This window comes from Haematobacter genomosp. 1 (assembly GCF_002196855.1).
Classification (GTDB): Bacteria; Pseudomonadota; Alphaproteobacteria; order Rhodobacterales; family Rhodobacteraceae; genus Haematobacter.
The window spans coordinates 1-112,462 of the sequence record NZ_NIPW01000028.1 but is presented as its reverse complement, the minus strand read 5'-3'; the positions used below and the strand labels follow the sequence as shown (position 1 = coordinate 112,462).

General features: G+C 64.9%; 108 protein-coding genes, 3 tRNA genes and 1 pseudogene (1 of these 112 cut by a window edge). 56 read left to right on the top strand and 56 right to left on the bottom strand.

The genetic code is table 11. The annotated features are described in order from the left end of the window. From obgE to CDV49_RS14830, 3 genes are all read left to right on the top strand, one after another. On the top strand, window positions 1–959 hold the 3' portion of the coding sequence (gene obgE / locus CDV49_RS14840) for a GTPase ObgE (protein ID WP_088216195.1). The gene continues 85 nt to the left of window position 1, outside the view; 959 of the gene's 1,044 nt are visible here — the last part of the coding sequence; its start codon lies off the left edge, out of view; it ends in the stop codon at window positions 957–959. Continuing rightward, on the top strand, window positions 947–2,092 hold the full coding sequence (proB, locus tag CDV49_RS14835; RefSeq protein WP_088216194.1) for a glutamate 5-kinase: 1,146 nt from the start codon (window positions 947–949) through the stop codon (window positions 2,090–2,092). Before obgE ends, proB begins: the two co-directional genes overlap by 13 nt. 158 nt (window positions 2,093–2,250) lie before the next feature. Continuing rightward, window positions 2,251–3,486, top strand: coding sequence for a glutamate-5-semialdehyde dehydrogenase (locus CDV49_RS14830; RefSeq protein ID WP_373447806.1), 1,236 nt, complete (start codon window positions 2,251–2,253; stop codon window positions 3,484–3,486). Between the two features lie 536 nt (window positions 3,487–4,022). On the opposite strand, the gene serS is transcribed toward CDV49_RS14830, so the two are convergent. After that, complete coding sequence (gene serS, locus CDV49_RS14825) at window positions 4,023–5,315, bottom strand: serine--tRNA ligase (RefSeq protein ID WP_088216192.1); 1,293 nt, start codon at window positions 5,313–5,315, stop codon at window positions 4,023–4,025. Window positions 5,316–5,591: 276 nt separating this feature from the next. Here serS and yajC point away from each other — a divergent pair, with 276 nt between their 5' ends. The 3 genes from yajC (at window position 5,592) to secF (ending at window position 8,626) form a co-directional block, all read left to right on the top strand. Continuing rightward, the gene (gene yajC / locus CDV49_RS14820; protein WP_088216191.1) at window positions 5,592–5,924 is read left to right on the top strand and encodes a preprotein translocase subunit YajC; all 333 of its coding nucleotides are present in this window, start codon (window positions 5,592–5,594) and stop codon (window positions 5,922–5,924) included. A 67-nt stretch (window positions 5,925–5,991) separates the two neighbouring features. Beyond that, complete coding sequence (gene secD, locus CDV49_RS14815) at window positions 5,992–7,659, top strand: protein translocase subunit SecD (protein WP_088216190.1); 1,668 nt, start codon at window positions 5,992–5,994, stop codon at window positions 7,657–7,659. A gap of 1 nt (window position 7,660) precedes the next feature. After that, the gene (gene secF / locus CDV49_RS14810; protein ID WP_088216189.1) at window positions 7,661–8,626 is read left to right on the top strand and encodes a protein translocase subunit SecF; all 966 of its coding nucleotides are present in this window, start codon (window positions 7,661–7,663) and stop codon (window positions 8,624–8,626) included. Between the two features lie 3 nt (window positions 8,627–8,629). Here secF and CDV49_RS14805 read toward each other — a convergent pair whose 3' ends face one another. After that, entirely contained in the window at window positions 8,630–9,637 is a 1,008-nt protein-coding gene (locus tag CDV49_RS14805; protein WP_088216188.1) for an alpha/beta hydrolase, read from the bottom strand. A 106-nt stretch (window positions 9,638–9,743) separates the two neighbouring features. Here CDV49_RS14805 and CDV49_RS14800 point away from each other — a divergent pair, with 106 nt between their 5' ends. From CDV49_RS14800 to CDV49_RS14775, 6 genes are read left to right on the top strand one after another with little or no spacing between them, the layout of a single operon-like run. After that, the gene (locus tag CDV49_RS14800) at window positions 9,744–10,118 is read left to right on the top strand and encodes an Mth938-like domain-containing protein (protein WP_088216187.1); all 375 of its coding nucleotides are present in this window, start codon (window positions 9,744–9,746) and stop codon (window positions 10,116–10,118) included. 60 nt (window positions 10,119–10,178) lie between these two features. Next, complete coding sequence (gene ccmA, locus CDV49_RS14795; RefSeq protein WP_088216186.1) at window positions 10,179–10,805, top strand: heme ABC exporter ATP-binding protein CcmA; 627 nt, start codon at window positions 10,179–10,181, stop codon at window positions 10,803–10,805. Next, window positions 10,802–11,458, top strand: coding sequence for a heme exporter protein CcmB (ccmB, locus tag CDV49_RS14790; protein ID WP_088216185.1), 657 nt, complete (start codon window positions 10,802–10,804; stop codon window positions 11,456–11,458). Before ccmA ends, ccmB begins: the two co-directional genes overlap by 4 nt. Window positions 11,459–11,514: 56 nt before the next feature. Continuing rightward, window positions 11,515–12,252 (top strand): heme ABC transporter permease, encoded by a 738-nt coding sequence (locus CDV49_RS14785; RefSeq protein WP_088216184.1) that lies wholly within the window; start codon window positions 11,515–11,517, stop codon window positions 12,250–12,252. Continuing rightward, complete coding sequence (ccmD, locus tag CDV49_RS14780; RefSeq protein WP_179209232.1) at window positions 12,249–12,407, top strand: heme exporter protein CcmD; 159 nt, start codon at window positions 12,249–12,251, stop codon at window positions 12,405–12,407. The genes CDV49_RS14785 and ccmD overlap by 4 nt, the downstream gene beginning before the upstream one ends. Continuing rightward, window positions 12,400–12,927, top strand: coding sequence for a DsbE family thiol:disulfide interchange protein (locus tag CDV49_RS14775; protein WP_088216183.1), 528 nt, complete (start codon window positions 12,400–12,402; stop codon window positions 12,925–12,927). Before ccmD ends, CDV49_RS14775 begins: the two co-directional genes overlap by 8 nt. Here the strand turns inward: CDV49_RS14775 and CDV49_RS14770 are convergent. After that, entirely contained in the window at window positions 12,924–13,634 is a 711-nt protein-coding gene (locus tag CDV49_RS14770; protein WP_088216182.1) for a DUF599 domain-containing protein, read from the bottom strand. The two genes, CDV49_RS14775 and CDV49_RS14770, sit on opposite strands and share 4 nt — an antisense overlap. Before the next feature lie 142 nt (window positions 13,635–13,776). Between CDV49_RS14770 and CDV49_RS14765 the strand changes: the two genes are divergently transcribed. Both CDV49_RS14765 and CDV49_RS14760 read left to right on the top strand, forming a co-directional pair. After that, entirely contained in the window at window positions 13,777–14,469 is a 693-nt protein-coding gene (locus tag CDV49_RS14765) for a trypsin-like serine peptidase (RefSeq protein WP_088216181.1), read from the top strand. 117 nt (window positions 14,470–14,586) lie between these two features. Continuing rightward, window positions 14,587–15,069, top strand: coding sequence for an Hsp20 family protein (locus CDV49_RS14760; protein WP_088216180.1), 483 nt, complete (start codon window positions 14,587–14,589; stop codon window positions 15,067–15,069). Between the two features lie 108 nt (window positions 15,070–15,177). On the opposite strand, the gene CDV49_RS14755 is transcribed toward CDV49_RS14760, so the two are convergent. From CDV49_RS14755 to CDV49_RS14715, 9 genes are all read right to left on the bottom strand, one after another. Beyond that, window positions 15,178–16,473, bottom strand: coding sequence for a hemolysin family protein (locus tag CDV49_RS14755; RefSeq protein WP_088216179.1), 1,296 nt, complete (start codon window positions 16,471–16,473; stop codon window positions 15,178–15,180). A gap of 26 nt (window positions 16,474–16,499) precedes the next feature. Further along, the gene (locus CDV49_RS14750; RefSeq protein WP_088216178.1) at window positions 16,500–17,495 is read right to left on the bottom strand and encodes a P1 family peptidase; all 996 of its coding nucleotides are present in this window, start codon (window positions 17,493–17,495) and stop codon (window positions 16,500–16,502) included. Then, the gene (locus tag CDV49_RS14745; RefSeq protein WP_256947358.1) at window positions 17,495–19,093 is read right to left on the bottom strand and encodes an ABC transporter ATP-binding protein; all 1,599 of its coding nucleotides are present in this window, start codon (window positions 19,091–19,093) and stop codon (window positions 17,495–17,497) included. Before CDV49_RS14745 ends, CDV49_RS14750 begins: the two co-directional genes overlap by 1 nt. Continuing rightward, window positions 19,090–19,905 (bottom strand): ABC transporter permease, encoded by an 816-nt coding sequence (locus tag CDV49_RS14740; RefSeq protein ID WP_088216275.1) that lies wholly within the window; start codon window positions 19,903–19,905, stop codon window positions 19,090–19,092. Before CDV49_RS14740 ends, CDV49_RS14745 begins: the two co-directional genes overlap by 4 nt. Before the next feature lie 2 nt (window positions 19,906–19,907). Beyond that, on the bottom strand, window positions 19,908–20,855 hold the full coding sequence (locus CDV49_RS14735) for an ABC transporter permease (protein WP_088216177.1): 948 nt from the start codon (window positions 20,853–20,855) through the stop codon (window positions 19,908–19,910). Window positions 20,856–21,513: 658 nt separating this feature from the next. Beyond that, window positions 21,514–22,830: a pyruvate dehydrogenase complex dihydrolipoamide acetyltransferase gene (locus CDV49_RS14730; RefSeq protein ID WP_088216176.1), complete on the bottom strand. Its 1,317-nt coding sequence runs from the start codon at window positions 22,828–22,830 to the stop codon at window positions 21,514–21,516. Between the two features lie 11 nt (window positions 22,831–22,841). After that, complete coding sequence (locus tag CDV49_RS14725) at window positions 22,842–24,221, bottom strand: pyruvate dehydrogenase complex E1 component subunit beta (RefSeq protein ID WP_088216175.1); 1,380 nt, start codon at window positions 24,219–24,221, stop codon at window positions 22,842–22,844. 13 nt (window positions 24,222–24,234) lie between these two features. Continuing rightward, window positions 24,235–25,224: a pyruvate dehydrogenase (acetyl-transferring) E1 component subunit alpha gene (gene pdhA / locus CDV49_RS14720; protein WP_088216174.1), complete on the bottom strand. Its 990-nt coding sequence runs from the start codon at window positions 25,222–25,224 to the stop codon at window positions 24,235–24,237. Window positions 25,225–25,383: 159 nt separating this feature from the next. After that, window positions 25,384–25,686, bottom strand: coding sequence for an FtsB family cell division protein (locus CDV49_RS14715; protein ID WP_088216273.1), 303 nt, complete (start codon window positions 25,684–25,686; stop codon window positions 25,384–25,386). A 174-nt stretch (window positions 25,687–25,860) separates the two neighbouring features. Here CDV49_RS14715 and CDV49_RS14710 point away from each other — a divergent pair, with 174 nt between their 5' ends. Beyond that, complete coding sequence (locus CDV49_RS14710; protein WP_088216173.1) at window positions 25,861–27,459, top strand: acyl-CoA dehydrogenase family protein; 1,599 nt, start codon at window positions 25,861–25,863, stop codon at window positions 27,457–27,459. Between the two features lie 123 nt (window positions 27,460–27,582). Here CDV49_RS14710 and CDV49_RS20940 read toward each other — a convergent pair. The 3 genes and pseudogenes from CDV49_RS20940 to CDV49_RS14700 form a co-directional block, all read right to left on the bottom strand. Continuing rightward, window positions 27,583–27,734 (bottom strand): annotated as a pseudogene (locus CDV49_RS20940) (pyruvate dehydrogenase (acetyl-transferring) E1 component subunit alpha); the annotation flags it as partial. Window positions 27,735–27,966: 232 nt separating this feature from the next. Further along, the gene (locus tag CDV49_RS14705) at window positions 27,967–28,854 is read right to left on the bottom strand and encodes a fructose bisphosphate aldolase (protein WP_088216272.1); all 888 of its coding nucleotides are present in this window, start codon (window positions 28,852–28,854) and stop codon (window positions 27,967–27,969) included. Between the two features lie 102 nt (window positions 28,855–28,956). Then, on the bottom strand, window positions 28,957–30,150 hold the full coding sequence (locus CDV49_RS14700; protein WP_088216172.1) for a phosphoglycerate kinase: 1,194 nt from the start codon (window positions 30,148–30,150) through the stop codon (window positions 28,957–28,959). A 158-nt stretch (window positions 30,151–30,308) separates the two neighbouring features. Between CDV49_RS14700 and CDV49_RS14695 the strand changes: the two genes are divergently transcribed. The 4 genes from CDV49_RS14695 to CDV49_RS14680 all read left to right on the top strand — a co-directional run bounded on the left by CDV49_RS14695 (window position 30,309) and on the right by CDV49_RS14680 (window position 33,265). Next, a complete protein-coding gene (locus CDV49_RS14695) occupies window positions 30,309–30,818 on the top strand; it encodes a peptidylprolyl isomerase (protein ID WP_035740777.1) in 510 nt (169 codons plus the stop codon). After that, window positions 30,811–31,443: a peptidylprolyl isomerase gene (locus CDV49_RS14690; protein ID WP_256947357.1), complete on the top strand. Its 633-nt coding sequence runs from the start codon at window positions 30,811–30,813 to the stop codon at window positions 31,441–31,443. Before CDV49_RS14695 ends, CDV49_RS14690 begins: the two co-directional genes overlap by 8 nt. 86 nt (window positions 31,444–31,529) lie before the next feature. Then, window positions 31,530–31,847, top strand: coding sequence for a TraR/DksA family transcriptional regulator (locus tag CDV49_RS14685; protein WP_088216171.1), 318 nt, complete (start codon window positions 31,530–31,532; stop codon window positions 31,845–31,847). A 62-nt stretch (window positions 31,848–31,909) separates the two neighbouring features. Continuing rightward, entirely contained in the window at window positions 31,910–33,265 is a 1,356-nt protein-coding gene (locus tag CDV49_RS14680; RefSeq protein WP_088216170.1) for an MATE family efflux transporter, read from the top strand. A gap of 30 nt (window positions 33,266–33,295) precedes the next feature. Here the strand turns inward: CDV49_RS14680 and CDV49_RS14675 are convergent, their stop codons facing one another. Together CDV49_RS14675 and CDV49_RS14670 are read right to left on the bottom strand one after the other, a co-directional pair. Further along, window positions 33,296–34,654: a dicarboxylate/amino acid:cation symporter gene (locus CDV49_RS14675; RefSeq protein WP_088216169.1), complete on the bottom strand. Its 1,359-nt coding sequence runs from the start codon at window positions 34,652–34,654 to the stop codon at window positions 33,296–33,298. 215 nt (window positions 34,655–34,869) lie between these two features. Beyond that, window positions 34,870–36,072 (bottom strand): pyridoxal phosphate-dependent aminotransferase, encoded by a 1,203-nt coding sequence (locus CDV49_RS14670; RefSeq protein ID WP_035740783.1) that lies wholly within the window; start codon window positions 36,070–36,072, stop codon window positions 34,870–34,872. Between the two features lie 76 nt (window positions 36,073–36,148). Here CDV49_RS14670 and CDV49_RS14665 point away from each other — a divergent pair, with 76 nt between their 5' ends. Beyond that, window positions 36,149–36,415: an FAD assembly factor SdhE gene (locus tag CDV49_RS14665; RefSeq protein ID WP_088216270.1), complete on the top strand. Its 267-nt coding sequence runs from the start codon at window positions 36,149–36,151 to the stop codon at window positions 36,413–36,415. 78 nt (window positions 36,416–36,493) lie between these two features. Beyond that, on the top strand, window positions 36,494–36,994 hold the full coding sequence (locus CDV49_RS14660) for a MarR family winged helix-turn-helix transcriptional regulator (protein ID WP_088216168.1): 501 nt from the start codon (window positions 36,494–36,496) through the stop codon (window positions 36,992–36,994). A 4-nt stretch (window positions 36,995–36,998) separates the two neighbouring features. Here the strand turns inward: CDV49_RS14660 and CDV49_RS14655 are convergent, their stop codons facing one another. Beyond that, the gene (locus CDV49_RS14655) at window positions 36,999–37,421 is read right to left on the bottom strand and encodes a VOC family protein (protein ID WP_088216167.1); all 423 of its coding nucleotides are present in this window, start codon (window positions 37,419–37,421) and stop codon (window positions 36,999–37,001) included. A gap of 135 nt (window positions 37,422–37,556) precedes the next feature. Between CDV49_RS14655 and thyX the strand changes: the two genes are divergently transcribed. Continuing rightward, window positions 37,557–38,471: an FAD-dependent thymidylate synthase gene (thyX, locus tag CDV49_RS14650; RefSeq protein ID WP_088216166.1), complete on the top strand. Its 915-nt coding sequence runs from the start codon at window positions 37,557–37,559 to the stop codon at window positions 38,469–38,471. Beyond that, a complete protein-coding gene (locus tag CDV49_RS14645; RefSeq protein WP_088216269.1) occupies window positions 38,471–38,791 on the top strand; it encodes an arsenate reductase family protein in 321 nt (106 codons plus the stop codon). The genes thyX and CDV49_RS14645 overlap by 1 nt, the downstream gene beginning before the upstream one ends. Window positions 38,792–39,043: 252 nt before the next feature. Here CDV49_RS14645 and CDV49_RS14640 read toward each other — a convergent pair whose 3' ends face one another. Both CDV49_RS14640 and thrS read right to left on the bottom strand, forming a co-directional pair. After that, window positions 39,044–39,250, bottom strand: coding sequence for a cold-shock protein (locus CDV49_RS14640; protein ID WP_035706451.1), 207 nt, complete (start codon window positions 39,248–39,250; stop codon window positions 39,044–39,046). A 188-nt stretch (window positions 39,251–39,438) separates the two neighbouring features. After that, window positions 39,439–41,403, bottom strand: coding sequence for a threonine--tRNA ligase (thrS, locus tag CDV49_RS14635; RefSeq protein ID WP_088216165.1), 1,965 nt, complete (start codon window positions 41,401–41,403; stop codon window positions 39,439–39,441). Window positions 41,404–41,549: 146 nt separating this feature from the next. Here thrS and CDV49_RS14630 point away from each other — a divergent pair, with 146 nt between their 5' ends. After that, complete coding sequence (locus CDV49_RS14630; RefSeq protein WP_088216164.1) at window positions 41,550–42,107, top strand: cysteine hydrolase family protein; 558 nt, start codon at window positions 41,550–41,552, stop codon at window positions 42,105–42,107. 61 nt (window positions 42,108–42,168) lie between these two features. Next, entirely contained in the window at window positions 42,169–42,906 is a 738-nt protein-coding gene (locus CDV49_RS14625; RefSeq protein WP_088216268.1) for an alpha/beta hydrolase, read from the top strand. 45 nt (window positions 42,907–42,951) lie between these two features. Here CDV49_RS14625 and phaZ read toward each other — a convergent pair whose 3' ends face one another. Beyond that, on the bottom strand, window positions 42,952–44,280 hold the full coding sequence (gene phaZ, locus CDV49_RS14620; protein ID WP_088216267.1) for a polyhydroxyalkanoate depolymerase: 1,329 nt from the start codon (window positions 44,278–44,280) through the stop codon (window positions 42,952–42,954). Between the two features lie 206 nt (window positions 44,281–44,486). Here phaZ and CDV49_RS14615 point away from each other — a divergent pair, with 206 nt between their 5' ends. From CDV49_RS14615 to phaR, 3 genes are all read left to right on the top strand, one after another. Further along, the gene (locus CDV49_RS14615; RefSeq protein ID WP_256947363.1) at window positions 44,487–46,241 is read left to right on the top strand and encodes a PHA/PHB synthase family protein; all 1,755 of its coding nucleotides are present in this window, start codon (window positions 44,487–44,489) and stop codon (window positions 46,239–46,241) included. 117 nt (window positions 46,242–46,358) lie between these two features. Beyond that, window positions 46,359–46,823, top strand: a complete 465-nt coding sequence (locus CDV49_RS14610; RefSeq protein WP_088216162.1) for a phasin family protein — start codon at window positions 46,359–46,361, stop codon at window positions 46,821–46,823. Window positions 46,824–46,954: 131 nt separating this feature from the next. Further along, on the top strand, window positions 46,955–47,500 hold the full coding sequence (gene phaR / locus CDV49_RS14605; RefSeq protein ID WP_088216161.1) for a polyhydroxyalkanoate synthesis repressor PhaR: 546 nt from the start codon (window positions 46,955–46,957) through the stop codon (window positions 47,498–47,500). A gap of 42 nt (window positions 47,501–47,542) precedes the next feature. Here the strand turns inward: phaR and CDV49_RS14600 are convergent, their stop codons facing one another. From CDV49_RS14600 to secG, 13 genes are all read right to left on the bottom strand, one after another. Continuing rightward, on the bottom strand, window positions 47,543–48,910 hold the full coding sequence (locus CDV49_RS14600) for an aminotransferase (RefSeq protein ID WP_088216160.1): 1,368 nt from the start codon (window positions 48,908–48,910) through the stop codon (window positions 47,543–47,545). 64 nt (window positions 48,911–48,974) lie between these two features. After that, window positions 48,975–50,276, bottom strand: a complete 1,302-nt coding sequence (locus CDV49_RS14595) for an NAD(P)/FAD-dependent oxidoreductase (RefSeq protein ID WP_088216159.1) — start codon at window positions 50,274–50,276, stop codon at window positions 48,975–48,977. Continuing rightward, window positions 50,273–51,628, bottom strand: a complete 1,356-nt coding sequence (locus tag CDV49_RS14590; protein WP_088216158.1) for a glutamine synthetase family protein — start codon at window positions 51,626–51,628, stop codon at window positions 50,273–50,275. Before CDV49_RS14590 ends, CDV49_RS14595 begins: the two co-directional genes overlap by 4 nt. Beyond that, window positions 51,621–52,316: a type 1 glutamine amidotransferase gene (locus tag CDV49_RS14585; RefSeq protein ID WP_088216157.1), complete on the bottom strand. Its 696-nt coding sequence runs from the start codon at window positions 52,314–52,316 to the stop codon at window positions 51,621–51,623. Before CDV49_RS14585 ends, CDV49_RS14590 begins: the two co-directional genes overlap by 8 nt. 58 nt (window positions 52,317–52,374) lie before the next feature. Continuing rightward, window positions 52,375–53,709 (bottom strand): glutamine synthetase family protein, encoded by a 1,335-nt coding sequence (locus CDV49_RS14580; RefSeq protein WP_088216156.1) that lies wholly within the window; start codon window positions 53,707–53,709, stop codon window positions 52,375–52,377. Window positions 53,710–53,712: 3 nt separating this feature from the next. Beyond that, the gene (locus CDV49_RS14575; RefSeq protein WP_088216155.1) at window positions 53,713–54,552 is read right to left on the bottom strand and encodes an ABC transporter permease; all 840 of its coding nucleotides are present in this window, start codon (window positions 54,550–54,552) and stop codon (window positions 53,713–53,715) included. Next, window positions 54,549–55,427 (bottom strand): ABC transporter permease, encoded by an 879-nt coding sequence (locus CDV49_RS14570; protein WP_088216154.1) that lies wholly within the window; start codon window positions 55,425–55,427, stop codon window positions 54,549–54,551. The genes CDV49_RS14575 and CDV49_RS14570 overlap by 4 nt, the downstream gene beginning before the upstream one ends. Before the next feature lie 64 nt (window positions 55,428–55,491). Next, window positions 55,492–56,214 (bottom strand): transporter substrate-binding domain-containing protein, encoded by a 723-nt coding sequence (locus CDV49_RS14565; RefSeq protein ID WP_088216153.1) that lies wholly within the window; start codon window positions 56,212–56,214, stop codon window positions 55,492–55,494. A gap of 37 nt (window positions 56,215–56,251) precedes the next feature. Next, window positions 56,252–57,028: an ABC transporter ATP-binding protein gene (locus tag CDV49_RS14560; RefSeq protein WP_256947355.1), complete on the bottom strand. Its 777-nt coding sequence runs from the start codon at window positions 57,026–57,028 to the stop codon at window positions 56,252–56,254. A 140-nt stretch (window positions 57,029–57,168) separates the two neighbouring features. After that, window positions 57,169–57,615 carry a tellurite resistance TerB family protein gene (locus CDV49_RS14555; RefSeq protein WP_088216151.1) on the bottom strand — a complete coding sequence of 149 codons (447 nt, stop codon included), beginning with the start codon at window positions 57,613–57,615 and terminating at the stop codon, window positions 57,169–57,171. A gap of 57 nt (window positions 57,616–57,672) precedes the next feature. Next, entirely contained in the window at window positions 57,673–58,137 is a 465-nt protein-coding gene (locus CDV49_RS14550) for a hypothetical protein (RefSeq protein ID WP_088216150.1), read from the bottom strand. 168 nt (window positions 58,138–58,305) lie between these two features. After that, on the bottom strand, window positions 58,306–59,949 hold the full coding sequence (locus CDV49_RS14545) for a CTP synthase (RefSeq protein WP_088216149.1): 1,644 nt from the start codon (window positions 59,947–59,949) through the stop codon (window positions 58,306–58,308). Window positions 59,950–60,162: 213 nt separating this feature from the next. Next, window positions 60,163–60,537, bottom strand: coding sequence for a preprotein translocase subunit SecG (gene secG / locus CDV49_RS14540; RefSeq protein ID WP_088216148.1), 375 nt, complete (start codon window positions 60,535–60,537; stop codon window positions 60,163–60,165). A 150-nt stretch (window positions 60,538–60,687) separates the two neighbouring features. On the opposite strand from secG, the gene CDV49_RS14535 reads away from it, so the two are divergent. Next, window positions 60,688–61,980, top strand: coding sequence for an adenylosuccinate synthase (locus CDV49_RS14535; RefSeq protein ID WP_088216147.1), 1,293 nt, complete (start codon window positions 60,688–60,690; stop codon window positions 61,978–61,980). Continuing rightward, on the top strand, window positions 61,980–62,216 hold the full coding sequence (locus CDV49_RS14530; protein ID WP_035740816.1) for a DUF2842 domain-containing protein: 237 nt from the start codon (window positions 61,980–61,982) through the stop codon (window positions 62,214–62,216). Before CDV49_RS14535 ends, CDV49_RS14530 begins: the two co-directional genes overlap by 1 nt. Before the next feature lie 6 nt (window positions 62,217–62,222). Here CDV49_RS14530 and CDV49_RS14525 read toward each other — a convergent pair whose 3' ends face one another. Then, complete coding sequence (locus CDV49_RS14525; RefSeq protein WP_088216146.1) at window positions 62,223–63,011, bottom strand: hypothetical protein; 789 nt, start codon at window positions 63,009–63,011, stop codon at window positions 62,223–62,225. Here CDV49_RS14525 and CDV49_RS14520 point away from each other — a divergent pair. Further along, the gene (locus CDV49_RS14520) at window positions 62,995–63,855 is read left to right on the top strand and encodes a thiamine diphosphokinase (protein WP_256947354.1); all 861 of its coding nucleotides are present in this window, start codon (window positions 62,995–62,997) and stop codon (window positions 63,853–63,855) included. The genes CDV49_RS14525 and CDV49_RS14520 overlap by 17 nt on opposite strands. On the opposite strand, the gene CDV49_RS14515 is transcribed toward CDV49_RS14520, so the two are convergent. Next, window positions 63,737–64,696 carry a DMT family transporter gene (locus CDV49_RS14515; RefSeq protein ID WP_256947353.1) on the bottom strand — a complete coding sequence of 320 codons (960 nt, stop codon included), beginning with the start codon at window positions 64,694–64,696 and terminating at the stop codon, window positions 63,737–63,739. The genes CDV49_RS14520 and CDV49_RS14515 overlap by 119 nt on opposite strands. A gap of 153 nt (window positions 64,697–64,849) precedes the next feature. Between CDV49_RS14515 and CDV49_RS14510 the strand changes: the two genes are divergently transcribed. The 8 genes from CDV49_RS14510 to CDV49_RS14475 all read left to right on the top strand — a co-directional run bounded on the left by CDV49_RS14510 (window position 64,850) and on the right by CDV49_RS14475 (window position 70,823). Then, window positions 64,850–64,933 (top strand) — tRNA-Tyr (locus CDV49_RS14510). A 174-nt stretch (window positions 64,934–65,107) separates the two neighbouring features. Next, the gene (rlmB, locus tag CDV49_RS14505) at window positions 65,108–65,911 is read left to right on the top strand and encodes a 23S rRNA (guanosine(2251)-2'-O)-methyltransferase RlmB (RefSeq protein ID WP_035741257.1); all 804 of its coding nucleotides are present in this window, start codon (window positions 65,108–65,110) and stop codon (window positions 65,909–65,911) included. Between the two features lie 94 nt (window positions 65,912–66,005). Continuing rightward, a complete protein-coding gene (locus tag CDV49_RS14500; protein WP_143413180.1) occupies window positions 66,006–66,551 on the top strand; it encodes a YHS domain-containing (seleno)protein in 546 nt (181 codons plus the stop codon). A gap of 180 nt (window positions 66,552–66,731) precedes the next feature. Then, window positions 66,732–67,166: a CoA-binding protein gene (locus tag CDV49_RS14495; protein WP_088216143.1), complete on the top strand. Its 435-nt coding sequence runs from the start codon at window positions 66,732–66,734 to the stop codon at window positions 67,164–67,166. Window positions 67,167–67,223: 57 nt separating this feature from the next. Continuing rightward, on the top strand, window positions 67,224–67,913 hold the full coding sequence (trhA, locus tag CDV49_RS14490) for a PAQR family membrane homeostasis protein TrhA (protein ID WP_218821986.1): 690 nt from the start codon (window positions 67,224–67,226) through the stop codon (window positions 67,911–67,913). A 78-nt stretch (window positions 67,914–67,991) separates the two neighbouring features. Next, window positions 67,992–68,993: an N-acetyltransferase DgcN gene (gene dgcN / locus CDV49_RS14485; protein WP_088216142.1), complete on the top strand. Its 1,002-nt coding sequence runs from the start codon at window positions 67,992–67,994 to the stop codon at window positions 68,991–68,993. A 2-nt stretch (window positions 68,994–68,995) separates the two neighbouring features. Further along, window positions 68,996–69,961, top strand: a complete 966-nt coding sequence (gene dgcA, locus CDV49_RS14480; RefSeq protein ID WP_088216141.1) for an N-acetyl-D-Glu racemase DgcA — start codon at window positions 68,996–68,998, stop codon at window positions 69,959–69,961. A gap of 1 nt (window position 69,962) precedes the next feature. Further along, on the top strand, window positions 69,963–70,823 hold the full coding sequence (locus CDV49_RS14475; RefSeq protein WP_088216140.1) for a D-amino-acid transaminase: 861 nt from the start codon (window positions 69,963–69,965) through the stop codon (window positions 70,821–70,823). A 106-nt stretch (window positions 70,824–70,929) separates the two neighbouring features. Here CDV49_RS14475 and CDV49_RS14470 read toward each other — a convergent pair whose 3' ends face one another. From CDV49_RS14470 to CDV49_RS14455, 4 genes are all read right to left on the bottom strand, one after another. Beyond that, on the bottom strand, window positions 70,930–71,850 hold the full coding sequence (locus tag CDV49_RS14470) for an ABC transporter permease (RefSeq protein ID WP_088216139.1): 921 nt from the start codon (window positions 71,848–71,850) through the stop codon (window positions 70,930–70,932). 9 nt (window positions 71,851–71,859) lie between these two features. Further along, a complete protein-coding gene (locus tag CDV49_RS14465) occupies window positions 71,860–73,137 on the bottom strand; it encodes an ABC transporter permease (RefSeq protein ID WP_088216138.1) in 1,278 nt (425 codons plus the stop codon). Window positions 73,138–73,245: 108 nt separating this feature from the next. Beyond that, entirely contained in the window at window positions 73,246–74,319 is a 1,074-nt protein-coding gene (locus tag CDV49_RS14460) for an ABC transporter substrate-binding protein (RefSeq protein ID WP_088216265.1), read from the bottom strand. A 79-nt stretch (window positions 74,320–74,398) separates the two neighbouring features. Further along, window positions 74,399–75,502 (bottom strand): ABC transporter ATP-binding protein, encoded by a 1,104-nt coding sequence (locus tag CDV49_RS14455; RefSeq protein ID WP_088216137.1) that lies wholly within the window; start codon window positions 75,500–75,502, stop codon window positions 74,399–74,401. 320 nt (window positions 75,503–75,822) lie between these two features. Here CDV49_RS14455 and CDV49_RS14450 point away from each other — a divergent pair, with 320 nt between their 5' ends. The 3 genes from CDV49_RS14450 (at window position 75,823) to CDV49_RS14440 (ending at window position 78,919) form a co-directional block, all read left to right on the top strand. Next, entirely contained in the window at window positions 75,823–76,476 is a 654-nt protein-coding gene (locus tag CDV49_RS14450) for a protein-L-isoaspartate O-methyltransferase family protein (protein ID WP_088216136.1), read from the top strand. A gap of 60 nt (window positions 76,477–76,536) precedes the next feature. Further along, the gene (locus CDV49_RS14445; protein ID WP_088216135.1) at window positions 76,537–77,895 is read left to right on the top strand and encodes a TolC family outer membrane protein; all 1,359 of its coding nucleotides are present in this window, start codon (window positions 76,537–76,539) and stop codon (window positions 77,893–77,895) included. A 91-nt stretch (window positions 77,896–77,986) separates the two neighbouring features. After that, window positions 77,987–78,919, top strand: coding sequence for a hypothetical protein (locus CDV49_RS14440; protein WP_088216134.1), 933 nt, complete (start codon window positions 77,987–77,989; stop codon window positions 78,917–78,919). Window positions 78,920–80,101: 1,182 nt separating this feature from the next. Here CDV49_RS14440 and CDV49_RS14435 read toward each other — a convergent pair. From CDV49_RS14435 to CDV49_RS14425, 3 genes are all read right to left on the bottom strand, one after another. Then, window positions 80,102–80,422, bottom strand: a complete 321-nt coding sequence (locus CDV49_RS14435; protein ID WP_035706383.1) for a DUF6280 family protein — start codon at window positions 80,420–80,422, stop codon at window positions 80,102–80,104. A gap of 254 nt (window positions 80,423–80,676) precedes the next feature. Continuing rightward, complete coding sequence (gene ygfZ / locus CDV49_RS14430; RefSeq protein ID WP_088216133.1) at window positions 80,677–81,429, bottom strand: CAF17-like 4Fe-4S cluster assembly/insertion protein YgfZ; 753 nt, start codon at window positions 81,427–81,429, stop codon at window positions 80,677–80,679. Further along, a complete protein-coding gene (locus CDV49_RS14425) occupies window positions 81,426–83,237 on the bottom strand; it encodes an ABC transporter ATP-binding protein (RefSeq protein ID WP_088216132.1) in 1,812 nt (603 codons plus the stop codon). Before CDV49_RS14425 ends, ygfZ begins: the two co-directional genes overlap by 4 nt. 132 nt (window positions 83,238–83,369) lie before the next feature. On the opposite strand from CDV49_RS14425, the gene CDV49_RS14420 reads away from it, so the two are divergent. Next, window positions 83,370–84,572, top strand: coding sequence for a pyridoxal-phosphate-dependent aminotransferase family protein (locus CDV49_RS14420; RefSeq protein ID WP_088216131.1), 1,203 nt, complete (start codon window positions 83,370–83,372; stop codon window positions 84,570–84,572). Window positions 84,573–84,587: 15 nt separating this feature from the next. Here the strand turns inward: CDV49_RS14420 and copM are convergent, their stop codons facing one another. From copM to CDV49_RS14400, 4 genes are all read right to left on the bottom strand, one after another. Then, on the bottom strand, window positions 84,588–84,950 hold the full coding sequence (gene copM / locus CDV49_RS14415; RefSeq protein ID WP_088216130.1) for a CopM family metallochaperone: 363 nt from the start codon (window positions 84,948–84,950) through the stop codon (window positions 84,588–84,590). Between the two features lie 58 nt (window positions 84,951–85,008). After that, window positions 85,009–86,130, bottom strand: coding sequence for a pyridoxal phosphate-dependent aminotransferase (locus CDV49_RS14410; protein WP_088216129.1), 1,122 nt, complete (start codon window positions 86,128–86,130; stop codon window positions 85,009–85,011). A 41-nt stretch (window positions 86,131–86,171) separates the two neighbouring features. Beyond that, a complete protein-coding gene (locus tag CDV49_RS14405) occupies window positions 86,172–87,311 on the bottom strand; it encodes a DUF2235 domain-containing protein (protein ID WP_256947352.1) in 1,140 nt (379 codons plus the stop codon). A 217-nt stretch (window positions 87,312–87,528) separates the two neighbouring features. Further along, window positions 87,529–88,674 (bottom strand): type III PLP-dependent enzyme, encoded by a 1,146-nt coding sequence (locus CDV49_RS14400; RefSeq protein ID WP_088216128.1) that lies wholly within the window; start codon window positions 88,672–88,674, stop codon window positions 87,529–87,531. Window positions 88,675–88,904: 230 nt separating this feature from the next. Here CDV49_RS14400 and CDV49_RS14395 point away from each other — a divergent pair, with 230 nt between their 5' ends. Continuing rightward, entirely contained in the window at window positions 88,905–89,354 is a 450-nt protein-coding gene (locus CDV49_RS14395) for an Lrp/AsnC family transcriptional regulator (protein ID WP_035706364.1), read from the top strand. On the opposite strand, the gene CDV49_RS14390 is transcribed toward CDV49_RS14395, so the two are convergent. Continuing rightward, window positions 89,351–90,232, bottom strand: coding sequence for a M48 family metalloprotease (locus tag CDV49_RS14390; protein WP_179209230.1), 882 nt, complete (start codon window positions 90,230–90,232; stop codon window positions 89,351–89,353). The two genes, CDV49_RS14395 and CDV49_RS14390, sit on opposite strands and share 4 nt — an antisense overlap. Window positions 90,233–90,323: 91 nt before the next feature. Between CDV49_RS14390 and CDV49_RS14385 the strand changes: the two genes are divergently transcribed. Continuing rightward, complete coding sequence (locus CDV49_RS14385; RefSeq protein WP_088216126.1) at window positions 90,324–93,269, top strand: valine--tRNA ligase; 2,946 nt, start codon at window positions 90,324–90,326, stop codon at window positions 93,267–93,269. A gap of 152 nt (window positions 93,270–93,421) precedes the next feature. Here CDV49_RS14385 and metF read toward each other — a convergent pair whose 3' ends face one another. Then, window positions 93,422–94,282 carry a methylenetetrahydrofolate reductase [NAD(P)H] gene (gene metF, locus CDV49_RS14380; protein WP_088216263.1) on the bottom strand — a complete coding sequence of 287 codons (861 nt, stop codon included), beginning with the start codon at window positions 94,280–94,282 and terminating at the stop codon, window positions 93,422–93,424. Window positions 94,283–94,466: 184 nt separating this feature from the next. Here metF and CDV49_RS14375 point away from each other — a divergent pair, with 184 nt between their 5' ends. The 3 genes from CDV49_RS14375 to CDV49_RS14365 all read left to right on the top strand — a co-directional run bounded on the left by CDV49_RS14375 (window position 94,467) and on the right by CDV49_RS14365 (window position 97,148). After that, window positions 94,467–95,405 (top strand): pirin family protein, encoded by a 939-nt coding sequence (locus CDV49_RS14375; RefSeq protein WP_088216125.1) that lies wholly within the window; start codon window positions 94,467–94,469, stop codon window positions 95,403–95,405. A gap of 131 nt (window positions 95,406–95,536) precedes the next feature. After that, window positions 95,537–95,613 (top strand) — tRNA-Asp (locus CDV49_RS14370). A 116-nt stretch (window positions 95,614–95,729) separates the two neighbouring features. Next, a complete protein-coding gene (locus CDV49_RS14365) occupies window positions 95,730–97,148 on the top strand; it encodes a M20 family metallopeptidase (RefSeq protein ID WP_088216124.1) in 1,419 nt (472 codons plus the stop codon). Here the strand turns inward: CDV49_RS14365 and CDV49_RS14360 are convergent. From CDV49_RS14360 to CDV49_RS14340, 5 genes are all read right to left on the bottom strand, one after another. Continuing rightward, on the bottom strand, window positions 97,123–97,680 hold the full coding sequence (locus tag CDV49_RS14360) for an SspB family protein (RefSeq protein WP_088216123.1): 558 nt from the start codon (window positions 97,678–97,680) through the stop codon (window positions 97,123–97,125). The two genes, CDV49_RS14365 and CDV49_RS14360, sit on opposite strands and share 26 nt — an antisense overlap. 103 nt (window positions 97,681–97,783) lie before the next feature. Next, on the bottom strand, window positions 97,784–99,991 hold the full coding sequence (locus CDV49_RS14355) for an aldehyde dehydrogenase family protein (RefSeq protein WP_088216122.1): 2,208 nt from the start codon (window positions 99,989–99,991) through the stop codon (window positions 97,784–97,786). Window positions 99,992–100,003: 12 nt separating this feature from the next. Then, complete coding sequence (gene deoC / locus CDV49_RS14350; protein WP_088216121.1) at window positions 100,004–101,014, bottom strand: deoxyribose-phosphate aldolase; 1,011 nt, start codon at window positions 101,012–101,014, stop codon at window positions 100,004–100,006. Window positions 101,015–101,041: 27 nt separating this feature from the next. Continuing rightward, window positions 101,042–101,824, bottom strand: coding sequence for an HpcH/HpaI aldolase family protein (locus CDV49_RS14345; protein ID WP_088216120.1), 783 nt, complete (start codon window positions 101,822–101,824; stop codon window positions 101,042–101,044). A gap of 74 nt (window positions 101,825–101,898) precedes the next feature. Then, entirely contained in the window at window positions 101,899–102,801 is a 903-nt protein-coding gene (locus CDV49_RS14340) for a LysR family transcriptional regulator (RefSeq protein ID WP_088216119.1), read from the bottom strand. A 199-nt stretch (window positions 102,802–103,000) separates the two neighbouring features. Between CDV49_RS14340 and CDV49_RS14335 the strand changes: the two genes are divergently transcribed. The 8 genes from CDV49_RS14335 (at window position 103,001) to CDV49_RS14300 (ending at window position 111,222) form a co-directional block, all read left to right on the top strand. Then, window positions 103,001–103,843, top strand: coding sequence for an ABC transporter ATP-binding protein (locus tag CDV49_RS14335; protein WP_088216118.1), 843 nt, complete (start codon window positions 103,001–103,003; stop codon window positions 103,841–103,843). Beyond that, on the top strand, window positions 103,833–105,803 hold the full coding sequence (locus CDV49_RS14330; protein WP_088216117.1) for an AMP-dependent synthetase/ligase: 1,971 nt from the start codon (window positions 103,833–103,835) through the stop codon (window positions 105,801–105,803). The genes CDV49_RS14335 and CDV49_RS14330 overlap by 11 nt, the downstream gene beginning before the upstream one ends. After that, a complete protein-coding gene (locus CDV49_RS14325) occupies window positions 105,803–106,681 on the top strand; it encodes a branched-chain amino acid ABC transporter permease (protein ID WP_088216116.1) in 879 nt (292 codons plus the stop codon). Before CDV49_RS14330 ends, CDV49_RS14325 begins: the two co-directional genes overlap by 1 nt. 1 nt (window position 106,682) lies before the next feature. Continuing rightward, a complete protein-coding gene (locus CDV49_RS14320) occupies window positions 106,683–107,756 on the top strand; it encodes a branched-chain amino acid ABC transporter permease (RefSeq protein ID WP_088216115.1) in 1,074 nt (357 codons plus the stop codon). A 41-nt stretch (window positions 107,757–107,797) separates the two neighbouring features. Next, a complete protein-coding gene (locus tag CDV49_RS14315) occupies window positions 107,798–109,042 on the top strand; it encodes an ABC transporter substrate-binding protein (protein WP_088216114.1) in 1,245 nt (414 codons plus the stop codon). Between the two features lie 3 nt (window positions 109,043–109,045). Then, window positions 109,046–109,834: an ABC transporter ATP-binding protein gene (locus CDV49_RS14310; protein ID WP_088216113.1), complete on the top strand. Its 789-nt coding sequence runs from the start codon at window positions 109,046–109,048 to the stop codon at window positions 109,832–109,834. A gap of 11 nt (window positions 109,835–109,845) precedes the next feature. Continuing rightward, entirely contained in the window at window positions 109,846–111,060 is a 1,215-nt protein-coding gene (locus CDV49_RS14305; RefSeq protein ID WP_088216112.1) for a phenylacetate--CoA ligase family protein, read from the top strand. 87 nt (window positions 111,061–111,147) lie between these two features. Further along, window positions 111,148–111,222 (top strand) — tRNA-Gly (locus CDV49_RS14300). Window positions 111,223–111,898: 676 nt separating this feature from the next. Here CDV49_RS14300 and CDV49_RS14295 read toward each other — a convergent pair. Both CDV49_RS14295 and CDV49_RS20745 read right to left on the bottom strand, forming a co-directional pair. Further along, on the bottom strand, window positions 111,899–112,174 hold the full coding sequence (locus CDV49_RS14295) for a hypothetical protein (RefSeq protein WP_088216111.1): 276 nt from the start codon (window positions 112,172–112,174) through the stop codon (window positions 111,899–111,901). Between the two features lie 69 nt (window positions 112,175–112,243). After that, window positions 112,244–112,462, bottom strand: a 219-nt coding sequence (locus CDV49_RS20745; protein ID WP_218821984.1) for a hypothetical protein, incomplete at its 5' end; no start/stop codon positions are given.

Genomic DNA, 112,462 nt, shown 5'->3' with positions numbered 1-112,462 from the left:
TGGAGTTCGGCGGGCCGGACGGCGGGGATGGCGGCCGCGGCGGCGATGTCTGGGTGGAGGCGGTTGACGGGCTGAACACGCTCATCGACTTCCGCTACCAGCAGCATTTCTTTGCGACCTCGGGTCAGCCCGGCATGGGCCGCCAGCGGACGGGCAAGGACGGTGACGACATCGTGCTGCGCGTCCCCGTCGGCACGGAGGTGCTGGAGGAGGACGAGGAAACCGTCATCGCCGATCTGGTGGAGATCGGTCAGAAGGTGCTGCTGGGCCGTGGCGGCAACGGCGGCTTCGGCAACCTGCATTTCAAGAGCTCGACCAATCAGGCCCCGCGCCGCGCCAATCCCGGGCAGCCGGGAATAGAGCGGACGATCTGGCTCCGCCTGAAGCTGATCGCCGATGCCGGGCTGGTCGGGTTGCCGAACGCGGGCAAGTCCACCTTCCTGTCGGCTGTGTCGAATGCGCGGCCCAAGATTGCGGACTATCCCTTCACCACGCTGCATCCGAACCTTGGCGTCGTCGGGGTCGATGGCAAGGAATTCGTGATGGCCGACATCCCCGGCCTGATCGAGGGGGCGAGCGAGGGCAGGGGACTGGGCGACCAGTTCCTCGGCCATGTGGAGCGTTGTGCGGTGCTGCTTCACCTTGTGGACGGCACGTCCTCCACCATCACGAAGGACTACCGCACCATCATTGCGGAGCTTGAGGCCTATTCGGAAATCCTCGCCGACAAGCCCCGCATCCTCGCGCTGAACAAGGCCGACGCGCTGGATGCGAAGACCCGCTCCTCCCGCCGCCGCGCGCTGGAGAAGGCGTCGGGCGGGCCGGTGCACGTCATCTCCGGTGTGTCCGGCGAGGGGGTGCAGGACGTGCTGCGCATCCTCTGGGCCAAGGTCGCCGCAGCACGCGGCGAGACGCCGGAGGGCGAGGAGATCGCGGAGCCCGGCGCATGGCAGCCCTGACCTCCACCGTCGCGGATACCGCTGAACGCCCGGATATCCGCGCGGCGCGGCGACTGGTCATCAAGATCGGCTCGGCTCTGTTGGTGGATGCCGTATCGGGGCAGCTGCGATCCGACTGGCTGGAGGGGCTCGCTGCCGATGTGGCGGAGGCCAAGGGACGGGGGACGCAGATGATCCTCGTCTCCTCCGGTTCCATCGCCCTGGGACGGCGGGTGCTGGACCTTCCGCCGGGCGTTCTGTCGCTGGAGCAGAGCCAGGCCTCTGCCGCCGTCGGGCAGATCCGGCTGGCGCGCGCCTATGAGGAGGCGCTCTCGCCGCATGGGATCACCACGGCGCAGGTTCTGGTGACGCTGGAGGATACGGAGGATCGCCGGCGTTACCTCAATTCCCGCGCGACGATGGAGACGCTCCTCTCTCTGGGCGTCGTGCCGATCGTGAACGAGAACGACACGGTTGCGACGGATGAAATCCGCTATGGCGACAACGACCGCCTCGCCGCCCAGATCGCGGTGACGGTGGGCGCGGACATGCTTGTCCTGCTGTCCGACGTGGATGGCTTCTATACCGCCAACCCCAAGGAGGACCCGACAGCCCGGCGGTTCGATGTGGTGCCGCGCATCACGCCGGAAATCGAGGCGATGGCGGGCGATCCGATCTCCGGCCTGTCGAAAGGCGGGATGAAGACGAAGATCATGGCCGCGAAAACCGCCGTCGCGGGCGGCTGCGCCATGGCCATCATGGAAGGTTCGGTGAACCGGCCGCTTACCGCATTGCTGGAGGGCGCGAATGCGACGTGGTTCGTCGGGGAACGTGACCCGCAGGCCGCACGGAAGCGCTGGATCGGGGCGATGAAGCCGCGGGGCAGCTTCGCGATCGACGCAGGGGCCGCGCGGGCGCTGTCGGCGGGAAAATCGCTGCTCCCCGCCGGTGTCACTGCCGTTTCCGGCCGCTTCGGGAGGGGAGAGCCGGTGGCGATCCACGGACCGGAGGGGGACCGGCTGGGCCTCGGCCTGACACGATACACGGCGGATGAGGCGCGGGCGATCTGCGGGCGCCACAGCGATGAGATCGAGGGTATCCTCGGCTATGCTGGCCGCGCGGCGCTGATCCACCGGGACGACATGGTGCTGTGACGCTGTGACGGTCCTCGGGGGCGCGCTGGCCTGCTGACGGCAGCGCGCGGGTTTTCCAGCGGGATCCGGGTGGCAAAACCCCCGGGACTCGCCTATCTCCAAAGCCTCAGCAGAGGGCCAGAGCCATGGATATTGCGACCACTTCCGCGAAGAACCTCATGACAGACCTCGGACGGGCTGCTCGTTCGGCGGCTGCGGAGCTTGCCTTCGCGCCAGCGGAGAGCAAGCGGGCAGCTCTGCTCGCCGCCGCAGAAGCGGTCTGGCGGAAGCGTGAGGGGATACTGCGCGCCAATGCGGAGGATTTGCGCGAAGCGGGGTCTCGCGACCTCAGCCCCGCCATGATCGACCGGCTGACGCTGGACGAGGCGCGGATCGGCGGCATTGCCGACGGGCTTCGCGCCGTGGCCGAGCAGAAGGATCCCGTGGGGGAGGTGATCTCCGAATGGGATCGCCCCTCCGGGCTGCATATCCGCAGGGTGCGGACGCCGCTGGGCGTCGTGGGCGTGATCTACGAAAGCCGCCCCAACGTCACCGCCGACGCAGGCGCGCTGTGTCTGAAGGCGGGCAATGCGGTGATCCTGCGGGGCGGGTCGGAGAGCCTGAACTCCTCCCGCGCGATCCATGCCTGCATGGTGGAGGGGCTGCGCCAGGCAGGCCTGCCGGAAGCGGCGATCCAGCTTGTGCCGACCCGCGATCGCGCGGTGGTGACGGAAATGCTCCATGCGATCGAATGGATAGACGTGATCGTTCCCCGTGGCGGGAAGGGCCTCGTCGGCCTTGTGCAGCGGGAGGCACGGGTGCCGGTCTTTGCGCATCTGGAGGGCATCTGCCACGTCTATGTGGACGCGGAGGCGGATGTGAAGATGGCCCGCGGGATCGTGCTCAACGCCAAGACCCGCCGGACGGGCATCTGCGGCGCGGCGGAATGCCTGCTGATCGACCGGCAGTTTCATGCGCGCCACGGCGCACCGATGATCGAGGATCTGGTGAAGGCCGGGGTCGAAGTCCGGGCAGAAGGTGAGCTGGCCGACATCCCCGGAACGGTGAGGGCCACCGCCGAGGACTTCGGCAAGGAGTTTCTCGACATGGTGATCGCGGCAAAGCTGGTGGACGGTGTGGATGGCGCGATCGCGCATATCCGCCGTTACGGCTCTCAGCACACCGATGCGATCGTCACGGCGAATGATGCGGCATGGGAGCGGTTCGCGACGCGGCTCGACAGTGCGATCCTGATGCGCAACGCATCCACCCAGTTCGCGGATGGCGGTGAGTTCGGCATGGGGGGCGAGATCGGCATCGCCACGGGCAAGATGCATGCGCGCGGCCCTGTGGGCGCGGAGCAGCTGACGAGCTTCAAGTATCTGGTCGAGGGCAACGGCACCCTTCGCCCCTGATCCGGCGGACGCCGCTGACGCGGCGGCGTTTCCCGAGCTACGCGCCGCCTCCGGCTCTGCGCGGCGGCGGTGCTCCGATAAGCCGGGTCCCATAGGCGGGAGGTTCCCGGGCCTGCACAGGCCGGGAACGTCAAGCGGCGTTATTGCTGCATGTCGATGGCGGGCTCGTTCAGCAGCGGAGGAATGAGATTGGCCACGAGCGCCGCCGTCTCAACCTTTGTGCGCGGCATCTCATCGGTGAGAGGAAGAGGCCAAGCGGTTGCCGCCCTGCGCGTTTCGGCGGCGACTGTCATTCCCGCGGCCAGTTCGCCGCGTTCTGTTGCCGGAGAAAGAGCGCCCCGCTATGCCGCCATCGTTCCCGCCTGGCGACGTACCCGCTTGTGACGGGCCTGATCTGTCTGTCGCTGTCCCTGCTGCCGGAGATGCCGGTCTGGGAGCGGACGCTGCATATCGTGCCGGTCGTGTGGTCGTCTCAATGGTTTGGGTGGTCATTCCGCCCATCCAGACGCGGCCGTTCCACCTGCTGTAGGGCGCGCTCAGACGAGCGCACCCTCCGCCGTAATCCGGGTCCGCCCGCCGAGATAGGGATGGAGTGCCGCGGGAAGCTCGACGGAGCCGTCTTCCTGCTGGCCATTTTCCAGAACCGCAATGAGAGTCCGGCCCACGGCCAGCCCGGAGCCGTTCAGCGTATGGACGAATTCCGGCTTGCCGCCGCCCTCCGGCCGGTAGCGGGCATTCATGCGACGCGCCTGAAAATCCCCGCAGACGGAGACGGAGGAGATCTCCCGATAGGTATCCTGCCCCGGCAGCCAGACTTCGAGATCGTGGGTCTTCGTCGCGCCGAACCCCATGTCGCCGGTGCAGAGCACCACGGTACGGTAGGGCAGGCCGAGCTTCTCGAGGATGCCTTCCGCACAGCGCGTCATGCGGCCATGTTCGGCAAGGCTGGCGTCCGGCGTGGTGATGGAGACCATCTCCACCTTCTCGAACTGATGCTGGCGGAGCATCCCGGCCGTATCCCGCCCGGCGCTGCCGGCCTCGGAGCGGAAACACTGGGTATGGGCGACGAAGCGGCGGGGGAGGTCTGTCTGCGCGCTGATCGTATCGTTGACGATGTTGGTCAGCGTGACCTCTGCCGTCGGCACGAGCCACCAGCCCTCGCGGGTCTGGTAGCTGTCCTCGCCGAATTTCGGGAGCTGGCCGGTGCCGAACATCATCTCCTCACGCACGAGGACCGGCGTCCAGGTTTCAGTCAGCCCGTTCTCCGTCACATGCGTGTCGAGCATAAACTGTGCCAGTGCCCGCTGCAGCCGCGCCACGGCGCCGGACAACACGACAAAGCGTGCGCCCGACAGTTTGGCGGCGGTCTCGAAATCCATCCCGCCTTGCACGGCCGGAAGCTGGTAGTGCTCCTTCGGGGCGAAGTTGAACTGGCGCGGCTCCCCCCAGCGGCGGATTTCCACGTTGTCGCTCTCGTCCCGGCCCTCCGGCACGTCGGCGAGCGGCAGGTTCGGGATGGTGAGCAGCAGGTCGCGGAGACGCAGATCATCCGCGGCGGCGGCGGCCTGCATGTCGGCGACTTCGGTCTTCTTGGCGGCGACAAGGGCGCGGAGCCGCTCGAACTCCGCCTCATCCCCGCGGGCCTTGGCGGCGCCGACCTGTTTGGAAGCGGCGTTCTGGGCGGCCTGCGCCTCCTCCGCCACACGGATGCGGGTGCGGCGCCCCTCGTCGAGGGCGAGGATGTCGGACGACATCGGAGACAGCCCGCGCCGGGAAAGTGCGGCGTCGAAAGCGGCGGGATTGTCGCGGATGGTGCGGATGTCGTGCATGATGTCACCGGAGTTGGATCGTCCGGGCCCCGTATGCCCGACAGAGCCGAAGGGGGAAAGGCTTTTCCGCGCCGGATTCCGCTGAACGGCTGCGGGCGGTGTGCCGGGCAAGGCACGGCCCGGAAGGCTGGCCAGAGGTTGGCCAGAGGTTGAAACGAACACGGATTCGCGCTGTCCCGCCGCCTTGCGCTCCAGAAACCCCGACTATAGGGTGCGCGCCAGCCTTCCGGGGGGATCTCCGGAGTGACCCAAAGGGCCAGACATCAGGAGGACCCCATGTTCGCAACTCCCGCCTTCGCGCAGGCTGCCGGTTCCGGCGGCGCAGCTTCGGCTCTGACCAGCTTCGTTCCGCTGATCCTGATCTTCGCGATCATGTATTTCCTGCTCATCCGTCCGCAGCAGAAGCGGCAGAAAGAGCACAAGGCGATGATCGAGGCGGTGAAGCGCGGCGACCAGATCCTGACCAACGGCGGCATCATCGGCAAGGTGACCCGCGTCAAGGACGACGGCGAGCTTGAAGTCGAGATCTCCGAGGGCGTGCGGGTGCGCGTTCTGCGCTCCATGGTCGCGCAGGTGCTGTCCAAGACCGAGCCGGTCGCCAACACCTGATCCCATTCACGGGCGGCGTGCCGATTGAGCGCCCGCCCGTCGATCCGTCCCTGAAGCCGAGAACCCCATGCTGCACTTCCCCCTCTGGAAGCGGATCCTGATCTGGGCGACAATCGCGATCGGTATCGCCGTCGCCCTGCCAAACGCTTTCTACGACCGGGTCGAACGTCACAACGACGCCGTCGCCCAATACGACAAGACCGGACAGGCGACCGACCCGGAGACGGTGGAGGCGCTGTCTCTCTGGCCTTCCTGGATGCCGTCAAAGATCCTGAACCTCGGGCTCGACCTCAGGGGAGGGGCGCATCTTCTCGCGGAAGTGCATCTCTCGGACGTCTATGCCGGGCGGATAGACAGCCTCTGGCCGGAAGTGCGCGACGCTCTGGTGCAGGAACGGGCGACGGTCGGTTCCGTGCGGCGGCTGACCTCAGAGCCGGGTGTGCTTCAGGTGCAGATTTCCCAGCCGGAGGGCATGCCCCGCGCCCTGGAAATCGTGCGGACCCTGTCGCGTCCGGTGACCACGCTGACGGGTGTGGGAGCGAGCGACCTCGCCATCAATGCGCAAGGCGACACGATCACCGTGCAGCTTTCGGATGCGGAGCGGCATGCCTCGGACGAGCGGACCATGGCGCAGTCGCTTGAGATCGTCCGCCGCCGCGTCGATGAGGTCGGCACCCGGGAGCCGACCATCGTGCGGCAGGGTGACGACCGTATCCTCATCCAGGTGCCGGGTCTCGGCTCTGCCGATGAGCTGAAAGGCCTGATCGGCACCACCGCGCGGCTGACCTTCAACTCCGTCGTGGGCCGCACGCAGGATCCGAATGCCAACCCCGGTCCCCGCAACAGCCTCTATGCCGCGCAGGAGGAGCCGGGCGTCTATTACATCGTCCAGACGGAGCCGGTGCTTTCCGGCGATCTGCTCACCGACGCCCAGCCCGCCTTCGACCAGAACGGTCGGCCCGCGGTGAACTTCCGCTTCAACGCGACGGGTGCCCGGGTCTTCGGGGACTATACCGCCAACCATATCGGGCAACCCTTCGCCATTGTGCTGGACGACAAGGTGATCTCCGCCCCGGTCATTCAGAGCCATATCGCGGGCGGTTCCGGCATCATCACGGGCAACTTCAGCGTCGAGGGATCGACGGAACTCGCCGTCCTGCTTCGGGCGGGGGCGCTGCCTGCGAAGATGACCTTCCTTGAGGAACGGACGATCGGGCCGGAACTCGGGCAGGATTCGATCGACGCCGGACGCCTTGCGGCGACGGTCGCGATGATCGCGGTCATGCTGTTCATGGTGGCAGGCTACGGTTTCTTCGGAATGATCGCCAACGTGGCGCTCGTCCTGAACCTGATCTTCATCATCGCCCTGATGTCGCTCATCGGTGCAACGCTGACGATGCCGGGTATCGCGGGGATCGTGCTGACCATCGGCATGGCCGTGGATGCGAACGTGCTGATCCTCGAACGGGTGCGGGAGGAACTGCGCAACGGGACACGTCCCGCGCGCGCCATCGAGCTTGGCTATGAGAAGGCGTCCTCCGCCATCATGGACGCGAACGTCACCACGCTGATGATCGCGGTCATCCTCTTCGCGCTCGGGTCCGGGCCGGTTCGCGGCTTTGCCGTAACGCTGGCGCTCGGCCTCGTCACTTCCCTGTTCACCGCGGTCTCCGTCACCCGTCTGCTCATCTCCATGTGGTATGACTGGCGCCGGCCGAAGACGCTGAAGGTCTGACATGTATCGGCTCAAGCTCGTTCCCGACAACACGAACTGGGACTTCTTCCGTTTTGCGCGCGTGGTGTTCCCGGCCTCGATGCTGGCCATGGTCATCGCCATCGCGAGCTGCTTCACGCTGGGCTTCAACTTCGGTATCGACTTTCTGGGCGGCACGACCATCCGCACCGAGGCCAGTCAACCCGTGGACATCGGCGCCTATCGCAATGCGCTGGAACCGCTGGGGTATGGCGATGTGACACTGACGCAGGTCTATGATCCGACCTTCCGGGCGGATCAGCACGTGGCGCAGATCCGCATCCAGGCGCCCGACGACGCACATATGCTGTCCTCGGAGCAGATTGCGGCGGCGGAGCGCGCCCTTCAGGCTGTTGACCCGACCATCCGTTTTCAAGCGGTGGAAACCGTCGGGCCGAAGGTCTCGGGCGAGCTGGTCTCCATGGCGCTGCTGTCTCTCGGTGCGGCGATCATCGGGATCATGTTCTATATATGGATGCGCTTCGAATGGCAGTTCGGCGTCGCGGCGGTCGCGGCGCTTGTGCACGACGCAGTCATGACAATAGGCGTCTTCTCGCTGTTCCAGATCAAGTTCGATCTGACCGTCGTCGCGGCTGTGCTGACGGTGGTGGGCTATTCGATCAACGACACGGTGGTGATCTTCGACCGGGTGCGCGAGAACCTCGTGAAATACAAGAAGCGCAGCCTCAAGGACATCGTGAACCTCTCGCTCAACGAAACGCTGAGCCGGACGATCATGACGACGATGACCACCTTCCTCGCGCTTCTCGTGCTGCTGGCGCTTGGCGGGGATGTGATCCGGGGCTTCTCCTTCGCGATGGTATTCGGGATTTTCGTTGGCTGTTATTCCACGATCTTCATCGCTTCGGTGGTGCTGATATGGCTTGGCGTCGATCGCTCGGACAAGACGGAAAAGGCCGGCAAGGACGCGGCGAAGGCCGCGCCCTGAGCCTCATTCCGCGGTCGGCGGGGCGAGACCGAAGGGTTCGTCCTCCGTCCGCGTGATGAAACGCGCCACGGCATCGGCAAGCCCGGTGGCCAGCGGCACCGAAGGGTTGGAATAGCTGGCCAGATTGGCGGCCTTGTCGCCGGGCGGAACCTCCTTCAGCACATGGTTCATACCGGGGAGCAGCAGGGTCACGGCGTCATTTCTCGCCTGTGTGAGCGTTGCGGCATCGGTCGGGTCGAGTTGCAGATCCTCCCCGCCGGAGACGATCATCAGCGGCCCGCCATAGCGCCGCGTCATCTCTCCCGGATCGTGCGAAAACAGATCGATCAGGTAGCCCTGAATCTGGGGCCCGAGCATCGGCCGGAGCGGTTCCGGGATCTGATCCTCCGGCACGCGCTGGCCGCGTTGCAGGCTGTCGAGTGCTGCATCCGCAGCGCTGCGCAGGCTGTCGTCCTCCAGGCTCCGGGTCAGCTGGTCCTCCAGCACCACGGCGAGCGACCGGCCCGGTGTCGCCAGAAGGATCACGCCGCAGAAGGCGCGCTCATCGCTCGCCACCGCGCTCAGGGCGACCAGCCCGCCCTCGCTGTGGCCGATGAGCCAGGTGCAGGGCAGGCCGGTTTCCCCCGCGAGGCTGGCCGCCCAGACGATCGCGTCGCGCCCATAGGCGGCCAGCGTCACGTCATTCGGATCGGAAATCGCAGCGGCGCTTCCGAACATGCCCCGCTTGTCGGCCCGGAGCGTCGCGATACCGCGTTCCGCCAGCGCTTCGGCAAGCTGCTTGTAGGCGTCTGTGTCCAGGCCAAGCGGCCCGTTGCCGTTTCTGTCCGTCGGGCCTGAGCCGGGCAAGATCAGCGCGACCGCCTGCGGTGACTGGGGGGCCAGATATGTTCCGGCAAGGGCCCCCAGCGGTCCGGGGGCGGTCATCTCCTTTTCCGTCAGGCCATCGGCCAGCGCGGGAGAGGCGAGGGGGATAGCCGCGAGAAAAACGGCGCGAGCGAATTGCAGCATCATGAAACCTCCGCCGGGCAAGATAGTGCCGGATGCCGTTTCGCCAACCGATACCCTGTGAAACCGGGAGGATTGGCGGTATCATGATTGCGACACTGCGGAGGGTGAGATGCGCCTCAACGAAATCGTTTACAACGATGCGCGACCGATTGATGGCTATGGGCCCGGGTTCTTCCGCGTTGCCGGAAAGGTGCTGGAGGGGCCGGTGCTGGTTTCCGCGCAGGGTGCGGCGACCTGGGGCGGGCTGGAGGACGTGGCTCCGCTGCTCGCGCTCAAGATGAAGATCGACGTGCTGTTCATCGGCACAGGGGCGGAGGTCGCCTTCCTGCCCCGCGCGCTTCGCGAGCAACTGGAAGAGGCGGGTCTTGCGGCAGAGGCCATGGCCACGCCCGCCGCTGCCCGGACCTACAACGTGCTCCTTTCCGAAGGACGGCGGGTGGCAGTGGCGCTTCTCCCCGTGGTGGCGCCGCCTGCCGGTGCGTGATCGCCGCATCCGCCACATGGGCGGCTTTTCCCGCTCTCTGGGATAGGCTATCCGGCGAGTATGACGCTTGAGGTAAGAGATCTGGCCTGCGCGCGCGGCGGGATACCGGTGCTGGAGGGGGTGAGCTTCACGCTTCCCGCCGGCGGCGCTCTTGTGCTGCGCGGCCCGAATGGCATCGGTAAGACAACGCTGTTGCGGACGCTGGCCGGATTGCAGCCGCCGCTTTCCGGCACGATTTCCGCTCCGCCCGAGGCCATCGCCTATTCCGCCCATGCGGACGGGCTGAAGGCGACGCTGACCGTAACGGAGAACCTCGCCTTCTGGGCGCGGCTGCATGGACAACGTGAGATCGGCCCGGCGATGGAGACTTTCGGCCTCGGTCCCCTGCGCGAACGTCCGGCACAGAACCTCTCGGCGGGTCAGCGGCGGCGGCTGGGCCTTGCGCGGCTGCTGGTCACGGGGCGACCGATCTGGCTGCTGGATGAGCCGACGGTTTCGCTGGACAGCGAGGGCGTGACGCTTTTCGCGGATGCGGTGCGGGCGCATCTGGCCGGCGGCGGTGCGGCGCTGATCGCGACCCATGTCGATCTGGGTCTTGGCGCGCCGCCCGTGATGGACATCGCGGCCTTCCGGGCGCGGGCCGAGGCGATGGGGGATTTCGACCTGGCCTTCGGGGATATCTCGTGATCGCGCTTCTGCTGCGGGACCTGCGGCTTGCCTTCCGCAGCGGCGGCGGCTTCGGGCTCGGGCTTGCCTTCTTCCTGATCCTTGCCGTTCTGGTGCCGCTGGGGGTCGGCCCGGAGGGGAGCACGCTGGGGCGGATCGCGCCCGGCATCATCTGGGTGGGTGCGCTGCTCTCCGCGCTGCTGTCGCTCGACCGGATTTTCGCGCTGGATCATGAGGATGGCTCGCTCGACCTCATCGCCACCGCGCCTATTCCCCTGGAGGGCGTGGTCTTCATCAAGGCGCTGGCCCACTGGCTGACGACGGGGTTGCCGCTCACCCTCATCGCGCCGCTGCTGGGGCTGCTGCTGAACCTGCCGCTGCAAGGCTATCCCTGGCTGCTGGCCTCGCTCGCGGCGGGGACGCCTGCGCTCTCGGTCATCGGGGCCTTCGGCGCGGCGCTGACGGTGGGCTTGAAGCGGGGCGGGTTGCTTTTGTCCCTGCTGGTGCTGCCGCTCTACGTCCCGACGCTGGTCTATGGGGCAGAGGTGGTGCGCCGGGGGGCGGAGGGATTTTCGCTTGCCACGCCGTTCCTTCTGCTCGGCGGCATCACGGCGGGGGTGCTGGCGCTTTTGCCCTTCGCGACGGCCGCGGCAATTCGTATCAACCTCAGGTGACTGTGCGGGACGCCCAAAACCATGCTAGAGCCATGACGACACAGGAGCAGAACAGGATGCGCGCGACCTCGCTCTGGGAATATGCCAATCCCGTCCGTTTCATGCAGACTTCCGCCCGGCTGCTGCCGTGGTGCGTCGGGCTGACGGTGGTCTGTCTGGCTGTCGGGCTTGTCTGGGGCTTCTTCCTGACGCCGGACGATTATCGCCAGGGCTCCACGGTGAAGATCATCTTCCTGCACGTGCCCGCAGCACTCATGGCGATCAACGCCTGGCTGATGATGCTGGTCGCGTCGCTGATATGGCTCATCCGGCGGCATCATGTTTCCGCGCTGGCGGCGCGGGCAGCGGCGCCGGTGGGGATGGTCATGACCCTTATCGCGCTGTTCACCGGGGCGGTCTGGGGCCAGCCGATGTGGGGAACGTGGTGGGCCTGGGATCCGCGGTTGACCTCCTTCCTCATCCTCTTTCTGTTCTACCTCGGCTATATCGCGCTCTGGCAGGCGGTCGAGGATACGGATACCGCGGCCGACCTGACTTCGGTGCTCTGCCTTGTCGGTTCGGTGTTTGCCGTGCTGTCGCGCTATGCGGTGAACTTCTGGAGCCAGGGGCTGCATCAGGGAGCCTCGCTCAGCCTCGACCGCAAGGAGAATGTGGACAACGCCTTCTGGATACCTCTCGTCATCTGCATGGCGGGCTTCGCGTTGCTGTTCCTGACGTTGGTGCTGATACGGACGCGGACGGAGATCCGGGCCCGCCGCCTCAAGGCGCTGGAGCTGCGGGAGCGGATGGCATGATGCCGGATCTCGGGAAATACGCGGCTTCCGTGCTGTCGGCCTATGGGGTGACCTTCGTGCTCCTCGCGGGAACGGTGGCCCTGACGCTGCTTCGCGGCGCGAAGGTGAAGCGGCGGCTGGAGGAAGCGGAAGAAAGGCGGCGCGGTCGTGGCTAGAATATCTCCCCTCGTCCTGATTCCGCCGGTGGCCTTTGCGGGGCTGGCTGCCCTGTTCTTCTTCGGCATGGGCCGGGATGATACATTGCCCTCCACCCTCGTGGGTCGTGAGGCCCCCGCCATCGCGGTAACCCCGCTGGGGAAGGATGCAGGCTTCGACACGGCGGTGCTCAAGACGCCGGGGGTGAAGCTTGTCAACTTCTGGGCAAGCTGGTGCGCCCCCTGCCGTGCCGAACATCCCATGCTGGAGAAGCTCGCCGCCGAGGGGGTGCCGATCTACGGCATCAACTACAAGGACGATCCGGCAAAGGCGCTGGCCTTCCTTCAGGAGCTGGGCGACCCCTTCCACGCCATCGGTGCGGATGCCTCCGGCCGCATGGCGCTGAACTGGGGGGTGTACGGCGTGCCGGAAACCTATGTGATCGACAGTGCGGGCAAGGTCGTCATGCGCTTTGCCGGGCCGATCACCGCGGGGGAACTGGACCGGACGCTTCGTCCCGCCATTCAGGGCGCGCGCTAGATCCGCATCGTCTGGATCCCCGCGAGCAGCACCTCCCGCGAATAGGAGCCGTATTCCCGCCGCCAGATCACGGCAAGGGTGATGATGGTGCTCACCATCAGCGCCAGCGGCCCGCCCAGCCAGCCAAGCGCTGCCAGCGCGAAATAGATGGAGCGAAGCCCCCGGTTGAAGCCGCGTGCCGCACGGATGTTGATCTCCGCCGCCTGATCCGCGATCACCGTGGCCTTGGGGTCGTCGGGATCGTTCGGAACCGCTCCCATCAGGATGGTGCAATAGCCAAAGAGCCTGTGCGCCCAGAGGAATTTCAGAAACGCGTTGGTCACGAAAAGCAGGACCAGCAGCATCTTCACCTCCCATACCACGGGGGTGAGTTCGCCAAGCGTCAGGTCTTCCGCCACATTGCCCACCCGCTCCCGGTTGCCGATGAGCGCGAGGCCGCCGCCAATGGCGATCATGCAGGCGGAAGCGAGGAAAGATGTGCCTTGCCGCAGGCTCGCCATGACATTCGCATCGAACAGGCGCGGGGTGCGGGTGACGAACTGACGCATCCATTCGCGGCGGTAGTGTTCCATCAGTGTCGCGACCGACAGGCGGGGAGCATCCGTCCGTTCGATCAGGTAACCGCTGACCAGCCAGACCAGCAGCAGCAGGCCGACGGCAATGGCATCGGCGAATGTGAACGGAGAGAATGTGAAGATATGCTGCATCGAACCTGACCTTTGCCGAACAGTCTCACGCCTCTCGGCGCGGGGCCAGAGCGCATGCGGCACGGATGTGGCTTGTTGCGTGGAGTGATGTAGAATTCCCCGGCGAGGGCCATTTCGCGACATCCTGAAACCGGAGCCTGTCATGGCGAAATATGCCCGTTTCTCACGCCTGATTGCCGGGGCGGTGATGCTTTCGGCGATGCTTTCGGGCGCGTCTTCCGCAGGCGCTGTGGACTGGCCAGCCGTCGGTCGTCTCGATTCGGGCCGGAGCGTCTGCAGCGCCGTGCTCATCGCGCCTGATCGCGTGCTGACAGCGGCGCATTGCGTGAGCCTTCCCGACGCTGGGTCTTTTCCTGCAGAGAAAATCGTCTTTCGCGCGGGCCGCTCGCAAGGCACGGAGGTGGCGCAGTCTGTGGCGCGGCGCGTCGTGCTCCATCCCGATTATCTGCCGGGGGCGGAGGCGCGTAGCCGTCTTGCCTCGGATATCGCGCTGGTCGAGTTGCTGACGCCCCTTCAGGTGCAGCCGATACAGCTTGAGCAGGCGTTGTTGCCGCCGGAAGAGCTGACCGCCATCACCTATTCCCGCCAACGGCCGGAAGAGCCGCCAAAGGTGTTGTCCTGCCCGCTGCTCAGGCGGAGCCTTGGCGCGTTGCTGATCGACTGTGCTGTCACGGGCGGGGCCTCGGGGGCGCCTCTGATCGCGGGGCCGCTCGGGGCAGGGCGGCTTGTCGGTATCGTCGTGGCGCGGGGCGAGGCAGAGGGCCGGGGCATCGCTTTCGCCGTCCCCGTCGCCGATGCGCTTCCCACACTGGAGAACGCCGCCCGAACCCCTTGAAACGCCACTGTCGCTTTCCCAGATCAGTGTCACCGGGATGCCCAACAAGGGGCCCGGTTAACCGCGCCTTGCCCTGCCCGGGAAGGCAGCCAGACATCGCTCAATGGAGGATGATCCATGCGAACCTTTGATCTCGCCCCGCTCTATCGTGCAACCGTGGGTTTTGACCGTATCGCCGACCTGATGGACAGGGTTCTGGCGGCCGACGTTCAGCCCGGTTACCCCCCCTACAATATCGAAAAGACCGCCGAAAACGGCTACCGTATCTCCATCGCCGTCGCCGGCTTCTCGCCCGAGGAAATGTCGGTCGAGATGCGCGACAACGCGCTTATCGTCAGCGCCCGCAAGGTGAAGGAAGATGGCGAACGCAGCTTCCTGCATCGCGGTATCGCGACGCGCGCGTTTGAGCGCCGTTTCGCCCTTGCCGATCACGTGCGTGTCTCGGGCGCGACCCATGCCGACGGCATGCTGCACATCGACCTGGTGCGGGAAGTTCCCGAAACGCTGAAACCGCGCAAGATCGAGATTACCTCGACGCTGTCCGCGCCGAATGCCATCGAGGCCAAGGAAGCGGAAGGCGAAGGTCAGGCCGCCGCCTGATATTCCTTGAGGGCCAAGTTTTCGAGGGGCGCGCATCTTGCGCGCCCTTTCCGTTTCAGCCGCCTGTGTCGCGGGCAGACCAGACCGAAGATCGATCCGCCTGTGGGGTCAGCCCTCGTCGGCAGACTGCTCGGGCGGGATGACCAGCACCTTGTCGATCCGCCGTTCATCGAGATCGACCACTTCGAACTTCCACCCGTGCCGCTCGAACGTGTCTCCCAGCGCGGGCATGCGCTGCAACTCGTCCAGCACCAGACCCGCCACGGTGGCGTAGTCGGCATCGGGCTTGCGCGGATAACCCAGCCGGTCGGAGAATTCGTCCACGGACATCCAGCCCGCGATGAGGTAGCTGCCGTCGTCGCGCAGAAACAGGGCAGGCTCGCCCGTCTCATCCTCATCGAAAACGCCAGCGATGGCCTCCAGCACGTCGCCGGTGGTCACGATCCCCTCGAACTCGCCGTATTCGTCGAAGATCAGCGCGATGTGCGGTGGCGAGCGGCGGAGCACTTCGACGACATCCAGCGCTTTCGCGCGATCGGACACCACGGGGACTTCCCGCATGAGATTGGCCACGCTGAACGGGCGGTCCGTCGTCCGCGCCTCGAACACGTCGCGGGAAAAGATCACCCCCGGCACGTCATTCGTCGTCTTGTCCCGCACTGGCAGTTTGGAGAAGCGCGATTTGTGGAGCGTCGCAAGCACTTCCTCCTCCGTCGCGTCGAGATCGACCATTTCCACGTCCCGGCGCGGCGTCATCAGCCCGCGTGCGTTGCGGTCGGCCAGGCGCATGACGCCGGAAAGCATGGCCGATTCGCCCGTTTCGATGACGCCCGCGGACTGGGCCTCCGAAAGGACGGTGCGGACCTCCTCCTCCGTGACCTTGGACTCCTCGCTATCCGTCTGGCCGAGCAGCCGGAGAACGGTGCGGCCGGACAGGTCGAGAAACCAGACGAGCGGAGACGCGATCTTCGCCAGAACGGCCATGAGCGGCGCCACGCGCGACGCGACGTTCTCCGGGTTCCGAAGGGCGATCTGCTTGGGCACCAGCTCCCCGATGATGAGGGACAGGTAGGTGATCGTCACCACCACGATCAGCACGCCGAGCGCGTCGGCGCTCGCGGGTGAAAGCCCATGCGTGCGGAGCCATTCGGAGAACCGTCCGCCCAGCGTGGCCCCGGAAAACGCCCCTGACAGCACGCCGACCAAGGTGATGCCGATCTGAACCGCAGACAGGAAGCGGCCCGGATTTTCAGAGAGATTGAGCGCGATTTTCGCCCCGCTGCTGCCCTTGTCGGCCAGCGTGCGAAGGCGTGCAGGTCGAGACGAGACGATGGCCAGCTCCGCCATCGCCAGCACGCCGTTCACCAGAATGAGGACGAGAACAATGAATAGTTCAAGGAACAAGGGGGTGGCCTTTCCTGTGCCGCATCTCAATCGGGAGCATGACGCGCGGCCCATGACGGCTGCCGGTCGCCCGGCGCGGGGCGGGCGGCGTGTATGGCGCGGGCAATCGCGCGGGCAAGGCAGCAGGCTGCGGCATGGCCGAGACGATACAGGTCCGCACCCCCTTCTGCCAGAGGCTGCACGCCGGTCGCCGCGGCAAAGACCAGATCGCCGTCGAACAGGGTGTGCGAGGGGACGATGGCCCGCGCCATGCCGTCATGAGCGGCGGTGGCAAGCCGCGTGGCTTCCGCCTGTGTGAGCCGCGCATCGGTGGCGACGATGGCGATGGTTGTCGCCTCTCCCAGTCGCTTGCCCGGCCCTTCCACGTCCTGCGGCGGTAGTGGGGAGGGCAGGCCGAGGCCACCGAACTCCCCTTCCATCTCCCACGGCGCGGCCCAGAACTGCGGCCCGTCGCCCAGCGTCACGGAGCCGAGGGCGTTCACGGCAACCAGGGCGCCCACCGTCAGCCCACCGTCAAGCACCACGGAGGTGGAGCCAAGCCCGCCCTTCCAGTTCCGTGTCGTGGCTCCCGTCCCTGCGCCGACACTGCCGATATCGAACCGCGGTCCCGCATTGGCGAGCGCGGCACGGCCAAGCGCCTTGTAGGGGTTCTCCCGCCATGACTTGTCGCCGCCGTTGGTCAGGTCGAACAGGATAGCTCCGGGAACGATGGGCACCCGCTGATCGCCTACGGCAAACCCGCGGCCCGCCTCCCGCAGCGCGTCGGCCACGCCGGACGCCGCGTCGAGGCCGAACGCCGACCCGCCGGAAAGGACAAGCGCGTCCACCTCCTGAACCAGCCGGTCGGGGGCGAGCAGGTCGGTCTCCCGCGTGCCGGGTGCGCCGCCCATCACGGAAACGGCGGCGGTGAACGGTCGCTCCCCCACAAGCACGGTCGCGCCGCTTTTCAGCCGGGCATCGGAGGCGTTGCCGACCGACAGCCCCGCGACATCGGTGATGAGATTGCGCCGCCCGGGCCGCATCACGCCGTCTCCTCCAGCCAGCCCGCGGGTATGCGGGGGGTCGCCGCGATCAATTGCGCCGTGTAGGCTTCGCGCGGGGCATCGAAGACCTCGGCCGTCGGACCTTCCTCGATGATGCGGCCCCCGCGCATGACCATCACCCTGTCGGTTATCCCGCGCACCACGGCAAGATCATGGCTGACGAACAGGTAGCTCAGTTTCAGACGTTCCTGCAGATCGGCGAGAAGATCGAGGATCTGCGCCCGCACGCGGACATCCAGCGCGGAGACCGCCTCATCCAGCACGATGAGCGCGGGCCGGATGATGAGCGCGCGAGCAATGGCGATGCGCTGGCGCTGACCGCCCGAGAATTCATGGATGTATTTCCGCATGTCATCGGGCGAAAGGCCGACCTCCACCAGCGCCGCCGCCACGCGTTCCCGCTGTTCCGCGCGGGGGCAGGGGCGCAGGTGAAACGGCTCGGCCACCAGTCGTTCGACGTGGTGGCGCGGGTCGAAACTGCCGAAGGGATCCTGAAAGACGACCTGCACCCGCGCACGCTGGCCATGGCTCATCCGGCCAGCGATGACCGGTTCTCCGCCAAGGCGGATTTCCCCCGATTGTATCGGGTCGAGACCCAGAATGGCGCGGGTGAGGGTGGATTTTCCGCACCCGGATTCACCCACCAGCCCGACGCTTTCCCCTTCCCGCAGCGTAAGGCTCACGCCGTCCACCGCCCGCAGCGTGCGTTGGGTTCCGAGCAGCCCGTCGCGGGGCAGGGGATAGGCGCGGACCACATCCCGCACCTCCAGCAGCGGTGCGCCGAGAGCGGGTGGCGCCCGTTTCGGCACGTGGGCGGATGCGGCGAAAAGCTGGCGCGTATAGGGCGCGCGTCTTTCCCGGAACACGGTTTCCGTCGGACCCTGCTCCACGATGCGGCCCTGGCTCATCACGGCCACCCTGTCGGCCATGCGGGCGACAACGGCAAGATCATGGGTGATGAGCAGCAGGCTCATGCCCTCCTCCGCCACGAGATCCTTGAGCAGATCCAGAATCGCCGCCTGTGTCGTCACGTCGAGCGCGGTCGTCGGTTCATCGGCAATCAGCAATTTCGGACGGAGCGCGGTGGCCATTGCGATGCAGACCCGCTGCCGCTGACCGCCAGACAGCTCATGCGGGAAACGGTCGAGCGGCACGCGGGTCGCGTCCAGCCCGACACGGTCGAGCCGTGCCCGCGCGATCTCCAGCGCTTCCGACCGTGAGGCGCGCCGGTGGACGACGAGCGTCTCAGCCACCTGCGCGCCGATGGTCTGCATCGGGTTGAGCGCCGTCATCGGTTCCTGGAAGATCATGCCGATCTCCGCGCCCCGGAGACGGCACATCTGATGCTCGGAGAGCTGGAGCAGATCCACCCCGTCCAGCAGGGCCGCGCCCCGCACCTCGGCCCCGTAGGGCAGCAGCGCCATGAGCGCCAGCGCGGTCATGGATTTGCCCGACCCGGACTCGCCCACCAGCCCCATCACCTCACCCGCCCCGATATCGAAGGAGACGTCCCGCACCACCGGCGTGCCACGGATGGTGACGGCAAGATCCCTGACGGAGAGCATCGGCGCGCTCATCTGCCCCGCCTCAGACGCGGATCCAGCACGTCACGGAGGCCGTCGCCCATCAGGTTGAGGCTGAGCACCGTCACCACGATCGCCAGCCCCGGCAGGATGGCAACATGCGGCGCGAGGGCCACCAGCGTCTGCGCCTCTGCCAGCATCCGCCCCCAGGACGGGATCGGCGGTTGAGCGCCAAGGCCGACATAGGACAGCCCGGCCTCCGCCAAAATGCCGAGCGAGAACTGGATCGTCGCCTGCACGATCAGGAGGTTGAGGATATTGGGCAGGATATGTTCCAATGAAATCCGCGCGCGCCCCTTGCCCGCGACCTGCGCGGCGCGGACGTAGTCGAGCGTCCACAGGCTCAGCGCTCCTGCCCGAGCGACGCGGGCAAAGACGGGAATGTTGAAGATGCCGATGGCAAGGATCGCATTGACGGCGGACGGTCCCAGCACGGCGGTAATCAGGATGGCGATGACGAGGCTCGGGAAAGCAAAGATCACGTCGTTGCCGCGCATGATCGCCTCGTCCAGCAGGCTGCCCCGGCTTGCGGCGGCGGCAAGTCCCAGCGGCACGCCGATCACCACCCCGATCCCCACCGCGATCAAGGCGACGGAGACCGAGGTCCGTGCCCCGACCATCAGCATGGAGAGGATGTCCCGCCCGAGCTGGTCCGTGCCGAGCAGGTAGCCCGGCGTGCCGATGGGCTTCAGCTTCGCGGCTACAGCCAGCGTCTCCACCGAATGCGGAGTCCAGAACAGCGACAGCAGCGCCGCGAGCAGCACGATGAGCGACAGAACCCCGCCGACAACCAGAGAAACCGGCAGCCTCACGCGCGCGCCCTCAACCGGGGATCGATGAGCATATAGGCCAGATCAGTCAGGAAGTTCACCACGATGACGGTGAACACCAGCAGCATGACAGCCGAGCGCACGACGATCAGATCCCGCTGGGTGATGCCCTGAAAGATCAGCCGCCCGAGGCCTGGAAGATAGAACACGTTCTCAATGATGATTGCGCCCGCCAGCAGAAAGGAGAACTGCAGCCCCAGAATTGTCAGGACCGGAATCAGCGCGTTGCGGAGCGCGTGGCCCAGAATGGCGCGGCGGAGGCTCAGCCCCTTGGCGCGCGCGGTGCGGATGTAATCCTGCCCCAGCGTTTCTATCAACGCAGACCGCATGATGCGCGCGAGGATGGAAGCCTGCGGCAGCGCGAGGGCGATGGCTGGAAGCGTCAGCGACTTCACCACCGGCCAAAGACCCGCGCCCCAGCCCGGAAAGCCGCCGGAGGGGAACCAGCGGAGCGTGATCGAAAAGAGCAGGACCAGCAACATCGCGAACCAGAAGTTCGGCACCGCGATGCCAAGCTGTGTCACGCCCATCACCGACCAGTCGGTCACGCTTCCCCGGCGCGATGCCGCAAGCAGGCCGGCCGGCAGACCTATGAGAACACTCAACACAAGCGCATAGAGAGCGAGGGGGAGGGAGACGGCAACCCGCTGTCCGATCAGCTCTCTCACCGGTACGCGATACGTATAGGATGTGCCAAAATCGCCTGTCGTCATACCGCCCATCCAGCGCAGGTATCGCTCGGCGACGGGCCGGTCCAGGTCCATTTCCCGGCGCAGGGCGGCAATGGTGTCGGGCTCTGCGTTCATGCCCAGCATGAAGGTGGCCGGATCACCGGGCACGCTCTCGATCACGGCGAAGATCGCCACGCTCGCAACGATGAGGCTCAACAGGAGCGAGGTGATGCGGGACAGGGTGAAGCGGAGCATTGGGACCAGACGTGTTACGCCGAAGCGTAGAGGTCGCGCCGCGCGGGGTCCAGATGTTTTGCGGGGTCGCCCCGAGGCTCATGGTCCGTCTGGGTGGAAAGTCGGTGTCGCAGAGCCAGCCAAGGTGATCAACCGCCTGACCCTGCAAACGATCCGCCGGGTGGAGAGGCGCTTGCCGCGATTCTCTCCGTGCATGCGCGAGGGTCTTTAACAGGGTGCTGAAAAAGTATCCCGAGGCTGCTCCGGGGCGGAGATCTTTCTCCACATGGTTGAGGAGTGCCCCGGAAACTGCACGTTCTGGCGCGTGACGGGACAGTTTTTGGCTTTCAATGCAAGCTTGGGGAGGCGCCGACTTTTCAGCGTCCTGTTGGCAGGGTGCTGAAAGAGGACCTCAAGGTTGCTCCGGGGCGGAGATCTTTCTCCACATGGTTGAAAAACCCCCGGAAACTGCAGGTTTGGCTCGTGACCGGACCGAGTTCCTGGTTTTCAACGCAAGGCCGGGTATGCCCACGACTTTCTCAGCAGCCTGCTAGGGGCGCGCGTCATAGAAGGCGCCGTCGCGGAAGGGGCCGCAGGTGGCCGGCAAAGAGGCTCCCTACCCGTAAGGCAGGGAGCCGAAAAGGTCAGGAATTTCCCCGCCCGTAAGGCGGGAAAACAGTCAGGCCACCATCAGGATCGGATTTTCCAGCAGATCCGCCATGGCCTTGAGGAATTCCGCCCCCAATGCCCCATCGATCACCCGGTGATCGACGGAGAGTGTGACGGACATGACCGTGGCCACTTCTATCTCACCATCCTTGCCGACGACCGGCTTCTTGACGCCCGCTCCGACGGCGAGGATGGACCCGTGCGGCGGGTTGATGACGGCATCGAAATTGTCGATCCCGTACATGCCAAGGTTGGAGATCGCGAAGCTGCCGCCCTGATATTCCTGCGGCGCGAGCTTGCGGTCCCGCGCCCGATGGGCAAGGTCGCGCATCTCCGCCGACAGGGCGGAGAGAGACTTCTTGTCCGCGTCGCGGATGACCGGCGTGAACAGCCCGCCCTCCACCGCCACGGCCACCGCCACGTCGGACGGCTTCAGCTTCAGGATGCGGTCTCCCGCCCAGACGGCATTGGCATCCGGCACCTGCTGCAACGCGACTGCGCCCGCCTTGATGATGAAGTCGTTGACCGACAGCTTCACCCCCCGGCCCGCAAGCTGGTGGTTGAGGGTCTGGCGGAACTCCATCAGCGCGTCGAGCCGGATGTCGCGGCGCAGATAGAAATGCGGGATGGTCTGCTTGGCCTCGGTCAGCCGCGCGGCGATGGTCCGGCGCATCCCGTCGAGCGTCACTTCCTCATAATCGCGGTCCGCGTAGAGCTTCTTGACCGTGTCTGCAGAGGCGCCGGTCGGCATGGCCGCTTTCTGCGGTTCGGGCTTCTGCTCCGGTGCGGATGCCTTGGCCTCCGCCGTCGCGGGGGCACTGGCCGGCTTGCCGGGTTTCGCCGTCTCCACATCCGCCTTCACGATCCGGCCATGCGGGCCGGAGCCGGAGAGGGCGGCAAGATCAATGCCCTTTTCCGCAGCGATCCGGCGGGCGAGGGGGGAGGCGAAGACCCGCTCTCCCGCTGCACGCGCGGGCGCTTTTTCAGAAGCCTTGGGAGGAGCCTCGGGCACCGCGGCGGCCTGCTTCGGGGCCTCCTCCGCCTTGGGCGCGGCCTTGGATGCGGGCGCATCCTCCACACTCTCGCCTTCCTCCACCAGCACGGCGATGGGCGCGTTCACTTTCACGCCCGCAGTGCCTTCCGGGACGAGGATCTTGCCGATGACCCCCTCGTCCACAGCCTCGAATTCCATCGTGGCCTTGTCGGTTTCTATTTCCGCGAGGATGTCTCCGGAGGAGACGGTGTCCCCCTCCTTGACCAGCCATTTCGCGAGCGTCCCCTCCTCCATCGTGGGAGACAGGGCGGGCATCAGGATTTCAGTCGCCATTCTCTCCCCCTTCAGCGGTAGGTGACTTTCTTGACCGCCGCGACGACATCGTCCGCGGTGATCAGCGCCAGTTTCTCAAGGTTAGCGGCATAGGGCATGGGCACGTCCTTGCCCGCGCAGTTGATCACGGGTGCGTCGAGCCAGTCGAACGCGTTCTCCATGATATAGGCCGACAGGTGGTTGCCGATGGAACCGACGGGGAAACCTTCCTCCACCGTCACGCAGCGGTTGGTCTTCTGCACGGAGGTGAGGATCGTGTCGTAGTCGATCGGCCGCAGCGTGCGCAGGTCAATGACCTCCGCCGAGATGCCTTCCTCCGCCAGCTTGTCCGCCGCCGCCAGCGCATGGCTCATCCCGATGCCGAAGGAGACGATGGTGACATCCGTGCCCTCCCGCCAGATTTTCGCCTTGCCGAAGGGGATGGTGAAATCTTCGAGATCCGGCACCTCGAAGGAGCGGCCGTAGAGGATTTCGTTCTCAAGGAAGATGACCGGGTTCGGGTCGCGGATCGCGGATTTGAGCAGGCCCTTGGCATCGGCCGCGGAATAGGGCTGCACCACCTTCAGGCCGGGGATCTGCGCATACCATGCGGCATAGTCCTGGCTGTGTTGGGCGCCCACGCGGGCAGCGGCGCCGTTCGGGCCGCGGAACACGATCGGACATCCCATCTGACCGCCCGACATGTAGAGCGTCTTGGCGGCGGAGTTGATGATCTGGTCGATCGCCTGCATGGCGAAGTTGAACGTCATGAACTCCACGATCGGCCTCAGCCCGCCGAAAGCCGCGCCGACGCCGATACCGGCGAAGCCGTGCTCCGTGATGGGCGTGTCCACAACACGGCGCGCGCCGAATTCGTCCAGCAGCCCCTGGCTGATCTTGTAAGCGCCCTGGTATTCGCCGACTTCCTCGCCCATCAGGAAGACGGTGTCGTCGGCGCGCATTTCCTCCGCCATGGCCTCGCGGAGCGCCTCGCGCACGGTCATGGTTTTCATCGGCGTGCCGTCCGGCCAGTCCGGCGTGGTGTCGGCGGCCTTCTGCGGATGCGGCGCGGCTTCCACGGCAGATGTGGCCTTCGCTTCCGCCGGAGCCTTCGCTTCGGAGGGCGTCTCTGACTTCGCCGGGGCGGGTGTCGCGGTGTCGGCGCTCTCGCCTTCCACCACCAGCACTGCGATGGGGGTGTTGACCTTCACCCCGGCGGTGCCCTCGGGGATGAGGATCTTGCCGACCGTGCCTTCATCCACGGCCTCGAATTCCATCGTGGCCTTGTCGGTTTCGATTTCCGCGATGATCTGGCCGGAGGACACCTCGTCCCCCTCCTTGACCAGCCATTTCGCGAGCGTGCCTTCCTCCATCGTGGGAGACAGGGCGGGCATCAGGATCTCGGTTGCCATTCTGTCTTTCCCCTCAGGCGTAGATATCGGTGTAGAGTTCGGAGAGATCGGGCTCCGGGCTTTCCTTGGAGAATTCGGCGGCCTCGTTCACGATGCCCTTGATCTCCTTGTCGATGGCCTTGAGGTCGTCCTCCGTCGCGTGGCCGCCCGTCAGCAGCAACTCCCGCACGTGTTCGATGGCATCGCGTTCTTCGCGCATCTTCTGCACTTCCTCACGCGTGCGGTACTTCGCGGGGTCCGACATGGAGTGGCCGCGGTAGCGATAGGTCATGACTTCAAGGATATACGGCCCGTTCCCCGCGCGGCAGTGCGCGACGGCCTTCTCGCCAGCGGCGCGCACGGCCAGCACATCCATGCCGTCTACCTGTTCGCCGGGAATGCCGAAAGCCTCGCCGCGGCCGAACAGGGTCTTGGACTTGGTGGAGCGTTTGACGCTCGTGCCCATGGCATACTGGTTGTTCTCGATCACGAAAACCACCGGCAGGCTCCACAGTTCGGCCATGTTGTAGGTCTCATAGACCTGGCCCTGGTTGGCCGCCCCGTCGCCGAAATAGGCGAAGGTAACGCGGCCATTGCCCAGATACTTGTCAGCGAAGGCAAGGCCCGCGCCGATCGGCACCTGCGCGCCCACGATGCCATGGCCGCCGTAGAAGTGGCGCTCCTTGGAAAACATGTGCATGGAGCCGCCCTTGCCCTTGGAGTAGCCCCCCTCCCGGCCGGTCAGTTCCGCCATGACCCCTTTCGCATCCATGCCACAGGCCAGCATGTGCCCGTGGTCGCGGTAGGAGGTGACACGCTTGTCGCCCTCTTCCGCTGCGGCTTCCAGACCGACGACGACGGCCTCCTGCCCGATGTAAAGGTGACAAAAGCCTCCGATGAGGCCCATTCCGTAAAGCTGTCCCGCCTTTTCCTCGAACCGGCGGATCAGCAGCATCTCCCGATAGTATTGGAGAAGCTCGTCCTTGGACACGTTGGGCTTCTCGGCGGGTTTCCTGGCGGCCATGCGCAACTGCTCCCTCTGGGTAATAGTTCACCATTAAACCATTTTCGGAAGATGGCAAGCCGGGCATGCGCTACCCCGCCCCGCGACCTGTCCTGCGAGTGGGAAAAGGGGGCAGACTGCCCCCTGGTTCCCGTTCGCCGGTGTTGATGTCCCGCTGGTTCAGCGGATGACGATCTCGTCCTGCCGCGTATAGCCCAGCACGTCGCGCGCCTGCTGGTCGAGCAGATCGAGGTCGAGATACTGGTCGGAGAGCCGCCGCGTACGGTTGCGCAACTCGTCCACCTCCGACTTCAGCCGGTCACGCTCCTCGGTGAGCTTTTCCGCTTCGGCCATGATCTGAACCCGGCTGAACACGCCGTGATCCCCCTGAACGGCGGCGAAGGTGAAATAGGTCGCCAGCGTGCCCGCGACCACGAAATACATCACCGCTCCGAGCGGGGGGCGCTTTCGCTGGCTGCTCATCATCCTGTCCCTCCGCCGGGTGTCCTGCCGGGGTTCGTCATAGCGTCTCTCGCGGACGTTTCCACGCTAGAGTGTCGCACAGGCACGGCGGAATGCAACCATCTGCGCGCGTTGCGCCCTTGCTCCGTGCAGCGGATCGCCTAGGCTCAGGGGACTGGTTGGGGGAGGGGAGCCATGCAACCTGTCAGCCGTCTGTCCACGCATGAGGTGGAGAACCAGCCCGACCCGCCGGGGAACCGTGATCTGTGGCGGGACGATCCGGCCCTGCGCGCCTCCGTGAACCGGGAGGGGGGCGATGCGGAGTTTCTTGCCCGCCACGGGGGCGAACTCGGACGCGCGGCTTGGCGGGAGGCGGCGCGGGATGCCAACCGTGTCGCGCCTGAGCTGCGGCTTTACGATATGGCCGGACGGCGCTGCGATGAGGTGCACTTCCACCCCGCGTATCACGACTTTCTGCGGCTGGGGCTGGGGGCGGGCTATGCGGCACTTCCTTGGGAAGGCGCGCGTGGCGGGCACGTGAGCCATGCGGCGTTGGTCTATCTTCACAGTCAGGTGGAACCCGGCAGCTGCTGCCCGATGACCATGACCTATGCTGCGTCGGCGGCCCTCGGTGCGGCGCCGGAGATTGCGGCGCGCTGGCTGCCGGGCCTCCGGTCCCGCGACTACGATCCCCGCCTGCTGCCGGCGGGGGAGAAGGCGGGTCTGACGCTCGGCATGGCGATGACGGAGAAACAGGGCGGGTCGGACCTGCGCGGCTCCTCCACCCGCGCGGAGCGGACAGACGGGGGCTGGCGGCTCACGGGGCACAAGTGGTTCTGCTCCGCGCCGATGTCGGACGGGTTCCTCACGCTGGCGCAGGCGGAGGAGGGGTTGACCTGCTTTCTCGTCCCCCGCTGGCTGGAGGACGGGCGGAACGCTATCCGTCTGCGGCGGCTGAAGGACAAGCTCGGCAACCGCTCCAACGCCTCGGCGGAGATCGAATATGAAGGGGCCTTCGCGGAGCCTGTGGGGGAGCCGGGGCGGGGCGTGGCGACCATCATCGCAATGGTGCATCACACGCGGCTGGATACGGCGCTGGCGCCCGCGGGCCTGATGCGGGCCGCGCTGGTGGAGGCGCGGGACTGGGTCTCGGGCAGGCGGGCCTTTCAGCGGCGGCTCATCGACCAGCCATTGATGCGCGCCGTGCTGGCGGATCTCGCTCTCGACTGGCTGGGCGCCGTGGCGCTTGGCTTTCGCGTTGCGCGGGCCTTCGATGAGGGCGATGCCGCCTTTGCCCGGATCGGGGTGGCGCTGGCCAAGTTCATCGCCAACAAACGCTGCCCCGTAGTGGTTGGCGAGGCTTTGGAAGTCCGGGGCGGCATGGGCTATGTCGAAGATACCGGCCTGCCGCTTCTTTACCGCGAGGCCCCGCTGAATGGCATCTGGGAGGGGTCTGGCAACGTCATCTGCCTCGACATCCTGCGGACGCTGGCCCGCGACCCGGCTGCCGCCGCGGCGTTGCAGGCTGAACTGGAGGCGGCGCGGGGCGGCGATTCCCGCTACGATCGGGCGCTGACCGCCCATGCGGCGCGCTGGCCGGGGCTGCCGGAGGAGGCGGAGGCGCGCTGGTTCGTCGAGCGGCTGGCCGTGCTGCTGACGGCGAGCCTGCTCCTTCGTGCGGGCGATGCGGCGGTTTCCGGCGGGCATATGATGACGCGGGTGGAGGGGGAGAGCGGCCGGATACCGGGCAGCGTCTCCGGTCTCGACACCGGGGGCATTCTGGATTGGCTTTAGCGGGTGGCCGAAAGTCTTTCAGACCTGCTGGGCCGGAAATCGACCGCAATCTGACGAAATCCAGGCCGCAATCTCCACAATCGGAGTCATCACAGGGCAGATTTCCGATTTTCAGAGCATAAAGATCGTCACCTGCGCTCCCACGATGCCATGGCCGCCGTAGAAGTGGCGCTCCTTGGAGAACATCTGCATGGAGCAGCCCGTGCCCCTGGAGTAGCCCCCTCGCGGCTGGTCAGTTCCGCCCCGACGCCTTTCGCATCCATGCCGCAGGCCAGGGAGAGTAGAGAACTTTACAGGCCGCTGAAAAAGGCTTTTTGGCCGGTGTTGAAGTGGAAATCGTTCGCCATCTGAAGAAATCCAGCCGGAAATCCATATATTTCCGGGCGTTTCCGGGCAGATTTTCCGATTTCCGGCGCATAGCATGACACTTCAGGGCTTTTTCAGCAGCCTGTTAGCGCATGAAAAAGGCCCCCGCGAAGGGGGCCTTTATGATCCACCGTACGGGGCTCAGCCCGCGATGGACGCCTCGTAGGTGGTCTGCACGGTCTCACCCAGAACACGGTCGAAATCCGCATCGGCCTGCTTCGCCGACAAGCCTTGCGTCAACGCGCGGGAGAAGGAAGCGATGATCCCGGTGTTCTGCGCCAGCTTGGCGTTCGCCTCCTCCCGGCTGTAGCCGCCGGAGAGCGCCACGACCTTCAGCACTTTCGGATGATCGACCAGCGGCTTGTAGAAGTTCGGAACGGTAGGCAGCGAGAGTTTCAGCATCACCGGCGCGGAAACGGTCTCCAGCCCCTGGAGCAGCGCGTCGCGCAGCAGCGATTCCGCCTCCGCCTTGTCGGCGATGGAGATCGTCACCTCCGGTTCGAGGATCGGGACAAGCCCGTGGGCCAGAACCTGCTCGCCCACCTCGAACTGCTGATCCACGATCTTCTGGATCCCCACCGGGTTCGCCGCGTTCACCACGGAGCGTTCCTTGGTGCCGAAGATCCCGGCCTTCGCCGCCCTGTCGAGCAGCGCGTCCAGCCCCGGCATCGGCTTCATGAGCTGCACGCCGTCGGCTTCGGCCTCAAGCCCCTTGTCGATCTTCAGGAACGGCACCACGCTGCGGGTTTCCCACAGATAGGTCGCGGTCGGCGTGCCGTCGATATCCCGGTCCATGGTCTGCTCGAACAGGATCGCGCCCACGACCTTGTCACCGGTGAAAGCGGGGGACTTGATGATCCGCGCGCGCATGGCGTGGATCAGGTCGAACATCTCGGTCTCGCCCGAATAGGCGCTTTCTTCGATACCGTAGAGCCGGAGCGCCTTGGGGGTGGATCCGCCAGACTGGTCGAGCGCGGCGATGAACCCCGCGCCCTTCTTGATCTGCTCGGCCTGTTTAGCATTCGGCATGGTCATATCCCTGAAAATGGCTTGGAGGGGCGTCATTTTCAGGTCTAGCCGGAGCGTCGCGGCCCCGCAATCTCTGGTGGCGCTAACGGTTGCCCGGAGGCGTCAGACCATGTCCAACGCCTTGACGCCCGGCAATTCCTTGCCCTCCATCCACTCCAGAAACGCCCCGCCGGCGGTGGAGATATAGGTAAAGTCACCCGCCACCCCTGCCTTGTTCAGCGCGGCCACCGTATCGCCGCCACCGGCGACGGAGACGAGGCTGCCCTCCCGCGTCAGCTTGGCCGCATAGCGTGCGGCGCCGGTCGTTGCCCTGTCGAACGGTTCAAGCTCGAATGCGCCGAGCGGTCCGTTCCAGATCAGCGTCCGGCAGGCGTCGAACACCTTCTCCAGCGCCTTCACCGTCTGCGGTCCGGCGTCGAGGATCATCGCGTCCGCCGGGCAGTCGTCGGCGGGCAGGATTTCATGCGGCGCATTCGCCTTGAACTCACGTGCCACGACAATATCGACCGGCAGGTGGATGGTGCAGTTGGCCGCCTTCGCACGGGCGAGGATGTCGCGTGCGGTATCCGCCATGTCGGGTTCGGCAAGCGACTTGCCGATCTGCTTGCCTTGCGCGACGAGGAAGGTGTTCGCCATCCCGCCGCCGATGACGAGATGGTCCACCTTGGTCACCAGATTGCCCAGCAGGTCGAGCTTGGTGGACACCTTCGCTCCGCCCACGATCGCCACCAGCGGCCGTTTCGGATCGCCGAGCGCCGCGGCCAGCGCGTTCAGTTCCGCCTCCATCTGCCGCCCCGCGCCGGAGGGGAGGAGCTTCGTGATGGCCTCGACCGAGGCATGGGCGCGGTGAGAGACGGAGAAGGCATCGTTGATATAGATGTCGCCCAGCCGGGCAAGCTCCCGGGCAAAGACCGGGTCGTTCTTCTCCTCCCCCTCGTGGAAGCGGGTGTTTTCGAGCAGCACGACCTCACCCGGGCGGGCCTTCTCGATCACCTCCTCCGCGCGGGAGCCGGTGCAGTCCTCTGCGAAGACGACCTTGGTGCCGAAGGCCTTTTCCATCGCCGGCATGATTACCTTGAGCGACATCGACGGTACGACCTTTCCTTTCGGGCGGTCGAAATGCGCGAGCAGGATCGGCCTGCCGCCCTTGTCCAGCACGGAGCGGATGGTGGGCGCGATCTTCTCGATTCGCGTGGCATCGGTCACCTTGCCGTCCGCCACGGGGACGTTCACGTCCACCCGGATGAGGACGCGTTTGTCTTTCAGGTCGAAATCGTCGAGCGTTTTCCAAGCCATGTGCTGTTCCTCGCAGTGGTCGCCGCGGTATCTCGCCCGAAGGGGTGGTGTGCGTCAACTCGCCCATATGTCTGTGTCGGTGACCGGAGACGACGCTTTACCCTTTTCCTTGCGGGTTCCAGCTACTAGGTTGCGCCCAAAGCCAAGGAGGGCAGGCCATGGCCGAGATCAAGGATCCGGAAAACACAATTATCATCGAGCTGAAGGACGGCCCCGTCGTCATTGAGCTTCTCCCCGATGTCGCTCCCAAACATGCGGAGCGCATGAAGGAACTCGCCCGCGCGGGCAAATACGACGGTGTCGTGTTCCATCGCGTGATCGACGGGTTCATGGCCCAGACGGGCGATGTGGAGAACGGCAACGCGACCGTCGAGACGTTCAACCTGCGGCGCGCGGGCACCGGCGGGTCGGACCTGCCGGACCTTCCGGCGGAATTCTCCCGCCTGCCGCATGATCGTGGAACGCTGGGCGCCGCCCGCGCGATGGACCCGAACTCGGCCAACAGCCAGTTCTTCATCAATTTCAAGGACAACCATTTCCTGAACGGTCAATACACGGTCTATGGCCGCGTGATCGAGGGGATGGAGAACGTGGACAAGATCAAACGGGGCGAGCCGCCGGCAGAGCCGGACCGCATGATCTCCGTCAAGGTCGCCGCGGATGGCTGAGAACGACCTCGTCCGGCGCGGGATGTTCTTCGGGGCGGCGGTTGCCGTCGCCCTTGCGACCTTCGGCACGTTCAGCATCGGCGCGACCTTCCTGGGCCGGGCGGATGCGGCGGCGGAGGATGGTCCCGGCCCGGATCTGGTGATCCAGGTGGAGGGGCAGGCGAAGGGCCGCGTGGTGATCGACCTGCTCCCCGATGTTGCGCCCGAGCATGTCAAACGCATCGTCGCGCTGGCCGAGGCCGGAAATTACGACGGCGTCGTGTTCCACCGGGTCATCGAGGGCTTCATGGCCCAGACCGGCGATGTGCAGTTCGGCAAGCATGCCGGCGATACCTCGCGGGCAGGGATGGGCGGTTCCGACCTGCCGAACCTGCCGGCGGAATTCTCCAACCAGCCGTTCAAGCGCGGCACGGTCGGCATGGCGCGGTCGCAGGATCCCAATTCGGCGAACAGTCAGTTCTTCATCATGTTCGATGACGCTCCGCATCTTGACGGGCAATATACCGTCGTCGGCCGCGTGGTCGAAGGCATGGATGTCGTGAACAAGATCAAGCGCGGCAACAGCAGCCGCAACGGTGTCGTGACCGATCCCGACTGGATGGCCAAGGTCACCGTGGAGAAATAGGCCGCACGGTCATTCGATGCTGGCCATTTGAACCGAAACCCGCCCTGATGCGTTGTCAGGGCGGAATTCTGACAAGGGAGAGCCAGATGAAATCGGATGCCGAACGCCGTACTCAGCTTGATGAACGGCTTGCCGAACTCGAAGACCGCGTCGAGGATATCGACGAGGAAATCGGCTCCGAAGACAGCGATGACTGGGAAGATCAGGCGTCCGAGCGACAGGGCGACGAAGTGCTCACCGGTCTCAGCGAATCCGCGGTGAATGAGATCCGCATGATCAAGGCGGCGCTCAAACGGCTGGACGACGGCGAATACGGCTACTGCACCATCTGCGGGAAGCGTATCTCGGAAGACAGGCTCGACCTCATTCCGGCGACGCCCTTTTGCAAGGACGACGCGCGCTGAGTTACAGCGCCGCACAAAGACGATTGCTCTGATCACGGGCCTCCGATACGGAGGCCCTTGCCATGTCAGACCGCATCCCGATCCTTTCGCATGTCAAGGCGCTGCTTGCGCTTGGTATCCCCCTGATCGGCAGCAATGTCGCGCAGGTGGCGTTGCATGTGAGCAATACGGTGATGCTCGGATGGTATGATGTCACCGCACTGGCGGCGGCGACGCTGGCCACCGCATCCTACGTGGTGTTGTTCTATTTCGGCGCCGGATTTGCGCAGGCCGTGATGCCGCTGGTGGCGGAGGCCGCGGGCACGAGGGATGAAACCACCGCCCGGCGCGTGACCCGGATGGGGATGTGGCTGTCCGTGCTCTACGGCATCCTGCTGCTCCCCGTCATGTTCTGGTCGCGGCCGCTTTTCGGGCTGCTGGGGCAGGATCCGGTGGTTTCCGAGCTGGCGCAGACCTACCTCCGCATCGTAGGCCCGGCGATCATCCCGGCGCTGGTGGTCATGGTGCTGCGCAGCTATCTCGCGGCTCTGGGGCGGACGCAGGTCGTGCTCTGGGTGACGCTTGCGGGGCTTGCGGTGAACATCGTGGCGAACTGGGCGCTGATCTTCGGCAACTGGGGTTTTCCCGAGCTGGGCATCGCGGGGGCGGCGACGGCGTCGGCCCTTGTGCAGCTCGTGACGATGGGGCTGCTGGCCTTCTACGCGGCATGGCTTCCCGAACTGCGCCACAACCGGCTGTTCCAGCGGATCTGGAAGCCCGACTGGCAGGCATTCGGCCGGGTCTTCTGGCTCGGCTGGCCGATCGGGCTGACCAGTCTGGCGGAGTCCAGCCTGTTCACGGCGGCGGCGGTCATGATGGGCTGGATCGGGCCGAAGCCGCTCGCCGCGCATGGCATCGCGATGGAGCTGACCGCGCTTGCCTTCATGCTGCATGTGGGCCTGTCCAACGCGGCCACCGTTCGCACCGGCCGCTTTCTGGGTGAGCGGAACTGGCCGGAACTGCGGCGCGGCGCGGTTGTGGCGCTCTGCCTTTCAGCGATCTGCGGTGTCGGCATCATCGTGACGATCCTGACCATTCCCGGACCGCTGATCGAACTGTTCCTCTCCCCCTCCGAGACGGATCGGGAGGCGATCATCGCCATCGGAACCGCGCTTCTGGCCGCCGCGGCGGTGTTCCAGTTCGGCGATGCGGCGCAGGTAATGGCGCTCGGTCTGTTGCGTGGGGTGCAGGATACGCGGGTGCCCATGTTCATCGCCGGGCTCAGCTACTGGATCGTCGGTGTCCCGGCGAGCTATCTGCTGGGCTTCCATTTCGGGCTGGGGCCGCAGGGGATCTGGTATGGGCTTGCCGTGGGCCTGATCCTGGCCGCGATGCTGCTGCTCCTGCGGTTCTGGACGCGCGCGCTCCGCCGAGAATGAGAAGGCGCGCCAATGGCGCGCCCCTGATGCTCAGTCTTCCGCCAGTACCGCATCCTTCAGACCGGGCGGCATGTGCCCGGTGGGAAGGGGCCGTCCATCGGCCTTGCCGGGATGTCCGCCAAGGGCAGCGTTCAGCTTTTCCGTATCCAGCTCGTTCTCCCACCGTGCAACGACGATGGTGGCGACGGCGTTGCCGATGAAGTTGGTCAGTGCGCGGCATTCCGACATGAACCTGTCCACCCCGAGGATCAGCGTCATCCCGGCGACGGGCACCGAGGGCACCACGGAAAGCGTTGCCGCAAGAGTGATGAAGCCCGCGCCCGTGATCCCCGCAGCGCCCTTGGACGACAGCATCGCCACGGCCAGAAGCAGAAGCTGCTCCCCCCAGCTCAGGTGGATGTCCATCGCCTGCGCGATGAACAGGGCGGCCAGCGTCATGTAGATGTTCGTGCCATCGAGGTTGAACGAGTAACCCGTCGGCACGACCAGACCGACGACGGAACGGGAGGCGCCCGCACGCTCCATCTTCTCCATGAGCGAGGGCAGCGCCGCTTCGGAGGAGGACGTGCCGAGGACGAGCAGCAGCTCCTCCTTCAGATAGGCGATCAGCTTCAGGATGGAGAAGCCGTTGTACCGCGCGACCGCGCCCAGAACGACCAGCACGAAGATCAGCGCGGTGATGTAGAAGACCGCGACCAGGAAGAACAGGTTCACCACCGTGCCGATGCCGTATTTGCCGATGGTGAAGGCCATCGCGCCAAAGGCGCCGATGGGAGCGGCCTTCATCAGGATCGCCACCAGCTTGAACACCGGGACGGTGAGCTGCTGAAGAAACTCGGTCACCGGTCGGCCCAGATCGCCCACCGCCGCCAGCGCCAGCCCGAAAAGGACGGAGATGAACAGCACCTGGAGGATGTCGCCATCCGCGAAGGCGCCGACCAGCGTCGTCGGGATGATGTTCATCAGGAACCCGGTGATGGTCGAATCATGGGCCTTTGCCGCGTATTGCTGCACGGCGGAAGCGTCGAGCGAGGCCGGGTCGATATGCAGGCCAGCCCCGGGATGCAGCGTATTCGCAACGATGAGGCCGATGATGAGCGCCAGCGTGGAGAAGGTCAGGAAGTAGAGCATCGCCTTGCCCGCGACGCGCCCGACCTTCTTCATATCCGTCATCCCGGCGATCCCGGTGGAGACGGTGAGGAAGATCACCGGAGCGATGATCATCTTCACCAGCCGGACGAAGGCATCGCCGAGGGGCTTCAGCTGTTCGCCGAACAGCGGCCAGTAATGGCCGAGCAGGATACCCGCGACGATGGCCACGAGCACCTGAAAATACAGGTGACGATAGAAGGGAAGCGGCTCCGCCGGAGCCGTGGTTGTCGGGTGCATGCTGATCCTCCCATGCGTGTCGCGGGTCGGCCAGGTTCCTCGTCCTTGCCGGTCCCATCCGTCTTGGCGACGGAAATGGATATCAGCCTGCATGCGCGCCGGAGGGGTGCGAATCAATCGGGGCCGGCGGTCAAAACCAGCCGGCCCCAAAGGCGATGGGTGGATCTCCACCCATTATGGATCGGGCAGCGGGTGGAAATCCACCCAATGCGCGCTCAGCGCAGGGAGGCGCAGAAGTCCTTGATCCGCGTGCAGGCTTCTTCGAGCACGGCGTCGGAGGTGGCGTAGCTCACGCGGAAGTTGGGGGACAGGCCGAAGGCCGCGCCGAACACCACGGCCACGCCCTTTTCCTCCAGCAGCGCGGTGGCGAAGGTCTCGTCGTCCACGATCTCCGCCCCGGCGGGGGAGGTCTTGCCGATGCAGCCCGCGACGGAAGGATAGACGTAGAACGCGCCCTCCGGCACCGGGCAGGTGATCCCGTCCGCTTCGTTCAGCATCCTGACCACCAGATCACGGCGCCGCTCGAAGGCGAGGCGGCTCTCCGCGATGTAGTCCTGCGAGCCGTTCAGCGCCTCCACCGCCGCCCACTGGCTGATCGAGCAGGGGTTGGAGGTCGATTGGGACTGCACCTTGCTCATCGCCTTGATGAGCATTTCCGGCCCGCCAGCATAGCCGATCCGCCAGCCGGTCATCGCATAGGCCTTCGACACGCCGTTGCAGGTCAGGGTGCGGTCATAAAGCCCCGGCTCCACCTCGGCGGGCGTGACGAACTTGAAGTCGCCGAACACCAGATGCTCATACATGTCGTCGGTCATCACCCAGACATGCGGATGGCGCATCAGCACGTCGGTCAGCTCCTTCAGCTCCTCCCGGCTGTAGCCTGCCCCGGAAGGGTTGGAGGGCGAGTTGAAGATGAACCACTTGGTCTTGGGTGTGATCGCGGCTTCGAGCTGCTCCCCGGTGATCTTGTAGCCGGTCTGCATCGGGCCTTCGATGAACACCGGCTCGCCGCCTGCAAGCAGCACCATGTCGGGATAGGATACCCAGTAGGGCGCGGGGATGATGACCTCGTCGCCCGCGTTCAGCGTGGCGACCAGCGCATTGTAGAGCACCTGCTTGCCGCCCGTGCTCACCGTTATCTGCGAGGGTTTGTAGCTCAGGCCGTTTTCCCGCTCGAACTTGGCGCAGATCGCCTTCTTGAGCTCGGGGATACCGTCCACGGCGGTGTATTTGGTCTTGCCCTCGTCAATCGCGCGCTTGGCGGCGTTCTTGATGTTCTCGGGCGTGTCGAAATCCGGCTCCCCCTGCGACAGGCCGATGATGTCGCGGCCTTGCGCCGCAAGCTCGCGCGCGAGGTTTGACACGGCGATCGTGGGGGAGGGTTTGACGCGGTCGAGCGTTTCCGACAGGAAGGGCATGGCGGGGCTCCGGCTGGGAAGGGTCGGCCCGCTTTAGGGCGCGCCGTGCGTCCGATCAAGGCCGAAGAGGATGATCATGACCGAGACCCGTGAAAACCGGCTGAAACGCCTCAGGATGCGGTCATGGCGGCGCGGGATGAAGGAGATGGACCTGATTCTCGGCCCCTGGGCGGATGGCGCTCTGGAGGGTCTGTCGCCAGAGGATCTCGACCTGCTGGAGAACCTGCTGGAGGAGAACGATCAGGATCTCTACCGCTGGGTCGTCTCGGGCGGAGCGCCGGAGACGCTTTCCCCGCTGCTCGACCGGATCGCCGCCCATGCTCACGCGCGGTTTCGCGGCTGACGCGGGGCGGACGCCTCCTTAACCGGATATTGGTAATTCGTGTCCATTCTGCTGCAAATGCGACAGACGGAGCGAGACATGACCATCGTCCAGAAACTGCCCCAGCCGCCCACGGATGACCTGCCGTTCACCGGCTATCTCGACATCCTGAGCCTGATCGAACGGCTGCACCGCCTGCTGCTCGATGTCATCAAGGATGAGTTCGAGCGGGTCGGCGTGATGGAGATCAACGCGGTGCAGGCCCTGCTGCTGTTCAACATCGGTGAGAACGAGGTGACTGCGGGGGAACTGAAAAGCCGCGGCTACTATCAGGGCTCCAACGTGAGCTACAATCTGAAGAAGCTCGTAGAGACGGGCTACATGCACCATCAGCGCTCGCAAATGGACCGCCGTTCGGTGCGGGTGAGCCTCACGCCGAAGGGGCGTGAGGTGCGGAAGGCGATGGAGGACCTTTTCGCCCGTCACGTGGACGGGTTGGAAGCGCGGGGCCGGGTGGATGCGCAGGGTCTGCGCTCCACCGGAGAGGCGCTCCGCCGGATGGAGCGGTACTGGACGGACCAGATCCGCTATATCTACTGAGCGCTTACCAGTGCCCGGTGCTCGGCATGGATGCCCAGGGTTCCGCCGGAGCCAGCGGCTCGCCCGCCTGAAGAAGCTCGATGGAGACATTGTCGGGGCTGCGCACGAAGGCCATGCGCCCGTCGCGCGGCGGTCGGTTGACGGTCACGCCCTGATCCATCAGCTTCTGGCAGAGCGCGTAGATATCCTCCACCTCGTAGGCAAGATGGCCGAAGTGGCGGCTGTCGGAGGGAAGATCGGCGTCGCCGTCCCAGTTCCAGGTCAGTTCGACCGGCGCCTGTTCATCTCCCGGCGCGGCCATGAACACCAGGCTGAACCGTCCCTTGTCATTGTCGATGCGCCGGATTTCCCGCAGCCCGAGCAGGCCATAGAAGGCCATAGACTTTTCGAGATCCAGCACCCGGACCATCGTATGCAGATATTTCATATCGTCTCCTTGCGTAGTGCCTGAAACTAGCGCAGTCGGCTCCGGTCTGGAAGTCGGCTTGCCGGGGCGCGTCACGGGGGCTATGGTCTCCACGTTCCCACCATATCTTGTGGCCATTCTATCGGAGACCCCATCATGCCGATCAATCCCGACCAGCAATCCCAGATCGATGCGCTGCGTGCCACCCCGCGTCAGACGCTGCGCGCTGTGTCGGAGGGGATGGAGAAGCACCTCTACCTTGCCCATGAGGTGCTCGACCACGGCTTCGTGCGCGTAGTGGATTACATGGGCGACGATGCCGCTATCGTGCAGGCCGCCCGTGTGAGCTACGGCGCAGGCACCAAGGCCACGCGGGACGATGCGGGGCTGATCCGCTATCTCATGCGCCACTGGCACTCCACGCCGTTCGAGATGTGCGAGGTGAAGCTGCATGTGAAGCTTCCGATCTTCGTGGCGCGCCAGTGGATCCGGCACCGGACGGCCAATGTGAACGAATATTCCGGCCGCTACTCGATCCTGGACAGGGAGTTCTACATTCCCGCGCCCGAGCATCTGGCCGCGCAGTCGCGCAAGAACCATCAGGGCCGCGATCAGGTGCTGGAGGGGGAGGAGGCCGAGCGCGTGCTTTCCTTGCTCAAGGAGGATGCGGGCCGCGCCTATGACCATTACGAGGCGATGTTGAGCGAGGAGGGGCAGCAGGGTCTCGCCCGCGAGTTGGCCCGCATGAACCTGCCCGCAAACATCTATACCCAGTGGTACTGGAAGACCGACCTGCACAACCTCTTCCACTTCCTGCGGCTTCGCGCTGATTCGCACGCGCAATATGAAATCCGGGTCTATGCCGATGCGATCTGCCGCATCGTTGCGGACTGGGTTCCGCATGCTTATGCGGCGTTCGAGGATTACCGCATGGGGGCGGTTCAGCTTTCGGCGAAAGGCGTCGATGTGTTGCAGCGCCGCCTGCGGGGGGAGACGGTCACCCAGGAAACCTCCGGCATGTCCAAGGGCGAATGGCGGGAGTTCGCCGCCGTCTGGGGAGAGGCGGAGTGATCACCCTTTACGGCATTTCCACCTGCGACACCTGCCGCAAGGCGCTGGCGAGCCTGCGGGAGAGGGAGGACGTCACCTTTCACGATATTCGCAAGCAACCGCTCTCCGGCATGGAGATCGGGCGCTTTCTGACAGCCTTCGGGGACAAGCTCGTCAACAGGGCCTCGACGACATGGCGCGGCCTGTCGGAGGAAGAGCGTGGCCAGTCTCCGCAGGCGCTCCTCGCCGCACATCCGGCCCTCATGAAACGGCCGGTGATAGAGGGCGGGGATCGCCTGACCCTTGGCTGGCAGGAAGACGTGCGGAAGCTCTGGCTCTGACGCTTGCCCACCTCAACGGCAGGCACCGGGAACGGGCCCGTAGTTACCTGCCTGCCGCGGTGACTGAAGACCAAGGCTTTTCCAGGACGGGCCGGCGTTCGGGGCAGCCAGGCTCGCGGGTTGCTCCTGCATCTGCAGGAGGTCCGGGGCGGGCGTCGGTTTCCCAGCCGGCCGCGGACTGCAAGCCACGAATGGGAACGGCCCGGAACCGCATGACGCGTGTTCCGGGCCGCCCGAATGATGGTGGCGCTGTTAGAGCAGGCGCAGGTCCGAAGCCGACGAACGCCCGTCGCGGCCGGATTGAAGTTCGTAGCCGATCTTCTGGTTGTCGTTCAGGCCTTTCAGCCCGGCACGTTCAACGGCCGAGATATGCACGAACACATCTTTGCCGCCATCGTCCGGGGCGATGAAGCCATAGCCCTTCGTCGTATTGAACCATTTCACGGTGCCAGTCGGCATTCCGTCTCTCCTTTTAGAACTCCCGACGCGGGACTGCGGCGGGCCGTGCTGCCGGGTCTTCCAAGTCTCCGGCTGCCTGGGTCATCAGGAGGCGGTCGCAGAAAGTCCGTTGTCACGGACAGAAGGAATGACTCATCCCCCGCCAAAATCAAGACGGTTTCTGCACAAGGTCGTTGGGCGCGCGGCTTTTAGCCCTGCGCCGGGGGGCTCGCAAGGTCGGGCGCGAGGGCTTCCCTCGCAAGTTGTTCCACCGCCGCATCAAGCGCCAGCGACTCGCTCCGGTTCTCGCCCAGACGACGGAGGGAGACCGTGCGCTCTTCCACTTCCTTCATCCCGATGGCCAGAATGACAGGCACCTTGCCAACCGAATGCTCGCGGACCTTGTAATTGATCTTCTCGTTGCGGGTATCCGCTTCCGCCCGAAGTCCGGCAGCGCGGAGAGATTCAACGATCTCAATTACATAATCATCGGCATCCGACACGATAGAGGCGACCACCACCTGCCGGGGTGCAAGCCAGAACGGCAGCTTGCCCGCGTAGTTCTCGATCAGGATGCCGATGAACCGCTCGAACGACCCCAGAATCGCGCGGTGCAGCATGTAGGGACGGTGTTTGCCGCCGTCCTCGCCCACGTATTCCGCGCCAAGGCGCGTGGGCAGGTTGGGATCGACCTGGAAGGTGCCGCACTGCCACTCCCGCCCGATGGCGTCGGTCAGTTTGAAGTCGAGCTTCGGCCCATAGAACGCGCCTTCGCCCGGATCGACGACATAGGGCACGCCCACATGCCGGATCGCCGATTCGAGCGCGTTCTCCACCTTGTCCCAAGTCTCGTCTGATCCGATTCGCACATCCGGCCGGGTAGAGAGCTTGATGTCGAACTTCTCGAAGCCGAGGTCGCGATAGACGGAGGCCAGCAGCGCGATGAAGCTCGCGCATTCCGCCTCGATCTGATCCTCGGTGCAGAAGATATGCGCGTCGTCCTGGGTGAAGCCGCGCACCCGCATCAGCCCGTGCATCGAACCCGAAGACTCGAACCGGTGGCAGGAGCCGAACTCCGCCAGCCGGAGAGGCAGGTCGCGGTAGGACTTCAGGCCCTGATTGTAGACCTGCACGTGGCAGGGGCAGTTCATCGGCTTCAGCGCATTGATGCGCCGTTCCTTGTGTTCATCCTCGTCCACCTCGACGATGAACATGTTCTCGCGGTAGGCTTCCCAGTGGCCGGATTTCTCCCACAGCACACGGTCCACCACCTGTGGCGTGCGAATTTCGCGGTAGTCCGCACGGGCCAGCCTGCGGCGCATGTAGTCTTCCAGCGTGCGGTAGATCGTCCAGCCGTTCGGGTGCCAGAACACCATGCCGGGTGCTTCCTCCTGAAGATGGAACAGGTCCATCTCTTTGCCCAGCCGCCGGTGGTCGCGCTTCGCCGCTTCCTCCAGCATGGTGACATAGGCTTTCAGGTCGTCGCGGTTGCGGAAAGCGACACCGTAGATTCGCTGGAGCTGCTTGTTGTTCGAATCACCGCGCCAGTAGGCTCCGGCGACCGACATCAGCTTGAACGCATCCGGCGGCACCTGCCCGGTGTTCTGGAGATGCGGGCCGCGGCAGAGGTCCTGCCAGTGGCCGTGCCAGTACATGCGGATCTTCTGCTCTTCCGGGATCGCCTCGACCAGCTCGACCTTGAACGGTTCGTGGCGTTCCTCGTAGTAGGCGATGGCGCGCGCGCGGTCCCAGACCTCCGTCTTCACCGGGTCGCGGAGCGCGATGATCTCCTTCATCCGCTTCTCGATGGCGCCCAGATCTTCCGGGGTAAAAGGGTCCTCCCGGTCGAAGTCGTAATACCAGCCGTTCTGGATTACGGGGCCGATGGTGACCTTCACCTCCGGCCACAGCTCCTGAACCGCGCGCGCCATGATATGCGCAAGGTCATGCCGGATCAGTTCCAGCGCCTGCGCCTGATCCTGCATAGTATGGATCTCGATGGCGGCATCGAACTCGATCGGCCATTGCAGGTCGAAATGCGCCCCGTTCACCGTGGCCGAGATCGCCTTCTTGGCCAGCGAGTTGGAGATGGAGGCCGCGACCTCGCCCGGCGTGGTGCCGGCGGGGTAGTCGCGCTTCGATCCATCGGGAAAGGACAGGGAAATCTGGGCCATGAAAGGCTCTCCTCGTCGGTCTGGCGCCCACGGAACGCCCGGTTGCGGGTTGTCCCGTCTCTCTAGGGCCGCGCTGCGCGGGATGTCAACCGCATGGCGAAAGGCGTCTGCCATGCTATGACGGAGACAACAGAGGAGGAGAGATCATGGGCGAAGTGGCCTTGCTGATCGTCGACATGCAGAACGACTACTTTCCCGGCGGGCGCTGGCCGCTGGAGGGAGTGGAGGAGGCCGCAGCGCGCGGCGCGGGTCTTCTCGCCGCCTTTCGCGCAGCAGGGGAGCCCGTGATCCATATTCGCCACGAATCGACGCGGGAGCCTTCGCCCTTCTTCACTCCGGGAACCCCGGGGGCGGAGATCCATCCGGCTCTCGCACCCGAGCGGGGGGAGGCCATCATCGTGAAGAACTTCCCCAACAGCTTTCGGAGCACGGGTCTTCATGAAGTGCTGGAGGGCTGGCGCGCGGAGCATCTGGTGATCGTGGGGGCGATGACGCACATGTGCATCGACGCAACCGTTCGTGCGGCCGCCGATCTTGGTTACCGGGTGACCGTCGCGGGAGACGCCTGCGCCACACGCGCGCTGGAGTTCCGTGGCAGGGAAGTGTCTGCGGAGGAGGTGCAGGCGGCCTTCCTTGCCGCTTTGGCATTTGGTTACGCCTCTGTCATCACGGCGGATGAGGCCGCGGGCCTTGTTTCGGCCTGAGAGCTTGCGGCAGGGCGGCGCGGCTGGCATCACGACCCGGAAGGTTTCGGAGGATGCTGCCATGCCCGATCATCTGCTCACGCCGGAGGGCCGCAGGCTCGCTTACAACCGCATCCCCGGTCGCGGGCCGGGTGTTGTGTTTCTGGGCGGCCTGCGGTCCGACATGACGGGGACGAAGGCGCTCTATCTGCAGGATTGGGCGGAAACGCAGGGCCGTGCCTTCCTGCGCTTTGATTATTCAGGCCACGGCCAGTCCTCCGGCACCTTCGAGGAAGGCGCGATCGGCGACTGGTTCGAGGATGCGCGCCATGCGATCAACCAGCTGACGGAGGGGCCGCAGATCATCGTCGGCTCGTCCATGGGGGGGTGGATCGCGCTCCTGCTGGCGCGGTCGATGCCGGAGCGGGTGGCGGGGCTGGTGACAATCGCCGCCGCGCCCGACTTCACCGAGGATGACATGTGGGGGGGCATGAGCGATGCGGAGCGGGAGCTGCTGCTTGCCCGCGGCTATGTCGAGCAGCCCTCCGACTATGACGGGCCCTATCGCATCAGCCGCCGGTTCATAGAGGATGGCAGGGATCGGCTGATCCTCCGAAGCCCGCTGCCGCTGCCGTTTCCCGTCCGTCTCCTGCATGGGACAGGCGATGAAACCGTGCCGTGGGAGCGGGGGATGCGGGTGCTTGAACACGCCAAGGGCGGGGACATCCGGCTGACGCTGGTCAAGGATGCCGATCACCGGTTTTCGACGCCGGAATGCCTCGCCCTCATCACGGCGTCCATAGGCGAGGTGCTCGGGTAGGAGGATGCCGGGCTCAACATACCGCCAGGCAATCCATTGATCCTCTCAGACCGGAACCGTGTCCGGCGCCACACCACTGCCGGCGGAGGGGGAAACCACGCTTGCCTTGCGGCGCGGTGCAGCCTTTGGCTTTGCATCCTGCGGCTTGCCAGCGCGATCCAGAAAATCAAGCACATAGGGGCGGATGTTCTTGCGCCAGGAGGAGCCTGCGAAGATGCCATAATGGCCGGCATTCGGCTCCAGATAATAACCCTTCATCTCCTCTGGCAGGCCGGTGAGCAGGTCGAGCGCGGCCTTGCACTGGCCGGGGGCGGAGATGTCGTCCTTCTCTCCTTCGACGACGATGACCGCTGTCCTGTCGATCTTGCCGATATCCACGTGTTCGCCTTCGATGGTGAAGACATTCCGCGCCACCTCACGATCCTTGAAGATGCGCTCCACCGTGGAAAGGTAGAATTCCGCCGTCATGTCCATGACCGCAAGATATTCGTCGTAGAACCGATTGTGCTGATCGTGGTCGCCAGCGGTGCCCTGTGCGACGGCGAGGATCTGGTTCGTGAACGCCTCCGTATGACGTTCCCGGTTCATCGCGATGAAGGAGGAGAGCTGAAGCAGCCCGGGATAGACCAGCCGCCCCACGCCCGGATATTTGAAGCCGACACGTTCTATGAACAACCGCTCGAGCTGGCCCATGGTGACGCTGTCGCCGAAATCGGTCACTTCGGTCGGTTTTGCCGCCGGATCGATCGGCCCGCCGATGAGCGTCATGGACTGCGGCTGGGCCTCCGGCTCGTGCTGCGCGAGCCAGGCCCCTGCGACAAGCGTCAGCGGGGCGGGCTGGCAGATGGCGATCACATGAATATCCGGCCCGAGATGGCGGATGAAGTCCACGAGCGTGAGGGTGAAATCCTCAACGTCGAACTTGCCCTCGGACACGGGAATGTCGCGGGCATTGCGCCAGTCGGTGACATAGACCTCGCAGTCGGGCAGCAGGCTCGCCACGGTTGAGCGGCACAGCGTCGCGTAGTGGCCGGACATCGGCGCGACGAGAAGCACGCGCCGTGCCATCCGCTCCCGTCCCTCGACCTGAAAATGGACGAGGTCGCAGAACGGTCGCCGCGCGACGACGGTTGTTTCCACCACCAGATCGGTGCCATCCCCGCCCGTGACGGTGCGAATTCCCCAGTCCGGCTTTACGACCATCCGGGAGAAGCTCCGCTCCGCCACCTCTCCCCAGGCCGCCATCAGGGCGAGCGCGGGGTTCGGGATGGGGGCGAGGGCGGGGTAGCTTGCCATGGCGCGGGCCGTTGCGCCCAGCCACTCGCTGGTGTTGCGCAAGGTTTCCATCATGTCATAGCCGGTCATTGTCTTGATCATCGCGCTCTCCTGCCAAGTGCAGCCTGGGGCAATTCGTCGCTTCCCCCCCAGTTTGGGCGACGCTATGCTTCTTATAAGTCTAGGGGGGAGCCAGGGAGATGACAACGGGAACGCGTGGTCGTTCGCGGACCGGCAAGGCGACGGGGGGGGGTGACGTAACGGAACCCCCGCCGGAACTGACACCAGCGGACCATCTCGAACGCATGAACGAAAGCCTCGCGCGGGTGGAGGAGCTTCGTCAGCGAATGATCGCGGCACTCGCCCGCCGCAAGCCGATGGATCCCGGACTCTCCGGCCCGGGTGGCGATCTCTTCATGAAGGCCGCCACGGGTTACATGGCGGAGATGATGCAAAATCCCGGCCGGATCCTCGAACATCAGATCGGCTACTGGGGCAAGGCCGTCCGTCACTACATGGATGCGCAGCAGGCACTGAACACCGGTCGCCTCACGCCACCCGATGATCGCGGGCCGCGCGACCGGCGCTTTGCCAACCCCCTCTGGGACAGCCATCCGTTCTTCAATTACGTAAAGCAGCAGTATCTGCTTTCGGTGGAAGCAGCGCATCAGGCCGTGGCCGACATGCAGCTTGACGAAAAGGAGCGGCAGAGGGTCGATTTCTTCACGCGGCAGATGCTCGACATGTGGTCGCCTACGAATTTCTTCGGCACCAACCCCGACGCGCTGGAGCGGGCGGTCGCGACGGATGGGGAATCGATCGTCAAGGGAATGGAAAATCTCGTCGCCGATCTGGAGGCGAACGAGGGGGAGCTTCTGGTGACGCTGGCGGACCGGCGGGCTTTTCAGGTGGGCGAAAACCTTGCCACCACCGAGGGCTCCATCGTCTTCCGCAATCGGCTTTTCGAGCTCATCCAGTATTCGCCGAAGACGGAGACGGTGAAGCAGCTTCCTCTCATCATCTTTCCGCCGTGGATCAACAAATACTACATTCTTGACCTCAAGCCGCAGAACTCCTTCATCCGTTGGGTGGTGGGGCAGGGATACACGGTTTTCGTCGTAAGCTGGGTCAACCCGGACGAGTCGCTCGCGGATGCCGGTCTCGATACTTACATCGAGGAAGGCTTCCTGAGAGCGATCGAAACCGTGCGCGACATCACCGGTGAAGAACAGGTGAATGCGGTCGGTTATTGTATTGCTGGCACGACCCTGGCGCTGACGCTGGCATTGCTCCGCAAGCGGGGCCTGAATCCGGTGAAGTCGGCCTCTTTCCTGACGACGCTCACGGATTTCTCCGATCAGGGGGAGTTCACGGCCTTTCTGTCCGACGATTTTGTCGATGCCATCGAACGGCAGGCGTATGAGAAGGGGTATCTGGCCGCCTATTTCATGGCCAAGACCTTTTCCTATCTGCGGGCAAATGATCTGGTCTATGGCCCGGCGATCCGTAGCTACATGATGGGCGATGCGCCTCCGGCGTTTGATCTGCTGTACTGGAACGGAGACTCGACAAATCTGCCTGCTCGAATGGCGACGGAATACCTGCGCTGGCTCTGTCAGGAGAACCGATTCGCTGAGGAGGGCATCCGCCTTTGCGGAGAGGTTCTGACCCTATCCGACGTAACCGTGCCCCTGTGCGCCGTGGCCTGTGAAGCGGATCACATCGCGGCCTGGAAGGCCAGCTTCGCGGGCATCTCCCGCATGGGAAGCGGGGACAAGACCTTTGTGCTTGCGGAATCGGGCCATGTCGCCGGGGTCATCAATCCACCTGGCAAGGACAAGTACGGGCATTACCTCGGGACGGCACCGGAGGGCGCTTCGGAGGAGTGGCGCTCTTCCGCGCAGCGCCATTCCGGGAGCTGGTGGCCGAGCTGGGAAGGCTGGCTTCGTCAGCGTGCCGGAGCGGACGTGGCTGCCCGCTTGCCGGGAACGGGCAACCATCCTGTCCTTGGTGATGCGCCAGGGGAATACGTGCGCGCCAAGGTATCCGCAGGCCAATAACTCCCTGACATACCGGCCTTTTAAATTTTCTGCACCGCAGCGAAAAAAATCTTGAAATGCCGCGGTGCAGAACATACCTTTGGCTCAGCGCGCAGCATAGTATTTGTGGAGGGAAAAATGGCTAAAACTCAGGATTTCACCAAGATGGTGCAGGATATGATGTCGGCATTTCCGGTGGACGCCCATGCGTTCCAGGAAGCATTCAAGACCCAGGCTGCTCTGGGCGAGCGGATGACGAAAGTCGTGCTCGAAGCTGCAGAGAAATCGACGGAGATCTCCAGCCGCTGGACGAAGGAATCGATCGCGAAGGTCGGCGAACTCGCCCGCGTGAAGGAAGAGCCGGGTGATTACTCCAAGGCGCTGTCAGAGTTCGCTTCTTCCTCGGCGGAAATGGCTGCCGAAAATCTGGCGGCCTTTGCCGAAGTGGCGAAGAAAGTGCAGATGGAAACTGTCGAGCTGATGCTTGCCGCTGGCAAGGACATTTCGGAAGACGCGACCGCCGCGGTGAAAAAGGCGACCAGCGAAGCTACGGCTGCTGCTGCCCGCGCTTCGAAAGTGGCACCGACGGCTGTCAAATCCTGATCGGTTTGACAATCTGTTAAGTAAGGACGGGCCATGGCCCGTCCTTTTTCTTTGTGGGAGGAACGAGGCAGGTTTCTTTTTGGAAATCTCTGGCCTAGATTCCATCTGACAAGTGACGGGGGGGATGGAAGGTGGCAGAGAACGAGAAGCCGCTGCTGATCAAGCGGTATGCAAGCCGCAGGCTCTACAATACCGAAACCAGCGATTACGTAACGCTGGAGGATATCGCGCGGTTCATCCGTGACGGGCGCGAAGTGAAGATCGTTGACCTGAAGTCCGGCGATGATCTCACGCGCCAGTATCTGCTCCAGATCATCGCCGAGCATGAGAGCCGGGGTGAGAATGTCCTGCCCCTGACGGTGCTCACCGATCTGGTGCGCAGTTACACCACTCAGGCACAGAGCGTCGTGCCGCAATTCCTCGCCATGTCCTTCGACATGCTGCGTGAGGGGCCGAGCCGGATGATGGAAGGGTTGACCACCTATCCCAATCCGATGTCGGCCATGCCGGGGTTCGAGGCTATGCAGCGCCAACAGCAGGCGTTTCTGAAGACGCTCATGCGGGGATGGGCCCCCCCCACGACCAAGGAGGAGGAGCCGGTTTCGACTTCCTCCGAACTGGCGGACATCAAGCGTCAGCTTGCCGAACTTCAGGAGCGGCTTTCCGGCCGGAAGTGAGGCTGGCAGCCCGCCCCGTTCCGGGCGGGCCGCAATCGCCGGTCAGGCGACTTCCGCAAAGACCTGTTTCAGCGCGGCTTCCAGTTTTTCGAACATCTCATCCATCTGAGTCTCTGTCATGATGAACGGAGGGCAGAGAACGATGGACTGTCCCAGCGGCCGACAGATCAGCCCATGATCCGTGCAGGTATTGGCGATCCGCTCGGAGACCGAGAGTTTGCCGTCAAACGGCGTCTTGGTGGCCTTGTCCTTGACCGCCTCCAGTGCGCCCATCAGACCCTTGCCCCGCCATTCGCCGATGTTCGGGTTTTCCGCCAACCGGGCAAGCCCGGCCTCGAAGCGCGGCGTCAGTTCACGCGCGCGATCCGCCAGCCCTTCGTTCATGATGATGTCGATGGCCTTCAGCGCTACCGCACAACCGACGGGATGGCCCGAGGCGGTGAAACCGTGCGGAAATTCCTCGATCGCTTCGGAAGCGGCCTGCATCCGATCGGCAAGATCCGGGCCGAGGATGATCGCGCCCATCGGGAAATATCCCGCCGTCAGCGCCTTTGAGGAAATGATGGCATCCGGCACGAAGTCGTAGGTCTCACACCCCCAGGTATTGCCTGTCCGGCCGAAACCGCAAATGACCTCATCGGAGATGAGCGGAATGCCGTATTTCTTCAGGATCGGCTGCACCGCCTGGAAATAGCCTTTGGAGGGGGGAATCACCCCGCCCGCGCCCTGAACCGGCTCGGCAAAGAACCCGGCAATGGTATCCGGCCCTTCGGCAAGGATCGTGTCCTCCAGCTCCTTTGCCATGCGTTGGGTGAACTGCTCCTCCGTCTCGCCCTGTTCCCCGAAGCGCCAGTAATGCGGGCAGGAGAGATGGATGAACCCCGGCAGCGGCAACCCGAAGACGGAGTTGTAGGGCTTGCCGGTCATGGAGGCCGAGACTGCTGTCACGCCATGATAGGCATTCACCCGTGTCAGAATCTTACGCCGCTCCGGCTTGCCCTCCGATTGGGCGAGGAACCAGAGCATCTTGACCATGGTGTCATTCGCCTCCGACCCGGAGTTGGTGTAGAACACCTTGCCGCGCGGGAAGGGGGAGACATCGACCAGCCGCTCCGACAGCATGACCGTCTGGTCCGACATGCGCCCGAAGAAGGCGTGGTAGCCCGGGAAACGGGCGAACTGCTCCTGCCCGGCGGCGATCAGCCCCGGATGGTCGAAGCCTGCCACCATGTTCCACAGGCCGGAATTGGCGTCGAGATACCGCTTGCCGTGGGTATCGACGATATAAGGCCCCTCGCCATGCGTGAGGACGACCGTGCCCCGTTTATGGACGGAGGGCAGGTCGGTGAAACCGTAGAGGCTGTATTCCTCCGCCCGGGCTTCCCAGCTGTTCGGCACATCGTCACGCATCGCACGGTCCTTTCCTTGGCTCGCCTGAAAGCTAGCCCCTGCGCCACGTTTCTTCAACAGCGGCTCAGACTCCCAGCCGGTCGCGCAAGCCGTACCAGGTCATCGCCAGCACGAGGAGAGGATGGCGCAACGCCGCACCACCGGGAAAGCGGGGCGTGGGCAGGCGCGCCATCAGGTCGAACCGTTCCGCCTGACCGGCCACCGCCTCTGCCATGATCCGCCCGGCGAGCGTCGCCATGGCGACGCCATGCCCGGAATACCCCGAGGCGGACAGCAGGTTCGGCCCGAGCCGGAGAAAACAGGGCAGGCGCGTCATCGTGATGGCCAGCGTTCCACCCCAGGCGTAATCTATCCGCACGTCGCGGAGCTGCGGATAGACCCGGAGCATGGGTTTCCGCACCGTGGCGATCACATCGGGAAAGCGGTAGCCGAAGCTCTCCCCCCCGCCGAACAGCAGCCGGTTGTCCTCCGACAGCCGCCAGTAGTTCACCACGAAGCGGGTGTCGGCAACGGCGACCGGTTCGGCCAGAATATCGCGTGCCGCATCCCCCAGCGGTTCAGTCGCAACGATGAAATTGTTGATCGGCATGACCCGCGCCGCGACCTCCGGCACCAGATCGCCGAGATAGCCATTGCAGGCGACGATGACGTGATCCGCCGTAACGCTGCCGCTTGCCGTGACAACGCGCGTCGTCTGCCCGCGGGTGATCCCGGTGACGAGGGTATTCTCGTGGAGGGTGACGCCCGCGGCTTCTGCGGCCCGCGCCAGCCCGATGGCGAAGTTCAGCGGGTGGATATGGCCCGCGCCACGGTCGATGTCGCCGCCGACATAATCCTCGGAGCCGATCAGCGCCCGGATGCCCGCATGGTCCAGCGGTTCCACCTGATCGTAGCCATATTCGTGGGCGAGCTTTTCCGCCATGGTGCGGGAATGGCGAACTTCGGCTTCCGTCCGGCAGGCATGGGCAACGCCGGAATGGAAACGGATGGGCATCGCATGACGGGCGATAAGGTCGCGGACCAGCGCTTTCGCCTCCTCCGCGATGGCCCAGAGCCGGTGGGCATCGTCCCGACCCATGCGGCGTTCAAGCTCGTCCTGTTCCAGCCGCTGGCCGGAGCCGACCTGTCCCCCGTTCCGCCCCGAAGCACCGAAGCCCGCGCGATGCGCCTCCAGCAGCACGACAGAATAGCCCCGCTCGGCCAGATGCAGCGCCGCCGACAGACCCGTATAGCCTCCGCCCACGACGCAGACATCGGCCCGATGCGAGCCTTGAAGCGGAGGCGCGGCTTCCCGCTCCGTGGCCGTCGCGGCGTAATAGCTGGCGGGGAAGGATCCCTGACGGTCGTTGGCGGTGAGAAGGTTCATACGTTGAGCAGCAGGTGCTCCCGCTCCCACGGGCTGATAACCTGAAGGAACTCCTTGTATTCGTTGCGCTTGACCGAGTCATAGACGGAGCAGAAGCCAAGGCCCAGAACCTCTCGCACGCCCTCGTCCTCCGCGAACAGGTCGAGCGCATCGCCGAGGTTGTAGGGCAACTCGTCGGCGGACATATAGGCATCGCCCAGACATTCGGGACGCGGCATCTTCTGTTCCAGCAGACCCAGATAGCCGCAGGCGAGCGATGCGGCCAGCCCGAGATAGGGGTTGCAGTCCATACCCGCCAGCCGGTTCTCGATCCGCCGCCCGGAGGGTTCGGAAATCGGCACGCGCAATCCCGTCGTCCGGTTGTCGCGCCCCCATTCGAGGTTGATGGGTGCCGCGAAATCCGGGACATAACGCCGGTAGCTGTTCACATAAGGCGCCAGCAGCGCGATGACCGCGGGCAGGTGATTCTGCATCCCCGCGATGAAATGCAGGAATGCCTGCGTCTCTGCGCCCTTTGCGTCGGAAAAGATGTTCTGGCCCGTTGCCGTATCCACCACCGAATGGTGGATATGCATGGCAGAACCCGGCTCGCCCTCGATGGGCTTGGCCATGAAGGTCGCAAAACAGTCGTGGCGGAGCGCGGCTTCCCGGATCAGGCGCTTGAAGTAGAAGATCTCGTCGGCCAGCCGCACCGGGTCGCCATGGGCGAGGTTGATCTCCACCTGACCCGCGCCGCCTTCCTGAAGGATGCCGTCGATCTCGAACCCCTGCGCCTCGGCGAAATCGTAGATATCGTCGATGACCGGACCGTACTCATCGACCGCGGACATGGAATACGCCTGCTTGGCCGCCGCACGACGGCCCGACCGGCCCATCGGCGGCTGCACCGGCATGTTCGGGTCGATGTTGCGCGCGACGAGGAAGAATTCCATCTCCGGCGCGACGATCGGCGTCCAGCCCTTTTCCTTGTAGAGATGCAGGACGCGTTTCAACACGTTGCGGGGCGCGGCGGCCACCGGTTCCCCCGTCTGGTCGATGGCGTCATGGATCACCTGAAGCGTGACATCGGCCGTCCAGGGCGCCGCGGTGGCGGTCGAGAAATCAGGCGCCATGATCATGTCGGGCTCGGTGAAGGCGCCTGTCGGATTGTCGGCCCAATCCCCGGTGATCGTCTGGAGAAAGATCGAATTCGGCAGGAAGAAGGATGTCTGCTTGGCGAACTTGAACGCGGGCATCGCCTTGCCGCGGGCGACGCCTGCAATGTCGGAGACGATGCATTCCACTTCATCCACACGGCGGCCCTGGATGTAGCGTTGCGCGGCTTCGGGGAGCTTTTCGGTCCAGTCAGACATGGGCCCTCTGCGTAAGAAAATCGGCGATCCGGTCAGCGAGGAGGGCGGAGCCGCCCTGTGTATCGGCATCATCCTCCGTCAGGCGGGTAAGGGCTGCGGAGACCCTGTCGTCCGGCACGCTGCCGCTCCGATGGTCGATGAGGCCCTGCGTCACCGTGCTGTCGAACTCAGGATGTGCCTGCACCGTAAGGATATCGTCACCATAGGCCAGCGCGGCATTGTCGCAGAAACCGGAGGAGCCGACGACCCGCGCTCCCTCCGGCCGCTCGACCACCTGATCCTGATGCCAAGCGTTGAGAGTGACGGTCCTGCCGCCGAAGTCGTAATCCTGCGGCCCGACCGACCAGCCGCCGGAGAATTTCTCCACCCGTCCGCCAAGCGCCTGCGCGATGATCTGGTGTCCGAAACAGATGCCGACCATCGGCACATGCGCCTCCTTCACGGCGCGGATGAAGGCTTCGAGCGGCGCGATGAAGGGGTGGTCCTCATAGACGCCGAAGCGGGAGCCGGTGATGATCCAGCCATCCGCGTCGCGGGGGGAGGCCGGAAATTGCATGTCCAGCACGCGCCAGGTGCGGAAGTCGAACCCCCGGCCTGCGAGCAGACGCTCGAACATGTCGGGGTAGTTGCCGGAGGCGGGCTGAATGGCGTCGGGCGCGTCGCCGGTCTGCAGGATGCCGATGAGCATGGGAGTCCTCGATGGAATGGCCCAAGGCTATCCCCGCCCGCCGCCGTCGGCAAGCGGCTCACACCGTGTCGAGATAGAGATCCATCTGCTCGTCGGGCCCGAGTTCCGCCATGTAGCGCACCTCCTGCCGCTTGGTCAGCACGTAGTTGCGGATCAGTTCCTGCGGAAAGATTCGCGCGACCAGCGGAGAGGTTTCGAAATCGTCGATCGCCTCTTCCCACGATGTCGGCAGGCGGGGCGATGCGCTGTCATAGGCGTTGCCAAGGAGCGGTGGCGGCGGGGTCAGCCCATCCTCGATGCCGATGAGAGCGGAGCCGAGAACCCCCGCGATCATCAGGTAGGGGTTCACGTCGCCACCCGCCACGCGATGCTCTATCCGGCGCGCGACCGGCTTGCCGGAGGGAATGCGGATCGCGGTGGTCCGGTTCTCATAGGCCCAGCTTATCGCTGTCGGCGCATGGGCGCCGGGAACCAGTCGGTCGAAACTGTTGGCATGGGGTGCGAACACGAGCGTCGAATCATGCAGCGCGGCAAGGCATCCGGCGACGGCGCTTTTCAGGGCAGCGGTGCCCTCCGGCCCGCCGTTGTCGAAGATGTTGCGCCCCTGCCGGTCCAGCACGGAGAAATGCATGTGCATTCCGTTGCCCGCATAATCCTCATAAGGCTTGGCCATGAAGCTCGCCGCGAAACCGTGTCGCCGGGCAAGGCCTTTGACCAGCAGCTTGAACAGCCACGTATCGTCCGCGGCCTTCAGCGCGTCGGACTGATGCATGAGGTTGATCTCGAACTGGCCCAGACCGGCTTCCGAAATGGCGGTGTCGGCGGGAATGTCCATCTCCTCGCAGGCATCGTAGAGATCGGTGAAGAAGCGGTCGAAGGCGTCCAGCGCACGAAGGGCAAGCGTCTCCGCCCCGATCCGCCGCTTGCCGGAGCGCGGCGATTTGGGCATCTGGGGGCGCTTGCCGGAATCGTCTATCAGGTAGAACTCCAGCTCGGTCGCCACCACCGGACGCAGCCCGTCCGCCGCATAGCGCTTGAGCACGGAGGCCAGCGCATGGCGGGGATCCCCGTCGTAGGGCCGGCCATCCTCGCGGAACATCCATAGCGGCAGAAGGGCGGTCGGCGCTTCCAGCCATGGCATCGGCATGAAGCCACGGTCAGTCGGCAGCAGGATGCCATCGGGATCGCCCTCGTCAAAGACAAGCGGGCTGTTCTCGACATCCTCCCCCCACACATCCAGCGACAGGACCGAGAGGGGGAAGCGCGTCCCGTCCTCGGCGATACGGTCGGCGAAGCGGCGGGGAATGCGCTTGCCCCGCGCCTGTCCGTTGAGGTCCGCCGCCGCTACGCGGATGGTTCTGACTTCGGGGTGTTCGCGCAGCCAATCGTGCATTCTTTACCTGACGTATTGCGGCCTGAATCTCAGTTTTCGCCGCGCCGTCCTTGGAACATGCCGGTTGAGCCGCCGGTTCACCAGCCCGAAAAGCCCGATCACCAGCAGGGTCAGCACAATGAAGTAAAGCCCGACCAGCGGATAGGCCACGAACGGGTTGAAGGTTCTCGAAACGAAGTAGCTCGCATAATAGAGACTGTCGCCGGATTGCTGCCACGCCGGGAAGGCGGAAAAAAAGATGAGCGTCGTGGCATGGAGCAGGAAGATCGCCTCGTTCGTATAGGCGGGCCAGGCGAGGCGCAGCATGGTCGGCCACACGATGCGCGTGAATTTCTGGCGGCTGGAGAAGCCATACGCATCCGCGGCCTCGATATCGCCTTTCGGAACCGCCATCAGCGCGCCGTAGAAGATCTGCCCCGAATAGGCGGCCGTGTTCAGACACAGCACGATCAGCGCGCCAAGCCATGCCCGCGTGAGCCAGCGCGTTTCAACGGTGAGCGTGGTGAAACCGAGCGGGATGTCCACGCCCACCTTGGGCAGCAGCATGAACAGTTCGTAGGCAAAGAAGAACTGGATGAAGAGCGGAGACCCGCGGAACAGGAAGATGAAGAGATCCGCCGGTTTCGACAGCCAGCGCCGGGGGCTGGCCTTGGCAAGCGCAAGACCGGTGGCGAGGAAGAACCCGATCAGCAGGGCGAGCGCCGCGAAATAGATGTTCCACAGCAGGCCGGAACCGATGAGGACCACCTGCTCGCAAAGCCCGATCTCTCCCGTCGGGAGCCGCCGCTCCCCGAACCCCAGCGCGCGGAGGCCATAGAGCTGAAACGCCTCGCCGCAGGTCATGCCGCTCTCCTGATCTGTTCACCCGCGAGCGTGGCCTGCCCCAGCGCTAGCCTGCGTGTGTAACGGGCGAGAACCCGCTCGCTCACCCATGTCAGCAGGAGATACCAGGCGAGCAGGACGAGAAAGTACCACAGCCGCCAGTCGCCATGCGGATAGTCGAAATGCGAGGTCTTGGAGGCACCGAGTTCGCGCGCCCAATAGACGATGTCCTGAACCCCCAGCAGGAACAGGAGCGGCGTGGCCTTGATGAGGATCATCCACAGGTTGGACAGGCCCGGAATCGCGTAGGTCCACATCTGCGGCACAAGGATGCGGCGGAAGATCTGGCCGTGGCTCATCCCGTAGGCTTCGCCCGTTTCCAGCTGCGCCCTGGGCACGGAATTCATCGCGCCATAGATCACATTGGCGGCGAAGGCCCCGAAGACGATGGCGAAGGCAACGACCGCCAGCGTGAACCCGTAGGTCTCATGGATCCACGGCGGCGACGAGGCGAGCGGCAGCTTTGCCTCCGGGCAGACGATGAAGTCCGACCCGCGCCGGACGGGCTCGGTCCAGTCGGGGCATTTGATCTTGTGACGCATCCATTCGAGCCCCTGGTCGATCATCAGCGGCACGAACAGGAAGAACACGATATCCGGCACACCGCGCACCATGGCGCTGTAGCCTTTGCCGATGAGGCTCACCGGCGCGAAATTCGACCGCGCGGCAACCGCTCCGGCAAAGCCGAGCGCGAGCGCCAGCGGCGCGGTGATGAGAAGAAGCGCGATCACCACCAGAAAGGAGCGGTAGAACAGCAGGTGCTTGCCCGATGTCAGGTAGCACGCATACCATTGAAGGCCGTCGAGTGTGGCGGGATCGGCGCAGAAGCTGAACATCGGCGGCTCGGATTATCCGGGAAGGGGAGAGAGGATCGGGGACGTACCCCGATCCCCGTCGCAATCAATAGACGACGGCATCCTCGCCAAACCATTTCAGGATGAGCTTGTTGATGGAGCCGTCCTGCTTCATCTCCGCAATAGCGCCGTCGAAACGGTCGCGGAGCGCCGCATCGGACATGCGGAAGGCCGCGCCGACACCTTCGCCAAGCTGCACGCGATCCACGATGACCAGCTCGCCGTTCGACTGATCCGCGATCGGCTTGAGATAGTCGAGATCCGCCAGAACGGCATCGGCCTCACCGTTGCGCACGGCAGAGACGGTTTCGTCGGGCGTCGCGAACTCAACCAGCGTCGCGCCCGATTCGGCCACGTGCTGTGCCTGAATGGTCGCGGTCTGTGCGGCCACGATGCCCTTGGTCACATCGACATCATCGGAGGTGGCGACGTAGAGCGAGACGGTGGGCGGGGTGTAGTTCTGCGTGAAAAGCCGGTCCTTCTTCCGCTCGTCGGTGATGGACATGCCGGCCATGATCAGGTCGTAGTTCCCCGAGTTGAGGTTCGCCATGATCGTGTCCCAGTCGTTCTGCACGAATTCGCAGGTCAGGCTGAGCCGCTTGCAGAGTTCGCCGCCGAGTTCGATCTCATATCCGTCAAGCTTGCCGCTGTCGTTGATGAAGTTGTAGGGGGCATAGGCGCCCTCCGTCCCGATCCGCACCACCTGCTGGGCGAAGGCGGATCCCGCCATCGTCGCCAGAACCGCGGCGGTCATTGCGATTTTCTTCATAGTAGAACTCCCTGTCCTTTTATGGGCTTGCCGGGCGTTATTCACCGCCCGCGCGAAGAAACTGGCGCAACCGCTCGCTTCGCGGTGCGCCGAAAAGCGTATCCGGCGATCCTTCCTCCTCCACCCGTCCCTGATGGAGAAAGACGACGTGATCGGAAACGTCGGCGGCCATCCGCATGTCATGGGTCACGATGATCATCGTACGCCCCTCATCGGCCAGCGCCTTGATGACGCGGATCACCTCCTGCTCCAGCTCCGGGTCCAGCGCCGAGGTGGGTTCGTCGAAGAGCAAAGCCTTCGGTTCCATGCAAAGGGCCCGCGCGATGGCGGCCCGCTGCTGCTGCCCGCCGGAAAGCTGCGAGGGATAGCGGTCGGCCTTGTCGCCGATCCCCACCTTGTCCAGAAGCTGCAGCGCACGCGCCTCCACCTCCTCGCGGGGTTGTCCAAGCACGGTGACCGGCGCTTCCATGACATTCTGGAGAACCGTCATGTGGGACCACAGGTTGAACTGCTGGAACACCATGGACAGGTTCGTGCGGATCCTGAGCACTTGCGGGCGGGAGGCCGGCCGGCGGTGCAGCCCCTCTCCGTGCCACAGGACGGCTTCCCGCTCGAACAGGATCTCACCCTCCTGACTGTCCTCCAGCAGGTTGGCACAGCGCAGCAGCGTGGACTTCCCCGATCCTGAGGAGCCGATGAGCGAGACCACATGCCCCCGCGGTGCAGTGAGGCTGACGCCCTTCAGCACCTCGAGGTTGCCATAGGATTTGTGGAGATTGATGATTTCGATGACGGGCGGTGTCGCTGTTGTCACGGGGGGCATCGTCCTGTTGCTTGGTCGATAGTTGGACGATTTTCCTGATGAATTGCAACAAGTCCCGCGCGTCAGGGGCGATTGGTCGCATAAAATGCAGGCAATCTTTCACGTCCTGCCCCTTGGCTGGGCAGTCTCGGTCAAGCGCGACGGCTTTCCACCCGCTGGCGGGCAAGTGCGCTGTCCCGGTCGTTCACGCCCAGCAGGTTCGCGGTGAGCCGCAGCATCGCGTTTTCCTCCTGGTTCCGCATCCCGTCAGCCAGGGCCACGTCCCACAAGGCCTCCATCACGCCTTCGCGCTCCTCATAGGCGACGGCATCCTTGATGACGCGGGTGAAACGCACCGTATCGGGGGCGACCTGCTCCAGCTTCTCCGCCTCGCGCAGCAAGGAGGCCGCCTCAAACGGACCCAGGGCGAAGCGGGTGCCGACGATCCGGGCGATCCGGTCGCTCTCTTCGTCGGAGTAGGTGCCGTCCACGCGTGCGACGCGGACGAGCAGGGCCGTCAGTGCCAGACGCACGTCGTCCGTGGCAAAGCAATGGCGATCGGTGTCGCCCGTGAAAAGGCGGATGAGATCCTGGAGCATGGGTGTCGATATAAGTCCGGTGGTGCGTGTTCGCGAATCACATCCTGCGGCGCAGGGTCAGATGCAGGCCCAGTAGGGGCCGGCGCCCTCGGCCATGGAGCAAGTGCAGATCTCCTGCTTGCTCTGCCCGTTCAACGGCTGCGGATTGATGAATCCGATGCCGCGATACTGCCCGGTCAACGCCCGAATCGCTTGCGAGCCCTGCGGATAGGCACGGTCCCCGATAAGGCAGGCGGCAGGCAGGCTGATGGCCGCGACGCCGGAGCGGTCCCGAACCACCGGCACGCTCATGGCTTCGGTTTCCGGGGAAACGGTGACGGTGGGGGCGGAAGTGTAGGAGCCACGCTGCGAGCGGCCCGCCGGGTAGCTGGCGCCCAGATCGCGGTCCCAGACCGTCTGACAGCGGGCTTCCGCTCCTTCGCCGAGGCAGTTCAGACGATCAGGATCGGCTCCGCCGTTGATCAGCGGCCCGCAACCCGCGAGCGTTAGCAGAAAGGCGGGAAGAAGGATGTGGCGGATCATTGCGCGCTCCGATGTGTCTGGTTGAGCGAAATCTAACCGCTCTCGCGCGTCGGGCAAGGAAGAAGGCGGCCGGTATCCGCTTTCTGGCAGCTTTCTGTCTGGTTGCGGCATTGCATTGCCGGTGCCGCCGGGGGTCGCGGGGGGCGTCCCCCGCGCCTTGGCGCAGGGTCAGACCAGACGTTCGGCCTCTTTCGCGGCCCGCACGAAATCGGCGAACAGTGGATGCGGCGCAAAGGGTTTCGACTTCAGTTCCGGGTGGAACTGCACGCCGATGAACCACGGATGGTTCTCGTATTCGACGATCTCGGGGAGGCGCCCGTCGGGCGACATGCCGGAGAACACCAGCCCGTGGCCCTCAAGCTGATCGCGGTAGCGGATGTCCACCTCATAGCGGTGCCGGTGACGTTCCTCGATCTCCGGCGAGCCATAGATGCCCGCAACGCGCGATCCCTGCTTCAGCACGGCCGTATAGGCGCCGAGCCGCATCGTGCCGCCCTTGTCGTCGCCCAGCTTGCGTTCGACCCGATGATTGCCCTGCACCCATTCCTTGAGATGGTAAACGACCGGGGTGAAACGCTTTTCCCCCGCTTCGTGATCGAACTCCTCCGACCCCGCGTCATTCAACCGGGCAAGGTTGCGGGCGGATTCGATCACCGCCATCTGCATGCCGAGGCAGATGCCGAGATAGGGGATTTTCCGCTCCCGCGCAAAGCGGGCCGCGTTGATCATGCCTTCGGTGCCGCGCTCCCCGAAGCCGCCGGGAACGCAGATCGCGTGGAAATCCTCCAGCCAGGGGCCGGGATCCTCTCGCTCGAAAATCTCGCTGTCCACCCATTCCGCCTTGACCCGTACGCGGTTGGCCATGCCCCCATGCGTCAACGCCTCCGCGATGGATTTGTAGGCATCCTCAAGCTGCGTGTACTTGCCGACGACGGCTATGCGCACCTCGCCTTCGGCATTCTCGAGCCGGTCCATGACATCCTCCCAGCGGGAGAGGTCCGGGCGCGGGGCAGGGGCGATCTGGAAGGCGTCGAGCACCGCCTGATCCAGCCCTTCGCGGTGATAGGCCAGCGGCGCCTCGTAGATGGTTTTTAGGTCGGGCGCGGCGATCACCGCATCGGGCCGGACGTTGCAGAACAGGGCGATCTTCTCGCGCTCCTTCTGCGGAATGGGCTTCTCCGACCGGCAGACCAGAACGTCGGGCGCGATGCCGATGGAGCGCAGCTCCTTCACGGAGTGCTGGGTGGGTTTCGTCTTCAGCTCGCCGCTCGCGGCGATATAGGGCAGGAGGGTGAGATGCATGAAGATGCACTGCCCGCGCTGCCGCTCCTGCGCGAACTGGCGGATCGCCTCGAAGAAGGGCAGCCCCTCGATATCGCCGACGGTGCCGCCGATCTCGCAGAGCATGAAATCCACCTCATCTTCGCCCACGCGAAGGAAGTCCTTGATTTCGTTTGTGACGTGCGGGATCACCTGGATCGTCTTGCCAAGATAGTCGCCGCGCCGTTCCTTCTCCAGTACGTTGGAATAGATCCTGCCGGAGGAGACGCTGTCGGTCTTGCGGGCCGAGACGCCGGTGAACCGCTCGTAATGGCCAAGGTCGAGGTCGGTCTCTGCGCCGTCATCGGTGACGAACACCTCACCATGCTCGAAAGGCGACATGGTGCCCGGATCGACGTTCAGATAGGGGTCGAGCTTGCGCAGGCGGACAGAATAGCCGCGCGCCTGAAGAAGCGCGCCCAAGGCAGCCGAGGCGAGCCCTTTTCCCAGGCTGGAGACTACCCCGCCTGTGATGAAGACGTAACGTGCCATGAAGCTGCTCCCGTGAGTTCCAATAAGAATCTGCCGCGGTTCATGCAAGAATCGCGGCATCACGGGACTTGGGATATAGCGGAAACCTTAAGGGTGCGCAATATCCTGCGGAAAGACTTCCTGAAGCCCCGATAACTTGTGTTGATGTAACAGTGAAATGGCGGGCGCGCGGGCGTCCGCCGGGATCGATCTTTCAGCCGGTCAGTCTGCTGGTCAGTCTGCGCGGGGCGGCGTGGCCGGTGCGCTGCCGGTCGAGGGCGGCAGGAGGCTGCCGCCATCCGCCGGAAGGGCAGGCTCGCTCGCCGCCGGCGGAGGCGTGAGATCGGAGCCGAGCCGGTCGAGAACCGAACCCCCGCCCGACCGCTCCGCCGAGATGATCGTCAGTGCGACTGAGGTGCACAGGAAGGCGATCGCAAAACCCCAGGTCAGCCGGGTCAGCGCGCTCGCCGCCTGCCGCCCGGTCATGACACCGGTTCCGCCGCCCCCGCTGCCCATGCCCAAGCCGCCGCCTTCCGACCGTTGGAGCAGCACGACGACGATCAGCGCCAGCGCGAGCAGGAGGTGGATGATGAGCAGGATGTTTTCCATGGGGCAGCCGGCCTTTCGTTCCGCGCCTATCTAGAGGCATGGCGGACGGGTCGCAAGTCACCCTGTTCGCCCCCGGTGCGATTTTCGCGTGGTTTTGCGCGCGCGGTCGCGGTAAGGACTCCCCGCATCGACCAGAGGCGGAGTCTTGAAATGGCCAATGTCGTCGTCGTCGGCGCCCAGTGGGGCGACGAGGGTAAGGGAAAAATCGTGGATTGGCTCTCGGAGCGGGCGGATATCATCGCGCGCTTCCAGGGGGGGCACAATGCCGGCCATACGCTCGTGATCGGCGAGAAGGTGTTCAAGCTGTCCCTGCTGCCCTCCGGGATCGTGCGGCCGGGCAAGCTCGCCGTGATCGGCAACGGCGTGGTGCTGGACCCGTGGGCGCTCTTTTCGGAGATCGACAAGCTTTCCGGCCAGGGTGTCGCGATTTCCACCGACAACCTGATGATCGCGGAAAATACGCCGCTGATCCTCCCTCTGCATCAGGATCTCGACAAGATCCGCGAGGAAGCGGCAGGCGCCTCCAAGATCGGCACCACGGGGCGCGGCATCGGCCCGGCCTATGAGGACAAGGTGGGCCGTCGGGCGATTCGCGTGGCCGATCTTGGCGATGAGGAGACGCTCGAGGCGCGGCTGGACAGGCTGCTCGCCCATCATGACGCGCTGCGTCAGGGTCTCGGCGCGCCTGCCGTGGATCGGGCGGAGCTGAAGGCGAAGCTGCTGGAGATCGCGCCAAAACTGCTGCCCTATGCGCAGCCGGTGTGGAAAATCCTCAACGAACAGCGCCGGGCTGGCAAGCGCATCCTGTTTGAAGGGGCGCAGGGCTCGCTGCTGGATATCGACTTCGGCACCTATCCTTACGTGACCTCCTCCACCACCATGTCGGGGATGGCCGCGACTGGGACGGGGCTTGGCCCCTCCGCCATCGGCTTCGTGCTGGGAATCGCCAAGGCCTATACCACGCGGGTCGGTTCCGGTCCGTTCCCGACGGAACTGGAGGATGAGATCGGTCAGCGTCTGGGCGAGCGGGGTCATGAATTCGGCACTGTCACCGGGCGGAAGCGCCGCTGCGGCTGGTTCGACGCGGTTCTGGTCCGCCAGACCTGCGCGATCTCCGGCGTCAACGGCATCGCGCTGACGAAGCTCGATGTGCTGGACGGGTTCGACACGCTGAAAATCTGCGTGGGTTATGAGGTGGACGGCGTGAAATACGACCACCTGCCGACCGCCGCGGCACTCCAAACCCGCGCGACGCCGATCTATGAGGAGCTGGAGGGCTGGCAGGAATCTACCGCGGGCGCGCGCTCATGGGCGGAGCTTCCGGCGGCGGCGGTGAAATACGTCCGCCGTATCGAGGAGTTGATCCAGTGCCCCGTGGCGCTCCTGTCCACCAGCCCGGAGCGGGACGACACGATCCTCGTCACCGATCCGTTCGCGGACTGATGGCGCTTGGCTACAAAGCCCGGCGGCGGTTGTCGCTGCTCATCCTGCTGGTGGGTGTGCCGCTCTATATCGCCGTCGCGGTCACGCTGATGAACTGGTTGGACGCCCGTTTCGGGCGCCAGCCGTTCTGGGTGGAACTGGCGATCTATGTCGGCCTGGGCATCCTCTGGGCGCTGCCGTTCCGGGCAGTTTTCCTGGGGGTGGGGCGCGCCGATCCCGACGCGCCGGAGGAATAGGCGGGATCAGGCGACGCTGCTGTGGGACTCATCGAAATACGCGGAGTCCTCCGCAACGGCGAAACGCCCTTCTCCCAGCCGCCGGAAGCGGCCTTCGCGGACGAGAACGCCGAAGGATTTCAGCTCCTCCTCGAATGGATAGGGCGTGTTGCTCGATTTGGACAACGCATCCAGAAGTGCCGGACGGGTGAAATCCGTCCAGCCTTCCACCGCCATAAGATAGGCTGCGATCGCCTCCATCCGCTCCGTCAGACTGGCCGGCGCAATCTCGGCCAGCACGCTTTTCAGACGATCCGCCGAAATGGCGGGGTATTTTGTGACGGAAAGCTCATGAGGCATGAGCTTCAGGGGCGGCAGGCTCACCTGCTGGGCCGGGGCGGGCATGTCCACCCGCTGGGTTGCAAGAAGCAGGAGGGGAGCGCTCATGTCGTCCTGCAACGCGCGCTCTGCCTGGGCGGCGGGCTCCGCGCTTTCCCCGATATTCGGCTCCGCAAATGCCGCGATTTCCTCCGCCGAAAGGCCATAGGTGGGTCTGTGATCCCGCTCTTCCGTCGTGGACGCCGTCAGCCGCAGCACGCCCTCGGAAACAGAGACGTCAGCGGGCGGAAACGCTTTCGACAGGGCCGCCAAGTCCGCCTGATCCACGACACGCGTGCCAAGCGCTGGGTTTCCCCCCGCGGCCTGCCGCAAAGCGGCCAGCACCTGCGCGAGAACCGGTGCGGGGGCCTCGTAGCCTTCGATACGGCAGGAGAAGTCGCCGTAGGTGACGGAAAGGGTCTTGCCGCTCGTTGTCATTCTTTTCGCCATATCCGCCGGACCCGGCCTGTTCCCGATCAAGCTGTTCCGCCCGTCCGAATGCGGCTTGCCGCCGCCGCCCGGACCGGTCAATCTGACGCGAGAGATTGCCAGTCCGGGCGTGGCCCGTCAACATGAGCCCATGCCCGAACCTGTCCTTACCGCAACATCTGGCATCACTTTGCTTGGCGGTGCCGATATTTCGGCATCCTCGCTTGAGTTGGCGCTGTCCCTCGCGCCGGTGGCCGTTGCCGCCGACGGCGGGGCCGACAGGGCGCTGGCCTTGGGTGTCCGTCCTGAGCTCGTCATCGGCGATCTCGACTCGCTGAGCCCTGCTGGCCGGGAGGCGATGGGCAACGCCGTTCTGGAGGTGGCCGAGCAGGACACCACGGATTTCGAGAAGTGCCTGCAACGTCTGGCGGCTCCCTTCGTGCTGGGGCTGGGGTTTCTGGGCGGGCGGCTGGATCACGCCCTCGCCGCGCTGACGGTGCTCACCCGCGCCCCCATGCCCGTTCTGCTGATCGGCGAGGAGGATGTGGTGTTTTGCGCGCCCTCCACGCTGACGCTGCACCTGCCCGTGGGAACGCGCCTCTCGCTCTATCCGCTCGCACCGGTCCGGGGGCGGAGCGAGGGGCTGGTCTGGCCGATCGACGGTATCGACTTTGCTCCCGCGGGCAGGGTAGGCACCTCCAATCGTACTGCGGCGGAGGTTGTGCGCCTGTCCTTCACGGGACGAGGGATGCTGGTGCTGCTTCCCCGACAGGCATTGCAGCCGGCACTGTCGGCACTGCTGTCCGCTGAGCCACACGTTCCCGGTGCACCAGATAAAGACCCGAAGCGGTGATGATGGCGATTCCCGCCCAGCTGATTGCATCGGGGAGATCACCGAAGATCGTGTAGCCGAAAAACACCGTCGCGATCATCTCAAAGTAGTGCAGGGGGGCGAGCGTGGTCGATCCGGCAAAACGCAGCGCATAGGTCATCAGCATGTGTGCGACGGTGGCAGCGGCGCCCACCCCCGCCAGCGCCAGCCAGATCGCTCCGTTGTCCGGCCATGCCAGCCCAAGCTGCACGCCCGGAATATCCAGCGGCAGCAGCAAGGCAGGGATCGCCAGAACGCAGGCGGCGAGCGCCGTATGCGCCTGCATGGCGACCGGATGTTGCTGACGGGCGAGGCTCCTCGTGATGAGGATATAGAGCGCGAAAAAGACCGCTGTCATGAGGGGAAAGAAGGCGACCGGCCCGAAGGTCACAAAGCTCGGCCGAATAACGAGCAGGGCGCCCGCGAAACCAACCGCGCAGGCGGCGATCCGGCGCGGACCCACGCTTTCGCCGAACAACGCCCAGCCAAGCAGCAGGATGATGAACGGCTCCACGAAAGCGATGGCCAGCGCATCGGCCAGCGGCATGACCTGAACCGCGGCGATGAAGGCGTAGGTGGCGAGAATCGATACGGCGGCGCGGAGGAACGTCAGCCCGAGCACGCGGCGTGACATGCGCCATTCCACCCGCATCAGGATGACCACCGGCACCATGAGCGCGGCCTGCACGACAAAGCGCGCGACGGTCACCTGTCCCACCGGCACCGCCTGCGAGGCGATCTTGGAGGCCACGTCGATCATGGGGGCCGTCAGGCAGAAGCCGAGCATCAGCGCGATGCCGAGAAAGGTGCGATCCTGTGTCATCACGCCTCTTTAAGTCAGGCGGGGAACGGCTGGCTGTTCATTTGCGACATTCGGTGGCGGTTTGAGCCATCCGTCTTGACTGAACAATGTCGGCTTCGGCCGGAAAATCGCCTTGACGGGATCCATGGCCTCCTGTAATCCCCGCCTCGCGTCGGGCGACGTGCTGCAAGGTGCGGCAGCGGACTGTAACTCCGCCGGGGAGACCCATGCCTGGTTCGATTCCAGGGTCGCCCACCACTTCCACAAATTTCTTCGAGAAATCAATGGAGTGGTGGTTCCGCGACAGGTGGCATGGACCGTGCCTCTGGCATGGGATATGTGCATGTTTCCCTCTTTCATCATTAGGCCGTGGACGCGGTCCGGGGGCTTTTTGAACGCCGGTTGCAACCGGTTGTCTGTGCGGGGCGTGCCATGAAAAAACCGGCTTGGGTCATTGATAAGGAGCGGGCCAAACGGGCCGCTGCGGCGGAAACCGTCTGGCTGTTCGGGCTGCACGCGGTGCGCGATGCGCTGCTCAACCCCAGACGCACGCGGCTGCGGCTTGTCGTGACCAAGAACGCCGCGGACCGGCTTGGGGACGCCATCGCCGAAAGCGGTATGACACCGGAGATTGCCGATCCGAGAAAGTTCGACGTTCCGATCGATCCGGGCTCCGTACATCAGGGCGCGGCTCTCGAGGTGAAGCCGCTCGACTGGGGTCGGCTGGAGGATGTCGCCATTTCGGGAGAAGGGGCGCCGCTTGTTGTCCTGCTCGATCAGGTGACGGATCCGCATAACGTGGGCGCGATCCTGCGATCCGCAGAGGTTTTCGGTGCGCGGGCCGTCATCGGCACCCAGCGGCACTCCGCCCCGGAGACGGGAGCCCTTGCGAAAAGTGCGTCCGGCGCGCTGGAGCGCCAGCCCTATCTGCGCATCCGTAACCTTTCCGACGGGATGGAGACGCTGCGCAACATGGGTTTCACGCTGATCGGTCTTGCCGGGGAGGCGACTGTCGCGCTGGACGCGGCGCTTTCCGATCTCGGTGACCGCCCGGTGGCGCTGGTGCTTGGCGCGGAAGGTCCGGGGCTGCGTGAAAAGACGCGGGAAACCTGCGATGTGATCGTCCACATTGCCGCAGCAGGAGAGTTCGGTTCCCTCAACGTCTCCAATGCTGCTGCGGTGGCGCTCTATGCCGCCGGTCACCGTGGCCGGTTGGGCACAGGTTCGGGAGAGTAGGCCCCGCGCCATCACGGTTGCGGGAGCGCGGGTTTTCCGCGCCCTTGGGCCATGTCATCTGTGATGGACAACTGACCGACTGAAGGAGCGCGCCATGACGGTGCTCACCGCACCCGGCGCTTTGCCGCACAGCCTTTCAGACCGCCACGGAACCCTGCGCGGGGCAGGTCGCCGGATGGGGCGCCGGGAACTGTTCTTTCTGGGTGCGGGCGGGGTGGTGGCCTTGTCCGGAGCTGTGCCAGCGCTCGCGGGGACAAATCGCCGCATCTTCGCGCCTGGAGGGATCGCGCTCGCGGGCCGCGACCCGGTATCCTATTTCAGTGCCGCGTATCCCGTGAAGGGCAAGACGCAATACGCCCTGAAGTGGAAGGGCGCGATCTGGCTCTTTGCCTCGCATGAAAATCTTCTGGCTTTTGAAGCGGATCCTCGCGCCTATGCGCCCCAATTCGGCGGATGGTGCAGCCGGGCGATGGAGAGCGGCGGCCGAAAAGTAGCCTCCGACCCGGAGATTTTCGCCATCCAGGACGGGCGCCTGTACCTGTTCCGCAGCGCCGATGAATTGACGGTCTGGGCCGCCGCGACAACCGGGATCGACAAAACTGCCACAGCGGAGGAGCAATCCATCGCATCCGGAAATTAGCATTCGTTCTGAATATGTTCACAGATTCGCGACTCCCCCCTTTAAAAGCGGGAAAGGGTCTCTATCTGCTCAATCAGAAGCGCGGAATCGGAACCTCCGTGCTTCGGTTCACTGTCCCTCGTTCCGCGACTGGCGCCCGGTCTTCGTGACTGGGCGCTTTTTTATTCTGGAGACACAGTCATGGTCCAGAGCGAATCCGCCCTGTTTGCCCGCATCCTCCGCGATACGCGAAATGTCGCCGTCGTCGGTCTGTCACCCAATCCGACGCGCCCCAGCTATGGCGTGGCCCGCTTCCTTCAGAGCCTGGGATGGCGGATCGTGCCGGTCAATCCGGGCCATGCGGGCGAAACCATCCTGGGCGAGACAGCGGTGGCCAGCCTCGCCGATATCCCCGATCCCGGTGCCATCGACATGATCGACATCTTCCGCCGTTCGGATGCCGCGGGCGCCGTGGTGGAGGAGGCGCTTGCCACCCTGCCCAATCTCAGGACGGTCTGGATGCAGCTGGGTGTCACCGCGCCTCAAGCGGCGGAGCTCGCCCGCGCCCGCGGGGTCGATGTGGTGCAGGATCGCTGCCCCGCGATAGAGTTTCCTCGCTTGCTCGCGGCACGCTGACATTCTGTCACACAAGCGTCGCTTGGCAGTCGCCGCGATCACTGGCAAAGTCATGCCATGCCACAGATGACAGAGTCCGCTCCCTCCGATCTGCCCTCCGATTTGCCCGGTGGCGTGCCGCGCCTGCGGCCGCGCCGTGACGAGCTGATCGCGGATGGGGTCGTGCATGGCGTCGGAGTGGCGCTGGCTCTCCTCGGGACGGTCGTTCTCGTCGTCTCTGCCTCGGACGCGGGGTGGAGCGGGCAGGCGGCTGCAGCGCTCTACGGCGCCATCCTGGTGGTCGCTCTCTCAGTCTCGCTGGCTTACAACCTCTGGCCCGAAGGGGCGGTGAAGCTGGTTCTGCGCCGCTTCGATCACTCGTCAATTTTTCTTTTGATTGCGGCAACATACACGCCGTTTCTTGAGCGAAGCGCGAGCCATTATTCCGCCTTGGTGATGCTCTGCGCGATATGGCTGATGGCTATCGCCGGAGTTGCGAGCAAGTGGATTTTTCCCGTCGGATATGGGTGGTTGTCGCTGATCCTCTACCTCTCGATGGGTTGGAGCGGCCTGCTGATCGCGGCACCGGTGATGCAGAGCATTCCCGTCCTGTCACAAGTGCTGATCCTGGCTGGCGGGCTGGTCTATTCGCTGGGCGTCATATTCTTCCTTTGGGAAAAACTGCGTTTCCAGACGGCGATCTGGCACGGGTTCGTGGTAACGGCGGCGGCGATGCACTATGCGGCCATTCTCGCCTGCTTCCGGTAGCGGAATGCCTGTCTGATCGGGGGTTGCGCCTGCGGGGCGGCGCGTCATCATGGGGGTGTTCAATCTCCGAGGTTCCCCATGATAAAGACGCCCTACCTCCTTTTTCTTGGTGACGCACCCGACCCGTTGGCGGCAAAGGTGGCGCAGGGCATCCGTGACTGGCGCCCTGAATTCGCCGTGGCGCAGTTCCGCATGGAGGGCTGCAAGGCCGACATGAAACTCCCCGACATGACCTTGGCGGAGGCGAAGGCGGCGGGTTGCAAGACGCTGGTCGTCGGCGTGGCGAACCGTGGCGGGGTGATTTCGGACAGCTGGATCAAGGTGTTGGTGGAGGCGCTGGAGGAGGGATTCGACATTGCCTCCGGGCTGCACAACCTGCTCCGGGATGAGCCGCTGCTGGTTGCCGCCGCGGAACGTTTCGGGCGGGAGCTTCATGATGTCCGTGTTCCGGTCGTGGATTATCCCATTGCCAACGGCAAGAAGCGCTCCGGCAAACGGATGCTGGCCGTGGGCACCGATTGCTCGGTCGGCAAGATGTACACCTGCCTTGCCATGGACAAGGAAATGCGGGAGCGGGGCCTGAAATCCGATTTCCGTGCGACCGGGCAGACGGGTATCCTCATTACCGGCGGGGGTGTGCCGCTTGACGCGGTCGTCGCTGATTTCATGGCGGGGTCGGTGGAATACCTGACGCCGGACAATGACGAAGACCATTGGGACATGATCGAGGGGCAGGGGAGCCTGTTCCACATCTCCTATTCCGGGGTGACGCTGGCGCTGGTGCATGGGGGCCAGCCGGATGCGCTGGTGCTCTGCCATGAGCCGACCCGGCCGCATATGCGCGGCCTGCCGGACTACAAACTGCCCAGCCTGGAGGACCTGCGGGACGTGTCGCTCCAGCTCGCCCGCGTGGGCAACCCGGAGTGCAAGGTCGTCGGCATCTCCGTCAACACCCAGCACATGGGCGAGGAGGAGGCCGTGCGTTATCTTCAGAACGTGGAGCAGCAGATGGGCCTGCCCACGGTCGATCCGTTCCGGCATGGTGCGGGCCGGCTGGTCGATGCGCTGATGGCGTCCTGACCATGAAGCTGACCGTAACCCCCGATACCTTCCGGCTCGCGGAAGTGTTCACCATATCGCGCGGCTCCCGCACGGAGGCCAAGGTGCTGACCGTCACGGTGGAGAAGGATGGCATCACCGGGCGCGGCGAATGCGTGCCCTATGCCCGCTACGGCGAAAGTCTGGAGAGCGTGACCCGGCAGATCGAGGGGCTTGAGCTTCCCCTAAGCCGGACGGAGCTGCAAGCCATGCTGCCGCCGGGCGCCGCGCGGAACGCGGTCGATTGCGCGCTCTGGGACTGGGAGGCGAAACGCGCGGGCCGGCGTGTCTGGGATATGGCGGGGCTGCCGAGGCCGGAGCCGATGATCACCGCCTTCACCCTGTCGCTGGATACGCCGGAACGGATGGAGGCGGCGGCGCGCCGGAACGCCTTCCGCCCTCTGCTGAAGATCAAGCTCGGCACCGCCGATGACATGGGCCGGCTGGAAGCCGTGCGGCGTGGTGCCCCGGAGGCGCGGATCATCGTCGATGCGAACGAAGGCTGGACGGCGGAGGTCTATCGCGACCTTGCCCCCCATCTGGTGCGGCTCGGCGTGGCGCTGGTGGAGCAGCCGCTCCCTGCAGGGGCGGACGAGATGCTGGCGGAAATGGCACGCCCCCTGCCGGTCTGCGCCGACGAAAGCTGCCATGACCGGCATTCGCTGGACGACATCGCGGGCAAATACGATCTCGTCAACATCAAGCTCGACAAGACAGGCGGCCTGACGGAGGCGCTGGCGCTGCGTGATGCGGCGCATGCGGCGGGCTATGGCATCATGGTCGGCTGCATGGTGGGGTCTTCCCTCGCCATGGCGCCTGCTGTGCTGGTGGCGCAGGGCGCGGCTGTTGTCGATCTTGACGGGCCGCTGCTTCTGGCCGAAGACCGCGTCAGCTCGCTGCTTTACGACGCTGCGGGCGTGCATCCGTCCGACGCCGAGCTTTGGGGGTAACATGAGCCGCATCGTCTATGTAAATGGTGACTATCTGCCGGAGGAGGAGGCGCGCGTCTCCATCTTTGATCGCGGCTTCCTCATGGCGGACGGTGTCTATGAGGTGACGAGCGTTCTGGGCGGCAAGCTGGTGGATTTCGACGGCCACACAAGGCGGCTCGCCCGCTCGCTGGGCGAGCTGGAGATGGCCGCGCCCGTTTCGGATGATGAGCTTCTGGAGATCCACCGGGAACTGATCGCGCGCAACGGGGTGGAGGATGGCATGGTCTATCTTCAGGTCACCCGCGGCAATCCGGGCGACCGCGATTTCGCCTTTCCCGACAAGAGCGTAACGCCGACGCTGGTGCTGTTCACCCAGTCGAAGCCCGGTCTGGCGGACAGTCCGCAGGCGAAGACCGGCGCGAAGGTGATCTCCGTCCCCGATATCCGCTGGGGACGCCGGGACATCAAGACGGTGCAGCTTCTCTACCCGAGCATGGCCAAGATGATGGCCAAGAAGGCGGAGGTCGATGACGCCTGGTTCGTGGAGGACGGCTTCGTCACGGAGGGGTCGTCCAACAACGTCTATATCGTGAAAGGCGGGCGGATCATCACCCGGCCCCTCTCCGAGGAGATCCTGCATGGCATCACCCGCGCCGCGGTGATCCGTCTCGCCGCCGAGGCGCAGATGGAGGTCGAGGAGCGGCTGTTCACGGTCGAGGAAGCGCAGGCGGCGGACGAGGCGTTCTTCACCTCCGCCTCCGCTTTCGTGATGCCGGTGGTCGAAATCGACGGGGCAGCGATCGGGGAAGGGAAACCCGGCCCGGTGGCGGCACGCCTTCGGGAAATCTATCTCGACGAGATGCGCAAAGCGGCGGTCTGAGCTTCGGGTCTGAGCCCCCGGTCTGAGCCTCGGGCGGCAGGCCTTTGATAATGTGGGCGGGACGCAGGCGATGGCTTGCGTCCCGCTTCATTTCCGGCCGCTGTCCTCAGCCAGGGCTGAGGCCGCGGAGACGCTCCGACCGACGGCGCAGGAGTTCGACCGTGGTCAGAAGACCGATGGAGACCACGATGAGGATGGTCGCCACGGCGAGGATGGCGGGGCTGATCTGCTCCCTGATGCCGTTCCACATCTGGCGGGGAATGGTCTGCTCGTCCGGGCTGGCGAGGAACAGCACGACCACCACCTCGTCGAAGGAGGTCACGAAGGCGAAGAGCGCCCCGGAGATCAGCCCCGGCAGGATGATGGGCAGCGTCACCTTGAAGAAGCTTCGGACGGGAGACGCACCGAGGCTCGCCGCCGCGCGGCTGAGCGACCGGTCAAACCCGACCAGCGTCGCCGTCACCGTGATGATGACAAAAGGGATCCCGAGCGTCGCATGCGACAGGACAAGGCCGAGGTAGGGTACGCCCCACTGCTGGATCTGGATACGCGAGTAGAAGAAGAACAGCCCCGTCGCGGTGATGATGACCGGCACGATCATCGGCGAGATCAGCAGCGCCATGATCGACCGGCGGAACGGCATCTCGGGCCGGGAAAGGCCAAGCGCTGCAATGGTGCCGAGCGTCGTGGCGACCAGCGTCGCAAAGAAGCCGACGATGATCGAGTTCTTGGCGACCTTCACCCATGTCGCGTTCTGCCACACGTCTGCCCAGAAGGCGCTCGTCCGCGGAGCATCCGGGGCTTGCGTGCCGAAGGTCAGGAGCATGTCATACCAGCGCGTCGAATAGCCTTGGGGATCGAAGGCCAGCATCTTCTCCGTGAAGGTGAAGTAGGGCTCCGCGTTGAAGGAGAGCGGGATGACGACAAGGATCGGCGCGATCAGGAACAGGAAGATGAGCGTGCAGAGCGTCAGATAGACATAGTGCCAGACGCGTTCGAGCGGGCTTGCATAGACGGGAAGGGCCATCGTCGTTCCTCAGCCGAGCTTCATGTTGTCGATGCCGATCAGGCGATCATAGAGCCAGTAGAGCAGCAGCACCGCGGCCAGCAGGATCGCCGCCAGCGCCGCCGCCATCGACCAGTTCAGGCTGCCCTGCATGTGATAGGCGATCAGGTTGGAGATGAGCTGCCCGCTTGCCCCGCCGACCAGCGCGGGGGTGATGTAGTAGCCGACCGCAAGGATGAAGACGAGCAGCGACCCCGCCCCGATCCCCGGCAGGGTCTGCGGGAAATACACCCGGCGGAAGGCTGTCCAGGAGGTCGCGCCGAGGCTTCGCGCCGCGCGCACGTAGGAGGGGTTGATCGGCCGCATCACGGAGTAGAGCGGCAATACCATGAAGGGCAGGAGGATATGCGTCATCGCGATGATCGTGCCGAACTGGTTGTACATCATCGGCAGGCGCTGATCGTCGTTGATGATCCGCAGCGCGACGAGCATGTTGTTGACCACGCCCTGTTCCTGCAAAAGCACCATCCACGCCGTCGTCCTGACAAGAAGCGATGTCCAGAAGGGCAGCAGGACAAGGATCATCAGCAGGTTGGACCGCCGAAGCGGCAGCGTCGCCAGCAGATGCGCGATGGGATAGGCCAGAACGAGGCAGATGCCGGTGATGAGGGCGGAGAGCCAGAAGGTGCGCAGGAAGAGCGGCACATAGATGCGGCGGTCCTCCGGCACGCGCTCGATCGCGCCGGCGTCATCGCGCTGCATGTCGATCGCGGCGAGGTAGAAGTTGGCGGTATAGGGATGCGCGGCCTGACGCATCACGCCCCAGAGCACGGGGTCGCCCCAGCGCGCATCTTCCGCCACCATCGTCTCATGGTAGGGCGGCTGCCAGTCGCGCGACTTTCGCGCCGCGGAGGTGAAGAGCGAGCGCGTGCCGGGCAGGTCGTAGTTCACCCGCGTGGCGACGGTACCGAGGGTCTTGGCCTCCGCCGCATTCCTGATGTCGGTGGCGAGCGCGGCAAAGGCGCTCTCGTCGGGTTCCGCACCCGGGTGATCGTCCAGCCAGCCGGAGACCGCAGGCATGTTGGCCGAAAAGCCGTCGTTATAGACCGAGCGGAGCAGAAGCTGGCCGATGGGCATCACGAAGGTGACGACGATGAACAGCAGCAGCGGCAGCACAAGCAGCAGCGCCCTGCGCCGTGCGCTCCTCTGCGACCGTGCCAGTGACCGTCTGAGCGCTTTGCCGCTCTCTTCCGGCAGGACACTGTCGGGCTGTCGTCCGGGCGGATAGACCGCGGTGGTTTCGACCATCTTGCTTCGATGCCTCTGGATTGGCGGCAGGCGCGCTGACATCCCGCCGCCGGATAGACTGGACATGCCCGGTCCCGCAGGGGCGGGGCCGGGACGGGCTTCTTCAGGTCAGTTGATGAGCCAGGCGTTGAAACGCTCTTTCAGATCCGCATCGTGATCGACCCAGAATTCGAAGTTCGTCTCGACCGCATTGGTCATGTTGGCCGGGGTGGTGGGCAGATAGGGGGCCATGACGGTCTTGCCGTCCTTGTAGGTCCGCTCCATGGTCGCGGTGGATTTCCGCGTCGGGCCATAGCTGATGTATTGCGTCATGTCGGCGAGCTTCTCGGGCGAGGTCGAATAGTCGAGAAACTTGATCGCGTCCTCCAGATGCGGGGCACCTTTCGGGATGACGTAGCCTTCGAACTCGTACTGCATGCCATCCCAGACGGTGACGAACGGTTTGCCCTCGCCGATCACCGCGTTGAAGATGCGCCCGTTATAGGCCATCGTCATGGAAACTTCACCATCCGCCAGAAGCTGCGGCGGCTGGGCGCCGGCTTCCCACCAGACGACATCCTTCTTGATCGTGTCGAGCTTCTTGAACGCGCGGTCCAGCCCTTCCGGGGTGGCCAGCACGTCATAGACCTCGGCCGCCGGCACGCCGTCCGCCATCAGGGCGAGTTCGATCACCGTCTTGGGCGATTTGCGCATACCGCGCTTGCCCGGGAACTTGGCGGTGTCGAAGAAGTCGGCGGCGGTCGCGGGCTTCTCGCCGGGGAACTTGGTCTCGTCATAGGCATAGATGGTGGCCCAGACGTCGGTGGCGACGAGGCAGTCCGTCACGGCGCCCTCAAAGAAGTCGTCCGCGGCAGCGGTGCCATCGGGCGCCGCGGCGAGCTTGGAGACGTCGATCTCCTCCAGCAGCCCTTCGTCGCAAAGCCGCACCGCGTCGGAATATTCGAGCGACGCGATGTCCACGGTGACGTTGCCCGCCTCCACCATCGCCTTGATCGGCGCGGCGGGGTTGTCGGAATCCAGCATCGTCGCCTTGATGCCGGTGTCCTTCTCGAAGGGTTTCACATGCGCCTCGGTCTGCGCCATGCCATAGGCGCCGCCCCAGCTCATCACCACGACCTCGGCCTGCGCGGTGCCGAGGCCCGCCGCCGAGAGCGCCGTCGTCAGCGCAAGTATCTTCTTCATCTTCAGGCTCCCTGTTTGCCCTGTTATCCGGCGGTTTCCGCGGAAATCCGCCTTATGCTGTCCGTTGCCGCTTCCGGAGTCAGACCGGATCGAGCGCGCGCGCATCCTGCGGTGCCCAGCCGATCCTGAGTTGCTGCCCTGGCGAGAGTTTCGTCTGGCTCAACGTGTTGCGGCATTTCATCACGAAATCGTCCGACCCCGCGACCTTCATTCGGGTGCGGAGAACGTCGCCCATGTAGATCACCTCGATCACTTCCGCGTCGATCATGTGGGCGTCCTTCGGCATCATCTCCGGCTTGAACTCCACCCGTTCCGGGCGGATGGAAACCAGCGTCTCCTGCCCTTCGTGGCGCAGGTTGACCGGCGTCGCGTCGATCACCTCGCCCGTAGCGAGCCGGATGAGAGCCTTGTCCGGGCCGAGCTTCTCGACCGTGCCCGGAAGGCGGTTGTTCTCGCCGATGAACTGGGCGACGAAGCTGTTCCGCGGGCGTTCGTAAAGCTCATCGGGCGGGGCGAGCTGCTGGATGCGCCCGTCGTTGAACACGGCGACCCGGTCGGACATGGTCAGCGCTTCGCCCTGATCGTGGGTGACATAGACGACGGTGATCCCAAGCTCGTGGTGCAGCCGCTTTATCTCGAACTGCATGTGCTCACGGAGCTGCTTGTCCAGCGCGCCCAGCGGCTCGTCCATCAGCACGAGCTTCGGATCGAACACCAGCGCCCGGGCGAGGGCGATGCGCTGCTGCTGGCCCCCCGAAAGCTGGGCCGGGCGCCTTGCCCCGAATGCGCCCATCTGCACCATGTCGAGCGCGCGGGCGATCTTTGCCTCCCGTTCCGCCTTCCCCATCCCCCGCACTTCGAGCGGGAAGGCAAGATTTTCGGCCACGGTCATATGCGGAAAGAGCGCGTAATTCTGAAACACCATGCCGATGCCCCGCTTGTGCGGCGGCACGGTATTGATCGGACGGCCGTCCAGCCGGATCTCTCCGTGAGTCGCGGTCTCGAACCCTGCCAGCATCATGAGGCAGGTGGTCTTGCCCGAACCGGAGGGTCCGAGCATGGTGAGGAATTCTCCCTCGGAAATCGTGAGATTGAGGTCTTTGACGACGAGGTTTTCGCCGTCGTAGCTCTTCTGAACGTGCTCGAACTCCACGAACCGGTCGCGGCCCTGGGCTGGTTCCACGCAAGTCTCCCTGTCTGGCGGCTCGGGCCGCTCGTTCTTCTATAGCTCCATCGGAGCCATGAGTGGGTATCACGACCAGCGGCGCGCCTTGGCGCTAGGTCGTTTGCGACAATCCCGGTCAATTCTCGACATTTCTGCATAAACTAGCGGCATAATTCGAAACTATGCCCAGAGAATCACCGGCTTTATGGTCGGAACGCTGCGATTATGGCCCCGGCAAGGCTAAGGTTTCGGCAGCAGTGAGGTGCAACGGGCGTTGTTGCCGCCGCTGATTTTCTGTGGCAAGACACCTTCGACGCAGGACTGGACGGGAACGGGCAATGTCGGATTTCGCGAGCCGCCGCACGGTGATGGTGGACACCCAGATCCGCCCCGCTGATGTGACGAAATACCCGATTATCGATGCGATGCTGAGCGTTCCGCGCGAAGTCTATATTCCCGCCCCGTTGCGCGAAGCCGCCTATGTCGGCGAGAACGTCTATATCGGGCGGGATCGGTTTCTGCTGGAACCCCGCACACTGGCCAAGCTCCTTGATGCCCTGGATATCGGGGCGGATGATCTCGTGCTCGATATCGGTGCGGGGCTCGGCTATTCGACCGCGGTGATCGCACGGCTGGCCGAAGCCGTCGTCGGCATCGAACAGGATGAGGAATTTGCCGCAGAAGCGCAGGATCTGCTCGCGGCGGAGGGTGTGGACAACGCCGTAATCGTCAAGGGTGACTTCGCCGAAGGCTCTCCCAAACACGGGCCTTTCGACGTGATCATCCTCGAAGGGGCTGTCGAAGACGTTCCGGAAAAGATCCTCGCCCAGCTCAAGGATGGCGGCCGCATCGGTTGCCTGTTCATGGAGCGTGCTCTCGGCGTCTGTCGCATCGGATACAAGATCGACGGCGAGATGACTTGGCGCTATGCTTTCAATGCTTCCGCGCCCGTCCTTCCGGGCTTTGCGGCAGAGCGGGGTTTCGTGTTCTAGACTGGATCTGGACAGGACACCGCCTGACTAATGAAAAAAAGATCAGGAACGAGGCGGGACATGGCAGGGCGATCGAAGGTCAGGTTTTTCGCGGCGTTATTCGCGGCGGGTTTGTCCGTTACTTCGGCTGGGGCCGAAACGCTGACAGACGCGCTCATCGCGGCCTATCGCAATTCCAACCTTCTGGAGCAGAACCGGGCCGTTCTCCGCGCAGCGGACGAAGATGTGGCTACTGCCGTCGCAGCGCTGCGCCCGACGCTCGCTTTCGTGGCGCAGTCGCGGTGGGTGGATCCCGTACTGACGCGGCGGCTCACAAGCACCATAGGGCTGTCCACAAGTCTCACGCTCTATGATTCGGGCCGCAATCGGCTTGGGATAGAGATCGCGCGCGAATCGGTGCTTGCCACGCGCGAGGCGTTGGTCGGGGTTGAGCAGCAGGTGCTGCTGAATGCCGTTCAGGCCTATATGAACGTGCGCAGTGCCATTGAGTATGTCTCGCTGAACCAAAATTCGGTGCGCGTGATCGGCGAGGAGCTTCGGGCCGCGCAGGATCGATTCGACGTGGGCGAGGTGACACGCACCGATGTCGCGCAGGCGGAGGCTCGGCTGGCCTCGACCCGCGCGCAGCTTTCCAGCGCTCAAGGTGATCTGACCACGGCACGGGAGGCTTACAAGGCCGCGACCGGGCAGTACCCGGGCACTCTCGCCACGCCGCCGACGCCGCCCCGCAGCGCGGCATCCGTGGATGATGCAAAGGCGGTCGGCGTTCGTACCCATCCCGATGTGCGTCAGGCGCAGCGTCAGGTCAACGTGGCGGAACTGAACGTCTCGCTCGCGGCGGCACAGCGCCTGCCGACAGTTTCTGCCACCGGTTCCGTCGCGCGGGATCAGAGCGGGGATGATGCCTCGGCCCTTACTCTCTCGCTGACCCAGCCGATCTATCAGGGGGGCGCGTTGTCATCCCTGCATCGTCAGGCGATCGCCGGTCGGGATCAGGCCCGCGCGGCGCTTCAGCAGTCGGCTGTGAACGTGGCCTATCAGGTTGGTGCCGCCTGGTCGCAACTGCAGGTTTCGCGTGCCTCTCTGGCGTCTATCGATGAACAGATCCGGGCGGCGCAGGTCGCCTATGATGGTGTCCGGGAGGAGGCCCGCTTCGGCGCGCGCACCACGCTTGACGTCCTGGACGCGGAGCAGGAGTTGCTGAACGCCCGGGCAAGCCGGATTTCCGCGCAGTCGCAACAATATGTTGCTGCCTATTCGGTCCTGTCCGCGATGGGCCTTCTTACCGTCGATCACCTGAAGCTCGGCATTCCGACATATGATCCGGCCGCCTACTACAATGCGGTGCGCGAGGCCCCCTATACTTCCATCCAGGGCCAGAAACTTGACCGTGTGCTGCAGAGCATAGGGAAAAAGTAACTATTTCCTGTCATGATGACATGTGAGTCGTGGGCTGGCCAAGCCACGTAGGGCGGCTAGATGCTCCAGCGGACAGAAGGATCGAGGCGATATGTCTGACTCCGGTAAACGTGGCGAGATCGAAGATGTGCTGACGGCGATCCGCCGTCTTCTCGCGCAGGACAGCGACGGGTTGGAGATGCGCCTCCAGGGAGAACGCGCTGCGGGGGAGCGCCTCATGCTCACCCCGGAATTACGCGTGGAGCACGCGGATGGACGTGGCTCCATAGAGGATGCGCTGGCCGTGCTCGAAGCGGCAGTCGCGGCGCGGGCAAGCGCACCCGAGCCGATAGAGAGCAGGGGGTTCCGCGACGATCTTCATGATGTCGATGAAGCGCCGTTTATCTCGATTGACGAGCCGGAACCACATACAGCGGAACCGATCGCTTTCCGTCAAACTCAAGCCCGCCGGTTCCAGCTTGTGCGGAATTCCTTCTCCCATAGCGATGAGAGCGAGGAACAGGACGAACTACATGCGGAGGCCGGTCGCCCTCCCGTGGAAGTTCCTCCAGAGCCCGATGCGCCCACCGAACTGCCCCCGGATACACCGGAGGAGGCACCTCCCCCCGATATCCCGGAAGACCCGGTAGAGGAGCCTGCCGAAATCCCCGTCGAAGAGCCGGTAGAGACCCCGCCGGACGCGCCCGATGAACTCCCTCTTGACGACCCGGGCGTGGAACAGATGGAATTCGCTCCTGCCGTCGGCCGCATTGAGGCAGAGGAACAGGTATATCTTCCCGAGGAGGTGCGCGTCGGTTGCGGCGCGGAAAACATGCCCTCGGCGGCGCTGCCTGATCTGGAAGACCACATTGGTCTTTTCGCGGATGAAAAACCGGAACTGAATGATGAACATCTCCGGATGCTTGTCGCGGAGATTCTGAGGGAAGAACTTCAGGGCCCGCTGGGCGAGCGTATGACGCGGAATGTCCGCAAACTCGTGCGGACGGAAATTCGCAGGGCGCTCGCGGGCAGAGAGTTCGAATAGTTCAGAAGGGGCAGATGGACTCCCGTCAAACCCAGCCGATCGCTGCGGAGCTTGGCGAATTTGTCAGGCATTGGTTAGCTCGAAGCGGACGCCAGCTGCCAAATTGCCATTGGTCTCGGCGGTGCTGATGGAAAATCGATCAAGGTGTGATCACGCGGTTGGATCAAAACCGTGGCCGCGAATGATCCAGCGCTTCATGTTTGAAGAACGGTCTCAATGCTGCCGTTGAAGTGATCCACGGCTCGGACCGGCGATTGGGGGTACGCAGGCGTCGCAGCAGGTCGCGCCCTTACGTCCTCAATCAGAGGACGATCGGCCACGAATGCGAATCGACTGAGGAGCGGTGATATGCTCGCCCGCGAACTTCGGTCTCTTCATGTCCGGTCCTCTCCTCGGGCAGCACTCTAGGATCAGGCGGAAGAATTATCGGGGGGCCATAGCAGTTTCTGGCTGCAGTATTGCCAAACGCTGATGCACTCCATCGACATGTGTCTCAAAGTCCCGAGGCCCTTCGCCGCCTTCGCCGCCTTCGCCGCCCCAGATAAGCGAGGATCGGTTTTATGGGATTTAGCCTATTATGGCTGAACTTCTTTGGGGTTGATGATCTGCTAGCATGGTAGCGAACTGGTGGGCGGCAGCTGTTGTTCCATGTCGGCGCTCACTAGCGGGCCGGATACGCTCGGATCAACGGGCCAGCTTGCCGTTAGCAATCGCGGCTCCCTCCGCACGCCGAGGGATGTCTCTCAGCGCTCCTTGATCTTCGGCTCCCCTTTACCAGTCGTCATTACATGCTGGATGGTGGCGAGGCTAAAAGCCCGTGAGATCAATCTTGCAACGCGACAGAAGCAAGTGTGTTCAGCACGCAGTGTGAACTATTGCAGACAGCTTCTTCTGATCGCCTCGACCGGCTCCTAGCGCGGACATTGTTCCCTAGGGCATCCGACAGATTGAATGACGGCGATACAGCGCCATGCTGAGCGGAGCGAGAAGTGAGGAAAACGTCCGCTACAGGTTTCCCTTCTGCCCCGAACGATACCCGAACGATATCCGGCTGGCAGAAGCCCCGGGTAGTGCGTCTGCACGGACGGCGGCTTCCCTGATCGTTTGCCAGCCGAAATGTTCGGATGGCCATAAAAAAGGCGCGCCACGAGGCGCGCCCTTTTTGAGGCCAATCCTTCGGGCTCAGGCAGCTTCGGCCTGTTCCAGAAGATGGCGGCGTTCGCTTTCCTCACGGGAGAGGGCGACAGAAGTGCGGATGCCCTTCGCGACGAATTCCATGAGGCCCTTCACGACACGCTCGTTCGGGTCGATCCCGGCGCAGGAAAGAACTTCGCGCCCATCGCGAGACCTTGCCCAGCGAGCGATCTGTTCCGGTCCGTTCCCGTATTTCTTGTCATCAGCAATCGCATCGTCCAAGGCAGCAAGGACAACCGCGGCGAAGAGTTTACGAGCCCGCGCGCCTTGCTCGAAGTTGAAGGCATTGCCGTCGACGGAGTCGGCCATGATATCCGGTCCTTTTCTTGTTATTGCTCTTGCGTTCTTCGGAAGGTCGCCGAATATCGTGTTTAGGGCCGGGTTCGGTATTACCGTTCGGGAATACCTGCCATGTGGGCATGGCATGCCGAAACGGGGCCCATCACAATATGCAGTCGCCTTACCAGGGGAGTGCCGCCGATATATAGGCCCCCCTGTCTTTCGATCAAGCATTTATCGGCGGCGACGTCTTGTTGTTTTGCCGCAGGCGCAGTGTCGTCGCGTCACGTTCTGCGGAGCGCGATCCCGTCGGCGGTGAGCGGTCCGGCGGCGCGGTCGAAACGGAGATAGGCAATGGCGCGATTTCCGGCGACGGTAAAGACGCGGCCCGCAGGCTTTCCCTCTGCTAAAACCTCGGCTCCGGGCGTCACGGGACTGTCCAGCACGACCGAAACGAAGCCCTTGCGAAGCTCTGTCTTGTGCTTCATGCGGGCGGTCACTTCCTGTCCCACGTAGCAACCCTTGCGGAAGTCAACGCCGTTGAGGCGGTCGAACCCAGCTTCGAGGATATACGTGTCGTCCGGCAGCAGCTCCACCCCCGCTTCGGGAATCGTTTCCGCCACGCGGATGGCATCCCAGTCCACGGCGGGCGGGCCACCTTCTTCATCTGTATAAAGCCGCCAGCCCAACGCAGGATGGCGCGGATCGCGCAACGCCCCTTCGGGCGGTTCTCCAAGGCCGCGCAGCACGTGGAGGGGGCTGGGTGCGATGGCGACAGCGGCGCGGAGCCGATACATCTGGAGACGGCGGGCGAGGGCCTCCGCCTGTTCCGCATCGGCGTCGAGCAGGATCCGGTCCCCCGCATCGGCAAGGAAGAAATCCGCCAGATACTTGCCCTGCGGCGTCAGCAGCGCTGCATAGACCAGCCCATCCTTCAACCGGCCGAGATCGTTGGTGACAAGGTTCTGCAGAAAGCTGACCCGGTCTGCGCCGGTGATTTCATAGATCTTGCGGTTCGATGCGCGTTCGCCCGTCATGCCCCTGCCTCCGTGTCATTCACCGATATGGGCATGGTCGACTGGAATTGCAGCCGGTAGAGCCCGGCGTAGAGCCCGTCGCGGGACAGCAACTCCTCATGCGTGCCCTCATCGACCACACGGCCCTGATCCATCACGACGATCTTGTGCGCGTCCCGGATGGTCGACAGCCGGTGCGCAATGACCAGCGTCGTCCGGCCGACGGAGAGCCTGTCCAGCGCCGCCTGCACCAGCGCCTCCGAGCGGGCGTCTAGGGCGGAGGTCGCCTCGTCCAGCAGCAGGATCGGCGCGTCACGGAGCAGGGCGCGGGCGATAGCCACGCGCTGTCTCTGCCCGCCGGAGAGGGCGGAGCCGCGCGGCCCGGCCGGAGTGTCCACGCCAAGGGGCAGATGCTCCACGAACTCCGTCACATGGGCCGCGTCCATCACCTCGCGGAGCCGCTCGTCGCTCACATCCTGTCGGCCCAGGGTGATGTTCTCCCGGATCGTCTCGTCGAAGAGCGCAGCATCCTGGGTGACAACGGAAAACATGGCGCGGAGTTCGGGCAGCGGAATGTCCATGATGTCCACCCCGCCCACCGTCACAAGGCCGGACTGCGCATCCACAAGCCGGGTGAGCAGGTTGAACACCGTGCTCTTGCCAGCGCCAGAGGCGCCGACGAGCGCCGTCGTCCTGCCCGCTTCCGCCGTAAAGGTAACGCCGCGCAGCACCGGCATCTCACCATAGGCGAGGGTCACGTCCTGAAGCCGGATCTCCGTCTCGCCCGGTGCGGGAAGGCGCGGGTGAGCAGGCGGGCTGATGGAGGGAAGCGTATCCATCAGCCGATAGACCCGCTCAAGGCTCGCCGCCGCCACCTGCCAGGTGCCCGCCGTGTCGCCGAGCCTGCGGATCGGCTGGAAGGTCAGCGCCATGGCGGTGAAGAACGACATGAACTGCGCGAGGGTCTTTTCGCCCGCGATGATCTCCCGCCCGCCGAGCACGAGGACGGCAAAGAAGCCAAGCCCCGTCACCACGTCGATCAGCGCCGGGATGGTCGAGCGGCCGGCGGCGTTCTTCACCTCCGCCTTCACGATCGTATCGATGATTCGCTCGAACCGGCCGGACTGGTAGCCCTCCATCCGGTTCAGCTTGATCGGGATGATGCCGTGGAAGATCTCATCCAGCCGCGTCGCGCGGAGGCTGGCCTGACGGCGGCTCTGCGTCGTCTTCCGGCGGACGTAGCGCTGGATTCTGGCAATCGGCAGGATGAGGAGCGGCGTGCCGACCAGCGCCACCATCGTCCACACCGGGTCGATGGAAATCGCCACGGCAAACAGCGACACCAGCGCCACGCCATCCCGCCCAACGGCGGAGATCAGGGTGATCCAGATGCCCTGAATGGCCATCGTGTCACCCTGCACCCGTTCGATGAGGGCGCCGGGCGGGTTTTCCTGAAAGAACCGGCTGTCCAGCGTCAGGATATGGCGCAGCAGGTCAGCCTGCATGGCTGTGGAGGTGCGCTGTGCGATGCGCGACAGCATCGTCTTGCTGAGGATGGAGGTGATCGCGCGGATCAGGAACAGCCCGAAGATCGCCGCACCCACCCACCAGATCGCGGAAGGGTCGGCGCCTGCGAACACCTTCTCGAACAGCGGCTGGAGCATGTAGCTCAGCGCGCCGAGGGTCGAGCCCTCGATCACCATCAGCACGGCGACCAGCGACATGGCCGGGATTTGGTGGCGCAGATAATCGTGCCAGAGCCGGCCGAACAGCCTGCGGGAGGTATAGGGATCGCCCGTCGCGTGGCGGGACTTGCTCGGGTCAGACATCCGGGCGCTCTGCCTAGGGGGCGTTGGCTGCGGTGTAGCGGCTCTTCGGCCCAAGGGCAAGCCGTGCGCCCGGTTGACCCGTGCGGCGGCGCGCACTAGGGGTTGAACCACGCCTTGCATGGAGAGTTTTCGATGAGCCTCGGCTTCGGTCGTCATTACCTTGCCATCCCCGGTCCGTCAGTCATGCCCGACCGGGTTCTGAACGCCATGCACGTGCCGGCGCCGAACATCTATACCGGCGCGCTGGTCGATACGGTGGACGGTATCGTGGCGGATCTCCGCACGCTGGCCCATACGAAGGACAATGTGGCGATCTACATCGCCAATGGTCACGGAGCCTGGGAAGCGGCGAATGCCAATGTGTTCAGCCGGGGTGACCGGGCGCTCAGCCTTGCGACCGGGCGGTTCGGCATCAACTGGGCGGCGCAGGCGCGCGAGATGGGGGTGGAGATCGACATGATCGACTTCGGCCTGCGCGCGCCGGTCGATGCGCAACGGGTGGAGGAGGCGCTGCGCGCCGACACCGGGCACAGCTACAAGGCGGTCCTGCTGACGCATGTGGACACCGCGACCTCCGTCCGCAACGACGTGCAGGCCGTGCGGCAGGCAATGGACGCGGCCGGGCATCCGGCGCTGCTGATGGTGGATTGCGTGGCCTCCTTCGCCTGTGATCCGTTCGAGATGGACGCCTGGGGCGTGGACGTTCTGGTAACGGCGAGCCAGAAGGGCCTGATGACGCCGCCGGGGCTTGGCATCCTGTTCTTCTCCGACAAGGCGAAGCAGGCGACCCGCGGCAATGACCTGCGCACGCCCTATTGGGACTGGCAGCCGCGGGCGGAGCCGCAGGAGTTCTATCAGCATTTCTACGGCACCGCGCCCACGCATCTGCTGCTGGGTCTTGCCGAGGCGCTGAACATGATCCTGCGGGAGGAAGGTTATGAGGCGGTGATGCAGCGCCACCGGACGCTCGCCCGTACCGTCTGGGCTGCCTTCGATGCCTGGAGCCACGGGAGCGAGATCGCCCTCAACATCGCCGATCCGGCGTTCCGCGGCCATTCCGTGACCGCGGCCCGCATGGGCGCCCCGCACGGCACCGCGCTGCGCGAATGGACGGAACAGAACGTGGGCGTGACGCTGGGTATCGGGCTTGGCATGGCGGAGCCGGGTGACCCATCGTGGCACGGCTTCCTGCGGGTGGCGCATATGGGGCATGTGAACGCCCATATGACGCTGGGCGTTCTGTCGGTGATGGAAGCAGGGCTGCGCGCGCTCGACATTCCGCACGGGCCGGGTGCGCTGGACGCGGCGGCGCAGGTGATCGCATCCAGCTGCTGACCCGGATCGGCTCGCCTAGTATCCGTGCTTGGCGAGCCAGTCGTTCATCCAGCCGATTTCCTTTTGCTGGGCGGAGATCACTTCCTCGGCAAGTTTCTTCACCTCGGGATCCTTGCCGTATTCGAGCACGACCTTCGCCATGTCGATGGCGCCCTGATGGTGCGGGATCATGCCGCGGATAAAGTCCACATCCGCATCGCCGGTATAGGGCACGCCCATCGCGGAATGCATCTTCTCCATCGCCTCCATGTAGGCGGCGGTGGAAGGGCTTTCCATGCTGCTCCCCGGCGTGCCATGCGCCGAATGATCCTGCGCAAGCGCGGGGAGGGTGAAAAGGCTGAGCGTCGCTGCGCAGAGAGCGGTGGTGATCGGTTGCATGATGGCCTCCGTTACTAGGAAACCGCACCGTCGGACCTTCCAGCCGGGGGAAGGCAAGTCACGCGGGCGTGACGCTCTCCCGTGCGGCGGCCAGCGCCCCCGGCAGCACCTCCTCCAAAAGGTCGAGATCGGCGGGCCGCCCCGCGCTGATGCGGATGCAGCGGTCGAGGGGCGCGACCCCCGGCATGCGGATGAACACGCCCCGCGCGCCGAGTTCCGCGACGATCCGGCGGGCGAGCGCCCCATCCCCGCCGCTGTCGATGGCGACGAAGTTGGTGGCGGAGGGGAGGGCATGCAGCCCGTTCGCGGCGGCAATCGCACCGATCCGCTCCCGCGCAAAGCCAACCTTCCTGCGGGTCTGTTCCAGCCATTCGGTATCGGCCAGCGCGGCAAGCGCCCCCGCCTGCGCGATCCGCGACATGCCGAAATGGTTGCGCACCTTGTCGAACGCGCGGGCGAGGGGGGCGGCAGCCAGTGCATAGCCGACCCGTGCCCCCGCCATGCCGTAGGCCTTGGAGAAGGTCCGCATGCGGATCACCCGCGGATCCTCCGCCGCGATCCGCGCCGCCGTCCCTTCGGGGGCCAGCTCCACATAGGCCTCATCCAGCACGAGGAGGGTGCCGTCGGGCAGGGCCTCCACCATCTGCTCGATCAGCCTTCCGGGATGGTGGCTCGCCATCGGATTGTCGGGATTGGCAAGATAGATCAGCTTGGGCCGCAGCGTCGCCGCGAGCGCGACAAGCGCCGCTGGATCTTCATGATCCTGCCGATAGGGCACCTTGTGCAGCACCCCCCCGCAACCCGCCACATGGAAATTGAACGTGGGATAGGCCCCCTCCGAGGTGACGACCGCATCGCCGGGCGCGATGACCAGCCGGGCGAGATAGCCCAGAAGCCCGTCAATCCCTTCGCCGACCACCACGTTCTCCGGCCGGAGGCCATGATATGCGGCGAGCGCCTCCTTCAGATCGTGGTTTTCGGGATCGCCATACATCCACACGTCGCTGGCCGCGCGCGCCATGGCTTCGATCGCCTTTGGCGAGGGGCCGAAGACGTTCTCGTTCGCGCCGAGCCGGGCGCGGAAAGGGGTGCCGCTCCGCCGCTCCAGCGTTTCGGGGCCGACGAACGGCACTGTGGCGGGGAGTGCATCGACAAGGGGGGTATAACGGGGTCCGGTCATGGCGCATGACAAGCGCAAACGCGCGCGCCGCGCAAGGGGGATCAGCCCTCCCGGCGGAAGGGACTGAAAAGCGCGGCGATACGCACGGAGGTTTCCCTCTGTTCGGGGGTGTCGATGCGCCGGACCTGCCGGGTCGGCGTATGGAACCGGACGGTCGGGTGAAGGCGACCCTTCACCGGCCCGTTCGCGCGGGGGCTGCGGATGAGGAACACCTTGCCCCATCCGTCGAATGTGCCCACCGCACGCGCGCTGGCGTCGCAGGGAAAACGGAGCCGCCAGTCCTGCGGCAGCGGCATGCCTTGCGCCTCCACGCGCTCGAGCATCCAGACCAGCGGAATATTGGCAAGCTGCCGACCCTGCCGGCCGGTATGCACCTGCCCGCCGATATCGGGATGCGCGCCGCGAAACCACGTGTCTTCTGCCTGTCCTTCCCAGTCGGGCAGGGTCTGCCACGGCAGGGGGCTGAAGGCGACGCGCGTCTCGTCGAGCGCCAGAGCCTGCGCGGCGTAGCGAACAGACGGGCCGAGGTCGAGCTGGTGAAAGGCGTGTTCCGCTTCCGTCAGGCGCCAGAGCAGCGGAAGCCGTAGGCCGAGCGCCTTCACGGTATCCCAGACGCCGATCATCGCGATTTCGACCTGCGTATGACAGTGGGCGGCGCGGAAGGCGGAGGCGCTGTCGCTTTGGGGGGCAAGCCGGTAATGACGGAAGACCTGCCGGATGTTGCGCTCCGTGGCTTCTTCCGCACGCAAAAGGCCCAGCCGGTCGATCATCCCGGCAAGCGACCTGACGGCGAACCCGCCCCGAGAATACCCGAACAGGAACACCCGATCGCCCGGACGGTAGCGGGAGGCAAGGAAGCCATAGGCCCGCTGGATCTGATCGTTGATCGAGGCACCCGTGATGATGTCCGGCAGGCTGGACCAGCCCTTCCACTGAATGCCCGCCTCATAGAAAAGCGAAATCCGGGAAGCGCATCCGGCCTCCCGGAGCAGGCGGAACGTGTGGCCGGCATTCGTCTCCTGTCCCGAGGTCAGGCTGGAAAGCGTGCCGTCGAGAATGATGACGTGATCCATTGTGGGGCGCGCCTTCCGGCGCTTCGGCAGGGGAGTCGTGGCGGTGATCGGGGCAACATCCGCGAGGCCGAGGAGCCGCCGCATATCCGTGAACCGCCAGATGCCCATTCCGACCTCCGCTCCGCCGTCTGCCGATACCGGTTGACCGTCTCCCTGAAGGAGTGACACAGCCAGATCACCGTAACACGGCGAAAGCCCATCGACTTTATGACAATGCGGCGCGGCCGCTGCGGGTTGCGTGTGGACGGAAAAATACTTTTTCTGTATGAAAAAGGCGCGTCCGCGGACGCGCCTCGGGCAGTTCTGTGTCGGCCTGTTAGCGGCGTCAGCCCTTCAGCTTGAGCACCGTCGCGACGCTGAGTTCGCCGAACCCGTTGAAGCGCGTATTGGTGGCGATCGAATAGGCGCCCATGCCGTGGAACAGCACGTAATCTTCCTCGCGCATGTCGCCGGGCAGGGCCACGACGCCCGGAAGACGGTCAACACTGTCGCAGGTCGGGCCGAAAACGATGCGTTCCACCGTCTCGCCGCCGCGTTTCACCCCATCGGGAGAGATGACCTCCGTCCGGTCGATGATGCCGATGAGCGGGAGTTCCGCGAAGGCGCCATAGACACCATCGTTCAGAAAAACGTGCTCATCGTCGCGCACCGCCTTCACCCGGCTGGCGAGCGAAAAGGCCCCGGCGCAGAGACCCCGCCCCGGCTCGCAGACCAGCGCCGGGCGATCCGCGCCAAAGGCTTCCGTCGCGACCGTGTCGATCAGCCGGAAGATTGCCTCCAGTTGCGGCTCGATCTCGTTCAGCCGGTGAGAGGGGAAGCCGCCGCCGACATTGAGCCGCGCGATCCTCACGCCCGCCATGGACGAGATCTCTGACGCCGCACGGATATATGCCTCCCATGCGGTGGGATCCGTGCATTGGGTGCCCGGATGGAAGGTCAGCGAGGGGATGAACCCCGCGCTGGCGACCATTGCCAGCAGGTCCGCCGCAAGCTCCACCGTCGCGCCGAATTTCGCACCGAAGTTGTAGGCCGCACCGGCGACGGGCAGCTTGAACCGCACGGAAATCTCGGTGCCCTGTGCGGGAACCAGCGCGATGAGCTTGGCCAGTTCGCTCCGCGAATCGACGGAGTAGGACGCCACGCCCAGTTCGACAGCCGTGAGGATTTCCGAACGCGCGCGCACCGGATTGTTGTAGTGCATGGCCGCGCTGGGCGCGAGCCGGCGGATCAGCCGCATCTCGGCGGGAGAGGCGACATCGAACCCCTGCACACCAGCGGCGGCAAGATTTTCGATGACGATCTCATCGGGATTCGATTTCACGGCATAGGTGACGAAGCCGGGGAAACCGTCGATGAACCGCCGCGCTGTCGCCTGCAGAACGGCGGGCGAGAAAAACATGACAGGCGCGTCGGGTTGCTGAATGCGGAGATATTCGGACGGAGTCGTCCAGATCGTTTTCGAGAGCCCCATCGGCGTGTTCCTTCTTCTGCCAACAGAGCGCAGCCTACCCCAGCCCTGGACGCACCAGTTCGGAGCCGCTTACGCGTCAAACCAAACCAGGCCAGGTGCGTATGAGCCGCCCTTTTCCTGAAAACGAGGATGTCGCATATGGAGCCAAACCGGGGCCTTGGGAAGTGTTGTTTTTGCCTGTGGCTTCGTTAAATTGACGAAAGACGCTGACAGATTCACGAGGTGAGATTCTGGACGATCTGGACAGGTCCATCGTTGCCCAACTGGCCGCGGATGCGCGCATTTCCCTCGCCACGCTGGCGCGGCGGCTGAAGGTGGCGCGCTCCACCCTGCAGTCGCGTCTGGAGCGTCTGGAAAGCTCCGGCGTCATCACCGGCTATACGGTCAAGCTGGGGGAGGCCGGACAGCGGGGGCGGTTGCGGGCGACCGTGTTGCTGACGATCGACCTTCGGCTTCAATCCGGAATCGTGAACCGGCTGAAGGCGATGCCGGAGGTGGAGACGATCCATTCCACCTCCGGGCGCGTCGATCTTCTGCTGACCCTGGCCGCCGCGACAACACAGTCGCTGGACACCGTGCTCGACGCCATCGGCGCGATTCCGGGCGTCAAGGCGTCGGAGAGCTTCATCCATCTGACGACAAAGCTCGACCGTGTGGTGGCAGGGGGCCTTCCGGCCTAATCCCGGCGCTTCAAGCCGCCCGTGCGGGCGACCTGCTCCACGGTCGCGATCACGGTGGAGAGGCGCTTCTCGTCCGGCGGATGGGTTCCCCAGAACGAAAGCTCCCCGTCCGTGGTCTTTGCCGCCTCGGGCCGGGCAAAGAAACGGGCGCCCTTCACCGGGTCATACCCGGCCCGTTCGGCGATCACCGTGCCGATCGCATCTGCCTCCAGTTCATAGGTCTGGCTGTAGGCCATGCCGCCCACCGCGCCCCCAAGCGCCATGTTCGCCTGCATCTGTTGCAGGTCGTCCGCCCGCGAGCGATAGGGGTTCGCGTTGCTGGCATTCACCTGTGCGGCTGCGGTCAACACGCCCATGATGACCGTTCCGGCAAGCATCTGCTGCCGCCTTTTCTCGATATGCTGGCCGATATGGTGCCCGAACTCATGGCCCAGCACAAAGGCGATCTCGTCTTCGTTCCGGGCGTCGCGGATCAGCGGCAGGGTGAATGTGACGGTCGGCTTGCCATCTTCGTAATGCTGGAAGGCGTTGCGCTGCCGCGCCGCCCCATCCACGACGAGTTGCACGTCGCAGTCGAAGCCCTTCCGCTCGACGGTTTCCTCACGACAGAACCGCTCTGCCACCGGCTTCACCCGCGCCAGCACCCGCTGATGCCGGGAGAGGGCAGCAGTGTCGCTCATGGCGGGGGCGGATGTCTGGTGGGACTGTTCTTCCGCGAACATGGCGCGGGCGGCGGTGACATGGCCCTCCCCGGGGCGGGCGACCTGATAGGTGGTTCCGCAGGCCGTGATGCCAAGGGCTGCCGCGAGCAGCAGGGCGTTGCGACCCGTCAGTGGGCCGAAGGACGGCAAAACGCCGGGCGTTGAAATGGCGAACAATGCGGTCTCCTGAAAAAAGCTGCAAACCGCGCCTTGGCGGCGGGGCAGTCCTTGGATAGACCTGCGGACGTTAAGAAAGTGGAACCCGACCATGGAAAAGACGTTCGACGCGCAATCCGCGGAAGCGCGGATCTACGAAACCTGGGAAAAGGCGGGTGCCTTCAAGGCGGGCGCGAATGCGTCGCGCGCGGAGACTTTCTGCGTGATGATCCCGCCGCCGAACGTCACCGGATCGCTCCATATGGGGCATGCGTTCAACAACACGCTTCAGGACATTCTGGTCCGCTGGCACCGGATGCGCGGCTTCGACACGCTGTGGCAACCGGGGCAGGACCATGCCGGGATCGCCACGCAGATGGTCGTCGAGCGGGAACTGGCCCGCAGCCAGCAGCCGGGTCGCCGGGAAATGGGACGCGAGGCCTTTCTGGAAAAGGTCTGGGAGTGGAAGGAACAGTCGGGCGGCACGATCATCAACCAGTTGAAGCGCCTTGGTGCCTCCTGCGATTGGTCGCGCAACGCCTTCACCATGGACCCGAACTTCCAGCAGGCGGTCATCAAGGTCTTTGTCGACATGTATGACAAGGGCTACATCTACCGCGGCAAGCGGCTGGTGAACTGGGATCCGCATTTCGAGACGGCGATCTCCGATCTGGAGGTGGAGAACGTCGAGGTGAAGGGCCACATGTGGCACTTCAAATACCCGCTGGAGAACGGCGAAACCTACGAATACGTGGAGAAGGACGCCGACGGCAATGTCACGCTTCGCGAGGTGCGGGACTATATCTCCATCGCCACCACGCGGCCCGAGACGATGCTGGGCGATGGGGCCGTGGCGGTTCATCCGTCGGATGAACGCTATGCGCCAATCGTCGGAAAACGTGTGCTTCTTCCGCTCGCGGACCGCTACATTCCGATCATCGCGGACGAGTATCCCGACCCGACCTTCGGTTCCGGCGCGGTGAAGATCACCGGCGCGCACGACTTCAACGACTACAAGGTCGCGGAGCGGCACGGCCTGCCGCTTTACGTGCTGCTCGACGGCAAGGGCCGGATGCGGGACGATGCTGCCGACGACAACATGGTGCCGGAGAAATACCGCGGCCTGGACCGGTTCGAGGCGCGCAAGCAGGTCATCGCCGATATCGAAGCGCTGGGACTTCTCGAGAAGATCGAGGACAAGATCATCACCCAGCCCTTCGGCGACCGCTCCAAGGTGGTGATCGAGCCGATGCTGACCGACCAGTGGTTCGTGGACACCACCCAGATCGTCGGCCCGGCGCTGGACGCGGTGCGCAACGGCGACACGCGCATCCTGCCGGAGCGGGACGAGAAGGTCTATTTCCACTGGCTGGAGAATATCGAGCCGTGGACCATCTCGCGCCAGCTCTGGTGGGGCCATCAGATCCCGGTGTGGTACGGGCTGGATCTCGGCGTGTCACAGGGCAGCGATCTCGGGGACGAGGATCGCGACGGGGAGATCGACGAGGTCGAGATCTTCGACCTGCTGATGAACGGCGGCATGCTGCATCGGGGTGAGGTCCATTACGCCGCCACCGATTTCGATGCCGTGCGGGAGCGGTTCCTCGACGAGATCGCCGATATTCCCGCGCCCTTCAGCCATTCGATGGTCGTGGAGGTGGCGGACAAGGCGGAGGCCATCGAGCGTCTGGCGGCGAGCCTCGCCGAATACAACATCAATCAGGACCCTACGAAACTCGTCTATCCGGTCTGGCGCGATGCGGATGTGCTGGACACGTGGTTCTCCTCCGGGCTCTGGCCGATCGGCACGCTGGGCTGGCCGGAGGATACGCCGGAACTGCGCAAGTATTTCCCGACGGATGTGCTGGTCACCGGCTTCGACATCATCTTCTTCTGGGTCGCCCGGATGATGATGATGCAGCTTGCGGTTGTTGGGAAGGTGCCGTTCCATACGGTCTATGTCCATGCGCTCGTCCGCGACGAAAAGGGCAAGAAGATGTCCAAGTCGCTGGGCAACGTGCTGGACCCGCTGGAACTCATCGACGAATACGGCGCGGATGCAGTGCGCTTCACGCTCACGGCCATGGCGGCGATGGGGCGCGACCTGAAGCTTTCCACCCAGCGGATCGCGGGCTATCGCAACTTCGGCACGAAGCTGTGGAACGCCACGCGCTTTGCCGAGATGAATGGCGTCTGGGAGAACCATGCCACCGGATCCGCGCCTCCAGCGACGGCGACAGCGAACCGCTGGATCCTCGGGGAGACGGGTCGCATCCGTGCGACAGTGGACGAGGCGCTGGCCGCCTACCGGTTCAACGATGCGGCGAATGCGCTTTATGCCTTTGTCTGGGGCAAGGTGTGCGACTGGTATGTGGAATTCGCCAAGCCCTTGCTGGCGGATGAGGCCACCGCGGCGGAAACCCGCGCGGTGATGGCCTGGGTGCTGGACCAATGCTTCATCCTGCTCCATCCGATGATGCCCTTCGTGACGGAAGAGCTGTGGGAGACGACGGGCAAACGGGCGAAGATGCTCGTCCATACCGACTGGCCGACCTATGGCGCGGAGCTCGGCGATGCCGAGGCCGACCGCGAGATGGGCTGGGTCATCGCGCTGATCGAGGAAATCCGCTCCGCCCGGGCGCAGATGCATGTGCCGGTGGCGCTGAAGCTGGCCATCGTCGTGACGTCCATCGACGCGGCTGGCCGCGCGGCCTGGGCGCGCAACGAGGCGTTGATCCGGCGGTTGGCGCGGATCGAGTCGCTGACGGAAGCGGAGACGGCACCTCGTGGCTCCGTCACCATCGCGGTGGAAGGGGCGACCTTCGCCCTGCCGCTCGATGGGGTGATCGACATCGCGGAGGAAAAGGCGCGGCTGGAGAAAACGCTCCAGAAGCTCGACAAGGACCTGTCGGGGCTGCGCGGGCGGCTTGCCAACCCGAAGTTCGCCGAAAGCGCGCCGGAGGATGTGGTCGAGGAAACCCGTGAGAAGCTGGAACTCGGCGAGGAGGAGGCCGCGAAACTCCATGCCGCGCTGACCCGGCTGGCGGAGATCGCCTGATCGGGGATCGGGGGGAAGGCACGGGCTCAGGCGGGCGCTGCCCGCCCTCGCCCCTGCCTCGCGGCCTCCCTTCGGGGAGCCGCGGGACTGCCGGTGATGTCTGGACTCAGCGAACGGCGGGGGGCAGCCATCTCTGCCGGCGCTGACCGGGTTCAGGCAGCGCTTTCGGCGGCGGGAAGGATGCCGAGATTGGCGCAGACCTGTTGCGTCAGTTGCGGACGGTTCAACGTGTAGAAGTGCAAGTCCTCAACCCCACCCGCGATGAGCGCCTCGCAGAGTTCGGTGCATTGCTCGACTGCGAAGGCGGCCTCCCGGCCCGCGTCCACCGCAGCGGTGAAGCGCGCATCGAGCGAGGCAGGCACGGATGCGCCGCAGCGGGCGGCAAAGCCGCGCACACCCTTCCAGCTGTTCACCGGCATGATGCCCGGTATGATCGGCACATCGACCCCCGCCGCGACAGCTGCATCCCGGAAACGGAAGTAGATGTCGGGCGAGAAGAAGAACTGGGTGATCGCCGATGAAGCGCCCGCGGCCACCTTGCGGCGGAGCCAGGCGACATCGGAGGGGGTGTCGGGCGACTCGGGATGAGGCTCCGGGTAAGCGCCGACATGGAGCCGGAAATCTCCCGTCGCGGCCAGCGCCTCCACCAGCTCCACCGAACTCGCGAACCCCTCCGGGTGTGGCGTGAAACCGGAGGCGCCCTTGGGCGGATCGCCCCTGAGCGCGACGATTTCCTTCACCCCGGCCTCGGCATAGGCGCGCGCGATCTCCAGCGTCTCCTCCCTTGTGGCATCCACGCAGGTCAGGTGTGCGGCGACGTTCAGCCCGTAGTTTCTGTGGATTGTCGTTACCGCCTCATGCGTGAGCTTCCGCGTCGTCCCGCCTGCACCGTAGGTCACGGAGACGAAGGCCGGGTTCAGCGGCGCGAGCGCCTGCACCGTCTCCCACAGGCGAAAGCTCGCCTCCAGCGACTGCGGGGGGAAGAACTCGAAAGAGATGCGAGGGGTCGTCATGGGCGTATCCGTCTTCTGGGCGGGTTCTTCTGCCATGTTCGCCGACCCGAGGCAAATCTTATGTCCCGAAGGCTGGGGAGGGCTTTCCTTTTCCTGCGCGCCCGCAGGCCCACCGCGTGCCACGGCTTGCCAATGGGATGGCATTCGGGAACTCTGTCCGCCAGAAAACAGCCAGGAGGCCAGGATGAGCTGGAACCCCGCCCTCGACCCCACATGCCCGATCGGTGACGAAGTCGATGCCATCGAGACGGTCATCATCCCCCGGGCACGCGACATCGGCGGGTTCGAGGTGCGTCGCGCGCTTCCCGCCGCCTCCCGCCGGATGGTCGGCCCTTTCGTGTTCTTCGACCAGATGGGGCCGGCCGAGTTCCTGACGGGGCAGGGGATAGATGTGCGCCCGCATCCCCATATCGGCCTTTCCACCGTCACCTATCTGCTGCGCGGGCGTCTCCACCACCGCGATTCCATCGGCACGGACCAGTGGATCGAGCCGGGCGCGGTGAACTTGATGAGCGCGGGCAACGGCGTGACCCATTCGGAGCGCACGGATGGCGAGGCGCGGGAGCGGCCGCTGTCGATGTTCGGCATTCAGACATGGCTGGCCCTGCCGGAAGCGAACGAGGATGATCCCGCCGCCTTCCAGCATATAGAGAAAGCCTCGCTCCCCCTGCTGGAGGGGGAGGGCAAGCAGGTCCGGCTGATCCTCGGCGACGCGTGGGGAGAGCGGGCGCCCGTGACCCTCCCCTCCGAGACCTTCTATGCGGATGCCGTGCTGGAACCGGGCGCCGCGGTTCCGCTGCCCGACAACCATGAGGATCGGGGTGTCTATGTTCTTACGGGAGAGGTGACCGTTGCAGGGCAATCCTTCGAGGCAGGCCGGATGATGGTCTTTCGCCCCGGGGACCGGATCAGCCTTGCCGCGGGGGCGAGGGGCGCGCGCATCCTGATCCTGGGCGGTGCCACGCTGAACGGTCCCCGCTTCATCTGGTGGAACTTCGTCGCCTCCTCGAAGGACCGGATCGACGCCGCGCGGGAGGCATGGCGGGCGGGTGACTGGCAGCATGGCCGCTTCCGCCTGCCACCCGGCGATAACCGCGAATTCGTGCCCGCGCCGGAGCGGTGAGGGCTCCTGACGGGACGTGGGCAAAAGTTTTTCCATGCGATCTATTTTTCCTTGCGCAATGCGCTTGACGCCACCCGCGGCGTTGCCTATTAGACCCCCACGCCCGACGGGATCGGGCGAAAAAGAGATGCGCGGTTGTAGCTCAGTTGGTTAGAGTACCGGCCTGTCACGCCGGGGGTCGCGGGTTCGAGCCCCGTCAACCGCGCCACTCTCTTCTCCCCTCTTCATCATAACGTGTTGAAAAGGCGGCACTTGCCGAAGGAAGAAGAGTGTTGCGTCCCGTTCGCCGTTTCCGCTTTATGAGCCAAACGACAGGGGCATGGAATGAAGAACAGCGCAGAGATCTGGGATCTGGTGGAGCAGCGGCGGGCGCCTTACGTAGCCTTGGCCGATCGGGTGTTTGACACGCCGGAGATCGCCTATACCGAACGCCGCTCCGTCGAAGCGCATCTGGCGCAGATGGAGGCAGAGGGCTTCCGCGTCACGCGTGATCTTGCAGGTATTCCGACGGCGGTGATGGGAGAAGCGGGCGCTGGTGGCCCGGTGATTGCGATTCTCGGTGAATATGACGCGCTTCCGGCACTGGGCCAGGAACCCGGCGTGGCAGAGCCGCAGCCCACGACGGAGTTTGACGGCGCCGGTCATGGATGCGGGCACAATCTTCTCGGTTCGGCGGCTCTTATGGCGGCGGCTGCGGTGAAGGACTGGCTGGAGCGGACGGGTACGCCGGGGCGCATCCGCTACTACGGCTGTCCGGCCGAGGAGGGTGGTGCTGCCAAGACATTCATGGTTCGCGCGGGCCTGTTCGATGACGTGGATGCGGCGATCTCCTGGCATCCCTCCGATTATAATGGCGTGTTCGAGGCCAACAGCCTGGCGAATACCCGGATCGATTTCACCTTCAACGGGCGCGCGTCCCACGCTGCTGCGGCGCCGGATCTGGGCCGGTCGGCGCTCGATGCGGTGGAGCTGATGAATGTCGGCGTGAACTACATGCGGGAGCACATGCCGGACGGGGCGCGGGTGCATTATGCGTATCTCGATGCCGGTGGGGTCGCGCCCAACGTGGTGCAGGCGAAGGCGACGGTGCGCCAGCTTATCCGTGCTCAGACCAACCGGGAGCTTCTGGATCTCGTGGCGCGCGTGCGCAAGATCGCGCAGGGTGCGGCGCTCATGACGGAGACAACCGTTTCCGAACAGGTGGTCAGCGCCGTCTCCAACCTGCTCGGCAACAGCGTGCTGGACAGGCTGATGCAGGCCCATATGGATCGGCTTGGTCCCGTGTCCTACGACGACGCGGACCGGGCTTTCGCGCAGGCGATCCGGTCCACGCTGACGCCCACGCATATTTCGGAGACCTTTCGCCGGTTACAGCGCCCGCTCGACGCCGATCTGCCGCTTTGCGACTTCGTCGCACCGCTCGGCGCGGCGCTGCCGGGGGGGCAAGGCTCCACGGATGTGGGCGATGTGTCCTGGGCCGTTCCGACGGTACAGGCCTGGGTCGCCACATGCGCGATCGGCACGCCATTCCATAGCTGGCAGCTGACGGCGCAGGGAAAGTCGCCCGCTGCCCACAAGGGAATGGAGCTGGCGGCGAAGATCATGGCGGCAACGGCGCAGGATCTCATTGCCGATCCCGCCGCTTTGGCCGCCGCGCAGGAGGAACATCGGCTGATGCTGAAGCGGGAACCCTATGTCTGCCCGCTGCCCCCGGAGGTCAACCCGCCGATCCCGGCGGGCTGATCGAGGCTTCCCCGGGTGATCCCTGCAAGGGGATCCCCGGTTCGGGGCTACTGCGGAATTTGTCGAGACTGACGACCTCTCCCGAACCGCCATTGGAGCTGCCGCCCGACCCATCCGGGTCGGTGTCGTCATCTCCCATGCCATGTTCTTCGAGATCATCCAGTTCCTCGTCATCGGCCACCTGGCTTTCAAAGCGCAGCCCGAACTCCACCGAAGGATCGACAAAGGTCAGAAGCGCGTCGAAGGGCACATAGAGCCGCTCCGGCTGATCCCCGAAGTTCAGGGTGATGCCGAACCCGTCCTCGTCCACCTCCAGATCTTCGTACCAGTGCTGGATGACGACGGTGATCTCCTCCGGGTAGCGCGCGCGGAGCCAGTCGGCCAGCTCCACCTCCGGATGGGTGGTGTCGAAGCTGATGAAGAAGTGATGCTCTCCGGGAAGACCTTCGTCCGCCACCTGCTGAAGCACCTGACGGATCAGGCCCCGCATCTGTTCGTGCATGAGGCGACCGTAGTCTATCGTGTCGTGCATCCGTTCTTTTCTCCCTTGCCCGACGGGGCGGCGGTGGAACCAGACAATAGGCGTTTTGGGCCGGAAGAAAAGGGTTCGCGGCAGAATTCAGCCCTAAGGCGGATCAGGGCCGGGTTGGAAGGCTGATGCACCTTTCACGCCGGGCCGCATGAAGGAGCCAGCCCCCCTCCATCTCCCTGCTGGACCAGTCGATGCGACCTCCATCCCGTGCGAGCACCGGTTTCAGCGAGAGAGACGCCATTTCCTCCGCAACCTTCGCCAGTTCCGACGTTCCGAAGCACCAGACCGCATCGACCGCGTCGTGCCCTGCGAGAGAGGGAAACAGCGCATCCCGGTTCCCGCTCACGACGCTGACCGTGCCCGGCGGCAGCCCGGCCGAAGACAGAAGCAGGGCCAGCCCGATGGCAGGTTGCGGATCGCGGGGGGAGGGCAGCATGACCACACGGTTGCCCCGGGCAAGGAGCGGCAGCAGGAGCGAAAGCGGCGCCATCAGCGGCGCATCTGCCGGGCAGGCAAGAGCGACGATGCCGAAAGGGTCCGGCTGGCTCAGTATCAGCCGTTCCGCTCCGATCAGGCTCTCGCCCGTGCTGAGGGGCAGGGCGGCGTTTCGGAAGCGGTCGATCGCTGGCCCCAGCGCCTCCCGAGCGGTGGTGCCCGCAATGCGCCCCGCCTCGCGGGAGAACCGCTCCGCGCCGAGGTGCAGGATGCGCGCACGCTCCGCCGGGGGGAGGCGGCTCCAAGCGGAGGCCTTCTGGGCGCTTTCGATGGCGGCCGCCACGTCTTTGGCAGAGCCGAGCGGTGCCACGCCGGCTTCCGCCGCATAGCCTTCGCCGCCTGCGGGTGGCCGGGCCACGCCTCCGATCACCAGCCGGGCGCCGCTGTTCACCGGGATCGCCTGCGGCGGAGCCGAGGCCCGCTCCGGGCGTCCGCGCGATGGCACCTCCGGCCGCGACCAGTCCGCAAGCGACCAACCGCCGAAGCCGCTGTCGGCCCGCGGTGGCGCGCTGGCTTCGACCGGTGCATTTACCGCGATGCTGCCCGAGCGGAGTTGGAGCGCGAGCTGCAGGGCTCTTCCACCGCTGCCGCTCCAGACGGATACGGGCGCGGCGAAACGGCTGTTGTTCGCAAGCGCCACCGCCTCCTCCACCGAGCGGAAAGTCGCGGTGATCGCGACCGGGCCGGGGATCGACGCGTCCCAGAGTGCGGAGGCGGGCGATACCGCCCGGATCAGCTCGGGCGCAACGCCGCCTTCTGCCGCGCGCCCGCGGACAATCTCCAGCCCCTCCGCCGAGGCGGTGGACAGGAGTTGCGCGAGCCGCGCTGTTGCCGCAGAGCGGAGCGCCCCTAGGTCGTTGCCGCGCGCCAGCGGGTTGCCGGTGCGGAGCCGCTCGAACCGTCGCAGCAGCAGTGTCTCGAACCGCGCCGCCATGTCCGCCGCGATCAGCACCCGCGCGCCATGCCTGCCGAAACCTGCAACGATCGCCTCGATCGCTGCATCGGGATCGGCATCGCCGAAGACGATGAACACCGGCGTTCCGCCGAGGCGAAGCGCCAGCGACTTGTGCAGACCCGCCGTCTCTCTGAGCAGCGAGCGCCCGGCCTCTTCACTGCCGAAAAGGACGATCCGCCCCGGGATTTCGCTTTGCGCCAGCGCGGTGCCCAGCGGAGCCCCGCCGCTCACGACGTTCAACAAACCGCGCGGGAGCCCGCCCTCCGCTGCAATGTCGGCAAGGGCGAGGGCGGTCAGGGGGGTCTTCGGCGCCGGTTTCAGCACGAGCGCATTTCCCGCCGCCAGTGCCGCCGCAAGGTCATGCGCTATGTCGCCAAGCCCCGTATCGGCCGAAAGGAGCATCAACCCCACACCCAGCGGGGCGTCGGACGGGGCCGTTGCAGCCGCGCGGAGCCGGCCGGGAAGCGCGGCGATCTCCTCCTGCACCCGCGTGATGGGGCGGCCGGTCTCCAGCACCGAAAGCAGGGTCAGCAGGGTGCGGTTCTCCTCCACCCTCCGCGCGAAGGACAAAAGATGGTCCGTCCGCTCCCAGGGGGCGAGTGCGGCCCAGCGTTTCCCCGCACGGCGCGCGACCCGCAGCGCCCGCAGACCTTCCTCGACCGTCGTCTCGGTTGCATGAGCGATCATCGCCCCGTCGAGCGCGGTGATGACCGGAAGGTCCGCGCCCGGCGGGGCGAACCTGCCATCGACAAAGGCGCCAAGCCGATTTCCGTGGCTTGAGAGCCAGCGGCGGGCAGGTGCCGGATCTTCCACCACAGGGCTGTAATCCAGATCCGTCATGAGATCGGTAAGGCCGGTCATCCTGCTTCCCCCTCAGGCGATGCCCTGACGCCAGTCGGCTGTGCCCCGACCCGTCACGTGTTGTTCAAGTTGACGCTCGATTCCCGCCAGGAGGGACGAGGCGCCGATGCGGAAAAGATGCGGCTCCAGCCAGGCGCGGCCCAGCTCCTCCCGCATCAGGATCTGCCAGTCGAGGGCGTCTTCCGCGCTTCTCAGGCCACCGGCCGGCTTGAAACCCACGGCATGGCCCGTCGCATCATGGTAATCGCGGATCGCGTGCATCATCACCAAGCTCACCGGCAACGTGGCGTTCACCGTCTCCTTGCCGGTCGATGTCTTGATGAAATCCGCCCCGGCCTGCATGGCCACCATGGAAGCCTGATAGACACGGGAGAGGTCGCCCAGTTCGCCGGTGGCAAGGATCGCCTTCAGATGCGCCGCGCCACATGCCTCCCGCATCGCCGCGATTTCGTCATGGAGCGCGCCCCAGGCGCCCTTCAGCGCCCATTCCCGCGTGATGACGATGTCTATCTCCGCAGCACCCTCCGCCACGGCATAGCGGATCTCCTCCAGGCGGAGGCGGAGCGGCATCAGCCCGGCCGGGAAGCCCGTCGCGACCGAGGCCACTGGAATGCCCGAACCCTGCAGGGAGCGGACGGCGTGGGGCACCATCGTCGGGTAAACGCAGACAGCGCCCGTGGTCAGCCCCTCGACCCCCAGCGCATCGCGGATCGCGGGGGGGAGCGGCCGCCGGGCCTTGTCGCAAAGCCGTGCAACGCGCTCCGCCGTATCGTCACCGGCGAGGGTGGTGAGGTCCATGCAGCGGATCGCATTCAACAGCCACGCCACCCTGTTCTCTCCGGAAAGCGCGCGATTTCTGGCGATACGCGGCGCATCCCGTTCCGCCGCCGTGGTGTCCACCGTCCGCTCCTCGAAAAGCCGCGGGTTGAGTGGGGTGCCGGGATTTCGGGGCGGCGCTGGCAGAAAGGCGGCGAGGCGGGCGGGCAGCCCTGTGCGGTGCCGTCCGATACGCTCCTGCTCCATCGCCGCTCCTTTCCCGTTCCGCTTTCGTCAGCGGGCGATCTTCTGCTTCAACCCGTCCACCGTGCTGGCAAAGGCATTGGCAAGGGTGAAGGTATCATGCCCGACGGAGACGACCTGATAGCCTTCGGCGATAAGCTCCGCCGCGCGTTCCGCCCGGCCGCCAAAGGCACAGGCGAGCTTGCCCCGCGCCCGCGTGCGCCGCGCGATCTCCCGCATCGCCTCTCGCACGGCCGTGCCCTCCGGTTCGATGGTCCCGTTGGAAAGCGCGATCGACAGGTCGGCCGGGCCGACAAGGATGCCGTCGATACCCGGCACAGACAGGATATCGTCCAGCACTGCGAGAGCTTCCCGCGTCTCGCACATGGCAATGGCGGCGGTCGAAGCGTTGGCTTTGCCGAAGTAATCGGCGGGGGTCATGCCGTGCGCCTGAAGCGCCCGCCCCGGACCCCAGCTTCTGCGCCCGAGCGGGGGATACTTGATCTCCGCGGCAAAGGCGGCGGCATCTTCCGCCGAGTTTATCATCGGAGCCACGATCCCCGCCGCGCCGAGATCAAGCGCGCGGGCCGCCATCGCCCAGTCCCGTACCGGAACCCGGACCAGGGCGGGGGTCTGTGCGAGCGTCGCCTCGGTGATGCTGTCCCGCATGCTGGCGATATCGTGCTGACCGTGCTGAAGGTCTATCAGAACCGCGTCGTAACCCGAACGCGCCATCAGCCCCACCACGGCAGGAGCGGCGATCTCCGACCAGCCCAGAAGGACTGTCCCCCGTTCTTCGGCAATGAGTGAGAGGGAGGGGAGCGTCTGTGTCATGGCTTGTGCCTTCGTTGCTTCGCCTAAGGCGTAGCGCGGGCCTTGTCGTGGGTTCAAGCGGAAGTTCTGCCCGCTCATGCTCCATCCTGTTCGGCCATCACCTCCGACATCGTGTCGATCAGCGCACGTCCCAGCGGGCCGGGGCGGCGTTCGACCGGCCAGGCGGCGACGATGGTGCGGGCCGGATGGAACTGCGCATCCGCACAGGTCAGCCGCCGGATGCGCCCCGACCGGACCTCGTCCTCGAAGGTGCCGGAGGCCGCGAAACACCAGCCGAGACCCAAAAGGACGATCTGCCGGATCTGCTCGACATCATTCACCGTCCAGACATCGGTGGAGAAGACCCGGCCCACCCGTTCCATGTCGATCTCCGGCGCGCCGACATAATAGATCTGGCGCTCCCGGTCGAAGGCGCGGGCGGCGAGCGGCAGGGGAAGCGCCGCGAGCGGGTGCGTCATCGCGCAGACGGGCGACAACGTCTCTATCGCGAAGGAGCGAGCTTCCATGTCCAGCGGAATGGCTGCGGCGAGAGAGAAGGCCATGTCGAAGCGCCCCCCGCGGAGATCGTCCCACAATGTCGCGAGCGATGAGTTGAAGAACTGAAAGGTGGCCCGGGGATGCAGATCCGCGAACCGGCCCAAAGCCTGCGTCAGCCGGGCGCGTGGGAAAAGCACATCCACCGCCACCCTTATGCGCGTCTCCAGCCCCTGCTCCAGAGAGGCGGCGTGCGAAGTGAAACGCCGCGCCCGCTCCACCACCGATTTCGCCTCGGCAAAGAGCGCGCGGCCCTGTTCCGTCAGCGTGGCGGGGCGCTGGGCGCGCTCGATGAGGGGAAAACCGCACTGTGTCTCCAGTTGGGCGAGCGAGTAGTTGATGGAGGAAACCGGCCGCCGCAAGGCGCGCCCGGCGGCCGATTGGCTGCCCGTTTCTATCACGGCGATGAAAGCGGTCAGGTGATCGACCAGATTGGGATGCACTTTCCGATATCCTGAAAGATATTTACGATTATTTTCATATTACCAGAAATCAGAATCATGCTAACCTCCAAATTGCCGGAAAATGCCTAAGGCATGCCGGACCTGTTTTGGGAGGAACGGGAATGCGGGAGGATCGTCGGGCCGCGCTTCACGCGCAGTCGCCGCTGCGTCATTTCACATTGCTCAACGGGCCGCGCGCGTGACGGGGGCTTCACCTGCCGTCGCACCGGCGGAAGCGGTAACACCGGCGGAAGCGGTCGCACCGGCGGAAGCTGTGCTGGTCTGCGACAACGTGAGCCGCCGTTTCGGTGGGGTGAAGGCGCTGACGGATGTCTCGGTCGCGGTGCGGCAGGGTGAAATCTTCGGGTTGGTCGGTCCGAATGGCTCGGGCAAGACGACCCTCGTCAATGCGATCACCGGGTTCTATCCGCCGCAGGAAGGCACGATCACGCTTGAGGGCAGGCAGATTAACGGCCTGAAACCCTATCGTATCGCCGGTATGGGGGTGGCGCGGACCTTTCAGAACGTCGCGCTGTTTCACGGGATGAGCGTGCTCGACAACATCCTGATGGGCCGGCACATCTACATGAAGCCCAATCCGCTGGCCTCGTTCTTCTACCCGTGGTGGGCGCGTAAGGAAGAGGTCGCGCATCGCCGCAAGGTGGAGGAGGTCATCGATCTTCTGCAACTCGAAAGCGCGCGGGACGAGCATGTGGATGTCATCCCGCTCGGCCTTCAGAAGCGGGTGGAACTGGCACGCGCCCTTTGTGCGGAGCCGCGGCTTCTGGTCCTGGACGAGCCCATGGCGGGCATGAACCAGGAGGAGAAGGAATACATGGTCCGCTTCATCCTCGATGCTCAGGAGGCGCTGGGCCTGACGGTTCTCATCATCGAGCACCACATGGACGTGATCACCGCGATCTGCGACCGGGTGCTCGTCCTGTCCAACGGCACCGAGATCGCCCAGGGTCCGGCACGCGAGGCGATCGCCGATCCGAAAGTGGTCGAAGCCTATATCGGAAAGGCACGCCATGCAGCTTGAGCCGGTCCGCGCCGCGCCCTTGTCCGCGCCCGAGGCACTGCATCCCGACTGGGTCGCCGATGATCACCTGATGAGCCTGCTGGCCCGGAATGCGCGCGACCACGGCTCCGATGTGGCCCTGCGGGAGCGCAACCACGGCATCTGGCAGGAGTACACCTGGAAGGATTACCACGACGCCGTGCTTGCCTTTGCCGCCGGGCTGGAGGCACAGGGCGTCGGGCAGGGTGACATCGTTCTGGTGATCGGGGACAACCGGCCGAACCTGTATTTCGGCATGCTGGGGGCCGTGGCGCTCCGCGCGATCCCGTCGCCTGCCTATGCGGATGCCCCGGCGGAGGAACTGGCGCAGCAGATGAAGCGCGAAGGCGTTCATGTCGCCATCGCAGAGGATCAGGAGCAGGTGGACAAGCTGCTCGCCGCCCGCGAAACCCATCCCGGTCTCCGTCTCATCATCTATGATGATCCGCGCGGGCTGAAGGGGAAGGAGGCGCCGGGCGTCGTCGCCTTCAGCGAGATTTCCGAACGGGGCAGGGCGCGGCTGGCGGCGGAGCCGGGGCTGACGGAAGATCTGCTCTTGCGGCCCTCCGTGCATGATGTGGCGATCCTGCTGCATTCCTCCGGCACCACAGGCGCGCCGAAGGGTATTCCCCTGAAGCATGGGCATGTGCTGGCCGGTGTGCGGAACGCTGCGGCGGCGGGATACTTCCAGCAGGGAGAGGTCCATATGGCCTATCTCCCGATGGCCTGGGTCGGGGACTTCATCTTTTCCGTGGGCGCGGCCATGGCGCTCCGCTTCACCGTCCACGTGCCCGAGGGGCAGGAAACCGCGCTGCATGACCTGCGGGAGATCGCTCCCACGCTCTATTTCGCCGCGCCGCGTGCCTGGTCGGCCATGCTGACGCGCATTCAGGTCGGCGTGGCGGAGACGGCGGGCGTGAAGCGGCGGCTCTATGAGGCCTTCATGCCCTTCGCGGTGGAACTGGAGCGCAAGCGCCTTTCCGGCCATGTGCCGACGGCAACGGAACGGCTGCGCCGCGCGATGGGAGAGGTGTTGATCTACGGCCCGATCCGCGATCACCTTGGCCTCAGCCGGGTGAAGCGGGCCTATACCGCGGGCGAGGCGATCGGGGAGGACGTGTTTCTCTACTTCCGCGCGCTCGGCCTGAACCTGCGGCAATTCTACGGCCAGACGGAGAACTGCGCGCTGGCGGTCGCCCAGAAGCCGGAGGACATCTCGCTGACCACCGTGGGGCGCCCCTTTCCCGGCGTGGAGATGCGGATCGCGGAGGATGGGGAGATCCTGCTGCGGGGCGACAACATCTTCGACGGCTACTTCCAGAATGACAAATCCACCGCGGAGACGCTCCGCGACGGCTGGCTGCACACCGGTGACGCCGGGCAGGTGGAGGGGGATGGCCAGCTTGTCGTGCTTGGCCGCGTATCGGAGGTCATGCACACCGCCGGCGGCACGCGTTACATCCCCACCTATATCGAGAACCGGCTGAAATTCTCACCCTTCATCAAGGATGCCTGCGTGATCGGCGCAGGGCGGGACTTCCTCTCGGCGATCATCTGCATCGACTTCGCTGCGGTGGGGCAATGGGCGCAGGAAAACCGCGTGGCCTATACGTCCTATGCCGAACTGTCCCAGCGGCCGGAGGTCTATGGGCTGATCGGGGACGTCGTGGCGCAGGTCAATGCCGTCATGCCGGCGAACCTTAACGTCAGCCGGTTCGTCAATCTCCACAAGGAATTCGACCCGGACGACGGGGAGGTCACGCGCACCCGCAAGCTGCGCCGCAACCTGATCGACGACCGTTATGCCACGATCATCGACGCGATCTATGCCGGGCAGGACAGCGTCGATTACCGCGCGCAGATCACCTATGAGAACGGGCAGACCGGGGTGATCGAGCGCCGCCTGTCCATCCGCGACGTCAAGGGCGGGGAGGGGCGCTGATGGCCTATTTCGTTGAACTGGTGATCAATGGCGCGCTCACCGGGCTGATGTACAGCCTCGTCGCCCTCGGCTTCGTGCTGATCTACAAATCCGCGGGCGTGCCGAACCTGGCGCAGGGGGCTTTGGTGATGACGGCGGGTTACGCGGTCTGGCTCCTGCTCTCCTTGGGCCTGCCGATGTGGGTGGCGGTGATCGGCGCGGCGCTGGCCATGTTCGCGCTGGGTCTGGTGGTGGAGCGGCTGCTGCTGCGCCGGATGGTCGGTCAGCCGATCATCATGATCGTGATGCTGACCCTCGGACTGGACATCCTGCTGCGCGGGCTGGTGCCCGGCATTCTCGGCACCACGCCGAAGCCGCTCGACCTCGGCATCGGGTTTGCTCCGGTGATCGTGGGGGACGTGTTCATCAACCGCACCTATCTGATCGGCGGGGCCATCGGCGTGGTCATGGTCATCGCCGCGCTGCTGTTCTTCCGCACCCGGCTCGGCACCAAGCTCCGCGCCGTCTCGGATGACCATATCTCCTCCTGGGCGGTCGGCATCTCGGTGGAACGCGCCATCGGCATCTCCTGGGGTCTGGCGGGGGTGACGGCGGTCGTCGCGGGAACGCTCTGGGGGTCTGCGCAGGGGGTGGACTGGACACTCTCCACCCTGTTGTTTCCCGCAGTGGCGGTGGTCATCTTGGGGGGGCTCGACTCCATCATCGGGGTGCTGGTGGGCGGCATCCTCGTCGGAGTGCTGGGGGCCGTGATCCCCGGCTATCTCGACAGCGTCGTCGGCGGGGGTACGCGGGATGTCGTGACCTCGCTCATCATTCTTCTGACCATCATGATCCGCCCCTACGGCATCTTCGGGCGCGAGGACATCGAGAGGATCTGACATGTATTACCGTCTCTCCGGCGTCCATCACAACCGCTACGAAAGCGCCCGCGCGCTCTGGCCGGTGCCTGCCGACAGGACCATCGTCATCCTGCTGCTGCTGCTGGCGCTGGCCGCGCCGCTGTATCTGTCCGACCTCTACCTCGGCTCCTACGTTCTGCCGTGGGTGATCTGGAGCGCGGCGGCGCTGTCGCTCACGCTGCTTATGGGGCTGGCGGGGCAGCTGCACTTCGGCTTCGCGGCGGTGATGGCGATCGGGGCCTATGCGGCGATCCACATGGTTCGCGCCGGGGTTCCGTTCGAGATTGCCCTGCTTGCCGCCGGGATTGTCGCCGCCGTGATCGGCACGGTGTTCGGGGCGGCGGCGCTCCGGGTGAAGGGGCTTTACCTCGTCATGGCGACGCTCGCGATGCAGTATCTGGTGGACTGGGTGATCGTGAACGTTCCCGCGATTTCCGGCGGCGCCCATGCCACGCTCCGCACGCCGGAGGTCCGCTTCCTGTTCATGCCGATCGAGAGCCTCGCCTCCCGCTACTGGCTTGCACTGGGCTGGGTGGTCCTGATGACGCTGTTCTTCCTGAACGTGAAACGGACGAGCTTCGGGCGCGCCCTTGTGGCGATCCGCGACAAGGATTTCGCGGCGGCTGTCATCGGGGTTGATCCCTTCCGCTACAAGCTGATGGCTTTTTTCACCTCCTCCTTCATGGGGGGAGTGACCGGGGCGATCCTGGCTTTCTGCTACTACCGCGCGGTGACACCGGAACAGTTCGGCTTCAACGTTTCCATCCAGCTCGTCGCCATGGTGCTTGTCGGAGGGCTCGGCTCCGTCATCGGGTCCTATCTGGGCGCGGGTTTCGTGCTGCTTGCGCCCATCGTGCTGACGAATGCGATCGCCGCTCTGGCAGGGGCGGGGTGGGTTCCGGTCAGCCAGAACTTCATCTCGCATCTGCCGCTCATGATCTATGGCGCCATGATCATCGGATTTCTGCTGTTCGAGCCGCTGGGGCTGGCAAAAATCTACGACAACATCCGCAAGTATTTCCTGGTCTGGCCATTCCGCCACGCCAGAAGCTGACGAGTTGACCGGAAGGAGGAGCCGGGAAAATGGGAGGAAACATGGGACTGAAATGGATGCGTGGCGGCGCGATGACCGCGGTGGTTCTGGCGGGACTGGCCCTTGGCGGCCCCGCGCGCGCCGATGACGTGAAGATCGGCCTGCTGCAGGATTTCACGGCCGTCTATACCTTCGTCACCGGGCAGTACAACCAGGGTCAGCGGGACTACCTGACGCTGGTGAACGCGGAAGGCGGCATCGACGGGACCAAGTTCGAGGCCATCGTGCGCGATCACGGCAACCAGCCGCAGCGTGGCATTGAAGCCTACAACCGCGCCCGCGATGAGGGTGCGATCCTGTTCGACTTCCTGTCGACGCCCGTTTCCGCGGCGATGATCGACAGCGTGAACAAGGACAAGGTAGTGCTCATCACGCCGGTTCACGGGCGCGGTGATGCTTCGGACGGGGAGGTCTTTCCCTATGTCTTTCCGATGATGGCGACCTATTGGTCGCAGGCAGCAAACCTTGTCGAATACATGAAGTCGCACGGCGGTCTGGAAGGCAAGAAGATCGCCATCGTGCATATCGACAGCCCCTTCGGCCGCGAGCCGCTGCCGATCCTGAACGATCTGGCCGAAAAGGAGAAGTTCGAGGTCAAGGCATTCCCGTATGCCAGCCCCGGCAACGAACAGTCCGCCGCATGGTCGGAGGTCCGGCGTTACCGCCCGGATTACGTGATGATCTGGGGTGCGGGCGGCGGGCAGGCGGTCTCCGTCCGCACGGCGATCCAGAATGGCATCGATCCGAACAGCATCTATTCCGTTATCTGGCTGGCGGAGACGGATGCCGCGAACGTGGGCGCGGCCCAGATGAAGGGCGTCAAGCGCTTCGAGGCGACGGCTTCCGGCATGGACAGCCCCATCCTCGAGCGCATCCAGTCCAAGGTGATCGACGCCGGTCACGGGGCGGGCGACAAGGCCAATGTCGGCACCAGCTATTACAACCTCGGGGTGGCCACGATGGCTGTCGCGGTGGAGGGGGCGCGGCTCGCGCTGGCCGACGGCGGTGGTCCGCTGACGGGTGAGAAGCTGAAGGCCGGGTTCGAGAAGATCGTCGATTTCGATGCCGAAGGGCTGATGCCGCCGATCACCATCACGGCGACGGATCATCAAGGCGGCGGTGCCGGACGGGTGTCCGAATGGGACGGCTCCGCCTGGGTGCCGGTTTCCGACTGGCACGCGGCCTATCAGGATGTCGTGCGGGCGGAGATCGAGAGTTCGGCTGCGAAATACAAGGCGGGGAACTGACCCATGCCGGGGCTCGTCCTCGAGAATGTCGAGGTGATCTATGACAAGGTGTTCCTCGCCATCAAGGGCGTGTCCCTGGAAGTCGGGGAGGGCGAGGTTGTCGCCCTTCTCGGCTCCAACGGCGCGGGAAAATCGACCACGCTGAAGGCGATCTCCGGCCTGCTCGGGCCGGAGCGCGGGCTTGTCACACGCGGCACGATCCGCTTCGGGGAACATGACCTGCTGAAGATGGGACCGCCCGAACGGGTGGCCGACGGTTTGGTGCATGTGCTGGAAGGACGGCGGATATTCGGCCATCTCACACCGGACGAGAACCTGATTGCTGCCTATCGCGGCGGCAATTCCGCCCGCTACAACGAGCTTCGCGAACAGGTTTACGACTACTTCCCCCGCCTGAAGGAGCGTATCCGCTCCAAGGCCGGATATCTCTCGGGCGGGGAGCAGCAGATGCTCGCCATCGGACGCGCGCTTATGACGGAGCCGAAGCTCGTCATGCTGGACGAGCCCTCGCTCGGCCTGTCACCGATTCTGGTGCAGGAGATCTTCGCGATCATCCGCAAGATCAATGAGGAGCAGGGTCTATCCGTGCTGCTGGTGGAACAGAACGCGGCCGCGACGCTGGATGTAGTGAGCCGGGCCTATCTCATAGAGAACGGTCAGGTGGTGATGTCGGGTGCGGCGGAGGTTCTGAAAAGCAACCCGGACGTACAGGACTTCTACCTCGGGGGCGGCGGCAAGGTCGATTATCGCAATGTGAAGCACTACCGCCGGCGCAAACGCTGGCTGGCTTGAAGGAGAACGCCATGGGCGAACCCTACGACCAGGCGGAAACCCTGGATCCTCCCGCACGTGACAAGGTTCTGTTCACACGGCTGAATGCGGCGCTATCCCGCGCGCGCGGTGAGCAGCCCTATTGGGCGGATCGCCTCAAGGATAGCCCTGAGCGGGTGGAGGACTGGAACGGATTGTCGGCGCTGCCGGTGCTTCGGAAGTCCGACCTTTCCGCCCTGCAAAAGGCCGCCCCTCCCTTCGGCGGCCTCACCGCGACCGAGCGGGGGCAGCTTCGGCGGCTTTTCATCTCCCCCGGCCCGATCTTCGACCCGGAGGGCAAGGGGCCGGACTGGTGGGGCGCGGCGCGGGCGCTGCACGCGGCGGGGCTCCGGCAGGGGGACGTCGTGCTCAACACCTTCTCCTACCACCTGACGCCCGCGGCCTTCATGTTCGAAAGCGGCGCGGAGGCGATCGGCTGCGCGGTGATCCCGACAGGCCCCGGCAATACCGCGGATCAACTCATCGCCATCGAGCAATTCCAGCCGAGCGCCTATGTGGGCACGCCGGATTTCCTGAAGATCATTCTGGACAAGGGGGCGGAGCAGGGCGCGGATACCAGCTCGCTTCGGATGGCGCTCGTCTCCGGCGCGGCGCTTCCCGAGTCGCTTCGGCTGGAGCTTGCCGGGCGGGGCGTGCAGGTTCGTCAGTGTTACGGCACCGCGGATCTGGGCATCGTCGCCTATGAGGGCGATGGCCCCGGCATGGTGGTAAACGAAGGTGTGCTGCTGGAAATCGTGCGCCCCGGCACGGGGGAGCCCCTGCCAGACGGAGAGGTGGGCGAAGTCGTGGTCACCCGGCTTTCGGCCGATTACCCGCTCTTCCGCTTTGCCACGGGTGATTTGTCCGCGATCCTGAACGGCCCATCGGAGGATGGCAGGACCAACCGGAGGATCCGCGGCTGGCTGGGCCGCGCGGATCAGGCGACAAAGGTGAAGGGCATGTTCGTCCGGCCCGAGCAGGTAGCCGCCGTTGCCCGTTCCGTGGCGGGAACCGGCAAGGTGCGGCTCGTGGTCAAACGCGAAGGCGAACAGGACCGGATGGAGCTCTGGGCTGAACATGCCGCCGCCGCTGCCGCCGACCGACTGGGTGAGAAGCTCGCCGAAGTTACCAAGCTGAAGGGCGTGGTGCGCATCGTGCCGCCAGGAACGCTGCCGAACGACGGCAAGGTCATCGCGGACGAGCGATAGGTAACCCGAAGATCGCGGTGAGAGCCGGGGCGAAGGCAGCCATCGCCCCTTGCGCAGCGAGGGCAGGGGATGTTACACGATCCGCGCGCGGGTGTAGTTCAGAGGTAGAACGTCAGCTTCCCAAGCTGAATGTCGTGGGTTCGATTCCCATCGCCCGCTCCATTTCCTCAGAAATGTGCAGCAATATAGCGTGTTGTGTCTCGCCGAAAATCCGGGTCGGACCTCCATCGCCGCTACTGCAACCGGGCGACTCGCCGTCGATCCACGCCCTTTTCATGAAGTTCGGAAAGTTCGGCCTGAGTTGAGTATGGCCGCGCACGGTGATGAGCTATAGCCGGGGGCAGGTAGCCCGGTCGCTTTCCCATACCGGGGAAGGGGCGATTTTCCAGACCGCCTTATGACATCAGCGGCGAAATATGCGGCCAAGCGGAGCCCGTCGAAAATTCTGAACCCCTGTGGTGGTAATTTTCCCCGTCACGGCCGCCGCGCGTGCGGGTCTGTAGAACGGAGGCGGCATCGGGTGTCACCTCGGCAGACCATCGGCTTCTACCACCGGCGATCCTCGGCGCGAGTCCCCGCGGATGAATCGTCGCGTTTGTGGCTCGGTCATCATGGCTTGACGAGGGGTTACCGGATCCCCTCTCGCGGACTTCTCGGGGACACGCCCGATGCGAGGTCGGTTAACGATTGCTCCAGCGGCGAATGAAGGGCCTGTCTATCGCTGGCGGAACAGCATCGCAGGATTGCCCACGCCCAGCAGGTAGCCCGTCGCGACGTGCTCTCGGCAGGATACTGGCGCCGACTTCAGGATTTTCCATCTGCCACGACCGTCACTGGGCTATTTCGCCCGCCGGATCTTCATTGCGGTGGCAAAGGGATCCGCGGCAAGATCATCGGGATGCAGCTCTGCCACAGGGATCGGCGGCAGCCCGATCGAGATCCGGAGATGCTGGGGCCAGCTGTCTGCCAGATACGGACGCTGCGCCACGATCCGGATATGCGCCTCCGTTAGCGGGACACCCGGCGCGAGGCAGATATCGTCGCTGTGACTGTCATACTCAATTTTGCCCGTCTCCAACTCTCTCAGCAGGCGCTCATGGTCTTCGTGGGTCATCGGATCATCCTCAATCAATATAACGAAGATCATCGCGCCGCGGGGAAAGCAGGGTGGAGGACAACGCAATCAAATTTTCTTGGGCCCGAGCGTGTATGGAAGCATAAAACCCACTGAAAGTACGAGAAATTTTCCATTGTTATAACTATTTAAGGATAGCTTTCGGGAAGAGGCGGTTCTCCTCACCGTTCGCTTCCGGTCTTCGCGGAGCATGGCCATGATGCCGCGGCGACTTCCGACAGTGATCTGGTTGACCCGCACGTTCTCAAGGGCACCTCGAAAAATTGC

Bases quoted from the DNA above. Each gene is read 5' to 3' on its own strand.
- secF (WP_088216189.1), top strand. From the start codon at position 7,661: ATGTATCGGCTCAAGCTCGTTCCCGACAACACGAACTGGGACTTCTTC.
- pdhA (WP_088216174.1), bottom strand. From the start codon at position 25,224: ATGGCCGCCAGGAAACCCGCCGAGAAGCCCAACGTGTCCAAGGACGAG.
- secD (WP_088216190.1), top strand. From the start codon at position 5,992: ATGCTGCACTTCCCCCTCTGGAAGCGGATCCTGATCTGGGCGACAATC.
- CDV49_RS14465 (WP_088216138.1), bottom strand. From the start codon at position 73,137: ATGGTCGAAACCACCGCGGTCTATCCGCCCGGACGACAGCCCGACAGT.
- CDV49_RS14555 (WP_088216151.1), bottom strand. From the start codon at position 57,615: ATGCTCCAGGATCTCATCCGCCTTTTCACGGGCGACACCGATCGCCAT.
- CDV49_RS14750 (WP_088216178.1), bottom strand. From the start codon at position 17,495: ATGCGGCCCGGGCGGCGCAATCTCATCACCGATGTCGCGGGGCTGTCG.
- CDV49_RS14670 (WP_035740783.1), bottom strand. From the start codon at position 36,072: ATGCCCTTCCTGTCGGAAACGCTCGACCGCGTCAAACCCTCCCCCACG.
- CDV49_RS14695 (WP_035740777.1), top strand. From the start codon at position 30,309: ATGGCCGAGATCAAGGATCCGGAAAACACAATTATCATCGAGCTGAAG.
- CDV49_RS14545 (WP_088216149.1), bottom strand. From the start codon at position 59,949: ATGGCACGTTACGTCTTCATCACAGGCGGGGTAGTCTCCAGCCTGGGA.
- CDV49_RS14535 (WP_088216147.1), top strand. From the start codon at position 60,688: ATGGCCAATGTCGTCGTCGTCGGCGCCCAGTGGGGCGACGAGGGTAAG.
- CDV49_RS14655 (WP_088216167.1), bottom strand. From the start codon at position 37,421: ATGAAATATCTGCATACGATGGTCCGGGTGCTGGATCTCGAAAAGTCT.
- CDV49_RS14445 (WP_088216135.1), top strand. From the start codon at position 76,537: ATGGCAGGGCGATCGAAGGTCAGGTTTTTCGCGGCGTTATTCGCGGCG.
- CDV49_RS14330 (WP_088216117.1), top strand. From the start codon at position 103,833: ATGCAGCTTGAGCCGGTCCGCGCCGCGCCCTTGTCCGCGCCCGAGGCA.
- CDV49_RS14575 (WP_088216155.1), bottom strand. From the start codon at position 54,552: ATGACCTGCGGCGAGGCGTTTCAGCTCTATGGCCTCCGCGCGCTGGGG.
- CDV49_RS14765 (WP_088216181.1), top strand. From the start codon at position 13,777: ATGGCGAAATATGCCCGTTTCTCACGCCTGATTGCCGGGGCGGTGATG.
- CDV49_RS14405 (WP_256947352.1), bottom strand. From the start codon at position 87,311: ATGGGCATCTGGCGGTTCACGGATATGCGGCGGCTCCTCGGCCTCGCG.
- CDV49_RS14660 (WP_088216168.1), top strand. From the start codon at position 36,494: ATGACCATCGTCCAGAAACTGCCCCAGCCGCCCACGGATGACCTGCCG.
- secG (WP_088216148.1), bottom strand. From the start codon at position 60,537: ATGGAAAACATCCTGCTCATCATCCACCTCCTGCTCGCGCTGGCGCTG.
- thyX (WP_088216166.1), top strand. From the start codon at position 37,557: ATGCCGATCAATCCCGACCAGCAATCCCAGATCGATGCGCTGCGTGCC.
- CDV49_RS14435 (WP_035706383.1), bottom strand. From the start codon at position 80,422: ATGGCCGACTCCGTCGACGGCAATGCCTTCAACTTCGAGCAAGGCGCG.
- CDV49_RS14475 (WP_088216140.1), top strand. From the start codon at position 69,963: ATGAGCCGCATCGTCTATGTAAATGGTGACTATCTGCCGGAGGAGGAG.
- CDV49_RS14305 (WP_088216112.1), top strand. From the start codon at position 109,846: ATGGGCGAACCCTACGACCAGGCGGAAACCCTGGATCCTCCCGCACGT.
- CDV49_RS14470 (WP_088216139.1), bottom strand. From the start codon at position 71,850: ATGGCCCTTCCCGTCTATGCAAGCCCGCTCGAACGCGTCTGGCACTAT.
- CDV49_RS14800 (WP_088216187.1), top strand. From the start codon at position 9,744: ATGCGCCTCAACGAAATCGTTTACAACGATGCGCGACCGATTGATGGC.
- CDV49_RS14500 (WP_143413180.1), top strand. From the start codon at position 66,006: ATGACGGTGCTCACCGCACCCGGCGCTTTGCCGCACAGCCTTTCAGAC.
- CDV49_RS14715 (WP_088216273.1), bottom strand. From the start codon at position 25,686: ATGAGCAGCCAGCGAAAGCGCCCCCCGCTCGGAGCGGTGATGTATTTC.
- CDV49_RS14550 (WP_088216150.1), bottom strand. From the start codon at position 58,137: ATGATCCGCCACATCCTTCTTCCCGCCTTTCTGCTAACGCTCGCGGGT.
- CDV49_RS14570 (WP_088216154.1), bottom strand. From the start codon at position 55,427: ATGTTCAGCTTCTGCGCCGATCCCGCCACACTCGACGGCCTTCAATGG.
- CDV49_RS14705 (WP_088216272.1), bottom strand. From the start codon at position 28,854: ATGCCGAATGCTAAACAGGCCGAGCAGATCAAGAAGGGCGCGGGGTTC.
- CDV49_RS14345 (WP_088216120.1), bottom strand. From the start codon at position 101,824: ATGACACAGACGCTCCCCTCCCTCTCACTCATTGCCGAAGAACGGGGG.
- metF (WP_088216263.1), bottom strand. From the start codon at position 94,282: ATGACGACCCCTCGCATCTCTTTCGAGTTCTTCCCCCCGCAGTCGCTG.
- CDV49_RS14615 (WP_256947363.1), top strand. From the start codon at position 44,487: ATGAACGAAAGCCTCGCGCGGGTGGAGGAGCTTCGTCAGCGAATGATC.
- dgcN (WP_088216142.1), top strand. From the start codon at position 67,992: ATGATAAAGACGCCCTACCTCCTTTTTCTTGGTGACGCACCCGACCCG.
- CDV49_RS14760 (WP_088216180.1), top strand. From the start codon at position 14,587: ATGCGAACCTTTGATCTCGCCCCGCTCTATCGTGCAACCGTGGGTTTT.
- CDV49_RS14745 (WP_256947358.1), bottom strand. From the start codon at position 19,093: ATGAGCGCGCCGATGCTCTCCGTCAGGGATCTTGCCGTCACCATCCGT.
- dgcA (WP_088216141.1), top strand. From the start codon at position 68,996: ATGAAGCTGACCGTAACCCCCGATACCTTCCGGCTCGCGGAAGTGTTC.
- CDV49_RS14365 (WP_088216124.1), top strand. From the start codon at position 95,730: ATGAAGAACAGCGCAGAGATCTGGGATCTGGTGGAGCAGCGGCGGGCG.
- CDV49_RS14375 (WP_088216125.1), top strand. From the start codon at position 94,467: ATGAGCTGGAACCCCGCCCTCGACCCCACATGCCCGATCGGTGACGAA.
- CDV49_RS14595 (WP_088216159.1), bottom strand. From the start codon at position 50,276: ATGAACCTTCTCACCGCCAACGACCGTCAGGGATCCTTCCCCGCCAGC.
- serS (WP_088216192.1), bottom strand. From the start codon at position 5,315: ATGCACGACATCCGCACCATCCGCGACAATCCCGCCGCTTTCGACGCC.
- CDV49_RS14640 (WP_035706451.1), bottom strand. From the start codon at position 39,250: ATGCCGACTGGCACCGTGAAATGGTTCAATACGACGAAGGGCTATGGC.
- CDV49_RS14360 (WP_088216123.1), bottom strand. From the start codon at position 97,680: ATGCACGACACGATAGACTACGGTCGCCTCATGCACGAACAGATGCGG.
- ygfZ (WP_088216133.1), bottom strand. From the start codon at position 81,429: ATGACGGGCGAACGCGCATCGAACCGCAAGATCTATGAAATCACCGGC.
- CDV49_RS14440 (WP_088216134.1), top strand. From the start codon at position 77,987: ATGTCTGACTCCGGTAAACGTGGCGAGATCGAAGATGTGCTGACGGCG.
- trhA (WP_218821986.1), top strand. From the start codon at position 67,224: ATGCCACAGATGACAGAGTCCGCTCCCTCCGATCTGCCCTCCGATTTG.
- CDV49_RS14495 (WP_088216143.1), top strand. From the start codon at position 66,732: ATGGTCCAGAGCGAATCCGCCCTGTTTGCCCGCATCCTCCGCGATACG.
- CDV49_RS14355 (WP_088216122.1), bottom strand. From the start codon at position 99,991: ATGACCGGCCTTACCGATCTCATGACGGATCTGGATTACAGCCCTGTG.
- CDV49_RS14425 (WP_088216132.1), bottom strand. From the start codon at position 83,237: ATGTCTGACCCGAGCAAGTCCCGCCACGCGACGGGCGATCCCTATACC.
- CDV49_RS14830 (WP_373447806.1), top strand. From the start codon at position 2,251: ATGACAGACCTCGGACGGGCTGCTCGTTCGGCGGCTGCGGAGCTTGCC.
- CDV49_RS14610 (WP_088216162.1), top strand. From the start codon at position 46,359: ATGGCTAAAACTCAGGATTTCACCAAGATGGTGCAGGATATGATGTCG.
- CDV49_RS14580 (WP_088216156.1), bottom strand. From the start codon at position 53,709: ATGCACGATTGGCTGCGCGAACACCCCGAAGTCAGAACCATCCGCGTA.
- CDV49_RS14710 (WP_088216173.1), top strand. From the start codon at position 25,861: ATGCAACCTGTCAGCCGTCTGTCCACGCATGAGGTGGAGAACCAGCCC.
- CDV49_RS14680 (WP_088216170.1), top strand. From the start codon at position 31,910: ATGTCAGACCGCATCCCGATCCTTTCGCATGTCAAGGCGCTGCTTGCG.
- CDV49_RS14805 (WP_088216188.1), bottom strand. From the start codon at position 9,637: ATGATGCTGCAATTCGCTCGCGCCGTTTTTCTCGCGGCTATCCCCCTC.
- CDV49_RS14400 (WP_088216128.1), bottom strand. From the start codon at position 88,674: ATGGGGCTCTCGAAAACGATCTGGACGACTCCGTCCGAATATCTCCGC.
- CDV49_RS14700 (WP_088216172.1), bottom strand. From the start codon at position 30,150: ATGGCTTGGAAAACGCTCGACGATTTCGACCTGAAAGACAAACGCGTC.
- CDV49_RS14385 (WP_088216126.1), top strand. From the start codon at position 90,324: ATGGAAAAGACGTTCGACGCGCAATCCGCGGAAGCGCGGATCTACGAA.
- CDV49_RS14665 (WP_088216270.1), top strand. From the start codon at position 36,149: ATGACCGAGACCCGTGAAAACCGGCTGAAACGCCTCAGGATGCGGTCA.
- CDV49_RS14590 (WP_088216158.1), bottom strand. From the start codon at position 51,628: ATGTCTGACTGGACCGAAAAGCTCCCCGAAGCCGCGCAACGCTACATC.
- CDV49_RS14515 (WP_256947353.1), bottom strand. From the start codon at position 64,696: ATGACACAGGATCGCACCTTTCTCGGCATCGCGCTGATGCTCGGCTTC.
- CDV49_RS14325 (WP_088216116.1), top strand. From the start codon at position 105,803: ATGGCCTATTTCGTTGAACTGGTGATCAATGGCGCGCTCACCGGGCTG.
- CDV49_RS14600 (WP_088216160.1), bottom strand. From the start codon at position 48,910: ATGCGTGACGATGTGCCGAACAGCTGGGAAGCCCGGGCGGAGGAATAC.
- CDV49_RS14785 (WP_088216184.1), top strand. From the start codon at position 11,515: ATGCGCGCGACCTCGCTCTGGGAATATGCCAATCCCGTCCGTTTCATG.
- CDV49_RS14625 (WP_088216268.1), top strand. From the start codon at position 42,169: ATGCCCGATCATCTGCTCACGCCGGAGGGCCGCAGGCTCGCTTACAAC.
- CDV49_RS14585 (WP_088216157.1), bottom strand. From the start codon at position 52,316: ATGCTCATCGGCATCCTGCAGACCGGCGACGCGCCCGACGCCATTCAG.
- CDV49_RS14460 (WP_088216265.1), bottom strand. From the start codon at position 74,319: ATGAAGAAGATACTTGCGCTGACGACGGCGCTCTCGGCGGCGGGCCTC.
- CDV49_RS14690 (WP_256947357.1), top strand. From the start codon at position 30,811: ATGGCTGAGAACGACCTCGTCCGGCGCGGGATGTTCTTCGGGGCGGCG.
- thrS (WP_088216165.1), bottom strand. From the start codon at position 41,403: ATGGCCCAGATTTCCCTGTCCTTTCCCGATGGATCGAAGCGCGACTAC.
- CDV49_RS14730 (WP_088216176.1), bottom strand. From the start codon at position 22,830: ATGGCGACTGAAATCCTGATGCCCGCCCTGTCTCCCACGATGGAGGAG.
- copM (WP_088216130.1), bottom strand. From the start codon at position 84,950: ATGCAACCGATCACCACCGCTCTCTGCGCAGCGACGCTCAGCCTTTTC.
- CDV49_RS14675 (WP_088216169.1), bottom strand. From the start codon at position 34,654: ATGCACCCGACAACCACGGCTCCGGCGGAGCCGCTTCCCTTCTATCGT.
- CDV49_RS14630 (WP_088216164.1), top strand. From the start codon at position 41,550: ATGGGCGAAGTGGCCTTGCTGATCGTCGACATGCAGAACGACTACTTT.
- CDV49_RS14320 (WP_088216115.1), top strand. From the start codon at position 106,683: ATGTATTACCGTCTCTCCGGCGTCCATCACAACCGCTACGAAAGCGCC.
- yajC (WP_088216191.1), top strand. From the start codon at position 5,592: ATGTTCGCAACTCCCGCCTTCGCGCAGGCTGCCGGTTCCGGCGGCGCA.
- deoC (WP_088216121.1), bottom strand. From the start codon at position 101,014: ATGGAGCAGGAGCGTATCGGACGGCACCGCACAGGGCTGCCCGCCCGC.
- CDV49_RS14685 (WP_088216171.1), top strand. From the start codon at position 31,530: ATGAAATCGGATGCCGAACGCCGTACTCAGCTTGATGAACGGCTTGCC.
- CDV49_RS14770 (WP_088216182.1), bottom strand. From the start codon at position 13,634: ATGCAGCATATCTTCACATTCTCTCCGTTCACATTCGCCGATGCCATT.
- rlmB (WP_035741257.1), top strand. From the start codon at position 65,108: ATGAAAAAACCGGCTTGGGTCATTGATAAGGAGCGGGCCAAACGGGCC.
- CDV49_RS14565 (WP_088216153.1), bottom strand. From the start codon at position 56,214: ATGAAGAAAATCGCAATGACCGCCGCGGTTCTGGCGACGATGGCGGGA.
- CDV49_RS14410 (WP_088216129.1), bottom strand. From the start codon at position 86,130: ATGACCGGACCCCGTTATACCCCCCTTGTCGATGCACTCCCCGCCACA.
- CDV49_RS14315 (WP_088216114.1), top strand. From the start codon at position 107,798: ATGGGACTGAAATGGATGCGTGGCGGCGCGATGACCGCGGTGGTTCTG.
- CDV49_RS14735 (WP_088216177.1), bottom strand. From the start codon at position 20,855: ATGCTCCGCTTCACCCTGTCCCGCATCACCTCGCTCCTGTTGAGCCTC.
- CDV49_RS14420 (WP_088216131.1), top strand. From the start codon at position 83,370: ATGAGCCTCGGCTTCGGTCGTCATTACCTTGCCATCCCCGGTCCGTCA.
- CDV49_RS14450 (WP_088216136.1), top strand. From the start codon at position 75,823: ATGTCGGATTTCGCGAGCCGCCGCACGGTGATGGTGGACACCCAGATC.
- CDV49_RS14530 (WP_035740816.1), top strand. From the start codon at position 61,980: ATGGCGCTTGGCTACAAAGCCCGGCGGCGGTTGTCGCTGCTCATCCTG.
- CDV49_RS14525 (WP_088216146.1), bottom strand. From the start codon at position 63,011: ATGACAACGAGCGGCAAGACCCTTTCCGTCACCTACGGCGACTTCTCC.
- CDV49_RS14295 (WP_088216111.1), bottom strand. From the start codon at position 112,174: ATGACCCACGAAGACCATGAGCGCCTGCTGAGAGAGTTGGAGACGGGC.
- proB (WP_088216194.1), top strand. From the start codon at position 947: ATGGCAGCCCTGACCTCCACCGTCGCGGATACCGCTGAACGCCCGGAT.
- ccmD (WP_179209232.1), top strand. From the start codon at position 12,249: ATGATGCCGGATCTCGGGAAATACGCGGCTTCCGTGCTGTCGGCCTAT.
- CDV49_RS14725 (WP_088216175.1), bottom strand. From the start codon at position 24,221: ATGGCAACCGAGATCCTGATGCCCGCCCTGTCTCCCACGATGGAGGAA.
- ccmA (WP_088216186.1), top strand. From the start codon at position 10,179: ATGACGCTTGAGGTAAGAGATCTGGCCTGCGCGCGCGGCGGGATACCG.
- CDV49_RS14310 (WP_088216113.1), top strand. From the start codon at position 109,046: ATGCCGGGGCTCGTCCTCGAGAATGTCGAGGTGATCTATGACAAGGTG.